The sequence below is a fragment of the Kribbella sp. ALI-6-A genome (assembly GCF_001984195.1).
Lineage (GTDB): Bacteria > Actinomycetota > Actinomycetes > Propionibacteriales > Kribbellaceae > Kribbella.
Map to the genome: position 1 here is coordinate 56,739 of NZ_MTQN01000006.1, position 112,218 is coordinate 168,956.

Consider the following 112,218-nt stretch of genomic DNA (forward strand, 5'->3'; position numbering starts at 1 on the left):
CACGAGCTGTGCTGTCCGCGGCCGCCGCACTGGCGCTGGTACCCGTCGCCACGGCCCCACCGGCCCAGGCGACCCCGGAGCTGTCCTGGCGTTGCGGTGAGATCAGCGTCCACTACACCTTCGACAACGATCAGACCGGCGGCTGGTGGGTTGTCAACACGTCGATGAACTGCACCCCGGACAAGTGGCCGAAGCGGTACACCAACGAGATCAGCCCCCGCCCGTTCGAAGGCAAGTACCTGCTGTTCGAGCACACCGGGTACGTCAACCAGGGCTACGACAAGACCATCATCATCGACGCGACGCCGGCCGCGGCGAAGAAGTCGGTCTGTGTGAAGGCGAAGTCGATCCTCTACTTCCCCGACAACAAGAACGAGGCGGCGTCGAAGGACAAGAACTCCTGTTTCAAGACCGCCGCACCGTAACCATCACAGCTCGGGGAGATCGACATGCACACGACAGCCAAAACCTTCGTCTCGACACTGACCGGTCTGGCGATGCTGGTGCTCGCACCAGGGATCGCCCCGGCCAACGCCGCCAGCGCCGGCTGGGACTTCTGCGGAACGACCGGAGCGGACTGGAGCACGTCGACCCAGGGCCGCAGCGGCACCGTGACCGTAACCGGTGACTGCGCCATCAAGGCGAACTGGCGGATCGACGTCTACGTCAACGGCGAGTACTGGGCCACCTCCAGCGGCTCGGTGAACGTCAGCGAGGGCCACCAGTTGCGCACCTCCGTCCCGACCATGCCGAAGCCCAACGACAAGCGCGGCAACTACACCTACGCGAAGATCACCTACTCGGCCGGTCAGACCTGGAAGAACGTCCACGAGGAGGACCTCGGATACCTCCCGTGCAAGGGCTGTACGACCTAGCGGATCCGGCAGCTCCCTTCGGGTGGGTGCTCACGGCCGCGTCGTGGGTGCCCACCCCGGGAGTGAGCGAAGGTCCCGGAAACTGCGTTGCGTGCTGCTGGGCGGGCCGTGAGACTTTTCGGATGACTTCTGTGGACGGGCGAGGCGGGATCGACGCCGGGCTGGTGAAGCGGCTGGTGAAGGCCCAGTTTCCGCAGTGGGCCGAGCTGCCGGTGGAGCCGGTGAAGGTGGACGGGTGGGACAACCGGACCTACCGGCTGGGTGACTCGATGACGGTGCGGCTGCCGAGTGCCGCGGCGTACGCGCCGGCGGTGGACAAAGAGGAAGAGTGGCTTCCGCGGTTGGCGCCGTTCCTGCCGGTGCCGGTGCCTGAGTTGCTGGGCCGAGGCATGCCGGGTGAGGGCTATCCCTTCCACTGGTCGATCCGGCGGTGGATCGACGGAGAGACCTCGTCGCTCGAGCGCATCTCGGATCTGACCGAGTTCGCCGAGGCCGTGGCGGAGTTCATCCTGGCGCTGCAGGCGTGCGACGCGACCGGCGGGCCCCTGCCAGGACCGCACAACTTCCATCGCGGTGGGCCACCGGCGTACTACGACGACCAGACGCGTGCGGCGCTGGTCACGCTGGCCGGACAGGTCGAGGTGGAGGCCGCCACGGAGGTCTGGGAGGCGGCGCTGGCGAGCCGGTTCGACGGGCCGCCGGTGTGGTTCCACGGAGACATTGCCAGCGGCAACCTTCTGGTCCAGGACGGGCGACTGTCGGCCGTCATCGACTTCGGTACGTCGGGTGTCGGCGACCCGGCCTGCGATCTGGTGATCGCCTGGACGATGTTGTCCGGCGAGAGCCGCGAGGCTTTTCGCCGTACGGTCGATCAGGACGCGGAGACGTGGGCGCGGGCCCGTGGCTGGGCGTTGTGGAAGGCGCTGATCGTGATGGCGGACGGTGAGAGCGTCGACGTGAACCGGCTGGTGATCGACGAGGTGCTCGCCGACCACCAGCGGTACGCCGGCTAACGCAGGGTGTTGAACGACTCCCGGAGGATCTCGATCGCCTCGGTGGTCTCCGGCTCGGTCAGCGTCATCGGCGGCGCCATCCGCAGCACGTTGCCGTAGAGGCCGCCCTTGCCGATCAGCAGGCCGCGGTTCTTCGCCTCCTGCTGGAGCTTGGCCGTCGTCGCGGCGTCCGGCGCCTGGTCGTCGGGCCTGACGATCTCGGCGGCCAGCATCAGCCCCTTGCCACGCACGTCGCCCAGCTCCGGGAACTCGTCGGCGATGCCGCGCAGCCCGTCGGCCAGCTGCGCACCCCGCTTGGCGGCGTTGGCCTGCAGGTCGTGATCGAGCAGGTACTCGATCGTCGCCTTGGCCGCACTGGTCGAGATCGGGTTGCCGCCGAACGTCGACAGCGAGTTCGCGCTCAGGCTGTCCATCAGCTCCGGCGTCGCGACCACTCCCCCGATGGCGAAGCCGTTGCCGAGGCCCTTCGCGAACGTCATCGCGTCCGGTACGACGCCGTGCGCCTGGATGCCCCAGAAGTGCTCACCGGTCCGGCCCCACCCGGTCTGCACCTCGTCGGAGATCAGCAGGATGCCGTACTCGTCGAGCACCTCCTTGAACGCGCCGTACAGGCCGTCCGGCGGCGAGGAGAACCCGCCGACGCCCTGGATCGGTTCGACGATCAAGCAGGCGACGTCGCCCGCGGTGGTCGTCGCGATCACCTCGCGCAGGTCGTCGACGCACCGCTCGACGTACGCGGCGTCGGGCAGGTCGCGGAACGGGCTGCGGTAGCGGTACGCGCCCTGCAGGTACTGCACGTTCACCGGCGACAGGCTGCTCGCCGACCAGCCGCGGTTGCCGGTCACCGCGACCGTGCCGAAGCCGCGCCCGTGGTAGGAGTTGCGCATCGCGAGCACCTGGTTGGAGCGGCGCTTCTGGGTCGCGAGCAGCAGCGCGGCCTCGTTCGCCTCGGTGCCGGAGTTGGTGAAGAAGACCTTCGCGTCCTTGATCCCGGACAGCTCGGAGATCTTCTCGGCCAGCTCGATCTGGCGGCGGATCAGGTACACCGTGGAGGTGTGCGCGACACCGCTGGCCAGCTGCTCGCGGACCGCCTCGGAGATCTCGGCGACGTCGTACCCGATCGCGTTGGTCAGGATGCCGGCGAAGAAGTCCAGGTACTGCTTGCCCTCCCCGTCGGTGACCCGGCGCCCGGAGCCGCTGACGATCTCGATCGGCTCCTCGTAGTACAACGCGAGCCAGTCCGGCATGACGGCCTGGTGACGCTCCCACAGCTCCGCATGTGTCATGTCTTAGCAATACCTCATCTCGGTGCTGACTGACAGCCCTCTCCTATTAGGGTGCACGGGTGACCCAGCCGAGCATCCCGCACGTGGACATCGAGTCCCTCGCCCACTTCGACGAGATTTTGGCCGCCGGAGCGACCTCGATGGCGGGCTGGCGGGTCCAGTCGGTCGACCTGTCCGGCCGTACGGCGGCGCTGCTCGGTCTGGCCCCGACGGGCTCGCTGTTCCTCGGCTGCACGCTCGACGACCAGGCCGAGGCCTGGATCCGTGGCGGTGGCGGCCTGGTCTTCCCGGCCATCCCGGAACTGCCGTTCGACCCGTACCGCGGCGTCCTGTACGACGCCGACGAGCTGTACGCCGGGCTCGACGCCGGCTACGAGGCGACGCCGGACGCCCGGATCTACGCCTGGTCCCGGCAGCACGACGAGAAGGGCGACACCAGCCGGACGCTGGCGGCCGCGCTGCACGACCACTCGATCGCCGACGCGCTGCACGAGATGCCCGACGGGCGGCCCTGGATCGGCGTGATGGGCGGGCACGGGATCAAGCGCGGCGACCCGACGTACCGGTCGGCGGTGCTGCTCGGCCGCTCGTTGTCCCGCGCCGGCCTGACCGTCGCCACCGGCGGCGGCCCGGGCGCGATGGAAGCCGCGAACCTGGGCTCCAGCCTCGCCGCGTACGACGACGCCGCGCTCGACACGGCCCTCGACCTGCTTGCCGCAGCCCCGTCCTTCCGCCCGTCGATCGGCGCCTGGGCCGGGGCGGGCATGGCGGTCCGCCGTCAGTTCCCCGGCGACGGCGGCGTGTCGATCCCGACCTGGTTCTACGGCCACGAGCCGCCGAACGTCTTCGCGTCGTCGATCGCCAAGTACTTCTCCAACGCCCAGCGCGAGGACGTCCTGCTCGGCCGCGCCCGCGGCGGCATCATCTACCTGCCCGGCGCCGCCGGCACGGTCCAGGAGATCTTCCAGGCCGTCACGCCGAACTATTACGGCGACCCCGCGACCCAGATCCCGATCATCTTGGTGGGCGTGGACTACTGGTCGATGACGCTGCCGGTCTGGCCGCTGCTGCAGACGCTCGCCGCCAATCGCGCGATGGCCAGGTCGGTCCACCTGGTCGACACCGTCGACGAGGCCGCCGCACTGGTGGGCCAGTCGCTGCCCACGGGCGGTCGCTGACTGGCTCAGGCCACGCGCTCAGGCGTGAACTGCATCCGCGGGTGCGCGTAGGCCTCCTGCGACTCGACGAGCTGCAACTCGCGCTCCCCCGACTCGTGGGTGCGCGCGAGCAGGTCGAAGACGCTCGAGGTGGTCCGAGCCAGCGCGTCCGCGAGATCACCGGTCCGGCGGTAATGCGCCGTGAACAGCGCGGCCGTCACGTCGCCCGAGCCGTTCGCCTTCATCGGGATGTACGGCGTCCGCACGAGCCACGCGCCGCTGTCGTCGACGGCCAGCATCTCGATCGTGCCCTCCTCGCGGTCGGGGCGCTCGACACTGGTGACGAGCACCGTGCGTGGGCCGGTCGCCCGGACCAGGTCGACCGAGGCCAGCGTGGACTCCAGCGTGTCCGGCTCGGTGCCGGTCAGGAAGCCCAGCTCGAACTGGTTGGGCGTGATGATGTCGGCGGCCGGCACCACCCGGTCGCGCAGCAGCACGGGGATGGCCGGCGCCACGAAGCAGCCGGACTTCGCGTTGCCCATCACCGGGTCGCAGGAGTACACCGCCGAGGGGTTGGCCGCCTTCACCCGCTTGACCGCCTCGAGGATCACATCCGCGATCCCCTCGCCGCCCTGGTAGCCCGAGAGCACGACGTCGATCTGCGGGAACACTCCGCGGTCCTCGATGCCCTGCAGCACCTCGCGGACGTCGTCCGGGCTGATCAGCGGCCCGCGCCACGCGCCGTACCCGGTGTGGTTGGAGAAGTTCACCGTGTACACCGGCAGCACCTCCACCCCGATGCGCTGGAGCGGGAACACGGCGGCGGAGTTGCCCACGTGCCCGAAGGCGACCGCGGACTGGATCGAGAGGATTTTCACCGCTCGATCATGCCACTTCGGCTCCGGGCGGCCTGAGCCGGAACTGTCGGAGGGGCTGTCTACGGTGGCGGCCATGGTGAATTTCGTGCTGGTTCCGGGGGCGTGGCTGGGTGCGTGGGCCTGGGACGAGGTCGGTGAGCTGCTGCGAGCCGAGGGGCACGAGGTCTATCCGGTGACCCTGACCGGCCTGGCCGAGCGGCACCAGCCGGACTCGGCTCAGACTTCTCAGGCGCGGCACGTGACCGACATCGTGGACGTGGCCGGCAGGCTGCCGGAGGTCGTGGTGGTCGGGCACAGCTACTCCGGCATCCCCGCCGGCCAGGCCGCCGCCGCGATCGGCGACCGGCTGCGCCACGTGGTGTACGTCGACTCGAACATCCCGCTCGACGGCCAGTCCTTCGCCGACGGCTGGTCTCCCGAGGGCCGCGCCTGGCTGGCCGGTCAGCTCGCCGAGTCGGGCGGCTTCTGGCCTCCGCTGACCGCCGAGGACTACGCCGGGCAGGACCTGACGGCGGTGCAGATCGCGACGATCCTGGAGCGGTCGACGCCGCATCCCGGCCGTGCGCTCATCGAGCCGGCTGAGCTGACGCGGCCGATCGCCGAGCTGCCTTCGACGTACGTGAAGTGCCTGATGGACGGGCCGACGCCCAGCGCTGTCGTGCAGGAACATCTCACGTCCCCGCACTGGACACTGGCCGAGCTCGACACCGGTCACTGGCCGATGTTCTCGCGCCCGGCCGAGCTTGCCGAGGTGCTGCTTTCGGTGGCAAAGAACTAAGCGCCGCCGAGCCGGCCCTCGGCCTCTTCGAGGAGCAGGTCGACCTCTTGGACGTCGTAGCCCTCGCTCAGGCGCACCGGGCTGACCTCGTCGCGGTCGTAGCGCTCGCCTTTCCGGCGGACGGTGAACTCGAGGCGGATAACGCGGTCAGCTGCCGGCGGCGGCGAGCTGGCCGCAGGCGCCGTCGATCTCCTGGCCGCGGGTGTCGCGCACGGTGGTGGGAATGCCGCCGGCCTGCAGACGGCGGACGAACTCGCGCTCGTCGGCCGGGTCGGAAGCGGTCCACTTCGAGCCCGGCGTCGGGTTCAGCGGGATCAGGTTGACGTGCACCCAGCCCCAGTCGCCGCGGGCGGCCAGCTTCTCGGCCAGCAGGTCCGCGCGCCAGGCGTGGTCGTTGATGTCGCGGATCATCGCGTACTCGATCGAGACCCGGCGCTTGGTCTTCTCGGCGTAGCCCCAGGCGGCGTCGAGCACCTCGTCGACCTTCCACCGGTTGTTGATCGGGACCAGCTCGTCGCGCAGCTCGTCGTCCGGCGCGTGCAGCGACAGTGCGAGCGTGACCGGGATGCCCTCGGTCGCGAGCTGATTGATCCGCGGCACCAGGCCGACGGTCGAGACGGTGATGCCACGGGCCGAGATGCCCAGGCCCTCCGGCGACGGATCGGTGAACCGGCGGACGGCGCCGATCACGGCCTTGTAGTTGGCCATCGGCTCGCCCATGCCCATGAAGACGATGTTGTTGACCCGGCCCGGCCCGCCCGCGATCTCGCCGCGGGACAGCGCGCGGGCGCCGTCGACGACCTGCTCGACGATCTCCGCGGTGGTCATGTTCCGGGTCAGGCCGGCCTGGCCGGTGGCGCAGAACGGGCAGGCCATGCCGCAGCCGGCCTGGGACGAGACGCACATCGTGGTCCGGTCGGTGTAGCGCATCAGCACGGACTCGACCAGCGAGCCGTCGAGCAGCTTCCACAGCGACTTGCGGGTCTGCCCGTTGTCGCACTCCAGGTCACGGACCTTGGTGAGCAGCGGCGGCAGCAGGTCGGCCGCCAGCTTGTCGCGGGTGGCGGCCGGCAGGTCGGTCATCTCGGCCGGGTCGGAGACCAGCCGGGAGAAGTAGTGGTTGGACAGCTGCTTGGCCCGGAATCCCGGCTCGCCGAGCGCCGTCACCGCCGCCTTGCGCTCCTCCCCGCTGAGGTCGGCCAGGTGCCGCGGCGGCTTCTTGGCACGGCGCGGTTCGTCGAAAACGAGCGGGAGAGAGGTAGTCATCGCCCTCGATTGTCCCTCGCCGCCGACCGCTTTCACAAATTCACGTCCGGTGTCCCCGCTCACTATCCGGCCGCGGCGAGATCCTCCGCGGCCGCCAGTCCGGCGATGGCCTGCAGTACGGCGGGCAGCACCGGCGAGGTGTTCTGCGGCAACCAGACCATCTCGGTCAGCACCGTCTCGCCGGTCAGCGGCACGAACACCACGCCGGTCCGCCGCAGGCTGGACGCCGACCGGGCCAACCGGGTCACGCCCACTCCGGCCGCGACCATGCCGAGCAGCACCTGGACGCTCGGATCCCGGTGCACCACCTTCGGCTCGAACCCGGCCGCGCGGAACTGCGCGTCGTACCGGTCGTGCCAGGGTTCCCACGCGCTGCGTGGGGTGAGCAGCCAGGGCTCGTCGGCCAACTCCTCGAGCGTGAGCTGGTCGCGCCCGGCCAGCGGATGTCCCTCGGGCAGTACGGCGCAGACGTCCTCGGTGACGAGCGTTCGGGTCGCCAGGTCGTCGACCAGCGGCGGGCGGCTGAACGCCACGTCGTACCGGCCACTTCGGAGGCCTTCGACGAGCAGGGCGATCGCGGTCTCCTCGGTCGCCAGCTCCAGGTCCGGGAAACGCTCGCGGACGGCGCGCACGACCGGCGGCAGCAAGTAGTTCGCCGTGGTCGCCAGGAAGGCCATTCGGAGCAGGCCGATCTCGCCGCGAACGGCACGGCCGACCACGCCCATCGCCTGCTCTGCTCGATCCAGTACAGCGCGGGCCTCCGGCAGGAAGACCGTACCGACCTCAGTCAGCGCAGTCCCCCGGCTGTCGCGGTCGAACAACTTCGCGCCGACCATGCGCTCCAGCAGCGTGATCTGCTGCGACAGGGACTGCTGGGCGATCGTCAGCCGGGCAGCGGCCCGGGTGAAACTCAACTCCTCCGCCACCGCGACGAAGTAGCGCAGCTGTCGCAGCTCGGGGGTCACAGGCACAGGCTACTGCTGCACCAGGTAGCTGGTGTTGGCCCCATCCGGGGGTCCGGACGAAGACTCGAAGCATGGAAAACAACAACACCAAGGTATGGCTGATCACCGGTTGCTCCACCGGCTTCGGACGCGAGCTGGTGCTCGCCGCACTGGCCGCCGGCGATCGGGTGATGGCGACCGCACGTCGGCCCGAGACGCTGGCCGATCTGGCCGAGCGCGGAGCGAGCACCGCCGCCCTGGACGTCACCGACCCGGCGTCCGTCGACGCCGCGGTCCAGGCGACGCTGGCGGTGTTCGGCCGGATCGACGTCCTGGTCAACAACGCCGGCTCGCTGGTGATGGGGGCCATCGAGGAGGTCGGCGTGCAGCGGCTGCGCGAGCAGTTCGACGTCGTGTTCTTCGGCGCCGCCCAGGCCACCCAGGCGGTGCTGCCGGTCCTGCGCGCGCAGGGATCGGGAACGATCGTGCAGATGAGCTCGCTCGGCGGACTGAAGACCTACCCCGGCTACGGCGTCTACAACTCGGCCAAGCACGCTCTGGAGGGGTACTCCGAGGCGCTGGCCGCAGAGGTCGCTCCCCTGGGCATCCGCGTCCTGATCGTCGAACCCGGCGCCTTCCGTACGCCGTTCAACGGCAACAAGGTGACCACCGAAGAGCTGGACATCTACCGCGAGACCGCCGGAGCCACCCGAGTGAACACCGCTGCGCTGCTCGGCAACGAGCCGAACGACCCGGTGAAGGGCGTCGCAGCCATCATGAAGGCGCTCGACAGCGGCAAACCGCCGCTCCGCCTCCTGCTGGGCAACGACGCCGTCGACGGCCTCCGCGAGCACCACGAGGCGCTGCTGGCGTCAGTCACCGAGTGGGAGGAGCTCAGCCGCTCGACGGCGATCTGACCGGAGCTCACCGGTCGGCAGTGGATTCGCTGCCGACTGGTCAGCTCGCCCGCAAGCTCGGCCCACCCCGAACCGCCGGCCCGAGCCGTTCACCATCGACGTCGCCCAGGACGTGCGTTCCGGCTAGTCCGCGTTCTGCTCGACCGACGGCTCAGCGGCCGGTTCCTTCCGGTCCGAGTGCCCGAGCTTCCGGTCGGGCGCGATCCGGTCTCGCACCAGCTGCTTCAGCGTCGGAATCTCGGCGAACCCGCCCTCGGCCTTCCGCGACCACAGCGTCTCCCCGTCCAGCCGGATGTCGAACACCCCTCCGGTCGCCGGCACCAGCGCGACCTCCCCCAGCTCCTTGGGGAACGTCGTCAGCAGTTCCTGCGCCGTCCAGGCCGCCCGCATCAACCACCGGCACTGGGTGCAGTACTCGATCTCCAACCGCGGTTGCCTCGTCACGCCGCCAAGTATCCCTGGCGATCGGGGAATGGCCGCCGCCGACGGAGTCGTTGAACCAAAGACCATGACTTCCTCGCTCAGCGGTGTCCCCCTGTCGGTGCTGGACCGCTCGCGGACTCGGGTGGGCGAGTCCGAGGCGGAGACCTTGCGCGGCACCGTCCGGCTGGCCCAGCAGGTCGAGGAGCTCGGCTACCACCGCTTCTGGGTGTCGGAGCATCACAGCGTTCCTGGAGTGGTCGGCTCTGCACCGACCGTTCTGGCCGCAGCGGTCGCAGCCGCCACTGAGCGGATCCGGGTCGGGACCGGCGGGGTGATGCTGCCCAACCACCAGCCGCTGGTGGTCGCGGAGCAGTTCGGCGTACTGGAGTCGCTGTATCCGGGGCGCATCGACATGGGCCTCGGCCGCTCGGTCGGCTTCACCGGCGGGATCCGCCGGGCGCTCGGCGTCGAGAAGGACGCGGCCGAGGACTTCACGGACCAGGTTCGCGAGCTGCTCGGGTACTTCACCGGCACGCAGCGGAACCACCCGCAGGTCCACGCGCGACCCGGCGAAGGGCTGCGGGTGCCGGCGTACGTGCTGGCGATCGGCGAAGGTGCGCAACTCGCGGCATCACTCGGCCTGCCGCTGGTTATCGCCGGCGCCCGTGGCGAGGCGGCGCTGCTCGACTCGCTGCAGCGCTATCGCTCCGGCTTCGTCCCCTCGGGCTGGGCCGAGCGCCCGTACGTCGTACTGGCGGCTACCGCGGCCGTCGCGGAGACGACTGAGGCGGCTCGGCGGCTCCTGTTGCCCGAGGCGTGGTCCAGCGCCTACTCCCGGACCCGTGGAGTGTTCCCGCCCCTGGAGCCGGTCGACGCGCAGCGCGAGATGACCGACAAGGAACGCGGGTTCTTCGAGCAGGCGCTGCAGGGGCAGATCTACGGCACACCGGACGAGGTCGACGCGGCGCTGGGTGGACTGGTCGAGCGGACCGGCGCCGACGAGGTGCTGATCACTACCAACACCTACGACCGGGACGACCTGCTGGAGAACTATCGCCTCCTGGGCGAACTGGCCGGCCTCCGCGTCAGCCGCTGATCCGGGCGAGCAGACCCTTCCGTACCTCGGGCCACTCGTCGGCCAGGATCGAGAACACCACCGTGTCCCGCCACGAGCCGTCCGGCTGCTTGATGTGCCGGCGCAGCACGCCCTCGCGGGTCGCACCGAGCTTGGCGATCGCGGCCTGCGACCGCGTGTTCACCAGGCTGGTCTGGATCTTCACCCGGTTGAACCCGCAGTCCTCGAACGCGTGCTGGAGCATCAGGAACTTGCACGACGGGTTGACCAGCGTGCCCCAGACCGACGGCGCGTAGCCGGTCCAGCCCAGGTGGACCCGCTCGTTGGCCAGATCCACGTCGCCGAGGCTCGTCGTACCGACAACGGTGCCCTCGGCCCCCAGTTCGCTGTCGCGAGCGAGCCGGACGACGTACGCGACCCGTTGCGGGGCCGACTTCGTCCAGCGCTCACGCATCTGCTCGCCGGTTGCCGGGCGACCGGCGGGACCGCCGCCGAACCCCGCGGCGTACACCCGCTCGTCGTCGATCGCGGCGAACAACTGATCGATGTCGTCGGCAACAAAACGGTCGAGGCGGACGACGTCGCCGACCAAGGGGCGGCCGTCCGGAGCGATGGTCATGACACCAGCCAAGCGCGCGGACGGCGGCCGGGTCAAACGAGTAAGTGCAGCAGCAGCCAGACGGCCGGAGCCGTGGCCAGCAGGGAGTCCAGACGGTCCATCACCCCGCCGTGGCCGGGCAGCAGGTTCGACATGTCCTTGATGCCCAGGTCACGCTTGATCATCGACTCACCGAGATCGCCGACCGTTGCCGTCAGCACCGCCACTGCGCCGACGATCGCACCCGCCCACCAGTCGCCGTCGAGCAGCCAGACGACCGAGCCGATCCCGGCCCCGATGCAGGCCAGGGTCGAGCCGGCGAAGCCCTCCCAGGACTTCTTGGGGCTGATCGTCGGCGCCATCGGGTGCTTGCCGAACAGCACGCCCACGGCGTACCCGCCGACGTCGCTGGCCACGACGACCAGGAAGAAGGTCACCACCCGCTGGGGGCCGTCGCTGTCCGGCTGCACCAGCAACACTGCGAAACCGGCCAGCAGCGGCACGTAGCCGAGCAGGAACACACCGGCGGTCACGTCCCGGACGAAGCCGATCGATCCGCCGGGCATCCGCCAGAAGATCGTCGCCAGCGCGGTCAGCGCCAGCCCGACCAGCAGCGCCATCGGGCCACCGAAGTACGCCGCGACCAGCATCGCCGTCGTGCCGGCCAGCACCGGGACGCGCGGAATCTCGGCGCCACTGGTCCGCAGCGCCTTGATCATCTCGTCCACGGCGAGCAGCACCGCGGCGAGCACCACGAAGATGAACAGCACCTTCTGCCAGAACAGCGATCCGAGGATCACCGCGCCGAGACCGACACCGACCGCGATCGCGGCGGGCAGGTTGCGCCCGGCGCGGCTCGGCGCGGGCGTGCTCTGGTCGAGGCCCATCACACCTCGAGCAGTTCGGCTTCCTTGTGCTTGAGCAGCTGGTCGATCGAGTCGACGTACTTCTTCGTCAGCCCGTCGAGTCGCTTCTCAGCACTCTTGCCCTCGTCCTCGCCGGCTTCGCCGTCCTTGACCGACTTGTCGATCTGGTCCTTGGCGTGCCGGCGGATGGTACGGATCGAGATCTTGGCGTCCTCGCCCTTGGTCTTGGCGACCTTGATGTACTCCTTGCGCCGCTCCTCGGTGAGCTGCGGCATGTTGACCCGGATCACCGAGCCGTCGTTGCCGGGGTTCACGCCCAGGTCGGAGTCGCGGATCGCCTTCTCGATTGCCGCCATCGCACCCTTGTCGTACGGCGAGATGAGAACGGTCCGGGGATCGGGGACCTGGAAGCCGGCCAGCTGCTGCAGCGGCGTCGGCGAACCGTAGTAGTCCGCCACGATGTTGGAGAACATCGACGGGTGGGCCCGGCCGGTGCGGATCGCGGCGAAGTCGTCCTTGGCGACCTCCACGGCCTTCGCCATCTTCTGCTCGGCTTCGCGGAGTGCTTCGTCGATCACGACATTCCTCGCTTCCTCGGGGCCGCTTCGGTGCGGCCGCTCAAACCCTACGAACGCTGGTCTACCAGACTACGGACCTCGGTCCGCGTGTCGGTGATCCTAGTACCGGTTCACTGCCCCGGGGAGACGACCGTGCCGATCTTCTCGCCACGCACGACCCGGGCGATGTTGCCGTCCTGGAGACCGAAGATGACGATCGGCAGCGCGTTGTCGCGGGACAGGCTGATCGCCGTGGCGTCGGCGACCCGCAGCCCGCGGGCCAGGAAGTCGTCGTACGAGAGCTGGTCGAACTTCACCGCGTCCGGGTTCGTCTTGGGGTCGGAGTCGTAGACACCGTCCACACCCTGCTTGCCCATCAGCAGCGCCTCGGCACCGATCTCCAGCGCCCGCTGGGCGGCGACGGTGTCGGTGGAGAAGTACGGCATCCCGGAGCCGGCGCCGAAGATCACGACCCGGCCCTTGGCCAGGTGCCGGTCGGCCTTGCGCGGGATGTACGGCTCGGCGACCTGGCCCATCGTGATCGCGGTCTGGACCCGGGTCTCGACGCCCAGCTTCTCCAGGAAGTCCTGCAGCGCCAGGCAGTTCATCACGGTGCCGAGCATGCCCATGTAGTCGGCGCGGTTGCGTTCCATCCCGCGCTGCTGCAGTTCGGCGCCGCGGAAGAAGTTGCCGCCGCCGACCACGACGGCGACCTGTACGCCGGCCCGGACCACCTCGGCGATCTGCTTGGCGATCGAGTTCACCACGTCGGGGTCGACGCCGAGCTTGCCGCCGCCGAACACCTCACCCGACAGCTTGAGCAGCACCCGGTGATAGGCCGGTTCGACCGGCGAAGAGGCCGGACTCGTCTCGGTACCCAGGGTTTCCGTCACGATTCCGGCCTCCTCGTCGATGATGTTTTTCCTGTGTCTGCGAGCGGCAGACGGTCAGGCGCCGACCTCGAAGCGGGCGAACCGCTTCACGGTCACGCCGGCCTCGTCGAGCACGGCCTTGACGGTCTTCTTGCTCTCCTGGACCGACGCCTGCTCGAGCAGCACGACCTCCTTGAAGAAGCCGTTCACCCGGCCCTCGACGATCTTCGGCAGGGCGCCCTCGGGCTTGCCCTCCTCGCGCGCGGTCGCCTCGGCGATCCGGCGCTCGTTCTCGACCGTCTCGGCCGGGACCTCGTCGCGGGTGGTGTAGAGCGGACGCATCGCGGCGGCCTGCATCGCGGCACCGCGAGCGGCGTCGATGTCGTCACCCTCGAACTCGACCAGCACGCCCACCTGGGCCGGCAGGTCGGCCGCACGCTTGTGCATGTACGCCGCGACCTTGCCCTCGAACACGGCGACCTTGCCCAGCTCGAGCTTCTCGCCGATCACCGCGGCCAGCGCCTCGATGTTCTCGGCGACGCTCTTGCCGTCGGCCAGCTTCTCGTTCAGCAGGCCCTCGACGTCGCCGACCTTGCTGGCGGCGGCGTGCGCGACGATGTCGGCCGCGAGCTGCTGGAACTGCTCGTTCTTGGCGACGAAGTCGGTCTCACAGTTCAGCTGGACCAGCGCGTTCTCCGCGGCGGCGATCAGCCCGTTGGTGGCGGACCGCTCGGCGCCCCGCTTGGCGGCCTTGGCGGCGCCGTGGATGCGCAGCTCCTCGATAGCCTTCTCGAAGTCGCCGTCGGTGGTCTCGAGCGCCTTCTTCGCGTCCATCATGCCCGCGCCGGTGGCGTCGCGGAGCTTCTTCACGTCAGCGGCGGTGTAGTTCGCCATTCCTCGTTCTCTCGATCTAGTCGGTGCGATCAGCTGGGTGGGTCGCCGCCCGAGGCCGGAGCGCCACCAATGCGGTGACGTTCGTCTGCCGGGCGATCGGGGTTCGGCGGGCCTGACCCTTTGGGGGGATCGGGTGCGAACCTTGTCGATCCTGTGAAGCCTTGCCGGACCTCGAGGCCGGCGGTCCTGAGCTCTCGCCCGCTGGGCCGCCGTGCCCCTTCACGTCTGAATCCGTGGATCCGCGACCTTCCGGTCCAGGCCTTCGGCCGGAGCCTTGCCTGGTCCGGGCCACCGTTTCCTGTACGCCGCCCACGGAACCCTCACGGGTCTCGGAGGCGGAGGCCAGGCGGTCGGCGACCCGGAACCGGATCAGGCCTCGGTCTTCGGCGCCTCGGTGCCCTCGACCGGGGTGTCGTCGGCCTTGGCGATCGTCTCGGCGACGGCACCGGACTCGGCGACCGGGGCAGCCTCCTCGGCCGGAGCCTCGGGAGTCGCGTCGGCAGCCGGGGTCGCGTCGGCGGCCGGAGCCGCGTCGGTGGTGGCCGGAGCGGCGGCAGCGGCGTTCTGGCTCTCCAGCAGCTCACGCTCCCAGGCGGCCATCGGCTCGTCAGCGCCGAGCTCCTCGCCGGCGGCGGCAGCACCCTGGCCCGAGCGGGCCTTGAGGCCGTCGGCCACGGCGTCGGCGACCACGCGGGTCAGCAGACCGACGGAGCGGATCGCGTCGTCGTTGCCCGGGATCGGGAAGTCGACCTCGTCGGGGTCGCAGTTGGTGTCCAGGATGCCGATGATCGGCAGCTTGAGCTTGCGCGCCTCGTCGACCGCGAGGTGCTCCTTCTTGGTGTCGACGATCCAGACCGCGGACGGGACGCGGCCCATGTCGCGGATACCGCCGAGGGTCTTGAGCAGCTTGTCGTGCTCGCGACGCTTCTGCAGCAGCTCCTTCTTGGTGACACCGGAACCGGCGACGTCGTCGAAGTCGATCAGCTCCAGCTCCTTGAGCCGCTGGAGCCGCTTGTTGACGGTCTGGAAGTTGGTGAGCATGCCGCCCAGCCAGCGCTGGTTCACGTAGGGCATGCCGACCCGGGTCGCCTGCTCGGCGATCGCTTCCTGCGCCTGCTTCTTGGTACCGACGAACAGCACCGCCCCGCCGGACGCGACCGTGCTGCGCACGAACTCGTAGGCGCGGTCGATGTAGGACAGCGACTGCTGCAGGTCGATGATGTAGATGCCGTTGCGCTCGGTGAGGATGAAGCGCTTCATCTTCGGGTTCCAGCGCCGGGTCTGGTGCCCGAAGTGGACGCCACTCTCGAGCATCTGCTTCATGGTCACGACGGCCATGAGGTGTTCCTCCTGTCGCGCCGGCCGGGGTCGCTCGTCCGGTGGCGCTGTCTCGGTTGTCCCGCGGCGGACCCGGTTGGTCCGTCGCGCCTGACGCCCGCGCGAACCCCTCCCCGGCGGACCGGGACCAAGAGGGTTCGGGTGTGTGCAGGCGTGCGAAGTCGCCCCACCGAGGTGGGACGCCGCCAGAAGTCTACGCGACAAGCCCACCCGGGTCGAACCGGCCCCCGGTCCGTCCACAGGCCCGGATACGTCGCGCCGAAAACACCCTTTCACCTGCACCTTTTCAGCATGAGCCCACTGCTGCTGATGCCCATCGTTCCCCCGCCCCCGGACGCCGTCTGGCCACTCGACCCGCGACCACGGATCGTGCGCTCCTACGTCCCACCACCCAAGCCCTGGCTCCCCGGCCATCGGGGCGTCGATCTGGCCGGCTCGCCGGGTCAACCGGTCCTCTCCGCGACCCCCGGCACGATCACGTTCGCCGGTCCGGTGGCGGGCCGCAGCGTCGTGGTCGTCGCCCGAGGGCCGCTGCGTACGACGTACGAGCCGGTGATTCCGTCACTTCCTGCCGGGACTGAGGTCCGCCGGGCTCAGCCCATCGGCCGGTTGTCGGCCGCGGCCTCGCACTGCGCTCCGGCGACGTGTCTGCACTGGGGTCTGCTCGAGGGCGAGACGTATCTCAACCCCTTGAAGCTGCTCGCCGCTCAGCCGGTCCGGCTGCTGCCGACGGTCCCGCCGCCGGATGAATTCCCGGCGCCGAAGGTTTCCCCATCACCTGCGTCGCCACCACCTCGAAGTCCCGCTGCCCGCGAGTCCAGCGCACTGGCACCGACCGCGGTGGTCACTCTCGGCGCGCTGGTCACTCTCGGCGCCGCCGTGCTGGTCAGAAACCACTGACCCGTGCGCTCAACTCCCCGGAACCCGCGCCTGCCACGCGTCCTCGTCCTTCGACCGCCGCTCGACCCCGGCCGGAAGCTTGCCCTTGGCAAGGTCCGTCAGCGTGGTGTGCTCGAGCACGTCCCGCAGGCTCGCCCGCGCCGCGATCCAGACCCGCTGCAGCACCACGGCCCGCTCGTTGTAGGCGACGCTCTCCGGCCGGACGCCCGAGATGCTTACGATCGGCCCGTCCACCGCGCGCATCACGTCGGCCACGGAGATCTCGTTCGGGTCGACCGCGAGCTTCCACCCGCCGGACTGCCCCCGCTGGCTGGTCAGCACGCCCGCCCGCCGAAGGTCAGCCAGGATTCCCTGCAGGAACCCGTGCGGAATCCCCTGCGCCCGGCTGAGCTCCTCCGCCGACACCACCGAGGGATCGTTGGCCACCCAGCGCTGGGTGATCTCGATCAACGCCCGCAACGCATAGTCAGATTTTGCCGAAACCCGCATGGCCCGCAGTCTGCCCCATCCACCCGCCGCCCGCCCATCACCCCGCCGGGCCCGGCCCCGGGATCAGGCCCGCGGATGCGCCTGCTGGTACGCCGCTCGCAGCCGCTCGCTCGACACGTGGGTGTAGACCTGCGTCGTCGCCAGGGATGCGTGCCCGAGCAGTTCCTGCACGCTACGCAGGTCGGCGCCGCCTTCGAGCAGATGCGTCGCCGCCGTGTGCCGCAAGCCGTGCGGCGACAGGTCCGGCGCCGAGACGGCGTCGATTCGCGCGTGCACCACCCGGCGTACGGTCCGCTGATCGATCCGGCCACCACGCGCTCCGAGGAAGAGCGCCGGCCCGCTTCCGTCCCTGACCAGTTGCGGGCGGACCGCGAGCCACGACTCCAACGCCTCGGCCGCCGGTACGCCGTACGGGACCGATCTCTCTTTCCGTCCCTTGCCGAAAACGCGGACCACGCGTCGGGTCCGGTCCAGCTCGTCGAGGTCCAGCGCGCACAGTTCGCCGACCCGGATCCCGGTCGCGTACAGCAGTTCCATGATCGCGAGGTCCCGCCGCCCGAGCGGGCTTCCGTCGTCCGCGGCGACCGCGGCGGCGTCCAGCACAGCTCGCGTATCGGCCTGTCCCAGCACGCCTGGAAGGGTTTTGTGTGCCTTCGGACTGGCCAGCAACGCGCCCGGATCGGTCGCGATCCGCCCGGTCCGCTGGGCCCACGCGGTGAAGACCCGCGCCGCGGTGGCCCGTCGCGCCATCGTGCTGCGTGCCTTGCCGAGGCTTTGCTGCTTGGCCAGCCAGGACCGCAGACCGCGGATGTCGAGTGCGCTCAGATCATCGTGACCAAGCCGAGTCAAATGATCGATTAAATCCGCGACATCACCGATGTACGCTCGGACCGAATGTTCGCTGAGGCCTCTTTCCGCCGTCAGATGCCGTTCGTAGTCAGCCAGTAACGCAGCGAATTCCTCCGGTAGGGAGGGCTCTGGGCTGACGTCGTCCGGTGCCATGTCCTGACCATGCGGGAGCGGCGTCGGCATCGCAAGGCACCGCGCGGCGGCGACACGAAGGAGGTCTGGCCCGTAGCCCATAGGTCGACTACTGTTCGGCCCGATTGCCCTAGTAGCAACGGAGGCACCCCTGACCATGGCCCCCTCAGCGAACGGACAGACCGTAGGCCGGCGCCTGCCGGTCGAGTCGGCGTTCACTCGAGTCGAGGAGGCGCGGCACCGACTACCGCGTCTGTTCGGCCGTCGCGACCTTGTCGTGCTCGGCCTCGGTGTGATGATCGGTTCCGGCATCTTCAGCCTGAGCGGCAAACAAGCCGCGAACGTGGCCGGCCCTGCCGTGATCCTGTCGTTCGTGGTCGCGGCTTTTGTCTGCCTGCTGGCCGCCGCGTGCTACGCCGAGCTGTCCTCCACCATTCCCGTGTCCGGCAGCGCCTACACCTTCAGCTACGTCACCTTCGGTGAGATGTGGGCGTGGCTGGTCGGCTGGGCACTCGTGCTCGAGCTCGTCACCGCGGCCGCGATCGTCGCCCGCGTCTGGTCGGCGTACTTCCTGGCCACGTTGACCGGCTTCGGCGTCACGATGCCCGACGGTCTGGCCCAGTTCTTCGGGCCCGACGCCAAGGTGAACCTGGTCGCCCCGCTGCTCCTGCTGCTGCTGACCGCGATGATCGTCACCGGTACCAAGCTGTCGTCCCGCGTCCTGACCGTCGTGGTGGCGGCCAAGGTCGCGGTGATCCTGCTGGTCGTGGTGGTCGGCGCGACGCACATCAAGATGGACAACTTCAAGCCGTTCGTCCCGATGGAGCGCCCCGCCCCCGCGACCGCGGATCCGACCCTGCTGGGCTGGATGCTGGACTCCTCGTTCGGTTCGTTCGGCCTGATGGGCATTTTCACCGCGGCCAGCGCGATCGTGTTCGCCTTCATCGGTTTCGACCTGATCGCGACCGCGTCCGAGGACGCCCGCAACCCCCGCAAGACGGTCCCGCAGGGCATGCTGCTCGGCGTCGTCGTCGTCACGGTCCTGTACGTCGCGATGGCGGTCGTGCTGGTCGGCCTGCGGCCGTACGGGCAGCTCGGCGGTGCCGCACCGGTCTCGGAGGCGCTGGAAGCGGTCGGGGTCGGCTGGGCCGCGGACGTGGTCAATCTCGGTGCGCTGCTGGCGTTGATGACGGTGATCATGGTGGTGCTGATCGCCCAGAGCCGCGTGCTGTTCAACATGGGTCGTGACGGCCTGCTGCCGAAGAGCCTGGGCCGGGTCAGCCGGGTCTACTCGTCGCCGGCCCGCGCGGCGACCGCGGCCGGTATGGCCGCCCTGGTGCTCACGCTCTACCCGAAGGTGCTCGAGCTCGAGGAACTGCTCGTCATCGGCGCCTTGTTCTGCTTCGCCTTCTGCGCGGTCGGCGTACTGCGTCTGCGCCGTACGGAGCCTGACCTCGAGCGTGGCTTCCGGGTTCCGCTGGTGCCGTTGATTCCGCTGCTGTCGCTGGCGGCGACGCTGTGGCTGATGCTCAACCTGAAGACGAGCACCTGGACCAAGTTCGGCATCTGGATGCTGCTCGGTCTGGCGATCTACGGTCTCTACGGCCGTTGGCACAGCCGCTTGGCCAACGAGGAGAGCTGGGACTACGACACCGACACCGATCCCGGCTCAGGTGCCCTGCAGCCGGTTCGCCACGACACGCCGTCCGGCGAGCTGAAGGCCGTGCGTACTCCCCCGAAGTCCAACCGCGGCAAACACATGCGCAACTGAGCACCGCATCTCACCGCCGGTCGTCCCCGCTGGGACGGCCGGCGGTTTTCTTTGTCCACAAGCCCCGAAGTCGCCCTCGAATCGGCCACGAATCCCGGCATGTTCTTGTCGGAGGTGGTCATCGATGCGGACCCAGGATGCAGTCGGGCAGTACGGCGAACAACTCGCCGCGGAACATCTCAGCCAGCAGGGATTCGCGATCCTCGCGCGCAACTGGCGCTGCGAGCAAGGCGAGATCGACATCGTCGCCCGGGACGGGCGCGCACTCGTGGTCTGCGAGGTGAAGACCCGGCGCGGCGTCGGCTACGGGAGCCCGCTGGAGTCCATCACCTATCGCAAACTCAGCACGTTGCGGCGCCTGGTCGGCCGCTGGCTGCAGGAGCACGATCTCCACCCACCGGAGATCCGGATCGACGTGATCGCCGTGCTGGTCCCACCCGGCGGTGGTCAGCCCACGATCGAGCACCTGAGGAGCGTCGGCTGATGTCGCTCGCCCAGGCGTGGTCCGTCGCCCTCGTCGGGCTGGAGGGCCATCTCGTCGAGGTCGAGGCCGACATCGCCCAAGGCCTGCCGAAGACCACGCTGATCGGCCTGCCCGACGCGTCGTTGTCAGAGGCAAGGGATCGTGTTCGCGCGGCGGTGGTCAACAGCGGCGAGCGGTTCCCCGACCGCAAAGTCACCATCGGCCTCTCGCCCGCGACCCTGCCGAAGACCGGTTCTCACTACGACGTCACCATCGCGTGCGCTCTGCTCGCGGCCAGCGGCGTGCTGCCGATCGGCGAGCTGAGGCACTGCGCGATCATCGGAGAGCTCGGCCTCGACGGCCGCATCCGCGAGGTGCGCGGCGCCCTCGCGATGACGCTGGCCGCCGCCAGAGCCGGCTTCACCCGCATCATCGTTCCCGAGCTCAACGCAAGCGAAGCCCGACTCGTCCCCGACATCAGCGTGTACGGCGTGCGCTCGCTACGGCAGGTTCTGGCGATGATCCGCGGTGAGGAGATCCCCGACGAGGAGCCGCCACGCGCCGAGCCCCGGCTGATGTCGGAGTCGCTGACCCGGGTCCCCGAGGTCGACCTCGACGACGTCCTGGGCCAGCGCGAAGGCCGCCGCGCCATCGAGGCCGCAGCCGCGGGCGGGCATCACCTGTACCTCTACGGCCCACCAGGATCCGGCAAAACCATGCTCGCCGAACGCCTCGCGGGCCTGATGCCCGATCTGGAGACCGACGACGCACTGGAAGTCTCCGCCGTGCATTCGCTGGCCGGTCTGCTCACAAACGACGCGGAGCTCGTCAGCCGTCCACCGTTCATCGCGCCACACCACACGGCGTCCCTGGTCAGTCTGGTCGGCGGAGGCTCCGGCGTCCCCCGCCCCGGCGCGATCAGCTGCGCCCACCGAGGAATCCTCTTCATCGACGAGGCACCCGAGATGCACCCCCTGACCCTGGACACCTTGCGCCAGCCGCTCGAGTCCGGCTACGTCGAGGTGCACCGCGCAGCCGCCGTCGCGAAGTTCCCGGCCCGCTTCCTGCTGGTCCTGGCCGCAAACCCCTGTCCCTGCGGTCAGTCCGGCACTCCCACCGGCATCTGCAACTGCACGCCCCAGATCCTCACCCGCTACCGGCAACGCATCAGCGGCCCGATCAAGGACCGGATGGACATCCAGCGTCAGATCCTGCCCGCCGCCCGAGGCGTCGGCACCGGCGACCCGCCCGAGTCCACCGCCGACGTCGCCACCCGGGTCCGCGCCGCCCGCGACCGCCAAGCCCACCGCTACCAACACACGGCTTGGCGCCTGAACAGCGAGATCCCCGGCCCGGTCCTCCGCCGCGACTTCCCCCTCGACGACACCAGCCAGTCCATCCTCGAAACCCACTACGCCGAAGGCCGCCTGACCGCCCGAGGCCTCGACCGAGTCGTCCGGCTCGCCTGGACCCTCACCGACCTGGCCGGCCTGTCCCGGCCAACCCCCGCCCTGACCCACGAAGCCTTCCAACTCCGCTCCGGCGCGCCCCTCACTCCCCTGGAAGACACCCGCCCCCTCAGAGAGCACCCATGACCAACGACCCTCACCAGTCGACCGACGCAACCACCGATCCGCAGGCGACTTTCATCCCCGCCGATTCCGGAGCCACACCGCTCCGTCCCCAGGACATCCACACCTCACCCGTCAACTCCGACGCCGCGCCGCCTCAATCCAGGGAGATCCGCGTCGCCCGATTCGACCGGGCAACCGCACCCAGCTCCAGCCTTCTTGACCGGGCGACCTTGCGCACCTCCAGCCCATCCGACCGAGCACCCTCGCCCACCTCCGGTCCTCTTGACCGAGCAAGCTCGCCCACCACCAGCCCTCCCGACCATGCAACCTCACCCACCTCCAGCCCATCCGACCGGACGACCCCACCCAGCTCAAGCCTGATGGTTGCCATCGGCAACGCCTCCTCCACAGCTCTCGACAGCGCGACCGCCTCCGACGCGGACCGGATGGCGAGAGCGGCGCTGTCCCGCGTGATCGAACCAGGCGACCCCGCCACCCTGAAGACCTTCGCCGACCTGACACCGCTGGAGATCTGGGAGCTCCTCCAAACCAACGCCCCCGGCCTCGAGCGCTGGTCCACCCGGCTCCCCCACGTCAACCCCGAACGCGACCTCGAGAAAGCCCGCAAAGCCGGCGCCCGCTTCGTCATCCCCGGCGACGACGAGTGGCCCGACCAGATCGACGTACTCGCCGAGGCCGGCCAGCAAAGCCGCCGCGGCGGCGTCCCCTACGGCCTCTGGGTCAAAGGCAGCCCCAACCTGCGCCAGCTGCTCCAGTCCTCGGTAGCCATGGTCGGCGCAAGAGCCTGCTCCTCGTACGGCGAACACGCCGCCGCAGAACTGGCCGCCGCCCTCGGCGACCACGGCACCACGATCGTCTCCGGCGGCGCCTACGGCATCGACGCCGCCGCCCACCGCGGCGCTCTGGCCAGCACAGGTACCACCATCGCCGTCCTGGCTTGCGGCGTCGACGTCAGCTACCCCAGGAGCAACTCAGCCCTCTTCGACCGAATTGCCGGCGAAGGCCTCCTGGTCAGCGAGCTGCCACCCGGCTGCGCCCCCACCAAGCTCCGCTTCCTCGCCCGCAACCGCCTGATCGCCGCCGCCACCCAAGGCACCGTCGTCATCGAAGCCGCCATCCGCAGCGGAGCCCTCAACACCGCCGGCTGGTCCGAACAGTGCGGCCGCCCGGTCCTCGCAGTCCCCGGACCGATCACGTCCCGCATGTCCGAAGGCACCCACCTCCTGATCCGCGAACGCAACGCCACTCTCGCCACCTCGGTAGCCGACATCCTCGAAGCCATCTCCCCACTCGGCGAGCACCTGACCTCGTACCCCCACTCCCCCGCCACCCCCATCGACGCCCTGGACCACGACCTCCGCCGAACCCTCGACGCCGTCCCCGTCCTCCGCCCTTCCCCCTCCACCCGCATAGCCACCGTCGCCGGCCTCGACCACGACACCGTCCAGGAATGCCTCGAAACCCTCGCCCAAGCCGACCTGGTCACCTACGAAGACTCCGGCTGGCTCCTCTCCACCACCCACCGCCGCGCACCCTGATCCCAGTGACGAAGGAGACCACACGCCGTTCACCTCCGCCGCAGGATCAGACCCCTGCGCAGCCTCAGAAGCCAGAATGGTCGCAAGCTTCCTCGCCGCGGAACTGAGCTCCACCACGGTGCAAGACGACCCTCACCCGCGTACTGGCTGACCTCGGCGAATCAGAAACACTCCACCAACCCGAACCTCGGACCCCGCACAGAACGAACTGCGCCGTCGTGTACTAGGCAAGTACAGGGGGCTACCGCCAGAACCGCGAACTGTTCACCGCCTTCCCAACGAGGTCACCTGACACGCCGCGCTGCTCTCCCCGCCGGGACTCCTGGCCGTGCGCCACATCAACTCCAGCTACCGACCGCGGTCACCGCCGGCACCCGCCCGCCCGACCGACGCCGCTCAGTTCATCCGCCGCGGCGACCGGGTCGTCAGCAGCATGTCCACCGAGCACTTCCTGGCCGTCGCCGAGTACCTGCGACAGGGCACCACGTGGGAGCCGGTCATCTGCGTCCGCGCAGACGGATAAGACGCCCTCGTCGTCCCGGAAGGCCACCCGCCTCACCGCCATCGCGTTCGCTCCCGGGCATCTCCCGGACGAGACACAATCCTCCTCGGCACGTCGCCCTCGATGACGAACTTGCCGGCTACTGACCACTTCGCCACCTACCGACGACTCACCCGGCGGAGTACGTTCACAGCTGCGGTCGGACGCTACGCCGCCACGCTGACGCCATGTTCCGTCCCGCCGCCTGAGTGGCGCCGCGGCATCCGCTGCCTGTAGCGCATCATCTGCAGCAGTCCTCTGGGCGCGATGCTGTTGCGCCACAGGGTTTCCTGGCCGCCGGACGGCGAACAGCAACGCGTCGGCCGACTCGCCGACCAGCAGTGGGCGTCGTCGACCAGGCACACCACCGAGAACCAGGCCTGAGCCGGGCGCCGTCGACAGCCCGGGCGTGCCTGGTGAGCGACGCACGCCCGCGGCCGGCGCCTGGCCCCCTCCCCGCCTCGTGAGTGGGCGCCTGGCCCGTCCCCGCAGATGCCCGGGCGCCTTGTTCGTCCTTCGCCGCTGATTGCCACACCTAGGTACGGATGGCGGCCGACGTTGCAACTGGACGACCCGACCGCCCAGTCGGGTGCAGTACGCCGTATCAGAGGCGAACCGGTGGGCGGGCATGCTGGTGGGGTGGCGGACGAGACGCTGGTGGGTGGGCGCAACAACGCCGGAGTGAGTCGGCGCGGAGAGACGGTGCGGCGGAAGATGTCTGCTCGCTCGCCCTTTGTGCATGCCTATTTGCCGCACCTCGAGGAGGCGGGGTTCGAGGGTGCGCCTCGGGTGCTGCGAGTGGATTCGGGGGTGGAGGTCCTCAGCTATCTGGCGGGTGAGGTGCCTGCGGATCCTGAGTGGGTTCCCGGGAAGGGGAATCCGTTGACGGCGGGGATGCGGTCGGATGAGGCGTTGGTAGCGCTTGGTGAGCTGCTGCGGGAGCTGCATTCGGCGAGTGCGGGGTTCCGGCCGCCGGGGGTGGTGTTGGAGGACGGCGAGATCATGCCGCACGGGGATCTTGGGCCTTGGAACACCGTTTACCGCGACGGGCGGCCGGTGGCGTTCATCGACTGGGATGCTTGTGGGCCTACCACTCCGCTGCTGGATGTCGCGGCGGCCGCGTGGGGGTTTGTGCCGTTGGAGAGTGATCGGCAGTTGAGGGAGACGGGGTTCGAGGTGTTGCCTGATCTCGGGGCTCGGCTGCGGTTGTTCGCGGATGCTTATGGGTTGGAGGACCGGCGGGGGCTGGTGCCAGCTTTGGTGCAGGCCAAGCTTCGGCAGGCTGGGCAGGTCAGCCGGTGGGGTCTCGGCGCGCGGGACTCGGCGGTTTCGCTGGAGTTCTTCGCAGATGAGCTTCGATGGCTGGCGACGCGGACCGACGACTTCGAGCGCGCGCTGAGCTGAGCCCAGGCTGGGGAAGAGGGAACTGCCGGCGGGCGACATGACCAGGAACCGGCGCCTGGTTCAGGCGCCGGTTCCTAGGTTTCAGAGCAAGTACGCCGGGTCAGCGGCCGAAGTCGGAGTCCTTGGGGACCTCTAGGTCGGTTTTGGCCAGTTCCTCGATGTTGACGTCGCGGAACGTGACGACCTTGGCGTTCTTCACGAAGCGGGCCGAGCGGTAGACGTCCCAGACCCAGGCGTCGGCCATCGTCACTTCGAAGTAGACGTCGCCGCCTTCGGTGCGGACTTTCAGGTCGACGGCGTTGCACAGGTAGAAGCGCCGTTCGGTCTCCACGACGTACTTGAAGATCCCGACGACGTCCTTGTACTCCCGATAGAGCTGCAGCTCCATATCGGTCTCGTACTTCTCGAGGTCGTCAGCACTCATCGGCTCTCCACTCCGGTGGGACTGGTCACATTCTGTCCCATATCGGGCCGCAGACTGCGGCGGACATTCTCGAATCGGCGTCGATGTTGTGGACACGGGCCGTATTTGTCCAGTGCCGCCTGGTGCTCGGGCGTGCAGTACCCCTTGTGGACCGCGAAGTCGTACTCGGGGTAGACCGTGTGCCAGTGCTCCATGATCCGGTCGCGGGTGACCTTGGCGATCACCGACGCGGCGGCGATGCAGGCCGCGACCCGGTCGCCCTTCCAGATCGCCAGGCCCGGTACGCCGAGGCCGTCGACGCCGAAACCGTCGGTCAGCACGTACGACGGGCGCACGTCGAGGCGGAACAAGGCCCGGCGCAGCGCCTGGACGTTCGCGACGTGCATGCCGAGGCGGTCGCACTCGTCGGCCTCGATCGAGACGACCGACCAGGCGAGCGCGCGGTCGCGGATCTGGTCGTAGCAGCGTTCGCGGGCCTTCGCGGTGAGCAGCTTGGAGTCGGCCAGTTCAGGGATCTGGCCGCGCTTGCCCTCGGGCAGGATCACTGCCGCGGCAACCAGCGGGCCGGCGCAGGGTCCGCGGCCGGCCTCGTCCACGCCCGCGATCGGGTCGAGACCGACCCGGCGCAGGGCGCGTTCGTAGCCGTACAGGCCGGCGTCGCGGCGGATGGTGCTGCCGCGAGGCAGAGCGCTCATCCGACCCTCCCCACACGGCACGGGCGAACACCACCACAGGACGAGGTGCGAAGGCCGGCGGCTGAGCTGGTCACCGTCCGAGAAGCCCGGATCGTGAAGGCGAGGACCGAACCCGCGCGGAAGGCGAAGTCCGAGCCGTGGGTCGGCGCGGCGCCAAGCGCGTGAGCTGGGCTCGCCTTCACCGGCGAATCGGCGCGAAGGGCGAAAGTGGGCGGGTGTGCGGTGAGGGGCACGGGGGCTCCGCTTACTTCGGGGGTGCGGTCAGCGAGATCGACGGCTTCGCGGGCGGGGGCTCGACCGCGGGCGGGATCGCCTTGAACGTGTCGGGCACGCCGAGTTCGGAGAAGTTGCTGGCCGGCCACACCACCAGGATCGCGCGACCGGTGACCTTGTCCAACGGGACGAACGCGGCGTCGCCGGGGTTGCCACCCTCGGGACCGACATCGCTGAGGTGGACGCGGGAGTCGCCGGACTCCGAGCGGTGGTCGCCCATCACGAAGACCTTGCCGGCCGGGACGGTGACCTGGAACTCCATCGCCGACGGCGCGTCGCCCGGGTACAGGTACTGCGACTCCTCGAGCGGCTGGCCGTTGACCATCAACCGGCCCTTCGCGTCGCAGCAGGCGACCTTGTCGCCCGGCATGCCGATCAGGCGCTTGATCAGGTGACCGTGGCTGGAGTCCGGGAGCAGGCCGACGACCTCGAAGAACCGGCCGACCGAGCCGCGCTTCTGACCGCTCTCCTCGGTGCCCAGCCAGCCGCCCGGGTCCTCGAAGACGACCACGTCACCGCGCTCGACGTCGGTCAGCTTCTCCACCACCACCCGGTCACCGACCAGCAGGGTGTTCTGCATCGACTCGCTCGGGATGATGAACATCTGCCCGACGAAGGCCCGCAGGATCGACGAGACGATCAGCGCTCCGACCACGATCAGCACGAACTCGCGGGCGGCGGCGGCCAGCCCCGAGCGGTGGGCGGGTTTGTCGGGCGTCGCCTCGGTCGATGTATCGGTCACTTCTTCAGCCCCGGCTTCTTGAAGGTTTCCGGAGGACGCAGCATCGTCATCCGGTCAGACGGCCAGATTACGCAACAGGCCCGGCCAACCACGTTCTCCACCGGCACGAACCCGCCACCGGGACCGCCCATGTGGGCGCGGGAGTCGGCCGACTCGGCCCGGTTGTCCCCCATCACCCACAGGTGCCCAGGCGGTACGACGACGTCGAACGGCTGGATGGACGGCTTGGCGTCCTTCAGCAGGTACTCCTGCTCGTCGAGCGGGATCTTGTTGACCAGGATCCGGCCCGAGCGGTCGCAGCAGAACACCCGGTCACCCGCGACGCCGATCACCCGCTTGACCAGGTGACCCTCGCCGCTGCGCGGCAGGATGCCGACGAACTCACCGAGTTGGCGCAGGGTACCGGGGGTCTCCTGCTCCTCGTTCAGCCAGTTGCCGGGGTCCTTGAAGACGACGATGTCGCCCCGGTCGACGTCCCGGTGCAGGTAGCTGACCTTCTCGGCCAGGATGCGGTCGTTCGTCGTGAGCGTGTCGTACATCGACTCCGAGGGCACGTAGAACGCCTCGGCGACAAAAAGCCTCAAGACGACCGTGATGACCAGGGCGAGCACCGTCACCGTGGTCATCTCGATCAGCAGGCTCAGCAGCGGGTTCCGCTGCTTGAGCCTGCGATGCCGTCCTTTACTGCGACGTGCCCTCTTGGCTACCGGGCGAGCGCGAGTCGCAGTGCTCGGCGCCATACCTGACCGTCGTCGCTAGGGACTCAGGCGTCCCGCTTCTCCTTGATCTTGGCCGCCTTGCCGCGCAGCTCGCGCAGGTAGTACAGCTTGGCGCGACGCACGTCACCGCGGGTGACGACCTCGATCTTCTCGACGATCGGGGTGTGGATCGGGAAGGTGCGCTCGACGCCGACGCCGAAGCTGACCTTGCGGACCGTGAAGGTCTCCTGCAGGCCACCACCCTGGCGACGGATCACGACGCCCTTGAACACCTGGACGCGGGACCGGGTGCCCTCGACGACCTTGACGTGCACGTTGACGGTGTCACCGGCGCGGAAGGCCGGGATGTCGTCACGCTTGCTCGCGTTGTCGAGCTCGTTCAGGAGGTTGCTCATCAGGTGTTCGCTTTCTCGCGCGTGCCACAGGTCACCCACGAATTAGGTGGTGAGAAGCTGAAGGATGTCGCCGGTGTGGTGGTCACCCCCTGTGGCAGGAGCACCGCACGGCAACAGCGACCAAGTTTGCCACACGGCGACGGTCGCAGCGAAATCAGCGTTTCCGCCGCCGCTTGGCCAGCAGCACCAGGTCGACCTTCGCGGTGTGTGGATCACGCCGGACCTCTCGGTAACCGGCCCGGCGGTAGAGCCGCAGGTTGTCCTCACTCTCCGCACCGGTGAACAGCTCGTACGACGTGACCTCGGCCGGCGCGGTCTGCTCGGCCAGCTTCAGCAGCCTCGTCCCGACCCCGCGGCCCTGCCAGTCCGGCGCGACCATCAGCCGGCCGATCCGGCCCACCGAGCCGTCGACGGCCAGGTGCACGGATCCGACGATGCGAGTCCCCGCCACGGCCTTCCAGACCTGACCCTGCCGGATCCGCTCGACTGTGCCTTCCAGCGGCTCGAGCAACGGCGGGATCGTGAAGTCGTCGTAGGCCAGCGCCTCGGACAGGTACGCGGCGCGCTGCAGCGTGAGCAACTCCCCCGCGTCGCTCTCCACAGCAGGCAGTACGTCGACCAGCGCCGCCGCGTCGTCCTTGCCCGCGACAGCGCCGCCCCACGCGGCGAGCAGGTCCGGCCGGCGCTCCGCAGTACGCCGTACGGCCTGCTCGTGGCGCCATTGGGCGATCAGGGCGTGGTTCCCGGACAGCAGGATCTCCGGTACGTCGTACCCGCGCCAGGAGGTCGGCTTCGTGTAGACGGGATACTCCAGCAGGCCGTCGCCGGAATGCGACTCCTCCGCGAGCGACTCCGGGTTGCCGATCACGCCGGGCAGCAGCCGGGCCACCGCCTCGACCATGACCAGGACGGCGACCTCCCCGCCGTTCAGCACGTAGTCGCCGATGGAGATCTCGTCGACGCGCATCCGCTCACCGGCGTACGCCGCAACCCGCGCGTCGATCCCCTCGTACCGGCCGCAGGCGAAGGCCAGCCACGGCTCGGCGGCCAGCTCGTAGGCCAGCTCCTGGCTGAACGGCCGGCCGGCGGGCGTCGGCACGATCAGCCGCGGCTGCGCCGGGCCGTCGGCCGGGGCCACGGCGTCCAGCGCCTCGCCCCACGGCTCCGGCTTCATCACCATGCCGGCGCCACCGCCCGACGGGGTGTCGTCGACCGTGCGGTGCCGGTCGTGGGTCCAGTCGCGCAGGTCGTGCACCCGGACGTCCAGCAGCCCGCTCTTCGCCGCCTTGCCGACCAGACTGAGGTCCAGGGCGGCCAGGTACTCCGGGAAGATCGAGAAGACGTCCAGCCTCATCAGCTGGCGCCAGGGTCGGTCGGGGCCACTTCAGCGCCCGCCGGGTCGAGCAGGCCGGGCCGGTCGGCCACCAGCACGTAGCCCTCGTCCAGGCTGATCTCGGGGACCAGCTCCTCGACCAGCGGCACCAGTACGGCGCTGCCGCCCGGACGGCGGATCTCCAGCAGGTCCTGCGACGGCAGGTGGACCACGTCGATCACCTCGCCGGCCTGCTCGCCGTCGGTGGTGCGGACGGCCAGGCCGATCAGCTCACGGTCGTAGTACTCGTCGGGGTCCTCCGGGCGCTCGTCCTCGGGGATGTCGGCCTGCAGCACGAGGTTGCGCAGGTTCTCCGCGGCGGTCCGGTCCTTCGCCTCGGCGAACTTCACCAGCAGGCGGCCGCTGTGCCAGCGGCTGGACTCGACGGTCAACGTCCGAGCCGTCTTGGAGTCCGTGACCAGGGTCGCGCCGTCGGCGAACCGCCGGTCCGGCTCGTCGGTCTGCACGATCAGCCCGACCTCGCCCTTGATCCCGTGTGCCCGGCCGATCCGGCCGACGGTCACCAACACCCGTGTGTCCCTCTCTGCTCACCGCCGGCCCTGGCCGGGCCGGACGCCGTACTGCCGAAGATAAGGCGAAGGGCCGCACCCAGCGGGTACGGCCCTCCAGAAACTGCAACCGGTCAGCGGCGCGAGCGCCGGTTGACCTCGTCGACGAAGTCGATCCGGACCGACGACTCGGAGCTGAGCGCCCCGACCACGGTGCGGATCGCGGTCGCCGTCCGGCCGTTGCGGCCGATCACCTTGCCGATGTCGTCGGGGTGCACGTGCACCTCGAGCGTGCGTCCGCGCCGCAGGTTGCGGGCCCGGACGTTGACGTCGTCAGGGTTGTCCACGATGCCTCGGACCAGGTGCTCGAGCGCCTCGGTCTCCATCATGGTCAGGCCTTGGCGTCGTCGGCCGGCGCGGCCTCGGCGGCCGGAGCGTCGGCGGCGGCCTCAGTGGCCTCGGCCTTCGGCTCGTCGGTCTTCGCGTCGTCCTTGGCCGGCTCGTCCTTCTTGTCGGCCTTCTTCGCGGCGGTCTTCTTGGTGGTGACGGCCTCGGTCTTCAGCGTGCCGTGCGCCTCGGCGAGGGCCTCGTTGAAGATCTCCAGCTTGTCCCGCTTCGGCTCCTTGACCCGCAGCGGCGCCGGGGCCTCGAGACCCTTGAACTTCTGCCAGTCACCGCTGGCCTTGAAGATCGCCTGCACGGCCTCGGTCGGCTGCGCGCCGACGCTCAGCCAGTACTGCGCCCGGTCCGACTCGACGTGGATGAACGACGGCTCGGCCTTCGGGTTGTACTTGCCGATCTCCTCGATCGCGCGGCCGTCGCGCTTGGCGCGGGCGTCCATCACGACGATGCGGTAGTGCGGCGCACGCTTCTTGCCGATGCGCTTCAAACGGATCTTGACTGCCACGTTTGTGGGGTCTCCCTCGGGAATTACAGGTGGGTGAGCGGCGCGCCGTCGTGGGGACAACGGATGACCACTCGAATGGGCCGGCCGGCGCGTGGAGTTAGAGGGCTGCACAGCATCCGGACGGACTCAGCCTGACATTCTGCCAGATCCGGCCCTCACCAACCAATTCCGGTCAGTCGCGGAAGGCGGCCAGCTCGGGCAGGTGCGCGACGTACCCGTCGAGCAGCTTGCCCGCGGTGTTCACCGAGTCGATCAGCGGGTGCCAGGCGAACGCACGCAGGGCGGTCGCGCGGGAGCCCGACGCGGCGGCCTCGATCGTGGACCGCTCGACCGCCTTCACCGCGCTGACCAGACCGGCCTGGTGGTCGGTGAGCTGGGAGACGGTGAGCGGCCGGGCGCCGTTCGCGTCGACCGTGCAGGGGATCTCCACGACCGCGTCGTCGTCCAGGTGCTTCAGCGTGCCGCGGTTGCGGACGTTGAGGATCAGCGAGGCCCGCTCGTTGTGGGCGATCGCGCGCATCAGCGACAGCGCGACCTGCTCGTAGCCGCCGGCCGACATGTCCCGCTCGTCACGTTCGCCGGCGTCGGCGATCTCCCGGCTCTCCACCATGTACGTCGACTCGCGCTCGGCGCGGGTCTTCTGCCACAACTCGAGCGCGTCGCCGGGGCGGCGGGCGGTCTCGGCGTAGAAATCGGACTGCTGCTCGAGCAGGAACGTGCCGCGGGTCTTCTCGACCGACTGGACGGCAGCGAGGGTCTCGCGGGCGAAGTAGTAGTAGTGCAGGTACTCGTTCGGGATCGAGCCCAGCGAGCGCAGCCACTCGACGCCGAACAGGCGCCCCTCCTCGAAGTCGCCGAGCGCGGAGGGGTTCGCGAGCAGCGCGGGGAGGTGGTCGACACCGCCGTACTGGAGACCGCGGAGCCAGCCGAGGTGGTTCAGGCCGGCGTAGTCGTAGAAGGTCTTCGAGGCGTCCAGCCCGAGGGCCAGTGCGGCGCGACGGCCGAGCCCGGACGGCGAGTCGCAGATGCCGATCACCCGGTCGCCCAGGTACGGCAGCATCGCCTCGGTCACCATGCCGGCCGGGTTGGTGAAGTTGATGACCCACGCCTCCGGAGCCAGTACGGCGATCCGCTGCGCGATGGCGGTCGCCACCGGCAGGGTGCGCAGCCCGTACGCGATTCCGCCGGCGCCAACGGTCTCCTGCCCGAGTACGCCGAGGTCGAGCGCCACCCGCTCGTCGATGGTGCGGCCCTCGAGCCCACCCACCCGAATGGCGGAGAAGACGAAGTCGGCACCCCGCAGCGCCTCGTCGAGATCGGTGGTCGGGGTCACCGCCGGAGCATCAGGAAAGGAAAGAGCCTGCTGCTTCAGTACGGCGGTGATCGCGTTCAGCCGGGTCTGGTCGGTGTCGTACAGCGTGACTGCCGTGATCCGGCCTTCGCCGCGGTCGGACAGCAGCGCCTGGTAGACGAGCGGGACGCGGAAGCCCCCGCCGCCGAGGATGGTCAGTTTCACGCCAGCACCACCTGTACTCCTGCTTCGGTCAGTTGGGCCCGGGTGTGCTCGTCGGCGCTCGCCTCGGTCACCACGGTGGTCAGTTCGGACGGGTCGCAGACCTTGGCGACGCCGTGGCCGGGGAACTTGGTCGCGTCGGCCAGCAGCACCACCCGGTCGGCGGCCTGGATCATCGCGCGTTTCACCGGCACCTCGATCATCGTGCTGTCCATCACCCGGCCGTCGGGCCGGACGCCGCTGGTGCCGAGGAACAACGTGTCGACATGAATCTGCCGCAGGCTCTCCTCGGTCAGGTAGCCGACCAGTGACCGGTAGCTGCGGCGCAGAAACCCGCCCAGCACGATCAGTTCGATCTGCTCGTCGTTCTGCAACTCCTCGAGGACCGCGAGGTTGCTGGTGACAACGGTCAGCGAGCGGCCGTGCAACTGCTGCGCCAGCCGCAGCGCGGTGGTCCCGATGTCGAGCAGCACCGACTCGCCGTCCTCGATCAGCTCGGCGGCCGCGCGGGCGATCCGGTTCTTCTCGTCGGCGCGCACCTCGCTCACCTCGGCGAACGGCTCGTCGCCGCCGTCGACGGCCAGCGCACCGCCGTACACCCTGGTCAGCCGGCCCTGCGCGTGCAACTGCTCGAGGTCGCGGCGGATGGTCGCCTCGCTGACCCCCAGCTGCGCGGCCAGCACTTTGACGCCCCCGGCCCCGTCGGCCCGGAGCGCGCGGACGATCTGGTCCTGACGCTGCTTCGGCAACACGGAGAGACCGTATCACGCAAACTCCGTCACACTCACGCAGATATCTGCACGGGTATTGCGCGGTTTGCTCGAAAGGACCACACTGTCTGCACGAGTTTGAGCGACCGTGCAGGAGTGTGGACCGATGAGCGAGCTGGATGTCGTAGTCTCCGGCCTGGTCTTCCACGACCTCGTGCTCGGCCTGCCCACTGCTCCGCGCCCCGGCACCGAGGTCTGGGCGACCGACTCGGCCGAGAGCCCGGGCGGAATCGCGAACTTCGCGGTCGCCCTGGCCCGGCTCGGTCTGCGCACCGGCCTGGCCGCGGTCTTCGGCGCCGACGATCTCGGCGACCGGGTCCGCGACCGGCTCACCCACCACGAGGGCGTCGACCTGACGCTCTCCCGCAGGCTCGACGGCTGGCAGACCCCCCTCACGGTGGCTCTTGCCTATGACAACGACCGGGCACTGGTCACCAGGGGTACCCCTCCCCCACTGTCGGCCGACGAGCTGATCACCACGCCGCCGGCCGCCCGCGCGGTCGCCGCCCACATCGGTCCCTGGCCGAACGAGTGGCTGGCGAAGTCGAAGGCGGCCGGCAGCGTGGTGTTCGCCGACGTCGGCTGGGACCCGTCGGAGCGCTGGGACCCCCAGGTCCTGGACCAGCTCCAGCACTGCGACGTGTTCCTGCCGAACGCCGGTGAGGCGATGAGCTACACCCGGACCGACACCCCGGACCAGGCGCTCACCAAGCTCGCCGAGAAGGTCCCGCTGGTGGTCGTGTCCAACGGGGACCAGGGCGCGCTCGCGCTCGACGCCGGCACCGGCGAACGGATCGCCGTACCGGCCCACCAGGTTCCGGCGGTGGACAGCACCGGGGCGGGTGACGTGTTCGCCGCCGGATTCATCGCGGCCACGCTGTGGGGTCTGCCGCTGGCCGAGCGGGTCCGGTTCGGCGCGCTGACCGCGGCCATCTCGGTCACCCGGTACGGCGGCGCGGACGCGGCACCGACCTGGGCCGATCTCGCCGCCTGGCAGCACGACCACCCCGAAGACCAATCCCTTGCCGCGCTGGTGGCCGACCACGGCCCCGGCGCACCCATCGGAAGCGCGACTCCGCGCGACCAGTCAGGAAGGTAGAACCATGGAGCTCTCCCGTCGCACGCTGCTCGCTGGGAGCTTCGCCGCGGTCGCCGCCGCGGCCACCGGCTGCTCGTCGAGCATGGACGCCGGCGCCGGCAAGAAGAACACGACCGGCAACCTCGCGCTGTGGTGCTGGCCCGGCGGCCTGGGCAAGTCCGTGGTCGACGACACGGTCGCGCACTTCCCCGACCAGCACATCAAGTACACCGAGATCGGCGGCGACTTCAAGCAGAAGCTGCTGACCACGATCAACGGCGGCACCGGCATCCCGGACGTCACCGGCATCAAGGGCGAGGACATCGCCTCGCTGCTGCCGCAGGCCGAGCGGTTCGTCGACCTGAAGTCGGTCGGCGCGGACTCCGTGCTCGGCGACTACCTGGAGTGGAAGGTCAAGCAGGCCACCACGCTGGACGGCAAGGTGATCGGGCTGCCGATCGACATCGGCCCGACCGCGCTGTTCTATCGCGAGGACGTCTTCGCCAAGGCCGGCCTGCCGAGCGACCCGGCGAAGGTCGGCGCGCAGCTGAAGACCTGGGAGGACCTGCTGGCCGCCGGGCTCGAGCTGCGTAAGGCCAACCCGAAGGCACCGATCGTCGCCGACGCGACCGACATGTTCGGCACGATCGTCAACCAGGGCACCGAGCGCTACATCGACAAGGACAACAAGTTCATCGGCGACCAGGACCACATCCGCCGGGCCTGGGACCTGGCGGTGAAGGCGATCACCACCAAGGTCGAGGGCCGCACCCCGGGCGGTACGCCGGACTGGAACGCCGGCCTCGACCAGGGCACGGTGCCGACCGTGACCGGCGCCGCCTGGGTCGCGCTCGACATCAAGGCCGCCTGCAAGACCAGCATCGGCAAGTGGCGGGTCGCCCCGACGCCCGGCGGCCCGGCGAACTTCGGCGGGTCGTTCCTGACCATCACCAAGAGCGCCGCGGACCCGGCGGCCGCCTTCGAGGTGATCAAGTACCTGCTCAGCCCGGACAACCAGGCCAAGGCGTTCGCCGACGCGCAGATCTTCCCGGCCACGCCGGCCGCGTACGACAAGCCGCAGCTCAAGGCGGCCGACCCCTTCTTCGGTGGCCAGGCGACGATCGACGTGTTCGGCCCGGCCGCGAAGAACATCCCGATCGCGTACGAGGCGCCGCTGGACGCCGCGGTCGCCGCGCCGTACACGGCCGCGCTGAAGTCGGTCCAGGCCGGCAGCAAGTCGTCCGAGGTGGCCTGGCAGCAGGCGGTCTCGCAGGCGAAGCAGATCGGCAAGCGTCAGGGCGTGCAGTGACGCTGACCGCGACCGCCCCGCCCCGGTCCACCGGTACGCCGGCACCGGGGCGGCCGCGCAAGAGCATCTGGTCGTACTGGCGGTTCTACCTCGCGCTGTCGCCGTTCTATGTCCTGTTCGCGGTGTTCGGGCTGTACCCGGTCGCCTCGACGATCCTGCTGGCCTTCCAGAAGTGGGACGGCCTGGGACCACGGCAGATGGTCGGTCTGCAGAACTTCCGGTTCCTGATCGAGGACAGCACGTTCTGGCTGTCGTTGTGGAACACGCTGGTGCTGTTCGTCATGTCGACCGCGCCGACGCTGACCATCGCGCTGGTGCTGGCGGTGATGCTGAACTCGGCGATCCGGTTCAAGGGCGTCTACCGGATCGCGTACTTCATCCCGAACATCACCTCGCTGGTCGCGGCGGCGATCTTCTTCGCCGCCGTGTTCAGCACCAACTTCGGGCTGATCAACTCCGGGCTGCGCGCGCTCGGGCTGCCGACCGAGGACTGGCTCGGGCAGCCGTGGGGCATCAAGATCGCGATCTCGACCATGATCGTGTGGCAGTGGACCGGTTACAACACGATCATCTACCTGGCCGGGCTGCAGGCGATCCCGACCGAGCAGTACGAGGCGGCCAAGGTGGACGGCGCCGGCCCGTTCCGGACGTTCTTCTCGATCACGCTGCCGCAACTGCGGCCGGTGGTGCTGTTCACCGTGATCATCTCCACGATCGGCGGGCTGCAGACGTTCACCGAGCCGCAGGTGATGGTCGGTGAGACCGGTGGCGCCGACCAGAGCGGCCTGACCACCGTTCTGTACTTCTACAACACCGCCTTCCGGGCCAACGACTACGGCTACGCCGGCGCGATCGCGGTCAGCATCTTCTTGCTGGTGCTGCTGTTCACGGCGATCAACTGGCGGTTGTTCCGGGGAAGGAGCACCGAATGAACCGGGGTCGCGGGATCCTGCTGCACGTCCTGCTGACGATCGCCGGACTGCTGTGCCTGTTCCCGTTCTTCTGGACGCTGGTGATGGCGACCAACACGACGTCCGACATCTACCGGTACCCGCCGAAGTTCACCTTCGGCTCGCAGTTCGACGACAACGTGCGGCACGTGCTCGAGAACGTCGCGTTCTTCTCCTCGATGGCCAACACCGCGATCGTCGCGATCAGTACGACGCTGCTGGTGCTGTTCTTCGACTCGCTGGCGGCGTTCACGTTCGCCAAGTTCCGGTTCCCCGGGCGCAAGACGCTGTTCGTCGTACTGCTGGCGACGATGCTGCTGCCCGCGCAGCTGTCGGTGGTCCCGCAGTTCCAGACCATGGTCGCGTTCGGCTGGGTCGGATCGCTGAAGGCGCTGGTGATCCCGGCGGCCGCGAACGCGTTCGGCATCTTCTGGCTGCGGCAGTACTTCCAGAACTCGGTGCACGACGAGCTGATCGAGGCGGCCACGCTGGACGGCTGCGGCTTCCTCGGGGTGTACCGGCACGTCGCGCTGCCGTCGGCCAGGCCGGCACTGGCGTTCCTCGGCATCTTCACGTTCGTGGCGTCCTGGAACGACTACTTCTGGCCGCTGATCGTGCTGACCGATCCCGACCACCTCACCCTCCAGGTGGCGCTGTCGTCGCTGAACAAGGCGCACGGGGTCGACTACAGCATGGTGATGACCGGCGCGCTGCTGGCGATGGTGCCGCTGGTCATCGTCTTCATCGTGTTCGCCCGGCAGTTCATCAAGGGCGCGACCGAAGGCGCCATCCGCGGCTGATCCCAGCTGTCCGGCGACCGCGGCTGTCCCGAGCCGCGGTCGCCGGCGATCACAGCCGGGAGGCGAGCAGGTCGGCTCCCGGACCGGTGAGCTCGGACCGCTCGACCTCGCGCCCGTTGAGCAGCCGCAGCACCGCCTCCCCCGACGCGCTGACCTCGGGGCCGTCGCCGTACGACCAGTCGTAGCCCTCGGCAACGAGGCGGACACCCGCGATCCGCTTGCGCGCGTTGCCGCCGACCACCAAGGTCAACGGCCAGCGCACCCCCAGCGACGTACCGGCCGCGGACCGGAAGGCTTCGGCCGAGATCGACGCCGGCAAGCCCAGCGGACGTCTGATGTCGATGGCATGCACCAACGCCTCGACCAGTCCCGCAGCCACCGGTACACCTGCCGGCAGTGCGCCGGTCCGGGCGTTGTCGCGCAGCTGCGCGAGGATCTCGTCGGTCCCGCGCCGCGCCAGGCTCCGGGTCAGCTCCGCACTCGCCTTGTTGATCCGGAAGCCCGCTTTGACCAGGTGCGTCATGGTCTGCGTCATCGGCGCGACCGGCGCCCACGCGAGATGCGCGGCGACGTCCTGAACCGTCCATCCGCCGCACAGCGACGGCGTGGCCCACTGCGCCGGCGTCAGCGTGGCCAGCAGTTCGATCAGGTCCAATCGCTCGGCGCGAATCAGTTCCCGCAACTCCCCCATGAACGGCAGTGTGGCACTCGCCGCAGCGACCCGGAAGAGGATCGGCCGGGCGATAGGGTGCGGGAACTGGAACGGTCCGGACTGCGTCGGAAGGTACGTCATGGTGGGGAAGCGGGGACGCGTGATCGGGCGGGTCGGGCCGGGAATCGTCGGCGAGGTGATGTTGCCGGTCCGCGGTGCCACCGAGGCCTTCTACGCTTACCCCGCGACCGACGAGGTGATCGAGGTCGGTACGCCGGTGGTGGTGGTCGACTTCGATCCGCCGCGCACGGTCTACGTCGCTCGCGCCTTCTGATTCATCGTTCCCTGGAGGGGAAATGCTCTGGACCTACGTCATCGTCGGCGCGATCGCCCTGGTGGCGCTCCTGATCCTGTTCCGGATGGTCTGGCGGGTCGCCGAACCGAACGAAGCGCTGATCATCTCCGGCCTCGGTGCGCACTCCAGCCACGAGCAGGTCAACGAGACGCTCGGCTTCAAGATCGTCGTCGGCCGCGGCACCGCGGTGCTCCCGGGCTTCCAGACCGTACGCCGCCTGCCGCTGGACATCCGGGCCACGCCGCTGACCGTGACGTGCGTGTCCAGCCAGGGCATCCCGCTGCACATCAAGGGCGTCACGGCGTACAAGGTCGGTGACGACTACGGCTCGATCGCGAACGCGGCCCGGCGGTTCCTGGAGCAGAGCGACGAGCAGGTGATGGGCACCATCCACGAGCTGTTCGCGGGTCACCTGCGGGCGATCGTCGGCTCGACCACGGTCGAGGAGATGCTGCACGACCGGGAGACGCTGACCACGAACATCCGCGGCTCGCTGGCCGGCGACATGGAAAAGCTCGGCCTGGTGGTCGACTCGCTGCAGATCCAGGAGATCGACGACGAGTCCGGCTACATCAAGAACCTCGGCCGCCCGCAGGCCGCCGCGGTCGAGGCCGCGGCCCGGATCGCGCAGGCCGAGCGGGACCGGGAGGCCACCGAGCGCGAGCAGGTCGCCGCCGCCGCGAAGGCCGCCGCCGTCCGGCAGAGCTCGATCGCCCAGGCCGGCTACCAGGCCGAGGTCGACCAGGCGAACTCGAAGGCGTCGCAGTCCGGCCCGCTGGCCGAGGCGCTGGCCCGCCAGGAGGTCGTGGTCGCCGAGACCGAGACCGCGAAGCTGAATGCGTCGCTGGCCGAGAAGCAGCTGGAGTCCAGCGTGCTGAAGCCGGCCGACGCCGAGGCGTACAAGCAGCGCACGCTGGCCGCGGCCGCGCGCGACGCGCAGATCGCCGCCGCCGAGGCGCAGGCCCGCGAGGTCACCCTGCGCGGTGAGGCGGAGGCGAAGGCCACCGAACTGACCGGTAAGGCCGAAGCGGCCGCCGTCCAGGCCAAGGCGATGGCCGAGGCGGCCGGTATCAAGGCGCGCGCCGAGGCGCTGGCCACGAACACCGACGCGGTCGTCGCCCAGCAGCTGGCCGAGGCCTACCCCGAGATCGTCCGGGCCGCGGCGTCGTCGTTCGAGAAGGTCGGCAACATGGTCGTGCTGAACGGTGCCCAGGGCATCGAGGACACCCTGGTCAAGACGATCACGATGGGCGGTTCGGGCTTCGCCCTGGCCAAGCAGCTGATCGACTCGCTCGGCACCAAGCCGGCCGACGGCCAGCCGACGCTGGAGCCGGTGAAGGACGAAACAGCCTGACGGTTCCGCCCGTGCGTTAACCAGTAACTGCACCAGAATCGAATCCGTTCCTCCCTGACCAGCGATGCGTTAGCTTGAGCCATCACTCCAGGCGTCACGGACATCACCGCCCGTGACCGGTCGCTTGAGGGGACTGATTCTCGTGCTCAGACGGACTCTCGCTGTTCTGGCCTCGCTCCTGGTCGGTGCCGCCACGCTGGTGGCGGTACCGACCGAGGCGCAGGCCGCTCCCAACTTCAAGGCCCCGTTCCCCTGTGGTCAGCGCTGGACCTACAGCCACCACTCGGCCGAGGTCCGCCGCGCTCTCGACTTCGTCCGCGCCGACGGCGGGGTCACGAGCGGAACCCCGGTGCTCGCTTCGGCGGCCGGTGTCGCCACCCGCTACTCCCAGCCCACCGGGGCCGGCAACTACATCGCCATCGACCACGGCGGCGGCTGGAAGACCTACTACTTCCACCTCGCCGCGTACTCCGTACCCAGCGGGGCGCAGGTCGCGCAGGGCCAGCAGATCGGGACCACCGGTAGTACGGGCAACTCCTCCGGCCCGCACATCCACTACGAACAGCTGTACAACGGCGTCGGTCAGAACATCGTGATCAACGGTTCGGGCCTGGCCTACCCCGGCTCGTACAACCAGTACTTCCTGACCAGCGACAACGGCTGTGGAGGTGGCGGTGGCGCCTTCATGACCTGGGGCTCCGGCATCCGCGTCCGTGCGGACGCCCGGCTGAGCGCACCGGTGGTGAACACCCTCGCCGGACCGACCTCGGTCTGGGTGACCTGCCAGAAGCAGGGCGACACGGTGACCGCCGACGGCTACACGAACAACTGGTGGTCCAAGCTGCGCGACCAGGGCGGCTTCATCACCAACATTTACATCGACCATCCCGCCGCCCAGCTTCCCGGCGTACCGATCTGCTGAACCCCTTCCGTTGCGTCCGAAGAAGCGTTCGCTGCTTCGGACGCAACGGTCTGTGGTCAGGCGGTGTGCAGGGTCAGGCCGTAGGCGCCGAGGATCTCGTTGACCGGCTGGAACCAGGTCTCGCCGCCGCTGGAGCAGTTGCCCCAGCCACCGGACGTGACGCCCTGGGCCTGGTCACCGGTGATGAACGAGCCACCCGAGTCACCGCCCTCGGCACAGACGCTGGTCTTGGTGGCGCCGTAGAAGAGCTGGCCGTTGCCGTAGTTCACGGTCTCGTTCTTGGCCAGGATCGTGCCGCAGTGCCAGTGGGTGGTCGAGCCGCTGCGGCAGACCGACGTACCGACGGGAGCCTCCCAGGAGCCGCGGACCAGGTGGTCGCTGACCTGGCCCCAGCCGAGCACGACCGGCACGGTCCACCAGCCGCTGTCGATCTGCACCCAGGCGTAGTCGTTGCCGGGGAACGACGATCCGCGGAAGACACCCTGAGCCGAACCGTCCCAGCCTCGCGTCCTGGCGCCCGCGCCCGAGCAGTGGCCGGCCGTCACGAAGCCGCCGTGGACTGAGAAGCCGATCGAGCAGCGCACGTTGCCGGTGTAGTACGGGTCGCCTCCGACGGTTCCGGCCGCGAAGGTCCGGGGCGCCTGCGCTGCGACCTCCCGGACACTCACCGCGCCGGCCTTGGCGACTTTGTTGACGAAGGCATCGACCGCCGCGGAACGCTTGCCTGCCTGGACGTTCACGACAACCGTGCCGGACTTGGCGTCGGTCGACCATCCGCTCACGGCCGCGGGCACGTTCTTCCCGGCCAGCTTGTCGACGGCCGCCTTCCGCTGGTCGAGCACCGCCGCGGGCACCTTGACCAGAGCGGTCTCGGCGCCAGTACGACGTATGGCGTCGGCCGCGGCCGGACTCGTCACGCCGACGACGAGCTTCTCGCGGGCAGCGTCGTACCAGACTCCGCCGAACGCCGAGCCGGCCGCGCGCTGGGCGGCGGGCACGAGCTTGGTGGCGACGGACTCGGCCTGCAGGCGCTCACGAACCTGCTGCTCGGTCAGACCGAGGTCCTTCTGCATGGCGACGGCCTGCCTCGGCACGGCCAGCGGTTGCTCGGCCGCGGCCGCTTGGACCGGCACGGCCAGCACAGTGGCGACCAGGGCTGTGGTCACGAAGATCTTCACGGGGACTCTCCTCACCTCGGGGCGGTTGGGGTGCGGTGAGAGCGCTCTCGCGACTCAGCGTCCTGGATCAGGCACGAACCGTCAAGAGGTGAAGACCTACGTTGTCAGGGCAAGCGTTTACAAGCCCAGATGGGCCAGCACGGCGAGCACGCGACGGTGACCGGAGTCGGTCGGCGGCAGGTCGAGCTTGAGAAACACGTTGCCGACGTGCTTGTGCACGGCCCCTTCGCTGATCACCAGCTTCTCCGCGATCGCGGCGTTGCCGAGCCCTTCGGCCATCAGCGCGAGCACCTCGCGCTCGCGCGGCGTGAGCCGGTCCAGCGGGTCGTTGCGCTTGACCATCAGCTGGCTGACCACCTCGGGGTCGAGCACAGTGCCCCCGTCGGCGACCCGGTGCAGCGCCTCGAGGAACTCGTCGACCCGCGACACGCGGTCCTTGAGCAGGTAGCCGATGCCCTCGCTGCCGGAGGCCAGCAGTTCCGCGGCGTACACCTCCTCGACGTACTGGGAGAAGACCAGGACCGGGAGTCCCGGCCGGAGCCGGCGGGCCTCGATCGCGGCGCGCAAGCCCTCGTCGGTGAAGGTGGGTGGCAGCCGGACGTCCACGACCGCGATGTCCGGTGGATCCGTCGCCATCAGCGTGGCGAACTCGGTCGCGTCCCCGGCCACCCCGATCACCTCGAAGCCGGAGTTGCCCAGCAGCAGGCCGAGGCCCTCGGCCAGGATCGGGTTGTCCTCCAGGATCACGACCCGCACGGCAGCACCACCTCGACCGTCGTCGGCCCACCGATCGGGCTGGTCAGTTCCATCCGTCCGTCGATCGCTTCCACCCGATGAACCATGCCACGCAGGCCGCTCCCCCGCCCGAGCTGGTCCGGTCCGTCGCCGGCGCGGGCTCCGCCGATGCCGTCGTCGGTGATCGCCAGGTACAGGTCCGGGCCGCGCCGCTCGAGCAGCAGGTCGACGTGGCCGGCCGCGGAGTGCTTGGAGATGTTGGTCAGCGACTCGGCCACGACGAAGTACGCCGCCGCCTCGACCGCGGCCGGCACCTGGCCGAGCTCACCGACCCGCAGCTCGACCGGGATCGGGCTGCGCGCCGACAACGCCGACACCGCTCCGGCCAGGCCCCGGTCCTGCAGGATCGGCGGGTACATCGTCCGCAGTACTCCGCGCAGCTCGGTCATCGCCTGCTCGGCGCCGTCCCTGGCGTCGTCCAGCAGCTTGGCGGCCTGCTCCGGGTTGTCGGCCATCATCTGCTTGGCCACACCGATCCGCATCGCCAGCGAGACCAGCTGGGCCTGGGTCCCGTCGTGCAGGTCGCGCTCGATCCGGCGCAGCTCGGCGCCGTGCGAGTCGACTGCTCCGGCGCGGGTTCGGGTGAGCTCCTCGACCCGCTGGGCCAGCAGGGCGGTCTCCAGCTCGGCAGAGCTCGGCGCGAGCGTCCGTCGAAGAGCACGGGCGTAGCCGGTCGCCGCGGCCGGAGCCAGCCAGGCCATGAACGCCAGTCCGACCAGGATCTGCGCCGGCCCGAGCAGGAGCGCGTCGAGCCAGCTGTTGACCGGGACGCCGAGCAGGGTGAACTCTCCCGGGTCCAGCTTCCAGAGCACCATGCCGATCAGCCCGCCGGGTGCGGCGAAAAGGGAGCTGATGGCAACGAACAGGCCGGGAATCGTCAGCAGCGACAGCGGGATGACCAGCAGGCTGCGCCAGAACGACCGGTCCTTCACCAGCGTGACCACGTCGCCCGGTCCGCGTTCGACCGCTTCCGGCATCGGTGCTTCGTCAGGGAGTCCCAGGTACTTCGTCGCGGCGGCCCGCTCGGCGTTGGCGAACCGGACCAAACCGGCGGTGATGCCCGGAATCGCCCAGCCGAGCAGCAGCCCGATCGGCGTCGCCGCAATGGCGGTGATGCCGACCAGGTACCGCACCAGCAGGTACCGGCAGGCAGGCCAGCCCCGCGCCAGGATCTTCGTGAGCATCGTGTGCCTCCATCGTCGTCAGCACCGATCCTCCGCCAACGGACCCGTCCCCGTCGGTACAGCTGGCTCTACTCTTCGCCGGGTAGTCCACTGGATAGTACCGACCCGACGGGCCCGGCGGCGCGCATTCCCCCGGGCCCATCGGGCGTGTCAGCAGACCGGTACGCCGGGCAGCTTGGCGTCCGGGTGGTCGATGTAGATGTTGGTCATGTAGCCACCCTGGTCGCGCAGCTTGGACCACCAGTTGTTGGAGGTGCCTTCGGCGGTGACCGTGTCACCCTGCTTCTGGCAGGTGACGAAGACCTGCGTCGGGCCGGCCAGCGTGGTCACGATCGACGCGGACAACCGCGCGTCCGAGCGGACCCGGACGCCGCTGCCGTAGGTGGTGAAGTTGTAGGTCGGCGGGTTCGGGTTCACGCCGTTCACCAGCTGCATGTAGTAGGTCCAGTTCCAGTTCGGGCCCGGGTCGGTGTGGTCGTTGTCCGGCAGTTCGTTGTGACCACGAATGTGCGCCCGGTCCTTCGGGATGCCGCGCCGGTCGGCGATGCTGCGGGTCAGCGCCGCCGACGAGCGGTACATCGCGTCGGTGAACCACGACGGCTGGTCGACCCAGCCCTCGTGCTCGATGCCGACCGTGTATGGGTTGGCGCTGCGGGCGTGCCAGGCGGTGTCCTTCTCGGCCACCATCTGGGTGACCTGGCCGTCGCTGGACCGGATCACGTAGTGCGCGCTGACCTGCGCCGCCGGGTTCTTGAACCAGCTGATCGCGCCGGCGTACGAGCCCTGGGTGACGTGGATGACGATCGTGCTGATCGCCGCGGTCCGGCCGACGCGGTAGTTGCTGGTGCTGGCCGCGTTCCAGATCGCGCCCGGGTAGTCCACCGCCGCGATCGAGGTCGGCGTCCGGGTGCCGAGCGGGGCGACGTTCGCGTACTTGCCGCGGTCCGGGCTCACCTTGACCGGCGCGGTCGAGACGCCCGCGGCGCCGACGCCGAGGCCGATGATCCGGTAGACCTCGTCGGCGTAGAGCCTGGCGGTCGGGCCGTCGGCGGAGTGCGAGTACTGCGCGACGACCGCGTACCACTTGCCGAGGTCGTTGCGCTCGGCCCCTTGCAGACCGGCCTTGTCGGCGTAGGCGTCCAGGACGGCGGCCGCGCCGCGCACGTTCGCGCCCGGATCCTTGGCGAGCTTCTCGACCGGAAGCCCGGTGAGCTTGGCGGCCTCGGACATCGTCGGGTTGGCCGGGTTGCTCGCCAGGTGCATCACGCCGTACCCATTGGCCTGGCTGGGCAGGCCGTCGTGGCCGTCGAGGTGTGACTCGGCGTACCCGATGCCGACGAGCAGTTCACGCGGTACGTCGTACTGGGTCGCGGCGGTCTTGAACGCCTCGGCCAGTCTGGAGGTGGCGCCGGTCTCGACCGGCTCGGCGGCGTTGCTGGGCAGCGCACTCAACGCGAGTGCGCCGGCCGCCGCCGTGGCGAGCACGGCGGTCAGTCTGCGGACGCGGGCAGTGTGGAACATGGGCGGAATCCTTCCGAGGGGCGTCGAAGGTTTCCCTCACGGTAGGGCAATATCTTCCGGCCAGACCAGTAGTTGAGTGAACTTTTTGCGGTCACTCGGTGAAATCACTCGACCACGGCAGGATACGGCCGATTCAGCCCTTCACGACGCGGCCACGCAGCACGATCAGCCGCGGCCGGTCGAGCACTCGCGGATCCTGACGTGGGTCCTCGTCGTAGACGACGAGGTCGGCCGGCGCACCCGGCGTCAGCTCCCCCGGTACGCCGAGCCATTCGCGCGCGGCCCACGATCCGGCCGCGAGCGCCTGCTCGCCGGACATGCCGATCTCGGTCAGCGCCCGGATCTCGTCGGCGACCAGCCCGTGACCGAGCACGCCGCCGGCGTCGGTCCCGGCGTACACCGGGACTCCGGCCTCGACCGCGTTCCGCAGCGTCTCGTGGCGGCGGGCGAACAGGTCGCGCATGTGGGCGGCGTACTGGGGGAACTTCGCCTCGGCCTGGTCGGCGTACATCGGGAAGTTCTCCAGCTGGATGATCGTCGGTACGACGGCGACGCCGCGCCGGGCCATCTCGTCGAGCATCTCCGGCCGCAGCCCGGTCGCGTGCTCGAGGCAGTCGATGCCCGCGGCCAGCAGGTCCGGCAGCGCGTGCTCCCCAAAGACGTGCGCGGTGACACGCGCGCCGAGCTCGTGCGCGCGGGCGATCGCCGCGTCGAGCACGTCGGCCGGCCAGCACGGGGTCAGGTCGCCGGCGTCCCGGTCGATCCAGTCGCCGACCAGCTTGACCCAGCCGTCACCGCGACGGGCCTCCTGCTCGACGTACGCGACCAGCTCGGACGGCTCGATCTCCCAGCCGTAGTTGCGGATGTAGCGCTTCGAGCGGGCGATGTGCCGGCCGGCCCGGATGATCTTCGGCAGGTCCTCGCGGTCGTCGATCCACCGGGTGTCGGCGGCCGAACCGGCGTCGCGGACCAACAGCGCGCCGGCGTCCCGGTCGGCGATCGCCTGCTCCACCTGGGTCGCCTCGTCGACCGCGCCGCGCTGGTCCAGGCCGATGTGGCAGTGCGCGTCGACCAGGCCCGGCACGATCCAGCCGTCGGTGCTCAGCGTGCTGACGTCAGCAGTGGCGGGCCGGTCGACGACCAGCCCGCCACTGAGGTGGATCTCCTGCCGCTCGCCGGCCGGCAGCACCGTGCCGGCGAGTCTGAGTACCCCGGATCCGGTCGTCGTCATACCGCCGACCGTAACCGGGAACGTGTCAGCCGTGCGAGCCGCTGCCCTGCGTGCAGGGTGTGGGGTTGCCCTCAGTCGCGCACGGCGAACCGGTCGGCGACTCCGACGGCGTCGTGGACGGCGTGGGCGTCGGGGTGGGCGTCGGATCCGGGGTCGGCGTCGGCGTCGGCGTCGGGGTGTCCTCGGTCGGCGTCGGCGTCGGCCGTTCTGACGGCGGCCTGGTCGGCTTGCTGGTCGGCCGGGTCGGCCGGTCGGTCACCGGCGGCGTCGGGTCGACCGGCCGCGGGACCGAGGTCTCGACCGGCGTGCTCGGCAGCGGCTTCGGCGTCGCCGTTGCCTTGGTGTCGTCCGGCACGTCCGGGACGTCGCGCGGATCCACCTTGCGCTCGGCGTTGCCGGTCGGCTTCGGGGTGGACAGGTTGCCCTTCGCGTTCGGGATCAGGACGGCGCTCTTGCTGTACACGCGCATCCAGCGCAGCACGGTGGCGACGAAGTCCTTCGAGTGCTGGTAGCGCAGCAGCGCCGCGACCAGGTCACGCGGGCGCTTCAGGTCGTCGCCCTCGGAGCACAGGTAGACCGCGACCGTGGTGACCGCGTCGTACACGTTGTTGGGATTGCGGAAGCTGTCACCGTTGCCGTCGGCGCCGAACTCGCTCCAGACGCCCGGAACGATCTGCATCGGGCCGACCGCGCGGTCCCAGACCCGGTCGGCGTCGTACCGGCCGCGGTCGGTGTCAGGGATCTTGCCCAGGCCGGCGCGACCGTTCAGCACCGGGCCGAGCAGCCTGCCGCGGGTCGTGCCGGCCACGTCGACCCGGCCGCCGCTGGCGTGGTTGGACTCGACCTTGCCGATCCCGGCCAGCAGGGGCCAGGTGAGACCGCAGTTCGGCCGGACCACGGCGAGATTCGCGGTGGCGCGGCGGTAGGCGGGGAAAACCCCGCGCGGGATGCCGTTCACGGCGTTCGGGCGGCCCGGCCGGACGACCGAGCGGCCGTCGGTCGCGCCCTGCACGGGCACGTCGGCGCGGGCGGGCTTGTCCGATCCGATCCGGCCGTCCACTCCGGGACGCTGCGGCACGATCATCGTCAGTTCGTCGAATTCACCGCTGTTCAGCCCGGCCCCAGGCGATGGGGCGACCGGGCTGTCCGCCGCGAGCTGGCCGGAGGCACCGGCTCCGCCCGAGGCGACCGTGACGATGGCTCCCACCAGGAGGGGGGCCGTGCACAGTGAAGCGATGATGATTTTGACCCGACGGTTTCCACTACGGGTTAGGCGCATAGTCCGATCAACGAACGACGCGCCACAAAGTTATCGAGATCTGACGGAAAGTTAACGTTGCCGGGAGCCCGCTGGGAAACGGGGCGCTGGCACCGGTGAACCGCCGGGGAGGGCGGGTGGCTCGGTCGTTGTTCCGGGTACCGTACCGGGTCGGTGGGCGGGGTGCACATCGGGGCGTCTTCGGCGCCGACGGGGCGGTTCTGCGTCCCGGGCGTGTTCAGGCCGCCGATGCCGAGTCCGGTCAGGGCCTCGAGCCGGCCACATCCATGCCGGGGGCCCCGATCGATGTCCGGGCCTTGGGCCCCGATCAGGAGGCCGACGGCTTCGGAGGAGCGGTCTGGGTGCCTTGACCCTCGGCGCCGTTCGGCGTGTCACCGTCGGGGGTGCAGGTCGGTGCCGGGGTCGGCGTCGCCGTCGGGGTCGCGGTCGGCGTCACGCACGGGTCCGGCGCGGGCGTCGGGGTCGGCGTGGTGGTGTCCGGCGTGTTCGTCGGCGTCGGCGTCGTGGTGGTCGGCGTGTCCGTCGGCGTCGGCGTCGTCGTGGTCGGCGTCGTCGTGGTCGGCGTCGTGGTGGTCGGCGTCGAGGTCTCGCTGTCCGTCGGCGAGGGCGTGAGCGTCGGCGGCGAGGGCTTCGTCGGCGGCTTCGGCGTGTTCGTCCACGGCGGCTTCGAGGACGGCCGCGGGGTCGGCAGCGGCGTCGTCGGCTGCGACGTGGGGACCAGCGTCGGCGACTTGGTCGGCTGAGTGGTCTGAGTCGGCTGCGTCGACTGGCTGGGCTGGGTCGGCTGGGTCGTCGTCGTACTGGTGGTCGCCGACGGCCGCGGCGTGGTGTCGTCGTCGCCCGGGATCTGGGTCGGGTCGTCGTCCTTCTGCACATTGCCGTCGTCGTTGCCCGGCGGGGTGATCACGCCGTCGTCGTCCGGGGTGGTGATGGTCGTGTTGCTGTACGACTTCATCCAGCGCAGCACGGTGGACACGTAGTCCATCGAGTGGTTGTAGCGCAGCACAGCCTCGACCAAGCCCTGCGGATCGCTCAGGTCGGCGTTCGCCGAGCAGAGGTAGTCGCCGGCCGCCCGCGCCGCGTCGAACACGTTGTGCGGGTCCTTCACGCCGTCGTTGTTGCCGTCGGCGCCGAATCCCTTCCAGGTGCCCGGGATGAACTGCATCGGGCCGACCGCGCGGTCCCACTGGGTGTTGCCGTCGAACTGACCGCCGTCGGTGTCACCGATCGCGGCCATGCCCGGCCCGCCGTCGAGCACCGGCCCGAGGATCTGCCCCCGGGTCTTGCCGGCCGCGTCGACGCGGCCGCCGCTGGCGTGCGCGGACTCGACCTTGCCGATCCCGGCCAGCAGCGGCCAGGTGATGTGGCAGTTCGGCTTGGCGACGGCGAGGTCGTTCGCGGCCTTCTGGTACGCCGCGAGCACGGTGCCGGGAATGCCCGAGACCGCTCCGCTCGGGCCGATCACCGGCTGCTGCTTGCTGTCCGTGGCGCCGGTCACCGGGACCTCGATCGAGGACCGCTTCTCCGAGCCGATGCTGCCGTCGACGCCGGGCACCTTCGGCACGTTCTCGACCAACTCGTCGAACACCGAGTCCTGGCGCGGCTGGCTGAGCGCGTGCGCGTCGACCACGAACGTGTTCGACGGGACGCCGCCGGCGACGAACACGGCGACCATCGCGGCGGGCGGCGCAAGACAGATCCACGTCGCGGTCAACTTGCCCCGCCACGTGTCGAGATCCCTGAACTGCCGCCTCATCCGAACCCGTCTCCTCGACGTATTCCGCAGTTACCCCCGTGCTCCGGGCGCAGGCACGATCTTAACGGGTGAGCGGTCAGGGACAACCGGTCACGGTGAGTCCCCCGGTTCGGACAACCAGTTTCAGCGCTCGTACGACGTCCTGGCGTCCGTCGTACCGCCCACTCCCCCGCGGGGCTCGCGCCTCGCTTCCCTCACCGTACGCGCAGGCCCCGCGGACGTCATCCTCCCGAGGAGGAATTCACTGCTTGTTCTTGTCGTCCCCGTCGATCAGGTTCTTGAAGGCGTCCGGCAGCTCGAAGTTGCTGTTGCCGAGCTGACCGCCGAACGCGGCCGGCAGCTCGCCCGGCGCGGGCTCGGCCGGCTGCGAGGGACCCTGGTTGGCCCGCTTGGCCGGGTTGCCCGAGCCGCGCTTGGACTTGCCCTTCTTCGCCTGCTGCTTGCCCTTCTTGCCGCCGCCCATGCCCGGCATTCCGGGCATTCCCGGCATCCCTGGCATGCCCGGCATGCCCTTGCCGCTGGCCATCGCCGACATCATCTTGCGGGCCTCGAAGAACCGCTCGACCAGGCCGCTGACGGTGGCCACCTCGGTGCCCGAACCCTTCGCGATCCGGGCCCGGCGGGAGCCGTTGATGATGTGCGGATCGGCCCGCTCGGCCGGCGTCATCGAGTGGATGACCGCCTCGATCCGGTCGATCTCGCGCTCGTCGAAGTTCTCCAGCTGGTCCTTGAACTGGGCCGCGCCGGGCAGCATGCCGAAGATCTTGGTCAGCGGGCCCATCTTGCGCACCGACTGCATCTGGGCGAGGAAGTCGTCCAGGGTGAAGTCCTTGCCGCCCTTCTTCTGCAGCTTGGCGGCGGTCTTGGCGGCCTGGTCGGCGTCGAAGGTCCGCTCGGCCTGCTCGATCAGGCTCATCACGTCGCCCATGCCGAGGATGCGAGACGCCATCCGGTCGGGGTGGAAGACGTCGAAGTCCTCGAGCTTCTCGCCGTTCGAGGCGAACATCACCTGGCGGCCGGTGACCTGCGCGATCGACAGCGCGGCACCACCGCGGGCGTCGCCGTCCAGCTTGGACAGCACCACGCCGTCGAAGCCGACGCCGTCCAGGAAGGCCTGCGCGGTGACCACCGCGTCCTGACCGATCATCGCGTCGACGACGAACAGGATCTCGTCCGGCGTCACCGCGTCCCGGATGTCCGCGGCCTGCTGCATCAGCTCGGCGTCGACACCCAGCCGGCCGGCCGTGTCGACGATCACGACGCTGTACTGCTTGGTCCGCGCCTCGTCCATCGCCTGCTTGGCGACCTGCACCGGGTCACCGACACCGTTGCCCGGCTCCGGCGCGAACACCGGTACGCCGGCCCGGTCACCGACCACCTGCAGCTGCGTCACGGCGTTCGGACGCTGCAGGTCGGCCGCGACCAGCATCGGCGTCTGGTGCCGCGTCTCCTTCAGCCACTTCGCCAGCTTGCCCGCGAGCGTCGTCTTACCGGCACCCTGCAGACCCGCCAGCATGATCACCGTCGGCGGCCGCTTGGCCATCCGCAGCTCACGCGTCTCGCCACCGAGGATCTTGACCAGTTCCTCGTTGACGATCTTGATCACCTGCTGCGCCGGGTTCAGCCCACCCCGCACCTCGGCCCCACTGGCCCGCTCCTTGACGGCAGCGATGAACTCCTTCACCACCGGCAACGCGACATCGGCCTCCAGCAACGCGATCCGGATCTCCCGGGCGGTCGCGTCGATGTCGGCGTCGGTCAGCCTGCCCTTCCCCCGCAAGTTCTTGAACGCAGCGGAAAGCCGATCGGAAAGCGTGTCGAACACAGCAAAGTCCGTTTCTTCAGTCGAACCCAGACAACTCGACGAGTCTACCGGGCGCCCGCACCCGCCCGGACCCCGCTGACCGATGAGGGCCGGCGCGAGGACTCTCGCCCTCGAGTCAGCCGTCGACAGGCGGCCGAGACCGACGCGACGCCCTCACCCGAAGCTGTGGACAATGTCGGCGGTCCGATCGCGGATTCGGATACTTTGCCTACGTCAGGCGACGCCGTCACGGAGGAGGGCCAGGTCGAATGCCACTCGACGCCCATGAATTCACCTTGGCTCTCGCGCACGCGAAAGAGCATCTCGAGCAGGACCCGACCGTCGATGTCGCCGCCGAGCAGGATCGATTGAGAGCGCTGGTTCCGGCCGACGCCTCCGAGGACGACAAGCGCTGGACGACGATCCTGATCGATCGTCTGGCCGAGCCGCCGCCGGCACCACCTCAGCGGAGCGCGCTCTACGATCAGGCCGCTGAGATCCACGCGGCCGCGTTCGCAGCCGAGGGAAGCATCGACGAGCAGATCGCCACCGCTCGCGAAGCCCGCCGACGCATCTTCGCACTCGCCGAGCAGGCAGATGAGGACGAGGCAGCCGACATCCGGGCGATGACCAGACCGCTCGAGCACTGGGAGAACGAACTGCGCGACCCTCCGTGGCCGATCGAGGGATCGCGCGGACAGGGCAGCTGAGCGATGGGCGGCAGCGACTCGATTGTCTCCCCCGGGTCCGCCACCTATCGCGAATTCGTTCGGCTGTACGCCGTAGCGTCTCGGATCGCACCGACTCCGGTCGACCGTTGGAGCGGGGTGCTCCGTGCGTTGCACACGCCGCCGGGCGAGCCGGAGCGGTGGGGCGCCTTCGACCCGAGATCGGGCGACATCAGCCTGTCGGCCGAGCTCGTCCTGCCCCATCTCACTGGCCCGGCCCCTGGTGTCGCCGGTCCCGCGCAGGGACAGGCGCTCGCAACCGTTCTCCACGAAGCGACCCATGCCCGGATGGAGACCGATGCGCCGCATGAGCCGAACGCAGTCCGCACGAACGAGTCTCTGGGACTGATCGAGGCGTTCGCCGAGTACCGCGCCGTTCAGCAGTTCGAGACGTTCGCTGTCGCCGCCGGATACCCGGACGTCTACCTGACCACACCGCAGTACCCGGGGTGGTACGCCGCGATGGACGATCTGGTCCGCCAGGTCTCCGGTCCGGTCAAGAGCCGCGCGGCGTTCCTCGACGAGGCGATCCGCGGTCCCGGCGCCATGCACTTCGACCAACTCGCCGACAGCGTCGTCAAGAACCGGCTGACGCACGACGTTCCGGCCGGCGAGAAGGACCAGCGCGCAGCCCGGGCGGCTCTGATCCCAGCGATGGCTCACCGCCTGTGGCCGTCGCTGCGAGCCCGACCGGCTGAATCGGGCTTGATGGTCGCCAACGAGATCCGGCAGCACCTCGACGCGCAGGTGGACAAGATCCGTCACTACTACCGCGGCAGCCCGGGCCAGCCGTATCCGGCGGAAGCGCCCAACCCGACTGCCATACAGCTGTCTCCCGATAACGGCTTAGCAATGAGCGATCCGAAAGGTCGCACGGAGCCTGCGGCTGGTGTCGACCTGCGATTCCTGAGCGGCCAGGCGCCCGCATCCGGCGCCACGGCAAGGAGACCGTCGCTGGGTCAGGGAGCCCGCGGCTCGGGAGGACCGGTCCGGCGAGACCCGCACCGCGGCACGGATCGCGACCGGAGCTGACTTCTCCCGCACTTGTGGATAAGTCCGGTCGCACATCGTGCCGAACAGCTAGCGTTTCACCGACGACCCACCGAAGGAGCTTCTGTGCCCCTGGACATCGCGAAGTTCAACACCGCGTTCAACCGGGCCCGGGATCGAGTTCGGAGCGATGGGGCCGCTCAGGTCGCGGTCGAGCAGGCGGAGTTGCGCGCGTTGGTGCCGGACGACGCGTCGGAGCACGACAAAAAGTGGACCGCCGAACTGATCGACGCACTGGCCGCGCCGCCGGAGCCCGAGCGACAGTGGAGCGAGCTCTACCACGAGGCGGGCCGAATCCACGTCGCCGCTTACCCGGTCGAGGGCACCGTCGACGAGCAGATCGCCGCCCTCAACGCGGCCCGCCGGAGGATCTGGGAGATCGCGGATCGTGCCGCCGAGGACGAAGCGCCCCACATCCGCGCCATGACGCGGGTCCTCGAGCACGTCGAGCACCTCGAGCAAGAGTTGCGCAATCCGGCCTGCCTGACTGACGCCGGCGGCTTGGTTGTGCCGCGGGACGCGCGACGGCCCGACCGAACGTAACGCCGTGCGCTCGCGAATCTGGACTGCCGGAATGGGGGACTGGTAGAGCTCCCGGACTTCGAGCTGTACGCCGCGGCCGCGGGCTATCCCGGTCTTGTCGTCGCCCGTCCGCAGTACGCCGGAGCCTTCGCCGCCATGGATGATCTCGTCGGCCAGGTCACCGGTCCGGCGCTCGATCGGCACGCCTTTCTCGAAGACGCCGTCCGCGGACCCGGCGCCATGCACTTCGACCAACTGGCGAACGCCGCTGTCCGGAATCGTCTCGCGGAGGTCGTTCCACCAAACGCCGACGATCAGCTCCGGGTCAGGGCGGCGTTGATCGCAACGATGACCCATCCGCTCTGGGTGACACTGCTGCACGATCGACCACCGGACGTCGGACGCATGGTCGCGCACGAGATCCGACAGAGCTTGAACCAGAAGATCGACGAGATCCGCCAGCACTATCGCGCCCAGCCGGGGCAGCCGTTCCCAGCGGAAGGACCGAACGCAAAGGCCGCGCGGGTTGCTGAAGGCAACAGGTTGGCGGCGTTGCCGGCGCCGAATAGAAGTGATCGGGTCGACAGGTCCGCACCCGATTCGGGCGGGCGGGTCGATGAGCCGTCGCCGGGCGACGGTGACCGGGTCGACGGAGCGGTGCGGGGCGGGCGGACGCCTGCGGAGGGGCGCGGCTCGGAGCTGCGGTTCCCGGACGGGGTGGCTCCTGCCGCTGGAGCGACGGCACGGCGACCTTCGCTGGGGCAGGGGGCGCGGGGCAGCGCGGGAAGGGCCGGCGACCGGAGTCAGGGGTGGAGCGGGTGTAACCGTTTGACGGCCAGCGGTGGGCGCGCAACAGCGGGCTGACGCGCGCCTGGGTGCCGGGCTCGGGTCCAGGGGTCTGCGACGCGAGACGGAGCCCGATCGGGAGGTTGCTGGCTCCACCCTGCGATGACCTGTGGATATCTCCGGTCGGCCAGTACTGTCTGCCGCTAGCGTTTCACCTACAGTCCGGACCGAAGGAGATCCCGTGCCCCTGGACATCGCGAAGTTCAACTCGGCGTACACCGACGCGCGGGATCGGGTGGAACGTGAGCAGGCCGACGTGGCGACTCAGCAGACTCACCTGCGGACCCTCGTTCCGGAGGACGCGACCCAAGAGCATCGTGATTGGGCCGAGTACCTGATCGCCTCGCTGGCCCGACCGCCCGCGCCGCCCAGGCAGTGGAGTGAGCTCTACCACGAAGCGGGACGGATTCAGGTCGCTGCGTACCAGGCCGAAGGAACCGTCGAGGAACAGATTGCGGCGCTGCGGGAGGCTCGGCGACGGATCTGGGAGATCGCAGATCGCGCGGCGGAGGACGAGGCGCCGCACATCAGAGCCATGACTCGGTCGATGGAGCACATCGAAGACGGGCTGCGGAACCCGTTGTGGCCGCAGGACGACTGACGCGTGCAGAGCGGCTTGCCCCTCGTACCGCGCGAAGCCGCGGTCTACCGGGAGTTCGAGCGGCTGTACCACCTCGCCCGCACGCTGCGTCCGACGGCCACGGATCGCTGGACCGGTGACCTCGTCGCGGGTGGAACGGAAAGCTGGGGAAGCGTCGACAGGAAGTCCGGCGCGATCACTCTGTCCGCCCAGCACGTGCTCCGCCATCTCCGCGGCTCGGATTCCCGGGGCGGTGCGGACCAGCAGGCACAGGCACTCGCCACGATCCTGCACGAAGCGACGCACGCGGGGATGGCTCTGGAAGCACCGACGGCGGCCAACGCCGTTCACAGGAACCTGATGTGGAACGTCATGGAGGGCGTCGCGGAAGTGAGGGCTATGGCCGACATTCCGGCCTTCGCGGTGCTCGCCGGATACGGCGAACTCCCAGTGCCGCCGCCTCAGTACCCCGCGCCGTACTCAGCGATCGATGGACTCTTGAAGCAGGCGTCAGGTCCTCGCCGAGGACGCGGTTCTCTGCTTGACGCACTGTCCCGCGGTCCGGGCGCGCTGCACCTCGACGAACTGGCGGACGGCGTGCTGCAGAACCGGCTGGCCGACGTCGTCCCTGTGGGTGACCAGCAGGCCGTCCGGGCGGCACTGATCGAGCCGATGCTGCATCCTGCGTGGGGTCATATCGGCAAGATGGCGAGCGGCATCGGCGAGAGTGTCGCGCGCGATATCCAGATCAAGCTGAACTCCACCGTCGACGAGATCCGCCAGCACTATCGCGCCCAGCCCGGGCAGCCGTTCCCGGCGGAAGGACCGAACGCCGAGGCAGCGGGGATTGCTGATGGCAACAGGTTGGCGGTGTTGCCGGCGCCGAATGCGAGTGATCGGGTCGACAGGTCCGCCCCGGCTGCGGGCGGGCGGCCTGATGGGTCGTCGCCGGAAATCGGCGATCAAGTCGACGGGGCGGGCCGCGGCGGGCGGACACCTGCGGAGGGGCGCGGCTCGGAGATGCGGTTTCTGGACGGGGTGGCGCCTGCCGCTGGAGCGACGGCACGGCGGCCTTCGCTGGGGCAGGGAACTCGAGGCGCGGCGCAGCGCGCGAAGGGCCGGCGACCGGAGTCAGGGGTGGAGCGCGAGTAACCGTCGGACGGTCAGCGGAGAGCCCGCCACCAGTTGGCTGAGCTCCGCCTAGGTGCCGGGCCCGGGAGCGCCGATCCAGGGACTCGCGACGTGAGACGAGGCCCGATCAGGAGGTCGCTGACTCCGTCCTGTGATGACCTGTGGATGACGGCGGTCGCCCAACGCGCCGAACGGCTAGCGTTTCACCAGACATCTCAACCGAAGGAGAAGCCGTGCCTCTGGACATCGCGAAGTTCAACTCGGTGTACACCGACGCGCGGGGTCGCGTGCGGCGGGAGGGCGCGGACGTGGCCGCAGAGCAGGCTCGGTTGCTGGAGCTGATACCGGACGACGCCGCCGATGACGACCTTCGTTGGGCCAAGACGCTGATCGCCTCGTTGGCCGAGCCGCCTGCTCCACCGCGTGAGTACAGCGAGCTGTACCACGAGGCCGGGCGGATCCAGGCCGCTGCGTACCAGGTCCAGGGCACGGTCGAGGAGCAGATCGAGGCGCTCGCCACGGCGCGGCGGAAGATCTGGGAGATCGCCGATCGCGCCGACCGTGACGAGGCGCCGGACATCAGGGCGATGACGCGATCGATGGAGCACGTGGAGGACGGGCTGCGCAACCCGTTGTGGCCGGCAGACGATCAGCCAGGACAGAACAGCTGATCTGGTGGACACTCGCGCGCACCTCGTACCGCGCGGAACCCCCGTCTACAAGGAGTTCGAGCGGCTTTACCACCTGGCGCGGGCCTTGCGTCCGACCACCACGGACCGTTGGAACCGCGAACTCCTCGCCGGGGGAAGCGGGAACTGGGGCAGCGTCGACAGACAGTCGGGTGCGATCACCTTGTCCGACCAGCACGTGCTGCGTCATCTGCGCGGCTCGGGCTTCTCGAGTATGGCCTCTGAGCAGGCCCAGGCGTTGGCGACGATCCTGCACGAAGCCACTCACGCGGGGATGGAACTCGACGCCCCGCAAGCCCGTAATGCGGTCCGGAGCAATCTCATCTGGAACATCATGGAGGGTGTCGCCGAGGTGCGAGCGATGGCCGACCTCGAGGCCTTCGCGGATCGGGCCGGGTACGGCGGCCTACCCGTTCCGAAACCTCAATACCCCGCCCCGTACGCCGCGATCGAGGGGCTGATCGTTCAGGCTTCCGGACCACGGAAGGGCGATGGTGCGTTGCTCGACGAGCTGTCCCGCGGACCTGGCGTGCTCCACCTGGACTGCCTGGCCGACGGCGTTCTGCAGAATCGCCTGGCCGATGTCGTACCTGCGGGCGACCACCAGGCGGTTCGAGCGGCACTGATCAGGCCCATGCTGCACCCGGCCTGGACCGAGATCCGGCATATGGGCAGCAGCATCGGGGCAAGCGTGGCACAGGACATCGCCGTCAAGGTCAACTCAGCGGTCGACGCGATCCGCGGGCACTACGCGTCCGGACGGAACGGTCCGTTCCCGGGCGACGTCTTCGATCCAGCAGCGCGGGAACGAGGCGGCGGGGCGTCATCGGATCCGAACCGTCGAACGAACGGGTTGGCCCGTGGTGCTGGGATGCCCTCGACGGCGGCGCAGAACGAGGTCCCGGAGATTCGGTTCTTGAACGGGGTGGCACCCGCGGCGGGGGCTACGAGCAGGCGGCCGTCGTTGGGGCAGGGAGCGCGGGGAGCGGGTAGGCCGATGCCGCCGAATCCGGAGCGTACGACGGAGCGTGACCGCTAGTGGAAGCACCCCAGATGGCCTAGGGTTAACCACTCAGGCATCCACTAGTGGTTAGGGGCGGCGACGGTGGCGAAGCGGCGGGTTGTGGTGGACGGGCCTTCGAACTTGGGGTTGCGGCCGCCGAAGGACGGGACTGTGCCGGGGTGTTACAAGTTGGCGGGGGCGGTCAGGGATCAAGGGTTCGTCCGGCGGATCGGAGCGTCGGACGGTGGGTATGTGACGCCGCCACGGTACGACCGCGGGGATTGGAAGCCAGGGGACGGCGTGTTCAACGCGGCGGGGATCGCGTCGTACAGCCTGAAGGTGGCCGAGCGGGTGGGGAAGTTGGTTGATGAGGGCAACCTTGTGGTGTTGCTGGGTGGGGAGTGCAGCAACTTGCTCGGGCCGGCGGTGGCGTTGCGGCGGCGGGGGCGGTTCGGGGTGGTGTACCTGGACGGGCACTCGGATTTTCGGACGGTGGAGAACTCGCCGTACGTCGGGGCGGCGGGTGGGGAGGCACTGGCGTTGGTGACCGGGCGGGGCCAGGACGATCTGGTCGATCTCGACGGGTTGAAGCCGTATGTGCGGGACGAGGACGCGGTGCTGCTGGGGATCCGGGATGACGACGAGTACGCGGGCGACGTGCGGGCGGCGGGGATCGGCACGTGGCCGGCGGCGGAGATCGGGGACGGGACGGCCGGCGAGGTGCTCCAGCAACTGGAGGAACTCGACGGGTTCTGGGTGCATCTGGACGTCGACATCCTCGACGCGGCGGTGATGCCCGCGGTCGACAGTCCGGATCCGGGTGGGATCCAGCACGAGCAGCTGCGGACGCTGTTGAAGCCGTTGCTCGCGTCGGAGAAGTGCGTGGGGATCGACGTCGGGATCTTCGACCCGGATCTCGATCCCGACGGCACGTACGCCCGTGAGCTGACCGACACGCTGGTTGCCGCGTTCGACAGCTGAGGTCTACTCCCAGACCGCAGGCAAGCCATGCGGCGCCGCATGGCCGAGGATCCGCCGTACGCCGCCCGGCCACGTCTGCAGCACCACCAGGAACTCGTACGGCGCCTCCGGCGTGCGGCGCATCGGTTCGAGGCACAGGCGGGCCAGCGGAGCTGACGCGGTGGCCCGCTCCCCCAACGCGGCGATCGCCTCGTCGGCGGCGGTCTGGTCGGCGCGCGTGAGGTACTGCCACATCACCGAGTGCCAGACGACCGTGACGTGTCCCTCGGACAGTTCCAGATTGCGCAGGAACGACACCGCGTCCTCACGCCGTACGTCGGCCGGCACCGCACGCGCGACCTCCAGGGCGCCGCGGAGCCGCTCGAGGCGTTCGGTCATGTCCGGCCACACGTACGACGTGAGCGTGAGCGCGCCGTCCTCGCTCAGCGGGTTGACCGGGTTGATGTCGCTGCCGACCCGTTCGGCGATGCGTAGCCCGGGCGCGGGGATGATCGGCCGGCCGGTCCAGGCGTCGGCGAAGACCACTGGGCTGTCGGCGGCACCGAAGGACTGGTCGGCCACCTGGTAGCGAAAGCAGTCGGCGCGTAGGTTCAGCCCACCGCTTGCCCCGATCTCGAACAGCCGGACCGGCAGCGGCACCGCTTCGAAGAGTCGCAGGAGTCCGCCGTACAGGGCCGTCGAGCGGCCGACCTCGTTGGTCTGCGGCGGCTGCGTCAGCAGGTTCTGCAGCTCGGGTCCGCGCGCCTGCAGTACCTGCTCGAACGCCGTCCAGCCCAGGACCGGATCCCACTCGCCTCCGACGCTCGGGTAGAACACGCCGAGCTCCGGCGCCTCACCGGCCAGCACCAGCCGGTGCACCGAGCCGAGCAGCCGCAGTGCGAGCGCGGACGGCCCTGGGTCCTGCTCGTGCCCAGCCAGCACCCGGGTGCTGATGCCGCCGAGCTCGTAGTCGTCCACGAGCCGGCGGAGCAGATCGGCGTACAGCGGCGAGCCCAGCTCTTCACACGCCGCCGCCTGGAGCTGAAAGGCCTCTACGACATCCACAACAGATGACCCTAAGAGGTCAGGCGATCCAGAACAGTTTTCGCCGTCACTCGCGCGTCCTCGTCCTCCAGCGGCGAGCCGTGGGGATCCGTCAGGTAGAACACGTCGACACACTCCGCACCCAGCGTGCTCACATGAGCCGACCGGATGTCAGCACCCGTCGCCGCGATCGCCGCCGTCACGTCGTACAGCAACCCTGGCCGGTCGTGTGCCCGGACCTGCAGCACCGTTGCCGTTTCCGACGCCTCAGGCAACAAGTCGACTCGAGCAGCAGGGCCCTTGCGCGACACCGACGAGTCCCGCGCCGCCAACCGGCGTACGAGGTCGCTGTTGTCGCGCAGAGCCACGGCCAGCCGGTCCCGGAGCCGCACCGGATCAGGTGCGGCTCCGGCGACCGTCCACGACGAGATACCGAGTCCTTCCACCGATGTGATCACCGCAGAGCGCACAGCGAGCCGCTCCACAGCCAGTACGGCCGCCACTGTGGACAGCGTCCCGACCTGGTCGGGCACGGCCACGTTGACCCGCAGGTCTCCGTGGTGCTCCGACACCGTCACGCCCAGCCGGCCGACCCCGACTACCTGGTGCAGCTCGGGCATCGGCAGAGGCGGAGCCTCGTGCCAGAGAGTCGAGCCTCCTCCCGACAGCTCGCCGCGCACACGTCGAGCCAGCTCCCCCACCAGCCGCAGCCGCCACGGTGACGACGCCGCAGGGCCGGCAGCCCGCGCGTCGGCGTACGTGAGCGCCTCCAGCAAGTCCAGCGTCTCCGTGTCGCCGACGATGCCCGCGACAAGGTCCACCGTCATCGGGTCGTCCAGATCCCGCCGGGTCGCGACCTGCGCGAGCGTCAGGTGCTGACGGACCAGCAGGGTGATCGTGTCGGCGTCGGCCTCGCTGAAGCCCAGCCGGCGCGCTATCACCGCCGCGATCGCCGCACCGGTCACGCTGTGGTCGCCCTCGACCGCCTTGCCCAGGTCGTGGATCAGCGCGGCGACCAGAAGCAGATCCGGCCGCCGTACGTCGCGGACCATGGACGACGCCTCGACGCAGGTCTCCAGCAGGTGCCGGTCGACCGTGTAGCGGTGGATGGCCGACTGCGGCGGCCGGAAGCGCACGCTGTCCCACTCGGGCAGCAGCCGCGAGATGTAGCCGGTCTGGTCCATCGTCTCCCAGACCTCGAGCAGTCCCTGACCAGCACCGAGCAGCGCGCAGAACAGCCGCCGCGCCTCCCCCGGCCAAGGCTCCGGCAGCTCGGCAGCCGTCGCAGCGAGCCGTGCGGCGACAGGAGGCGACAGCACCAGCTCCCTGTCCGCAGCAACAGCAGCTGCCCGCAGGCCGAGCGCCGGGTCTCGCTCCGGCCGCGCGTCCGGCATCAGCACGACCTCACCCTCGTGTTGCCCGACCCCCTCGTCCAGCGCGAGCAGCAACGGCCCACCGGTACGGCGGCGCCGCGAGCGAGGCGGTCTGGCCACCAGGCTCTCGATCCGCCGCCAGGACACGTCGCACACGTGGGCCAGCGTGCGCCCGGTCGAGTACACGTGGCGCAGCAGCGCATCGCGGCCCGGAAGTCCGAGCCCGGCGGCGACATCGCCGGTGACATCGGCAACCAACCGGTCGGTTGCCCGCCCGGCAACAGCATGCAGTTCATCGCGGACGTCCAGCAGATCAAGCCGGGCCCGCTCCAGCACCGGATGCGGCACGTCGACCAGCCATGACGCGACCAGCGCACGCAGCACCACCGCGTCCCGCAGCCCGCCGTACGCCTCCTTCAGGTCCGGTTCGGCCAGATGCGCCAGCTCGCCGACCGACGACGCCCGGTCACGACAAGCCTGCGCCAAAGCAGGCAACCGATCCTTGGCCGTACGACGCCAGTCGGCCATCAGCACAGACCGCAGCTGCAGCGTGAGGTGCGAGTCCCCCGCGACATGCCGCGCGTCCAGCAGCCCCAGCGCGACCCGTACGTCGTCCGCCGCCGCCTGACGCGCCTGCTCCAAGGTCCGCACGCTGTGGTCCAGCCTGGTCCGCGAGTCCCACAGCGGGTACCAGATCTGCGCGGCCAGCTCGTCCACCCGTGGGTACCCCTCGACGTGCACGAGCATCACGTCGAGATCGCTGTACGGCGACAGCTCCTCCCGGCCGTAGCCGCCGACGGCGACCAGCGCGACGCCCTCGGTGGGCACACCGAGGGCGTCGCAGGCTTTCGAGAGGAGCAGGTACAGCAGCGCGTCGGCCTCCTCGGCCCGTGCGCGCCGCTGTGCTGCCCGGTCCACCATCTAGAGAGCGTCTCCGTCGACTTCGCCGGTGCGGACCCGGACGATCGTCTCGACCGGGGTCACCCAGACCTTGCCGTCGCCGATCTTGCCGGTCTGCGCGGCCTTCACGATCACGTCGAGCACGTCGGCGGCGTCACCTTCCTCGACCACCACCTCGAGCCGGACCTTCGGGACCAGGTCCACCTCGTACTCGGCGCCGCGGTAGACCTCGGTGTGGCCCTTCTGCCGGCCGTAGCCGCTGGCCTCGGTGACCGTCATCCCGGTCACGCCGAACGTCTCCAGCGCGGTCCGGACGTCCTCGAGCTTGTGCGGCTTGACCACCGCGGTGATCAGCTTCATGCGTTCGCACCTTCCTTCTCAGCAGAGTCCTTCGTGTCCGGTGCGTCGTCCTGGACCACCGGGGCCGGCGTGCGGACCACCGTGGCCGGGCCGCGCAGGCCGGAGCCCGCCGCCAGGAAGTCGTACGCCGTCTCCGCGTGCTCGACCTGGTCGACACCGGTGAGCTCGTCGTCCTCCTTGATCCGGAAGCCGATGGTCAGGTCGATCAGCTTCGCCAGGACGAACGCGACCACGAAGGAGTAGACGCCGACGATCAGGTTCGCCAGTGCCTGCCGGCCGAGCTGACCGGCACCGCCACCGTAGAACAGACCGTCCACCGCGGACGGCGCCGCGGCCGTGCCGAGGAAGCCGATCGCCAGCGAGCCGACCAGACCGCCGACCAGGTGCACGCCGACGACGTCGAGCGAGTCGTCGAAGCCGAGCTTGTACTTGAGCGAGACCGCGAAGGCGCAGATGCCACCGGCAACGACACCGAGGATCAGCGAGCCGACCGGGGTGAGCGCGCCACAGGCCGGGGTGATCGCGACCAGACCGGCGACCGCGCCGGAGGCCATACCCAGCGTGGTGGCCTTGCCGTGCCGGATCCGCTCCACGATCAGCCAGCCGATCACGGCGGCCGCGGTGGCGACCTGGGTGTTCACGAAGGTGACGGCGGCCGTCGTACCGGCGGTCAGGGCGGAGCCCGCGTTGAAGCCGAACCAGCCGAACCACAGCAGCCCGGCCCCGAGCACGACCAGCGGCAGGCTGTGCGGCCGCATCGGGTCCTTGCGCCAGCCGACCCGCTTGCCGAGCACGATCGCCAGCGCCAGCGCCGCCGCACCGGCGTTCACGTGCACCGCCGTACCGCCGGCGAAGTCGATCGCCTTGATGCCGGTGCCGATGAAGCCGCCGCCGCCCTCGCCGTCGAGGTACCAGACCGAGTGCGCGACCGGGAAGTAGACCAGGCAGGTCCACAGCGCCACGAACACGATCCAGCCGCGGAACGACGCCCGGTCGGCGATCGCACCCGAGATCAGTGCCGGGGTGATGATCGCGAACATCAATTGGAACCCGACGTAGGCCAGGGTCGGGATGGTGCCGGTGACCGCGTCGGGCGCGATCAGGCCGCTCAGCCCGGCCAGTGAGAAGTCGCCGATCACCCCACCGTTGTCACCGCCGAAGGTGAGTGAGTAGCCGACCACCACCCACAGCACGGTGACGACACCGATGGTGATGGCACTCATCATCATCATGTTCAGCACGCTCTTGACGCGCACCATGCCGCCGTAGAAGAAAGCCAGGCCCGGTGTCATCAAGAACACCAGGGCGGCACTGACCAAGACCCAGGCGGTATCGCCGGCGTTGATCTCCATCAACGTCATCCCTTCCATCGATCTGGGGGTGGCCCGCGTCCTCATCGAGGAGTTCTCCACAACGCCGGGAAGCCCACGCGTGGCCACACCGCAAACGGTGTCGGCGCGCCGTTTCAGCCGATCGGTCGTGATGTTTCGGGAGTGTGACAAAGCAGGCGGTCAGGTGACATCCAGGTGACATCGGCCCCGGTGTGGCAGTCTGGCCTGACCACACGGCTCGCAGCCGCGCCACTGCGACCGTCCGAGCTGGGGAACACATCGATGGGAACGAACAGCGGGGAAAGACCACGCCGGGGCCGGCCACGGGACCCGGAGGCGGAGCCGAGAATCCGGCGGTACGCCGTCCAGCTGCTGCTGGAGCGAGGGTTCGACGGCATGACGGTGGACGACGTCGCCGAGGCGGCCGGCGTCGGCAAGGCGACCATCTACCGGCGCTGGGCCAGCAAGGACCAGCTGGCCAACGACGCGCTGGCCGATCTTTTCGACATCGAGATCCCGGACGCCGACACCGGTTCGATCGCGGGCGACCTGCGCCAGGTCTACCGCGACGCGCTGGCGCTGGTGAACACCGCCGAGGGTCTCGCGATGATCCGGCTCGCCGTCTCGGAGATGAACCGCGACGAGCAGGTCGCCGTCTTCTACCGCAACTTCCTGGACCGCCGGGTCGACCACACCGCGGCCGCCCTGGAGCGTGCCCGCGGGCGGGGCGAACCCGTCCGGGCCGACGCCGACCCGGTGCTGATGGTGCAGTGGCTCGCCGGTGTCCTGGTCATCCGCGCGCTGACCGGACAGGCGATGCCGAGCGTCGAGGACGCCGACCACCTGGTGCAGATGACCCTGCGCTGCATCCTGGAGTAGCTCAGCTCGGGATCAGCCGCGCAATCCGGGGCCCAGCGCAACCATCGGCACCTCCAGCTCGGCGACCCGGCGGACCTGACCGGACTCCAGACTCCACGCCAGGATCCAGCCCGTCACCTGGAACAGGACCGTCTCGCTGTCGTACCAGCCGAGCACAGCGCAGCAGTCGCGCTCCCGGACCGCCACGGGTGCCTGCGGCCCGGATGGCGCAGGTGTGGCCGGCGGCGTCTCCCCCAGGACCAGCAGCCGGCTCGGCACGCTGTCCACCGCCGAGATGGCAGCGACCACCTGCGGGCGCGACGCGACTGTCTCCACCTGCGGCAGCTCATCGGCCACGAACACCCGAGCCGCCACGTTCCCGCTGGTGAACGTCTGTCCGGCCCAGCTGCCTACCGGCAGCTCCACCGGGCGGTCCGCTGTCCAGCCGCGCGGAGTGGAGCGCATCAGCACCACCTGACCCGTAACTCCGTCCAGTCGGTACGGCGCGGTGGCGGCGGCCGGGTCGACGCTCGCCTGGATCGGGGTGCTCGTCGCCTCCTCGACCGACACGCGGTAGGTGCTGCGAAGGCCGCTCACCAGCAACTGGGCGCTGTCGCCCAGCCAGGAGACGCTGCGGACATCCCGGTCCGGCACCGTGATCCGCCGTACCAAGGCCTGCGTGGAGTCGACCACCACCACCGCGCCCGGCTGGGGAAAGGCGACCAATCGTCCGGTAGGAGCGACCGAACCGGCACTGAGAGGTGCACCGGTGGCGATCGCGGCCAGGTCGACCTCGACCTCGGACCAGCCCGCCGTACTCGCCAGCAGTAGTGGCCGGAAGGTGTCGCCGTCGCGTGCCAGCACCACGGCGGCGATCTCCTCGACCGGCTGCTCCTTCAGTGGCGCGGGGTCCTTCGGGTAGTCCAGCTCGCCTCCGATCGGCGTGACCATCCGGTTGAGGTACGGCTCGCTGCCGCCGCGGGGTGCGATCCAGAAGTCCATCCCGGCGATCTGCCCCGCCGGCGGCACGAATCCCGGCGGGTGACTCGGCACCTCTTCCGGCGGCGTCAGACCGAACGGAGGCCCGTTGACCGCGACCACGACGCTGGTCACCGCCAGCATCAGCACGACGAGGATCGTCACGACCACGCCGGTACGGCGCCTGCTCCGCCGAACCGACAGACCGCTGGCCCAGGCGGAGTCGGCCAGGTCCGGGTCCGGCAGGTCCTGGACCGCCCGCGCCAGCAGGGGTCGGACGTCCTCGCGTCTCATCGCTGCGCCGCCGGGTTCCGCCAGTCACCCAGGCCCAGCTCGCTACGGAAGCGGCTGAGCGCGGTCTGGCCGTGACCGTGGACCGCCGGCTGCGACAGGCTGAGCAGGTCGGCGATCTCGAACTCGGTCAGCTCCTCGTAGTACAGCAGGACGAAGACGGTTCGCTGGACGGCCGACAGTGCGGCCAGCGCCGTGAGCGTGGTGTCGTCGGTGGGCACGGCCTTCAACCGCCGTCGGCGCGACAGAGCCGGTTGGTAGAGCAGGCGCTGGACGAACACGTCCGGGTCGTCCTGCCGTTCCCAGACCAGCGCCAGGCGGCTGAAGGCGTGCAGCAGTTGTACCTCTGCCCTCGTCCGGTCGCCGTAGACGAGAGTCGCGGTCCGGAGCCACCTGCCCTGTCGCGCATCGACGTACGAGGCGAAATCGGGGTCGATCGTGTCGCGCATCCACCCTCCCGCCTCCATTCAACTCCTCAACTACTGCGTGCGGCCACCGCCAGTCGAGTGTCTTCGCCGACCAGTTCGCCGTTGATCCCGGCTCCGGCCGCGAGGCCGGCCGCCGCCGAGGTGATCACCTGGGCCATCGGATCGGTCACGTTGCCCGCGACCCAGACCCCCGGCACGCTGGTCGTCCCGGCCGGTCCGGCGTCGACGGCGACCCCCACGGTGACGCCGCGCATCTCCCGCTCGCCCGGCTTCAGGCCCAGCTCGTCCAGGAACTCCGCCCGCGCCCGCAGGTAGGTCTGCACGACCAGAGCCTGCCGCGGGATCACTCGGCCACCCGCCAGCCGTACGCCGGTCAGCCGGTCGTCGGTGACCTCGACCTGCTCGACAACGCCTTGCACCACAGAGATCCCGCGCGCGGCCAGCTCCTCCCACTGCTGCTCGGTCGGCTCGGGTCCGGTGTGCAGGAACAGCGTCAGGTCGTCGGTCAGCTGCCGGAACATCATCGCCTGGTGGATCGCCATCGGCCCGGTCGCCAGTACGCCGATCGCCTGATCCCGGACCTCCCAGCCGTGGCAGAACGGGCAGTGCAGCACGTCCCGCCCGAACCGCTCGACCAACCCCGGTACGTCGGGCAGTTGGTCGGTCACCCCGGTCGTCACCAGCAGCCGCCGCGCCTCGAACGACCGGCCGTCGGCCGTCTCCACCACGAACCCGATCTCCGGGCCGCTCGTCGCCCGGGCCGAGGTGACGGTGCCGGTGATCACCTCACCGCCGTACCCGATCACCTCCTGGCGGCCGATCGCCGTCAGCTCCAGCGGCGGGATGCCGTCGCGGCTCAGGTAGTTGTGCACCCCGTCGGCGGGAGCGTTGCGTGGGTCGCCCTGGTCGATCACCAGCACCGACCGGCGGGACCGGACCAGCGCCAGCGCCCCGCTCAGTCCCGCCGCTCCGCCGCCGACCACGATCACGTCGTACATCTCGTTCTCCTTTGCTCGATCTGCTCCGAGCATCGGCAGTGTTCTCGAAAACGACAAACATCTTTGCCAAGATGGCAATATGAACGACTTCGACGACGTCCTGGAAGCGGTCGGCCCGCGGTTGCGCCGGCTGCGCCAGGAGCGCGGGACCACCCTGACCGACCTGGCGACCTCCACCGGTATCTCGATCAGCACCCTGTCCCGCCTGGAGTCCGGCCAGCGGCGGCCGACGCTGGAACTGCTGCTGCCGCTGGCCAGGGCACACCAGGTCCAGCTGGACGAGCTGGTGGACGCTCCGCCGACCGGTGACCCGCGGATCCACGCCAAGCCGATCAAGCGTCACCACGGCGCCGTGGCGATCCCGCTGAGCCGGCGGCCCGGTGGGCTGCAGGCGTTCAAGCAGATCGCGCCGCCGGGCTGGCCGGGCAGTGAGGTCAACCAGCAGACCCACGAGGGCTACGACTGGGTCTACGTACTGTCCGGGCAGCTCCGGCTGGTGCTGGACGACCAGGACTTCATCCTGAAGGAAGGTGAGGTCGCGGAGTTCGACACCCGCGTCCCGCACTGGTTCGGCAACCCCGGACCGGAGCCGGTCGAGATGCTCTGCCTGTTCGGTCCGCAGGGTGAACGACTGCACGTGCGCGCCAGGTCGCGGTAGGTAGTAGCCTTCGGCCGCTGGTTGTGACGAACGAGAGGAACCTGCCCGTGAGCGTCGCGCTCTTCACCCTCGGCGGCACCATTTCCGTGGCCGGAGCCACCAACCGGTTGACCGGGGCCGAGCTGACCGCGGCGGTGCCGGGTCTGGCCGAGCTGGGGCTGCCTCTGGAGGTGCAGGACGTCGAGGCCGTGTCCAGCGGCAACCTCACGCTGGCGCGGATGCTCGACGTGGTGGACGCCGCGTCCAAGGCGGTCGGCGCCGGTGCGTCCGGCGTCGTGGTCACCCAGGGCACGGACACGCTGGAGGAGACCGCGTTCCTGGTCGACCAGGTGTGGCCGCACCCGCACCCGTTCGTCCTGACCGGCGCCATGCGCAACCCCACCCTGGCGGGCCCGGACGGCCCGGCCAACCTGCTGGGCGCCGCCCGCGTCGCCTGCTCCCCCGCCGCGCGGGACCTGGGCGCGCTGGTGGTCTTCAACGACCAGATCCACGCCGCCCGCTGGGTCCGCAAGACACACAGCACCAGTACGGCGACCTTCGCGTCTCCCAACGCCGGACCGATCGGCCACCTGGTCGAGGACCAGGTCCGCATCTTGGCCCGGCCTGCGCGTCAGGACGGCGTACCGGGGCGGGCTGAGGCTGGTGACCTGGACGCGGCCCGTGTCGCGCTCTACACCGTCACGCTGGACGACGACGGCCTGCTGCTCGAGGGACTGGCCGACACTCATCAGGGGCTGGTCGTCGCGGGCTACGGCGTCGGCCATGTCCCGGCCGCGCTCGCACCGGTGCTGGGTGCGTTGGCCGAGCGCATCCCCGTCGTACTGACTTCGCGGACCGGTGGTGGTTCAGTCCTGCGGAGCACCTACAAGACCGCGGGCTCCGAGTCCGACCTGCTCGCCCGCGGGCTGATCGACGGCGGCTTCCTCGATCCGTACAAGGCACGGGTGCTGCTGAGGTTGCTGCTGGCCACCGGTGAGGGCCGCGACGAGATCAGCGCGGCTTTCGCGCAGCATCACTGATCGCGGCGGCCTTCAGCGTCAGGTAGTCGCGTTCGGGCAAGCTCGTCGTACGCCGGGCCGCCGCGCGGAAGTGTTCCGCGGCGGCCTCGACGTCACCCCGCATCTCGTGCAGGTGCCCGCGGACGGCGTCCAGCCGGTAGTGACCGGCCAGCGGCTCGTCGAGCGGCTCCAGCAGCGCCAGCCCGGCGTCCGGGCCGTCGACCATGGCCGCGGCGATCGCCCGGTTGAGCGTGACCATCGGATTGCCGGACAGCTTCTCCAGCAGGCCGTACAGCGCGAGCACCTGCGGCCAGTCGGTCTCCTCGGGCTTGTCCACCTCGTCGTGCAGCGCCGCGATCGCCGCCTGCAGCTGGTACTCGCCGAGCGGAGGCCGGCTGAACGCGTCGACCGCCAGCGCGACCCCTTCGGTGATGAGCTCCTGGTTCCACAGCGACCGGTCCTGCTCGGCCAGCGGGATCAGCTCACCTGCCGAGCCGGTCCGCGCTTCCCGGCGGGCGTCGGTCAACAGCATCAGGGCGAGCAGTCCGGTCACCTGGCCGCAGGCCGGCAGCAGCGCGTGCACCATGCGGGTCAGCCGGATCGCCTCGGCCGCCAGGTCGCTGCGGTGCAGCTCAGGGCCACTGCTGGACGTGTAGCCCTCGTTGAAGATCAGGTAGAGCACGTGCAGCACGTTGCGCAGCCGGTCGTCGTCCGGCGCGAGCTCGAAGCTCGCCCCCTTGATCTTCTGCTTGGCCCGGCTGATCCGCTGCGCCATCGTCGCCTCGGGCACGAGGTAGGCCTGCGCGATCTCCGCGGTGGTCAGACCGCCGACCGCCCGCAGCGTCAGGGCGATCGCGGAGGCGGCGGTCAGGTCCGGGTGGCAGCACATGAACAGCAGCCGCAGCGTGTCGTCGGCGTCCTCGACGTCGTCGGCCGGTACGTCGCGCTGCGCGGCCAGCTCCTCCCGGCGCCGCCGCGCCTGCTCCTGGCGGATCTCGTCGATCACCCGCCGGTGGGCGGTCTGGATCAGCCAGGCCCGTGGATTGTCCGGTACGCCGTCACGCGGCCAGGTGCGGGCCGCGGCCAGCAGAGCCTCCTGCACGGCGTCCTCGGCCGCGGTGAAGTCACCGGTCCGCCGGACCACGGCACCGACCACTTTCGGCGTGAGGTCGCGCAGCAGGTTCTCCAGCTCCATGGCCGTGAAACCTACCGGCTACGGATGGCGCCGCACCCGCTCCGGGCTGGCGGTCTCCAGCGGGACGTCGACGGCCGGGATCAGGCCGAGGTTGGTGCTCTGCCGGGACAGCGTCGCGTCGAACAGCCATTCGGTCGCCGTACGGATGCGGTTGCCGGGCATCGAGAGCAGGTGGTAGCCGCGGGTCACCACCTTCGCCGGGAGACCGGCCAGCGGGACCTGCAGCGGGTTGGCCGCCGCGTCCGTCCCGCCCAGGTCCACCACGAAGCCCAGGTCCTTGTGGATGTAGGGCTTGCGCTCACCGCTGCCGAACGACGCGGCGACGTTGTGAGCCGCGCGCCGCCCCTGGCGCTCGGCGTGCTGCGCGGTCATCGGCGTCACCTCGCCGGGCCGGGTCAGGTCGGGTACGGCGGCCGCGTCCCCGCAGGCGAAGACGTCCGGGTGGCCCGGAACGTTCAGGTACTCGTCGACGACCAGGCGGCCCTTCTCGGTCTTCAGGCCGAGCCCTTCGACCACCGGGTCGGGGCGCACGCCCACGCACCAGATCAGCGAGTTCGTCGGGACCTCGGTCTGGTCGGTCAGCCGCACGCAGTCGTGCTTGGCCTCCTCGACCGACAAGCCCATCCGGACCTCGACGCCGCGCTTGCGCAGCACCTTGTCCGCCGTACGGGACAGGCGCTGGTCCAGCTCGGGCAGCACGCGGTCCGCGATGTCCAGCAGCATCCAGCGCATCCGCTGGTCGCGCAGCCGGGGCCGGCGCTTCTTGAGCAGCTCGGTGTAGAGCACGCCGTGCGCGGCGACCTCCGTCCCGGTGTAGCCGGCTCCGACCACGACGAAGGTGCAGAGCGCGTCCCGCTCGGCCTGGTCGTCGGTGGCGTCGGCCAGCTCGATCTGCTGGGTCAGGTGGTCGCGCAGGAAGACCGCCTCCGGGATCCCGCGGAAGCCGTGCGCGTGCTCGGCCACGCCGGGGATCGGCAGCAGCTTGTTGACGCTGCCGGCGGCGATCACCAGCCGGTCGTAGTGCAGCGCGCCGGCCTTGCCCGCCGGGTCCTCGTACGAGACCCTGCGGGCCTCCAGGTCCAGTCCGTCGACCTCACCGAGCACCAGCTGGACCTCCGGCAGCGCGTCCGCGAGGGACACGGTCAGCCGGCGCGGCTCCAGGATGCCGGTCGCCACCTCGGGCAGCAGCGGCACGTACAGGAAGTAGTCGGTCGGGTTGACCACGACGATCTCGGCCCGGCCCTTGCTGACCCGGCACAGCGTCTTGGCAGCGTGGAACCCGGCGAACCCGGCGCCCACGACGACGATCCTCGGTCGGCTCATGACTCTTGATACCAGATCGGGCCGAACCCGAACGAGGTGAAACCGCGTCGAGCGGCAACTGTGAAGCCGGTCAGTCGAGCAGCGCGTCGACGAACTGCTCGGGGTCGAACGGCGCCAGGTCGTCGGCCCCCTCGCCGAGCCCGACCAGCTTCACCGGTACGCCGAGCTCGCGCTGGACGGCGATCACGATGCCGCCCTTCGCCGTACCGTCGAGCTTGGTCAGCACCAGGCCGGTCACGTTGATCACCTCGGCGAACACCCGGGCCTGGGTCAGCCCGTTCTGCCCGGTGGTGGCGTCGATGACCAGCAGCACCTCGTCCACCTCGGCGGTCTTCTCGATCACGCGCCGGACCTTGCCCAGCTCGTCCATCAGACCGGTCTTGGTGTGCAGCCGGCCGGCGGTGTCGATCAGCACGACGTCGGCCTTCTCCTCGATGCCCTGCTTGACCGCGTCGAACGCGATGCTGGCCGGGTCACCGCCCTCAGCGCCCCGCACGGTCCGGGCGCCGACCCGCTCGCCCCACGTCTGCAGCTGGTCCGCGGCGGCCGCCCGGAAGGTGTCGGCCGCGCCCAGCAGGACCTTCTTGTCCTCGGCGACCAGCACGCGGGCCAGCCGGCCGACGGTGGTGGTCTTGCCGGTGCCGTTGACGCCGACCATCAGGATCACGGCGGGCTGGTCGTCCTTGCGGTCGACCTTGAGCGACCGGTCCAGCGTCGGGTCGACCAGCGTGATCAGCTCCTCGCGCAGGATCGCGCGGGTCTGGTCGCCGGACACGCCCTCCACGCGGACCCGGGTGCGCAGCCGCTCGACCAGCTCCTGGGTCGGCGCGACGCCGACGTCCGCGGTGATCAGCGTGGTCTCGATGTCCTCCCACGCCTCGTCGTCCAGCTTGTCGCGGGACAGCAGCGCGAGCAGCCCCTTGCCGAGCGAGCCCTGCGACCGGGCCAGCCGGGCACGTAGGCGGACCAGCCGGCCCTGCGCGGACTCCGGCTTCTCCAGCGTCGGCAGCTCGGTGTCCTCGAGCGTGCGGGTCGGCGTGTCCCGCGGTTCCTCGGCGTCCTCGCCGACCGTCGGCTCGGCGGTCTCGATCGGCGCCGGCGGCGTCGTGGTCGGCAGCTCACGGGTCCGGCGGCCGCGGGTGACGACGAGTCCGGCGGTACCGGCAACCAGGACGACCACCACGGCGATGATGGCGATCAGGGCGGCGTCGGCGAGCATGGGGACAAGCTGAGGAGTCAACACGATTCCCCATCTTGGCAGATGCTCATGCCAGATCGATGATCGGTCGCGTTGGGTCAGGCGCCAGTTCCGGGCGGTGAGTGAGCAGTACGACGGTCCGGTGCCCCGCGGCGCGGAACAGGTCGCTCAGCAGGTTCTGCGCCGTCTCCTCGTCCAGGTGTTCGGTCGGCTCGTCCAGCACGAGCACGTCGTGGTCGGCCAGCAGCAGCCGGGCGAACGCGAGCCGCTGCCGCTCGCCACCGGACAGACGGGCACCGTGCTCCCCCACCATCGTGTCGAGCCCGCGCGGCAGGCCGTGCACGAAGTCGCCGAGCCGGGCCCGGTAGAGCGCGTTCCACAGCTGCAGGTCGCTGGCACCGGGCTTGGCGAGCAGGAGGTTCTCCCGAATGCTCGTGTCGAACACGTAGCTCTCCTGGGTCAGCAGCCCGATCCTCGAGCGCACCTGGTCGCCGTCGAGCCGCCGTACGTCGGTGCCGTCGAGAAGCACCTCACCGGCTCGCGGCTCCAGGAAGCGCAGCAGCACGGCGGCCAAGGTGCTCTTGCCCGAGCCGCTCGGACCGGTGATCACGACGCGACTGCCGGCGGGCAGATCCAGGTCCAGCCCGCGCAGCACGTCGTCCGGCCCGTAGCCGACCCGCAGGCCGTGGATCTGCAGCGCGCTGCCTTCCGGTAGCGGCAGCGCGTTCTCCGGCTCGGCAACCGGCACCGGCGTACTCAGCAAGTCCTCGACGCGTTGCAGCGACCCTCGGACCCGAATGGCGAGCTGTGCGGCGACCGGGATGCCACCCAGTACGTCGGCCAGCGCCAACGGCGTCAGCACCAGCACGGCGTAGACCGGCCCCGACTCCCCAGTGCCGAGAACCAGCCCGGCGATGCACGCCGCTCCCACGCAGATCACCAGCAGCGCACCGCCTAGTCCCGCGCTCCAAGCAGACTGCCGCTGCGCCGCGGCCAGCCGTCGGTCGGCCGCCTCGAACGTCGCCAGCACGTCGTCCACCGCATCGAACGCCAGTACGTCGGCCGCCGTCTGCAGGTTCTCGGTTGCGGCAGCCGCCACGTCCCCGCGAGCTCCTGCCATCATCCGCTCGGCCCGCCGCGCACTGGCGGCGGTCAGCCACGGCACGACCGTGCAGGCGACCACCACCGCGACAGCAACCGCGGCACCCGCCACGGGCAGCAGCAGTACGAGCAGTCCAACCGTCGCCGCACCCGTCACCGCCGCGACCAGGACCGGCAGCAGTACCCGCAGCCACAGGTCGAGCACCGCGTCGATGTCCAGCACCAGCCGCGCCAGGAGATCCCCGCTCCGGGTCGACGCCAGCCCGGCCGGCGCCAGGGGCTCCAGCCGCTCGGTGATCCGCGCCCGCGTGTCCCCCAGCACCCGGTACGCCGCGTCGTGGCCGGCCAGTCGTTCGACGTACCGGAAGACGCCGCGGCCGACTCCGAAGGCGCGCACGGCCACGATCGCCACCAGGAGCGTGAGCACCGGCGGCTCGGCGGACGCCTTCGTGATCAGCCATGCGGAGGTGGCCAGCAGGCCGACCGCCGTACCCGACGCCAGCACTCCAGCCAGTACGGCGAGCAGCAGCCGTGGCCGCACCCCTCGTTGCGGCATCACCAGCGCGAGGACGCTCATACCGTCACCAACTTTCTGGACACCGAGACCACTCGATCAGCCGCGTCCATCAGCGCCGGCCGGTGAGCGACCAGCAGGACCGTCTTCCCAGTCGCCCGCAGCCCGGCGACCACCGCTGCCTCGGCCACCGGATCCAGCCCCGCGGTGGGCTCGTCCAGCAGCAGCACCGGCGCATCGGTGACCAGCGCCCGCGCCAACGCGACCCGCCGGCGCTGTCCGCCCGACAGCAACTGGCCCTGCTCTCCCACCGGCGTCTCCAACTCCAGCTCCGCAGCGCCGGCTGTGTCCAACGCTTTGCGGACCTCCTGGTCCGTCGCATCAGGACGCCCGAGCCGCACGTTCTCCGCGATGCTGCCCACCCGCAGTCCCGGCCGCTGCGGCACCCAGCCGAACTGCCGACGCCACAGCCCGGCGTCGAACTCGTCCGCCGCACTGCCACCAGCGACGACCACCCCGGACTCCGGTACGACGAACCCGAGGATCACCGCCAGCACAGTGGACTTGCCGGCTCCACTGGGCCCGGTCAGAGCGACCACCTCCCCAGGCCAGACATCCAGGTCGAACCCGTCGAGCGCAGCCTGCTCGCGATCCGGGTAGCGCACGGTCACGTCGTGCAGGTGCAGCCCGGTCGACCGCAGATCCGGTACGTCGGTCCGCTCGCCCTGCGCCGGCAGCGGCGTCTCCAGCACCCGGAAGACCTCTTCGCTCGCCGCGACGCCGTCCGCACTGGCGTGGAACTGCGCCCCGACCTGCCGCAACGGCAGGTACGCCTCCGGCGCCAGGATCAGCACCAGCAATGCGGTCTCCAGCCCCATCCGGCCCTCCACCAGCCGCAGTCCGACTCCGACCGCGACCAGCGCGACCGAGATGCTCGCCAGCAGCTCCAGCACGAACGACGAGAGGAAGGCCAGCCGCAGACTCGCCATCGACGCGACCCGGTGCTCCTCGGTCACCCGGCGTACCGACTCGGCCTGGCCTTTGGCGCGACCGAAGAGCTTGAGCGTGGCCAGCCCGGACACCACGTCCGAGAAGTGGTGAGCCAGTACGGCGAGCGCCCGCTGCCGCCGCCGACTGTAGGCCTGCGTGGCCCAGCCGACCAGCGCCATGAACAACGGGATCAGCGGCAGCGTCACCACCACGGTCGCCGCGGCGATCAGGTCACCGGTCGCCATCCAGCCGACGACTCCGGCCGGCACAGTTGCCGCCAGCACCAACTGCGGCAGGTATCGCGCGAAGTACGGGTCGAGGTCGTCGAGTCCCTTGGTCAGCAGGGTGGTCAGCTGGCTGCTCCGCTCGCTACTCAGCCAGGCAGGCCCCAGTTTGAGCGAGTGCTCCAGCACCTGCCGCCGCAGCGTCGACTTCACCGCAGCTGCCGCCCGCTGGGCGACAACCTCCTGCAGCCACGCCAGTGCGGCACGAGCGGCCACCACCGCCGCGAGCAACCAGGCAATGGTCCCGACGCCCGCACCCCGCAGTACGACGTCCGAAATCCCGCGAGCGAGCAGCACGGCCTGGACGATCACCAGCGCACCGGTGGCCACGCCGATCGCCACCGACCCGGCCAGGAACCACCGGGCCGCTTCGGCCCGGCGCAGCAACCGCGGGTCGAGCGGCTTCATGAGCCGGCGCCGGACGGGACAGCGACCGGAGGCTCGACCATGACCCGCTTGCGGAACACCCAGTACGTCCAGCCCTGGTAGAGCATCACCAGTGGCGTGAAGATCGCCGCGATCACCGTCAGGATCTTCAACGTGTACGGCGTGGACGCCGCCGCCACGGTGGTCAGCGTCGACTCCGGGTCGAGCGTCGACGGCATCACCGCGGGGAACATGGCGACGAACAGCGACGTCACCGCCAGAGCGATCGCCAGTGCCGTCCCCGCAAAGGCCCAGCCTTCCCGGCGGAACCTGTTGGCCACCAGTCCACCCAGCAGCGACAGCACGGCCAGTCCGGCGATCAGCAGCGACCACCTGTCTCCGCGGATCTGCTGGGCCCACGCCAGGAACCCGCCGGCGAGTATGGCCGCCACCAGCCCGCTCAACCCAGCCATCCGGTTGGCCCGGTCGCGCAGCTCGTCCGTCGTCCGCAGCGCCAGGAAGATCGCGCCGTGGGCGACGAAGACAGCCGTGAACGTCAGACCGCCCAGCAACGCGAAGGGACTCAGCAGGTCGCCCAGACTGCCGACGTACTCGTACGATGCGTCGAGCGGGACGCCGCGGAGCAGGTTGGCGAAGGTGATGCCCCACAGCAGCGCGGGCAGCAGCGACCCGACGGCGATCATCGTGTCCATCCGGGACCGCCAGGGCAGGTCGTCGCGCTTGCCCCGGTACTCCAGCGCGACCCCGCGCACGATCAGCGCGACCAGGATCGCGAACAGCGGCAGGTAGAACCCGCTGAACAGCGTCGCGTACCACTCCGGGAAGGCCGCGAAGGTCGCCCCGGCGGCCACGATCAGCCAGACCTCGTTGCCGTCCCAGACCGGCCCGATGGTCGTCACCAGCGCCCGCCGCTCGGGCTCGTCGCGGCCGAGCACCCGCAGCAGGATGCCGACCCCGAAGTCGAAGCCCTCCAGCACGAAGTACCCGATCCACAGGAACGCGATCAGCACGAACCAGACCGTTGTCAGCTCCATCGTCATTCCCCTCAGTACGCGAACGACAGCGGCTTGGCGTCGGCCTCGGCCTCGGCCGAGCCGTCGTCGCCGGAGTCCGGCCGGGTCGGATCACCCGGCGTCCCGGCGGCCCCGGGCAGTCCCGCGCGGATCGACTTGAACATCAGCTTCACCTCGACCACCGCCAGTACGCCGTACAGGAGGGTGAAGCCGAGCAGACTGGTCAGCACCTCGCCGCTGGTCGTCCCCGGCGAGACACCGGCCGACGTCGGTAGCAGCCCGAACACCAGCCACGGCTGCCGGCCGGTCTCGGTGAACACCCAGCCGAAGACGTTTGCGACCAGGGGCAGCAGGGGCAGCGGCAAGGCCAGCCAGATCAGCAGCCGGTGCGGCTCCCGGCCACGCCTGGTCAGCCACAGCAGCAGGACCGCGAGGCCCACCGCCGCCATGCCCACGCCGATCATCAGCCGGAAGGTCCAGTAGGTCAGCGGGACGTTCGGGTTGTAGGAGCCGGGTCCGTAGAGCTTCTCGTAGGCCTGCTGCAGGTTGTTGATGCCCTGCACCTCGCTGTCGAAATGTCCGGTGGCCAGGAAGGACAGCAGATAGGGCACCTTCACCGAGAAGATCTCCCGCGACCCGTCCAGCGTGCCGATCGTGAACACCGAGAACGACGCCGGCTTCTCCGACTCGTACAGCGCCTCGGCCGCCGCCATCTTCATCGGCTGCACCTCGGTCATCACCTTGCCCTGCTGGTCACCGCTCAGCGCCACCCCGGCCCCGGCGACGACCACGATCACCGCGCCCAGCCGCAGCGCGGTCCGGAACGCGCCGGTGTCGACGCCCGGCCGGCGAACCAGGTGCCAGATCGCGACCCCGGCGACGAACGCGCCACCGACCATGAAGGCGGCGAAGATCGTGTGCGGGAAGGTGACCAGCACGACCTTGTTGGTCAGCACCGCCCAGATGTCGGTCAGCTCGGCCCGCCCGCGCTCGGCGTTGTAGCGAAAGCCGACCGGGTTCTGCATCCAGGAGTTGGCCGCCAGGATGAAGTACGCCGACAGTTGCGTGCCGAGCACGACCATCCAGATGCAGGCCAGGTGCACCTTCTTCGGCAACCGGTCCCAGCCGAAGATCCACAGCCCGATGAACGTCGACTCGACGAAAAACGCGAGCAAACCCTCCAGCGCCAGCGGAGCACCGAACACGTCCCCGACGAAGCGCGAGTAGTCGCTCCAGTTCATCCCGAACTGGAACTCCTGGACCAGCCCGGTGACCACACCCATCGCGATGTTGATCAGGAAGAGCTTGCCGTAGAACTTCGTCAGCCGCAGGTACTTGTCCTTGCCGGTCCGGTACCACGCGGTCTGCAGGCCGGCCGTGATCGCGACCAGCGAGATCGTCACCGGCACGAAGAAGAAGTGGTAGACGGTGGTGATCGCGAACTGCCAGCGGGCCAGATCGAGCGTGTCCATCAGCCCTCCCGGGCGATCTACGACGTTACGTAGTAGATGCTAGCGCAGATCTACGACGCGGCGTAGTAGATACCGCCGGAGATCTACTACAAGCTGTAGTTATACTGGTCACGTGACCACCGACCCGAAGGCAGCGCGACCGCTCGGCGAGCTCGAGCGCGTGGTGATGGAGCAGCTCTGGGCGGCCGACGCGGCACTCACCGTGCGGGAGGTCCACGAGCGGCTGTCGCTGACCCGCGAGCTGGCCTACACGACCGTGATGACGGTGCTCGACCGGCTGGCCAAGAAGAAGCTGACCGAGCGCGAGCGCGACGGCAAGGCCTGGCGCTACCGGGCCGCCGCACCGCGCGCCGACCTCGCCGCCGACCTGATGCGCGACGCCCTCGACCAGGCGGGCGACCGTCGCGAGGCGCTGGTCCGGTTCGTCGGCCAGGTCTCCACCGAGGAGGCGGCGCTGCTCCGCGAAGCCCTGAGCAGGCTCGAGGCGCTGGACGGGTGATCACGCCGATCCTGCTCGCGGCACTGGCTCTGGTGCTGACCGGGCCGGCACCGGCTCTGCTGGCTCGCTCCAGCTGGCCTTACCGCATCCCGCGGGCAGCAGTCGCGCTCTGGCAGGCCCTGGCGATCGCCGCCATCCTGGCCGCGCTCGGCGCGGGCATCTCCCTGTCGTACTCGACCGCAGGACAGCCTGGCGAACCACGCTTCGACCCGTCGTCACCACGCGACCTGGCCGCGGCGGCAGTCCTTGCACTGACGGCACTGGTCGCCATCAGACTCCTGTACGCCGCCGGCCGCGTCGCCGTTGGCACGCGGGCTCGCCGCAAGCGCCACCGCGACCTGGTCGACGTCCTGGCCACACCGGACGGCCTGATTCCTGGCCTGCGCGTCCTGGCCGAGGAGACTCCGCTCGCCTACTGCCTCCCGGCGATCCGCGGTGCCCGGGTCGTCGTCTCGGTGGGCGCACTCGACCGGCTCGACGACAGCGAACTGCGCGCCGTACTCGCGCATGAGCAAGCGCACCTCCGCGCCAGGCACGACCTGGTACTGGAGGCGTTCACGGCGTTGCACATGGCTTTCCCGCGCTGGGTCCGCAGCGACGTGGCACTGGAGCAGGCACGCACGCTGGTCGAGCTGCTCGCCGACGACGACGCCCGTCGCCGCAACGGTCCGCTGCCACTGGCCCGCGCGCTGGTCGCTCTGGCCGGTTCACCGGCTCCTGCGGCAGGTCTGGCCGCGGCCAAGTCGTCCACGGTGCTCAGGGTCCAGCGCCTGGCCGATCCCGAACCGCGCCACCCCGTGCTCTCGGCGGCCACCTACACGGCGGCCGTCGCACTGCTCGTCCTGCCCACCATCACCGTCGCCGCACCCGTTCTGAAGGCACTGGCCGACGCCCTGCAGTGAACCGGGGCCGTTGCTCGAAGCAACGACCCCGCTCCCCCGACTACCCGAAGTGCCGACCCTCACCGCGCGCGACAGCGAGCAGTACGAGGCCCGAAAGAACCAGCAAGATGACCATGGTGAACACGAACGTCAGCACGTGACGACTACTCTCCCCGCCTTGATACGAACAACCTCACAGGTGATACGCCCTCAGTCTCCCAGAAGTTCCCCGAAAGCCTTGGCCACCTCGTCGACCGGCCAGGCCAACGTGTCGGGAGTCACCACCAGCTCCGTCCACGACCAGCCCGGGACGTCGGCCGGCCGCCAGGCGTAGGTCAGCGACTCGCGGGTCGCCTCCATCCGGCGAACGGCCGCGCGCTCCATCTTGCCGGCCGGTCGCGGCGCGTAGAGCCGGAACGAATTCGTGTGCGGCGGCTCGGGGAACACCCGATATCCCGCGGCCTGCAGCGCGACGGCCAGCTCGACCGCGCGGTCGTGCAAGTCGCCCATCAGCGGCAGGACCGAGCGCAGGCCTTCGCGCGCCGCGACGGCGTACGGGAAGAGGGTGTAGGGGTTGGCGCCGAGCCGGCGTTGCCAGCGGCGTACCTCGGCGATCACGTCGGCCGGTCCGGCGACCGCGGCTCCACTCAGACCGCCCAGACCCTTGTAGAACGAGACGTAGACCGTCGAAGCCAGCGCAGCCACCTCGGCCAGGCTGTGCCCGAGGTACGGCGTGCTCTCCCACAACCGGGCACCGTCGAGGTGGAGCGGTACGCCGCGTGCCGCGCAGGCCTCGGTGAAGATGACCAGCTCGTCCCACGTCGGCAGGACGAAGCCGCCGTCGCGCAACGGCAGCTCCAGCGTTACGGCTGCCAGCGAGCCCGGGATGGCGGCCAGCTCGTCCGGCCGCGGCTGCCGCGGCTCGGAGGTGAGCCGCTCGATCCGCAGCCGGTGCACCTCTTCCAGCGCGTTGAGCTCGTGCAACAAGAGGTGCGACAGCCCGTGGACGGCGACCCGTTGCGTCCCGGCCCGGTCGGCGAAGACCCGCAACACACTCTGCTGCGCGGCGATCCCGGTCGGCATGAACACCGCCGCCGGCTTGCCCAGCAGCTCCGCGACCTCCGACTCCAGCTGCGCGACCTCGCCGCCTTCGCCGTAGCCGTCACGCTGTTCGTCGGTCGCCAAGTCGGCCAGCCTGCGGAGCGTGTCCGCCACGGACGGCCGGCGGCCGGTCAGCCAGCGAGTGGACTCGGCAGCAGCGGCCTTGCGGCGTGCCTTCAGGTCGTCGGAGGAATCAGCCACGCGTCCATCCTCTCCCGTCCGGCAACCGGGTTTCAGAGCTGGGTGGTGACGACGCGCTCCCCCTGCACTGTCCGGATCTCCACCGAACCCACCCGGTCCGGCGGCACCAGCACTCCCCCGCTGAACCGGGCCCCGTCCCGAGCGGCTCTCTCCGACACGACCCAGCTCCCGGCGACCCAGGTCTTGCCCGAGGTGTCAGTGACGAGCAACTGGCACTCGGCACCCGTCTTCAGGCCTTTCAGGTCGACCACGACCCAGCTCCAGCTGCCCCGTGGCTGCACGGTCGTCGCCATCGTCGTACCGGTGACCGCATCCGTCGCGGTGGCCTGCTTCGATCCGGCCGGCGTCTCTTCGTAGACCGCCTGGTCGACAGACTGACGTCCGATCACCACGCCACCACCGAGCGCTCCGGCGACGACCACCGCCGCCGCGGCGGCCAGCAGCCATCGCGACCTGCGCGGAGGCATCGACGCAGCCGGGGCGACGGTCGCCGGCTCCACAGCAGCCTCACGAGCCGCGCGCAGCGTCCGCTGCAGCAACAGGTCGCCGTCGGCCGGCGGACCGTCCAGGAACGCCTCCGGTGGGATCTCGTCGAGGAACTGCTTCATCTCCTCGAGCTCGGCCACCTCCGTGCGGCACTCGGCGCAGCCGGCCAGGTGCAGCTCGACCTCGCGGGCCTCGTCCGGCTCCAGCGCGCCCAGCGCGTACGCACCCAGCTGGGAGCGGTCGTGCCCAGCGTCGTTCGTACTCATCGGGCCACCTCCGCTCCGGCTCCGCCCAGCACGCTTCGCAGCGCTCGGAGGGCGTAATACGATCTCGACTTCACGGTACCGGGCGGGAGCCCCAGCTCCTGGGCGGCCTCGGTGACGGTTCTGCCCCGGTAGTACAGCTCCACCAGGACCTCACGATGCTCCGGAGTCACCTGGTCCAGCGCGTCCAGGACGACCATGCTGTTCACGACCGAGTCGGAGTGATCCCGCTCGACCGGTGGGTGGTCCTCGACCTCACCGACCTCGGCGGGCCGGACAGCGCGCGCCCGGGCCCGGTCGGTGACGATGTTGCGCGCCACGGTCAGCAGCCAGCCCCGGACCGATCCCTTGCCCTCGACCAGATCGCCGGCGTGCTTCCAGGCCCGCAGCAGGGTCTCCTGGACGACGTCCTCGGCTGCGGTCTGGTCGCCGGTCAGCCGGGTGGCGTACGCGAGCAGGCTGCGGCCGTGCTCGGCGTACAGGGAACGGACCAGCGCCTCGGCACTGCGGTCCGGCTCGCTCACCGCAGTCCTCCCGGCCTCGACGCTCGCGGTCGTTCGTACGATAGGCGATCCGGCCCGCTCGGCGGACGCAGCAGCCACGGCGACGGGGTTATCGTCACGTCATGAGCAACGACATCCCGACCGCCGTCCGGCGCGCGCTGGACGCCATCGACCAGCTCGACGCCGACGCCTTCGTCGCGGCCTTCGCGCCCGAGGGCTACGTCGACGACTGGGGCCGCAAGTTCCAGGGTCCGGACCGGATCCGCTCCTGGAGCGACGCGGAGTTCATCGGCAAGAACGTCACCTTCACCGGTACGACGGTCGCCACGCCGGGCAACCCGATCACCCTGCGCACCCAGGTCGGCGGCGACGGCTTCAACGGCCCGTCCCACTTCACCTTCGACGTCCAGGGCGACCAGGTCGCCTCGATGACCATCACGGCCTGAACAGCACCTTGCCCGACCGGCCGGCCTGCTGGGCGTGCTGCCACGCCTTCCGGTAGTCGGCCAGCGGGTACGTCGCGGCCACCTCCACACTGAGCACTCCGGCAGCGATCAGCCCGGCCAGCTCGGTGTAGGTCTTCTCCTGCTCGGCCCGCGGAGCGTTGGTCAGCCAATTGACGATCCACAGACCCCGCAGGGAGAGCTGCCGGTAGACGTAGTCGCCCAGCCCGACGGCCGGCGGCTGCCCGGTCACACTGGAGTAGCTGGCCACCGTGCCGCCGTACTCGACGGCCTGCGCGAGCGCACCGATCGTGGAGTCGCCGGTGCCGTCCAGCGCCAGCTTCAGTTCGGCGCCGTCCAGCGCCTGCTTGATCCGGCCGGCCAGGTCGTCACCGTCGACGACCACCAGATCGGCGCCGAGCTCATGGAGCCTGGCGGCCGCCTCCTCCCGCCGTACGACGCTGACCGTCTTCAGGCCGAGGTGCTTGGCCAGACCGATCACGTACTGGCCGACGGCGGAGTTGCCGAGGTTCTGACCGATCCAGTCACCCGGCCGGAGGTCGACGAACTCGGTCAGCAGCAGGTGCGCTGTCAGCGGGTTGACGCCGAGCATCGCCAGCTGGAGCGGATCGCCCTCGTCGGGCAGCGCGATCAGGTTCGACGCCTTGACCACCACCTCGTCGGCCCAGGTGCCCTGCTGGTAGTTCGGCAGGATCAGCACCCGGCGGCCGATCAGCTCCGCGCCGACCGAGTCGCCGGTTCGAACGACACGACCGACTCCCTCGGTGCCCAGCGCGAACGGGACCTGCGCCTGGTAGCCGTACGTACCGGCCGCGAGCATGAAGTCGACCGGGTTGATCGCGGCCGCCTCGATGCGGACCAGCGCCTCGTCGGCCCCCACGCTCAGGTCGGGTGAGTCGACCAGTTCCACGTTCGCCTCGATGGTGCCGATCGCCTTCAGAATCAACTGGCTCATGACGCAAAACCCCTTTTATCGGTTGGTGGTGAGGACCATGCGGAACCGCGCGTCGCCGGACAGCATCCGCTGGTACGCCGCGGCGGCCTGCTCGAGCGGCGCCGTCTCGACCATCGGCCGGACGTCGTGCGCGAGGCTGAAGGCGAGGCTCTCCTCGTTCTGGCTCGGGGTGCCGGTCAGCGATCCCTGAACGGTCAGATCCGAGAAGATCACCGACCTGCCGATCTCGATCGGGTCGCTGGTGGCGCCCAGCACGATCAGCCGGCCGTGCAACGCCAGCCCGCCGAGCAGATTGCTGATCGCCGCGCCGCTGGTGCCGGTCGCGACGACCACCCGGGCGCCACCGAGCTTCTGCAGCGCCTCGGCGGGGTCGACCGTCGTGCTGTCGATGTACTCGTCCGCGCCGAGCTTCAGTGCCAGCTCGCGCTTGGACTCGCCGCGGGCGATCGCGACCACCCGCAGCCCGAGCTTGGCGGCGTACTGGATGGCCAGGTGACCGAGCCCGCCGATCCCCTGCACCGCGACCAGGTCGCCCGGACGGGCATTGCCCTTGCGCAGCCCGTTGAACACGGTGATGCCCGCGCAGAGCAGCGGCGCGGCCTCAGCCGCGGAGATGCCGTCCGGTACGGCGACCAGCCCGCTCGACCGGGTGGTCATGTACTCGGCGTACCCGCCGTCGATGCTGACGCCGGCGATCGGCTGGTCGGTGCAGAAGACGAAGTCGCCGCGCCGGCAGTTCGCGCAGACCCCGCACGGGCCGGCGTGGAAGCCGACGCCGACCCGGTCGCCGACCTGCCACCCGGTGACATCTTCGCCCAGGGCGTCCACCCGGCCGACCACCTCGTGGCCCGGCACGATCGGCGTCCCCGGCGGCAAGACACCCATCAGGTTGTGCACACCGGCTTCGTCACTGTGGCAGATCCCGCACGCCTCGACAGCGATCCGGACCTGCCCGGCGCCGGGCTCGGTGAGCGGTTTGTCGACGAGGGTGAACACGCCGTCAAGCGCCTCCACGGCGCGATAGCTTTTAAGACGGTCGGTCATCTTACTCCAGTCAAAAGGAAGCCCCTCCTCGCTGGAGGGGCGGGGAAGTGCTGGGTCAGGTCTTGAGCAGGCTGTCGAAGGTCAGCGCGAAGAACACCTCGAAGGCGGCCTGCGACTTGTCCGCGCGCGCCTGGATCAGCGTGCCCTCCCAGGCGCTCAGCAGGTAGCGCGCAGCCGGGTCGGCCGGCAGGTCTTCGCGGATCTCACCGGCTTTCTGCCCCTCGGCGATCGCGCCGGCCAGCAGGCCGCTCCAGTACTCGAGACCTTCGTGCACGGCGGTCCGGATCGGGTCGCTGTGGTCGACGATCTCGGTCCCGAAGTTGCCCAGCAGGCAGCCGCGGGTGATGTCGTGATCGAGCACGTCGTCGCGCAGGAACTCGAAGTGCTTGCGGATCCGCTCCACCGGCGGCACCCCGGGATCGGCCAGGTCGGTCAGCCTCCGCTGCTCGCCGTACCGCTCGAGCGCCACGATCGCGAGCGCTTCCTTGCTCGGGAAGTGGTTGTAGAACGACCCCTTCGGCACCCCCGCCCGATCGGTGATGTCCTTGACCGCCGCCGCGTTGAACCCCTTCTCGTGGAACTGGGCCAACGCCGCGTCGACGATCTCCTCACGCATGCTCCGTCGCGCCATAGGTTAAATATGACCGGTCGTCTCAACCAAGTCAACCTCGCCGGCCGTCGCCCCCGTACAGTCGTCGCCATGGGACGTCCCCTGCCGGCACCGCCGAAGCTCGCTGTGGCTGAGGCCGGTCTCCTGCACGAGTCCCGCGCAGAACTACGGCACACCGCCGGTACGCTGGTTGAGCTGCACCGTCTCGGCGCACTGCGCATCGAGGACCCTATCCGTGCACCCCAACGGCTCGTGCTGCTGGATCCCGCCGCGGTGACGCACGGCCACCATCGAGCCCTACTCGAGGGGTTGTTCCCGGTCCCCCGGCCCGGCGAGACCCGGCAGCTGAGTGGCGAAGGGTCCGAGACCCGGCACCTGCAGGCTGCGCACGCGGCGATGCGGCAGACGCTGTTCGAGCAAGTCGCCAGCTACAGCTGGTACGCGCGACTGCCCGCGAGGCGCCTCTGGCGCTGGTCGGACGGGATGCTGACTACCGAGGGCCACCGGCAAGCCGAGCAGGTACAGAGCTTCGCCCAGTACGTCGGCTCAGCATCAACCGACGATCTCACCCGCAATGACCTGATCCGGCTACTGCCCTGGGCGCTGGTCTTCGGACTCGGCGAGCGGTGGCAGGAGCTGGTGCACGGGCCCACCGGCGACGATCCGGCGTGGTGGACCGAGGCGGGGATGTTCGGCATCGGCCGGTTCCGTCGCGGTCTGGCCGGCTTCGTCAGGGACACGCGGGTCGGCGGGTCCGACGGGCCGGCCGGTGACGGGCTCGGTGGGGAGTAGGGATCAGGCCGGTTCGGGCTCGCGGATGCGTTGGGAGATGACGGCCGAGACGCCGTCGCCGCGCATCGTGACGCCGTACAGGGCGTCGGCGACCTCCATCGTGCGCTTCTGGTGGGTGATCACCAGGAGCTGGCTGTTCTCGCGCAGCTCCTCGTAGATCTCCAGCAGGCGGCCGAGGTTGGTGTCGTCGAGCGCCGCCTCGACCTCGTCGAGGATGTAGAACGGCGACGGGCGGGCCTTGAACAGGGCGACCAGGAACGCGACCGCGACCAGCGAGCGCTCGCCACCGGACAGCAGCGACAGCCGCTTGACCTTCTTGCCCGGCGGGCGCGCCTCGACATCGATGCCGGTGCTCAGCATGTCGCTGGGATCGGTCAGCACCAGCCGGCCCTCACCGCCGGGGAACAGCCGGCTGAAGACGTGCTCGAAGGCGACCTCGACGTCGCGGTAGGCCTCGGTGAAAACCTGCTCGACCCGGTCGTCGACCTCCTTGACGATGTCCATCAGGTCGCGGCGGGACTTCTTCAGGTCGTCCAGCTGCTCGGACAGGAACCGGTGCCGCTCCTCCATCGCCTCGAACTCCTCGAGCGCGAGCGGGTTGATCCGGCCGAGCTGGTTCAGCGCGCGCTCGGCCTGCTTGAGCCGCTTCTCGACCTTGGCCCGGTCGAACGGCTCGCCCTCCTGATCCGGGTCCGGCTCGGAGCCGTCCTTCGGCGGCAGCGGCGGGACCAACTGGTCCGGCCCGTACTCCGCGATCAGCGGCTCGACCTCCGTGCCCAGCTCGCTGAGCGCCTTCTCGTACAGCTGCTCCAGCTTCATCTTCTGCTGAGCGCGGGCCAGCGCGTCCCGGTGCACGGTGTTGGTCAGCTGCTCCAGGTCGGAGCTCAGGTTGCGGGTGGCGGACCTGGCCTGGGCCAGCGCCTGCTCGCGGTCGGCACGCTGCGCCTGGATGGCTGACCGCTCGGTGGCGGCCAGCTGCAGCGAGTGCTCCAGGCGGGCCAGCACGTGCCCGGCCGCCAGGTGAACCGCCTGGGCCGCCTCGGACTGCCGTGCACGACGGGTCGCCCGCGCAGCCGCCCGGGCCCGCGCCTCGCGCTCCTGCCGCGCCGCGCGCTCCAGCGAGTCGGCCCGGCCGGACAGCGCCCGGGCCCGCTCCTCGGTGGTCCGCAGCGCCAGCCGCGCCTCCATCTCGGCCGCCCGGCCGGCCTTGGCCGCTTCGGCCAGCCGGTCGCGCTCGGTCGGGTCGGGCTCGTCTCCGCCGTCGTCGTCGTACATCTCGGCGTCGTTGAGCCGCTGCTCGAGCTCGGCCAGGCCGGACAGGTTCCGGTCGCGCTCCTCCTCAGCGGCCGCGATCGCTTCGGCCATCCGCTGCGCCTCGCCACGGGAAGCCTTCGCCAGCGAGCCGAACTGGGCCAATTGCTCGGCCACCGCCGCCATCGCCGCGTCCGACTCGTGCAGCCGGGCCAGCGTGATCTCGACGTGCTCCTTCTGCTGGGCCCGCTCCTGCTCCAGCGCCGCCAGCTCGAACCGGAGCCGCTCGCTGCGAGCAGTCGCCTCGACCAGCTTTTCGGCGGCCTCGTCGACAGCTGACTGGACCTCGATCAGGCTGGGCGCCGCGTCGGAGCCGCCGTACGCGAAGTGGGCGCCGAGCACGTCGCCGGCCCGCGTCGTCGCGGTCACGTCCGGCAAGTGCTGGACCAGGGACTGCGCGGCGGCGACGTCGTCCACCACCGCGACCTTGCGCAGGATCCGGTGCAACGCCGGACGCAGCTGCTCCGGGCAGTCGACCACCTCGACCGCGTACGTCGCGCCGGACGGCAGCGGCGGCCAGGACTCGTAGTCACCGGCCGGGGCGTCGCCCAGCAGCATCCCGGCGCGGCCGAGATCGTGTTCCTTCAGGTGCCCGACCGCGTCGACCGCGGCGGCGGTGTGGGTCACGGCCACCGCGTCGGCGGCCTCGCCCAGGGCGGCGGCGATCGCGGTCTCGTAACCGGCGCGCACGCTCAGCAGCGCGGCCACGGACCCCATCAGCCCGGTCACCTGCTCGGAGGCGGCCAGCAGCGCGCCGGCGCCGTCCTTGCGGTTCAGACCGAGCTCCAGCGCCTCCTTGCGGGCGGCCAGACCGGTCCGCTCCCGCTCGGCGTCGCGCTCCTCGGCCCGCAGCTTGGTGAGCCGCTCGTCCATCTCGTCCAGGACGCTCTGGGCTGCTTCGTACTGGTCGTCCAGACCCTTCTCACCGGCGTCGAGGCCGGCCACCTGGGTCTCCAGTGCGGTGAAGTCGTGCTGCGCCTTCGCGGCGCGCTGCTCGGCCTCACGCTGGTTGGCCGCGAGCCGGCCGATCTCGGACTCGGCGGCGGCCGCGCGGCTCTTCAGCGCGTTCACCTGGCCGGTCAGCCGGGCCAGACCCTCGCGGCGGTCGGCGGACGCCCGGATCAGCGCCGCGATCCGGCGCTCCTCCTCGGCGTGCTCGGCCTCCAGCTGCTGGCGGCGCTCGATCGCCTCGGCGAGCAGCTCGGAGTGTGCCTCGACCTCGGCCTCGATCTGCGCCTCGGTCTCGCGGACCCGGGCCGCCTCGAGTTCGAGCTCCTCGGGGTCCCGGCCGGCCCGCGGCTCCTCGGCCTCGTCGTTGAGCGACCGGATCCGGTCCGCGGCGATCCGCGCGGTGCCCTTGATCCGCTCGCTGAACTGGGACAGCTGGTACCAGGTGTCCTGCGCGGCCTGCAGCGCCGGCGCGTCCTCGCGCAGCGCCTCCTCGAGCTCGGCCTCCAGCTCGCGGGCCTCGCGCAACTGGGCCTCGATCTCGGCCCGGCGCTGGGTCATCGCGGCCTCGTCCTTGAGCTCGGCCTCGAGCGCGGACTGGGCCTGGACGATGTCGTCGGCGAGCAGCCGGGACCGGCCGTCGCGCACCTCGGCCTGGATCGTGACGGCCCGGCGCGCCACCTCCGCCTGGCGCCCGAGCGGCTTGAGCTGGCGGCGGATCTCGGTGATCAGGTCGCCGAGGCGGTGCACGTTGCCCTCGGTCGACTCCAGCTTGCGCAGCGCCTTCTCCTTGCGCTTGCGGTGCTTCAGTACGCCGGCCGCCTCCTCGACGAAACCCCGCCGGCCCTCGGGCGTGGCGCGCAGGATCGAGTCCAGCTGCCCCTGGCCGACGATGACGTGCATCTCGCGGCCGATCCCGGAGTCGCTGAGCAGTTCCTGGACGTCGAGCAGCCGGCAGTTCTGGCCGTTGATCTGGTAGTCGGAGCCGCCGTTGCGGAACATCGTCCGGGAGATCGTCACCTCGGCGAACTCGATCGGCAGCGCGCCGTCGGTGTTGTCGATGGTGAGCACCACCTCGGCGCGGCCCAGCGGGCTGCGGCCGGAGGTGCCGGCGAAGATGACGTCCTCCATCTTGCCGCCGCGCAGCGACTTCGCGCCCTGCTCGCCCATCACCCACGCGAGCGCGTCGACGACGTTGGACTTGCCGGAGCCGTTCGGGCCGACGATGCAGGTGATCCCTGGTTCGAAGTTCATCGTCGTCGCCGAGGCGAACGACTTGAAACCCCGGAGCGTCATGCTCTTCAGGTACAAAGCCTTGCTCCCAACCCGTGAAAGGACAGACGGTATCCGTTGGAACCGTCGTAACTGCCGGTGACGCTGCCGCTACCCGGGGGAAGGTGTTCCGCTCCTGAGTCTACGTCGCGCGGACATGAAACCGGCGGAGGCCCACACGGGGCCGCCGCCGTTGGTGGTGCGGACGGTGCAATGCTTCCCGGGGCCGACGGCCCCGGGTCAGCTGGACTGCCCAGTTGTCGCGCTGGTCAGACCGTGGCCGGCGTGTTCAGCGCCTCGTCCACGGTGAGCAGCCGACCGTCGTGGACGGCTGCGACCAGGTGGTCGTTCTCTGCCTGCAGCCGCATCACGTGCGCCTCCAGGTCCGCGACGCGCCGGTTGAGCAGACGAACCTGCTCGAGCAGACGCGGGTCAGTGCCTCCAAGATGCCCTAAAAGAGCCTTGGCCATTGTGCTGTCCTCCGGAAGGGTTTTTCGGCCGGTAGCGCCCCCGGTCCGAGGAGCGCTTCTCACAAGATGTGCCGTCTTTCAGGGTGACACCCACTACGCCAAGGGTCAACCTGGGCCCCCGTTATTCACGGAATCCTGCTCACCACCGGGCGTGTCGCGGTGCCGGCTGGCACTTCGGGCAGCGGAACGAGGAACGGTTCATGAACGGTTCGCGGCGGATCGGGCGGCCGTCGCGGGGGCACGGCGAACCCTCCTGGCCGTAGACCGCCAGACCGCGCTCGAAGTAGCCCGATTCCCCGTTCACGTTGACGTACAAGGCGTCGAAGCTGGTCCCGCCGACGTCCAGCGCCTCGGCCATCACCGCCCGGGCGTGACCGAGAATCTCCTTCGCCTGTTGGGGTTTCAGCGTTTCGGTGGCCTTGGCGTAGTGCAGCTTGGCCCGCCACAACGCCTCGTCGGCGTAGATGTTGCCGATCCCGGAAACCAGTGTCTGGTCGAGCAACGCGCGCTTCAGACCGGTCTTGCGGCGCCGGATCCCGGCCACGAACGCGTCCAGGTCGAACAGCGGGTCGAACGGGTCGCGGGCGATGTGCGCGATCTCCGCGGGCAGCTCGGCGCCGCCCTCGGCGTACGACAGGCCGCCGAACATCCGCTGGTCCAGAAAACGGACCTCTCCGCCGTCGTCGGCGAACCGGAACCGGATCCGCAGGTGCTTCTCGTCCGGCGTACCGATCGGCTGGACGCGGAACTGGCCGCTCATCCCGAGATGGGCCAGCACGGCGTCGCCCGACTCCAGCGGGAGCCACAGGTACTTGCCGCGCCGGGCCGGCGTACGGAAGGTCTGGCCCTTGAGCTTGGCGACGAAGTCGTCCGCACCGGCCAGATGCCGGCGAACCGGCCGCGGGTGCAGCACCTCGACGGCGTCGATCGTCCGCCCGGTGGTGAAATCCGCGAGTCCGCGGCGGACGACCTCTACCTCAGGAAGCTCAGGCACCTCAGGGCTGTTGCGACGGGTCGATGCTGTCGGGATGGGCCGCGCGCAGTGCCTTCCAGGCCGTTTCGGCGGCCTGCTGCTCGGCTTCCTTTTTGCTCCGGCCGATGCCGTGCCCGTAGGTGTCGGCGCCGATCCGGACCCGTGCCTCGAAGGTCTTGGCGTGGTCGGGACCGGACTCGGCGATCACGTACTCCGGGACGCCGACGCCGAGCTGGGCGACCAGCTCCTGCAGCGACGTCTTCCAGTCCAGGCCCGCGCCGAGCCGCGCCGACGACTCCATCAGCTCGTCGAACAGCGTGTGCACGACCGCGCCGGCCACCTCGAACCCACGGTCCAGGTAGACGGCACCGATCAGCGCCTCGACGCAGTCGGCCAGGATCGACGACTTGTCCCGGCCGCCGGTGGCCTCCTCGCCACGCCCCAGGCGCAGGTACTTGCCGAGCTTGAGGTCGCGGGCGACCCCGGCGAGCGCGCGCATGTTGACCACCGCGGCCCGCAGCTTGGCCAGGCGACCCTCGGACAGGTCCGGATGGTTGCGGAACAGCGACTCCGTGACGATGACCCCGAGCACGGAGTCCCCGAGGAACTCCAGCCGCTCGTTCGTCGGCAACCCACCGTTCTCGTAGGCGTACGAACGGTGGGTGAAGGCGTGCTCCAGTAGTTCGTCAGCCAGCGATACGCCGAGCCGCTGGTTCAGCTCGGCGTAGAGCCCCGTCTCGTTGACCGAATTCACTGACTGGTGCCGTTTAGCTCTCGACGACCTGGCGACGCTCGCCCTTCGCGCCGTACTGGCCGCAGGTCGGGCAAACGGTGTGCTGCAGGTGCTTCGCGCGGCAGGCGGGGTTCACGCAGGTGACGAGCGACGGGGCAGTGGTCTTCCACTGGGCCCGGCGGCTGCGGGTGTTGCTGCGCGACATCTTCCGCTTCGGAACGGCCACGGTTATGACTCCTCGGTTCGGCCGGAGGCACGAGACCCGGCCGGCTTGGTGTGCGGTTGCTGTGTGGTTGTCCTGCGCCCGTACCGGAGTACGAGAGGTACGAGGTTACTTGTCCTGCGGTCGTTCGTCCTGCGCGAGCAGGCCGCCGAGCGCGGACCAGCGGGGATCGACTGCGTCCTCGTGCTTGTGATCCGGCTCGTCGTCCAGCCGGACCCCACACTCGGGGCACAGGCCGGCACAGTCGTCCGAACACAAGGGCGTGAACGGCAGTGCGAGCACCACCTGGTCCCTCAGCGCCGGCTCGAGGTCGATCAGATCGCCCTCCATCCGGCTGGCCTCGTCGGGCTCGGCGTCGCTCTCGGGGTAGACGTACAGCTCCTGGACGTCGGCGAGGAACTCGTCCTCGATCTCGGTCAGGCACCGCGCACACTCCCCGACCAGCCGGCCCTGGGCCGACCCGGTCACGAGCACCCCCTCGACAACCGCTTCCAGTCGCAGGTCGAACTGGATCGGATCACCTTCGGGGACGCCGATCACGTCGATCCCGAGATCGGCCGGTGCCGGTGCCGTGAAGGAGACTTCGCGCTGGGACCCGGCGCGGCGTGACAGCTCGTGGGTGTCGATCACGAGTGGGGACCGCGGGTCCAAGGCGCTCAGAACATCCCTTTCAGGCGTGGGCAGGCAAAATCTCGGTCTCGTCGAGACCGATGGACAACATTACCAAGTCCATCCGTCTCAGCCCAATCCGGGGTGGTTCTAGAGTTTCGCGGCCAGCCGGGTGTGCACGGCCGGCGGCAGGAAGCCGTCCACCGGGCCGCCCAGCTTCGCGATCTCCTTGACCAGGCTGGACGAGACGTAGCCGTGCTCCGGCGCGGTCGGCATGAACAGCGTGTCGAGCCCGGTCAGCCGCCGGTTCATCTGGGCCATCCGCAGCTCGTAGTCGTAGTCGCTGCCCGAGCGCAGGCCCTTGACGACCACCTGCGCGTCGACCGAGCGGCAGTAGTCGACCAGCAACCCGTCGAACGTGTCCACCGTCACGTTGCCGTACGGCGCGGCGATCTCGGTCAGCATCGCGACCCGTTCGTCGGCGTCGAACATGCGCTGCTTGGCCGGATTCACCCCGGCCGCGACGATCACCTCGGTGAACGCCGCCGACGCCCGCGCGATCACGTCCAGGTGGCCGTTCGTCGGTGGGTCGAAGGTCCCTGGGAAGACCGCTCTACTCATGGCGGTGACCGTACCAAAGCCGCGCCTCGCCGTACTTGCGGTCGCGCAGCGCCTCGAACCCGGCCGGCCACTCCCACGGCTCCCGCTTGCCCCGCTCGACCACCACCACCGCGTCCTCGGCCAGCCAGCCGTGCTCGGCCAGCGCCACCAGCACCTCCTGCAGCACCGCCGTCTCCAGCTTGTACGGCGGGTCGGCGAACACCAGGTCGAAGACCTCACCGGTGTTGGTGCCCTGGGCAACCTTCTCGACCGGCCGGGTGAGCAACGTCGCACCCGGCAGCCCGACCGCGCGGATGTTCGCCGCGATCACCTCGGCGGCCTTGCGATCCTGCTCGACCAGCACCACCCGGCTCGCACCCCGCGACAGCGCCTCCAACCCGATCGCGCCCGACCCGGCGTACAGGTCGAGCACGGCGAGATCGAGCAACCCGCCACCGCCGAACTCGGTCTCCACCGAGGCGAACATCGCCTCCCGCACCCGGTCCGCCGTCGGCCGCGTCCCGTTCCCGGGCGGAACGCTGATCCGCCGGCCACCTGCCGATCCGCCAATGATCCGGGTCACGTTTTCTCCAGGTATTCGGCGGCCTCAGACGCCAGAGCCTCGGCGACGAAGGCCTTCAACGCCGGGTAGCCGGTCAGTTCGGCATCGACGGACACGATCGAGTTCGCCACGTGCCTCGCGGCGTAGATGACCTCCTCGTCGCGCAGCACGCTGAGCAGCTTCAAACTCGTCCGCCGCCCGGACTGCGCCACGCCCAGTACGTCGCCCTCGCGCCGGTTCTCCAGGTCGATCCGGGACAGCTCGAAGCCGTCCGTCGTCGAGGCCACCGCGTCCAGCCGCTCCCGCGACTTCGACCCCGGCCAGCCGTCGGTGACCAGCAGGCACAGCCCCGGCACCTTGCCCCGCCCGACCCGGCCGCGCAGCTGGTGCAGCTGGGAGATGCCGAACCGGTCGGCGTCCATCACCACCATCGTCGAGGCGTTCGGCACGTCGACGCCGACCTCGATCACGGTGGTCGCGATCAGCACGTCGATCTCCCCCGCGGCGAACTTCGACATCACCGCGTCCTTCTCGTCGGCCGGGAGGCGGCCGTGCAGCACCGCCTGCCGCAGGTCGGGCAGCACCTCGGCGAGCACCTCGGCGACCTGCAGCACCGAGATCGCCGGCCGCGGCTTCGCCTTGGTCTCGGCTTCCTCCTCGGCGCCGGAGGCGAACTCGCCTTCCTCGTCGGTGGCGTTTTTCACGTCGTCGCCGATCCGCGGGCACACGACGTACGCCTGATGGCCCTTCTGGACCTCCTCGCGGACCCGCTCCCAGGCGCGCTCCAGCCAGGCCGGCTTCTCCTTGGCCGGGACCACCGACGACTTGATCGGCGACCGCCCGGCCGGCAGCTCGGTCAGCGTCGACACCGCCAGGTCGCCGAACACCGTCATCGCGACGGTGCGCGGGATCGGCGTCGCGGTCATCACCAGCACGTGCGGGGTGTTCTCGCCCGACTTCGTGCTCAGCGCGGCCCGCTGCTCGACGCCGAACCGGTGCTGCTCGTCGACCACGACCAGGCCGAGATCGGCGAACTGGACCTTGTCCTCCAGCAGCGCGTGCGTGCCGACGACGATCCCCGCGGCTCCACTCGCCGCGTCCAGCATCGCCGTACGCCGGGCTGCCGCGTTCAGCGAGCCGGTCAGCAGGCCGACCCGCGTGGCCCGGTCGGCGCCGCCGAGCATGCCCTGCTCGGCCAGCTCGCCGAGCATCTTGGTCAGCGTCTTGTGGTGCTGGGTGGCGAGCACCTCGGTCGGCGCGAGCAGGACGGCCTGGCCGCCGGCGTCGACCACCGACAGCATCGCCCGCAGCGCGACCACCGTCTTGCCGGAGCCGACCTCACCCTGGAGCAACCGGTGCATCGGATGCGGCCGGGCCAGGTCGGCGAAGATCTCCTCGCAGACCTCGGTCTGCCCCTCGGTGAGCTGGAACGGCAGCCGCGCGTCGAAGTCGTCCAGCAGCCCACCGGCGGTCCGCTCCCGCGGGATCGCCTTCAGCGCGTCGGTGACCGCCCGGCGCTGGGCCAGGATCGTCTGCATCACCAGGGCTTCCTCGAACCGGAACCGCTTCTGCGCCTCGGCGATGTCCTTCTCGGTCTCCGGCAGGTGGATCTTCTGCAGCGCGTCGCGCAGGCCGAGCAGCTGCTCGTTGTTCAGCACCAGCTCCGGGATTGGGTCCTCGACCTCCTCGAGGTTGTCCAGGACGATCTTCAGGCTGCGCTCGATGGTGGCCGTGGGCAACTTCGCGGTGGCCGGGTAGAGCGGCCGGAACGGCTTGGCCCGGCGTTCGATCTCGGCCTCGCTGAGATCCTCCTCGTCGAGGATCTCGGTGCCCGGGCCCTTCAGCTGGAGAGTCTCGCGGAACTTGGTCACCTCGCCCCAGAACAGCGCCGCCGTTCCGGGGGTGAGCTTGTTGGCCAGCCAGGGCTGGTTGAAGAACGCCAGCTCCAGGTCGTTGCGGCCGTCGGTGACGACCACCTTGGTGATCGTCCGGTGCCGGCGGAACTTGTTCACCTCGTCCGGCCGGATCTCCTGCTTGGAGTCCAGCGAACGCACGGTGACCTTCTTCACCCGGCCGTTGACGGTCGCCTGGTCGCCGACCTCGAGCTCGTCGAACGGCGTCAGCTCGCCTTTCTTCAGGTAACGCCGCGGGTAGTGCCGCAGCAGTTCGCCGACGGTCTCGATCCCGAGCACCTCGGCGAACGTCTTCGCCGTCCGGGCGCCGACGAAGTCGCGCAGCTTGCGGTCGATGTCTGTCTTCATTCCACCCCGATCAGCAACGGGTACCGCTCCTGCCCACCGTCGTACACCATGACATCGACATCCTTGCGGTACCGGCGGACGTGCCGCACCACCGCGTCGACCAGGGCGGGATCGGCGTCGCGGCCGCTGACCACTGTCAGCAGCTCGCCACCGCCGCCGAGCAGCCGGTCCACCACCCCGGTCGCGGCGGTGACCAGGTCCTCGGTGATCAGCGTGAAGTCGCCGTCCACGACCCCGAGCGCGTCGCCGATCCGGCAGGTGCCGGCCATCGTCCAGGCGTCCTTGACGGCGATGGTGACCGCGCCGTGGCGGGTCTGACCGGCGGCCGCGGACAGGTGCACGACGTCGTCGTCGAAGCTGCGCTCCGGATCGTGCACCGCGATGGCCGCCAGTCCCTGAACCTGTGCGCGGGTCGGGATCACCGCCACCCGTACGCCGGCCTGCCGCGCGGCCGTCGCCGCGGCCTCGGCGACCGCGATGGAGTCCTTGTCGTTCGGCAGCAGCACGATCTCCGGCGCGTTGGACTGCTCGATCGCCCGCAGCAGCTCACCGGTCGAGCACCGCCGCCCAGGTCCTCCGCGAACGACGATCGCCCCGGCCTGGCCGAAGAGTTCCGCAAGCCCGTCCCCGGCCGCCACCGCGATCACCGCCCGCCCGGCCACCGGCGCGTGCGGCGGCAGATCCGCGAAGTGCGTCACCCGGATCCGATGCGGCCGGCCGATGCCGATCCCCCGCTCGATCACGGCGCCGACGTCGTCGGTGTGCACGTGCACGTTCCAGAGCCCGTCGCCACCGACCACGACGACGGAGTCACCCAGCTCGGTCAATTCCCGGCGGAACTCGCCGATGGCGTCGTCGTCTGCATCCAGCAGGTACATCACCTCGTACGCCGGCCCGTCGGGCGGTAGCTCGGCGCCATCTGTTCCTGGGGCTCCGGCTTCGCCGGAGCCGGGAAGGGCGACGGCGCCGCAGGCGACGGGGGTGGTGAGGTCGCCGGAGGCGGTGAGGTCGCCGGAGGCGGAAGCGTCGCCAGAGGCGGGGGCGCCGGAGGCGGGCGGCATCGGGGGCCGGCGGGGCGGGACGGACCAGTCGCCGCCGGGTGCCCGGCCGGACAGGACCGACTCCATCGCGCCCAGGATCACCACCAGGCCCGCTCCCCCGGCGTCCACGACTCCGGCTCGCCGGAGGACGTCCAGCTGCTCGGTCGTCTTGGTCAGTGCCAGGCGTGCGGCCGCGACGGAGGTCAGGCAGACCTCGGCCAGGTTCTTGCCCTCGTTCGCGGCGGCAAGAGCCGCGTCAGCGGCGGCGCGGGCGACGGTGAGCATGGTGCCCTCGACGGGCTGCGCCACCGCCCCGTACGCCGCGTCGGCCGCGAAGACGAGCGCGTCGGCGAACGCAACCGGCTCGCTCATCCGGGGATCGGCCAGCCGCGCCACCGGACCGGCGGGCCGGGGAGCGGCGTCGGCGGGCTCAGTGGCGGCGCCGGCGCGCTCGGCGGGCGGCGCCGGCTCAACCGGTGGCAGGTTCTCCGCGAGTCGCAGCCCGCAGGCACGCACGAGCTGCGAGGTGATCACCCCGGAGTTGCCCCGGGCACCGAGCAGCGCGCCTCGCCCGAAGGCCTGGACCGCCTCCGCGAACGTCAGCTCGCCCTCCGGCAGCGCGTCGCAGGCCGCCTCCCAGGTCAGGTACAGGTTGGTCCCGGTGTCGCCGTCCGGTACCGGGTAGACGTTCAGGTCGTCGATCTCCGACCGGGCCCGCCCGAGCTCGACGAGCGCGACACGAGCCCAGCTCCGCAGCACCCCGACCGTCAGCTCTTCCACGCCGGGAAGGTTAACGTCTGGCCCGAAGCGATGCGCTGACCAGACCGATCACGGGTCCCACCGCCAGCAGTACGGCGAGCGCGGCGTACCCGTGAGCGAGGGTGGCGGCCGTGGCAACCCCGGCAACCAGCAGCGGCCCTCCGGCGTCTCCCAGCTCGCGGCCGACCTCGGCCGCACCCATCGTCTGCCCCAGCCGCTCCTGCGGAGTCGACGACGCCAACGCCACGAAGCCCAGCGGGGTGATCAGACCCGTGCCGCAGCCGATCAGGACCGCGGCAGCCAGCAGCCCGGCCACACCGGACAGAGTCGCGCTGAGCAGCCCGGCCGCCGCCAGGAGCAGCCCGACGGTCAGTCCGGTCCGCGTACTGAGCTGCCCAGCATCCAGCGCACGACCAGCGCGCGGCTGCACGAGGGCGGCCGTCGCAGCGAGCACCGAGACCGCTGCACCCGTGGCGATCGGTCCCAGCCCAGCAGCAGCGCCCGTGACCGGCAGGAAGCCGACACCCACGGACAACGCCGCAGTCGCCGCGGCCAGCGCAGCAGTAGGCCGGAGGAACGCCGGATCACTGATGCGCCTAGCCAGGTCCAGCACCGTCTGCCGAGTGCGCGGCAGAGGCGGTACGACTGGCACCGCGAAGAGCGCCCAGACCGCCACCACCAACCCCAGTACGGCGGTCACCGCGAACAGCAGCCGCAGACCACCCGCCCACACCAATCCGCCGCCGAGCAACGGGCCCAGCGTGTAGCCGAGGCTCTTCGCGAACCCGTAGCTGCCGAAGGCCCGCCCGTGCTTGGCCGCCGGGTTCAGCCGCGCCACGAGCGCCGACGCCGCCGGCGAGAAGGCCGAGGCCGCAGCCCCCTGCCCGAGGCGCGCCACCCACAGCCAGCCCGGGCTGTCCACCACCGCGTACGCCGCCGACGCGGCCGCGAAGCCGACCAGCCCCGCCAGCAGCACCGGCCGAGCGCCGACCCGGTCCGCGACCCAGCCGAACAGCGGCTTCAGCAGCACTTCGGCGCCGTCGTACAAGGCCAGTAGGAGGCCGAGCGTGAGCAAGGACTTGACCGCGTCGTCGGAGAAGCCGCCGAGGTTGGCGGCCACCGCGTGCGCGCCGAAGGCGGTGGTGAACCCGGCCGCCCACAGTGGACCCATCGAGCGTCTCGCTGCACCACTGTCGCCGGCCGTCACGGCTGCGAATGTAGCGGGCGGTCGGGCGACGCTTACCATGTGCTGTGCCTGCCTTGCTGTTCTCGGTCTCCCCCGACAGCTACGACCTGGCCGTCCGGGAGCTCCGCGAGGAGTTCGGCCGCGACGTCGAGGTCGAGCGGGTCAGCGGCGACCTCGGCCGGATCACCGGCAACGCCCCGGCGGTCGGCGACCTGGCCGCGGCCTGCGACGACGGGCGGATCGTTTTCGTCCGGCACCTGACCGTCGAGATCGCGAGCTTCCCGCCGGACGACGTACCGCCTTCGCACGAACTGGCCGATCTCGTACTCGCCGAGCTGCCGCGCCATCCGGCCACGCTCGCCGTCCAGACCTGGACCGACGGCGCCGGGACCGGCGGCACGTTCTACCACCTGCTCGACGAGGCGCTCGGCGCCCGCGGGATCGAGGTCTCCCGCTCGGGCCAGGACCTCGTGGTCTCCTGCTTCGTCTCCCAGCGCGCGGTCCTCGTCGGGCTCAACCGGCTCGCCGACAGCCTCACCGACTGGCCGGGCGGACGGATGCGGCTGGCCCGCTCCGACGAACGGGTCTCGCGCTCGGAGTTCAAGCTCGAGGAAGCGATCCGCACCTTCCACCTCGACCTCGAGCCCGGCGGCAAGGCGCTAGACCTCGGCGCCAGCCCGGGCGGCTGGACGCGCATCCTGCGCCAGTACGACCAGGAAGTCTGGTCGGTCGATCCCGGTGCCCTCGACCCGCGCCTGGACGGCGACCGCCGGATCCACCACATCGGGACGACGGCCGGCGAGTTCTTCCGCCGCAACCAGCTCCGCTTCGACGTGGTGGTCAACGACATGCGGATGGACCAGGTGATGAGCGCCCGGGTGATGCTCGACGCCGCTCCGCACCTGCGCCGCGGCGCGCTCGCCGTCGTCACGCTCAAGGGCGGCGGCCGCAACCCGCTCGACGCGGCCCGGCGCGGAATGGATGTCCTGAGCAAGGAGTACGACGTCCTGCACGCCCGCCAGCTGCACCACAACCGCCGCGAGATCACCGTCGTGGCCCGCGCACGCTGACCACCGGAAATCCCCGGGATTCCCTCCGCCGGCGCGGCTAGGGTGCCGCCATGTCCCCGGCGACCATGACCCTGCTCATCGGCCTGCCCGGCTCGGGTAAAACCACCCTGGCCAGGCGACTGGAAACCGAGCGGCACGCGCTGAGGCTGACGCCCGACGAATGGATGAGCTCGCTGTTCGGCACCAACGAGCACGAAGGCAAACGCTGGGTGCTGGAGTCCGAGCTGCTGTGGAGCGTCGCCGCCAGGACGCTGACGCTGGGCAACAACGTGATCCTCGACTACGGCTGCTGGAGCCGCGAGGAGCGGGAGCTGTTCCGGAAGCGGTCCGAAGAACTCGGCGCGCGGACCGAGCTGATCGTGCTCGACCTCCCGCTGGAGGTGATCTGGCAGCGGCTGGACGCCCGGAACGCGGTCCTGCCGGCTGCCACCTTCAAGGTCACCCAGCAGGAGTTGAGGGCGTGGGACCAGCTCTTCCAACGGCCCACCGCCGACGAGCTCGCCGGCTACGACGCGGCCGTCGTACAACAGCAGTAGGCGCCCGGGTGATCCCGGACGCCTACGAGGCCCTGCACGGAGACCGGCTCATCGGGGAGCCGGAAGAGTACTAGCCGACGACGCGCTGAACCTTGCCCGCCTTGATGCAGGAGGTGCAGACCTTCAGCTTGGTCGGGGTGCCCTTGATGACCGCCAGGAACGGCTGAATGTTGGGGTTGAACCGCCGCGGCGTACGCGCCTTGACCCGGCGGATCATCGCGCCCTTACCCAGACGGGCAACACTGTTGCCGAACGTCGGCTGCTTGCCGCAAACATCGCACTTCTTAGACATGATTCTCCGTGGTCAAGGGTGTTCAGGGTCGTACGCCGACAGACCATGTTACACAGCGTCTGGAGGCGCGACCAATTCGGTCCAGCGGCCGTGATCCAGGCCACTGGCAGTCTCAGCGGGCCGTCGAAGCTCGCACCACGAGCTCGGGCCTGATCAGGATCTTACGCGGTCGTTCGGAACCGCGGTCACGGATCCGGCGCAGCAGCAGCTCGACCGCCGTCGTACCGACCTCCGCGACCGGCAGCCGGACTGTCGTCAACGGGGTCTGCAGATAGCCGGCGTACGGGTGGTCGCCGTACCCGGTGACCGCGACATCCCCCGGTACGCCGAGGCCGAGCTCGGCCAGCGCCCGCAGCAGTCCCAGCGCGAAGTAGTCGTTCCCGGTGACGATGCCGTCGGGCCGATCGCCCTCGGCCAGCACCTCCGACGCCACCCGGTAGGCCTCCTCCGGCTGCCACGGCAACGCCAGTGAGTCGTACCGCTTCGTCGGTACGGCGCGCACGCTGCCGTCCGACACCTCCAGTCCGGCGTCGGCCATCGCCCGCCGGAACCCCGCGACCCGGTCGGCCGTGGTGGTGATCGGCAGGTCCTCCTCCAGCACCAGCAGGTTCCGCGCGCCACCGGCGATCAGGTGCGCGGTCGCCTCGTAGTTACCGCGCTCGTTGTCGACCCCGACCATGTCGTTGTCCAGCTCGGGCACGTCGCGGTTGACGAACACCATCGGGATGCCGGAGTCCCGCACCCGCCGCCAGTGGTCCCACTCGTCCTGCACCGGTACGACGATCGCGCCGTCGACCGCCGACCGCAGCAGCGCCTCGGTCGCGCGCTGCTCGTTCTCCGCGCTCTCGTCGGTGACCAGCAGCAGCAACGAGTACCCCTGGGCACGGACGCCGAGCTCGATGCTGCTGATCAGCTGGGCGTAGAACGGGTTGGACGGGTTGGTGATGACCAGGCCCAGCGTCATCGCCGAGCCGAGCACGAGCGACCGGGCCAGCGAGTTCGGCACGTAGCCGATCCGGGTCGCCTCGGCCCGGACCGCGGCCCGCGTCGCCGCGCTGACGCTGTCCTTGTCGGCCAGCGCGCGGGAGACCGTGTTGACCGACAGCCCGAGCGCACCGGCGATGTCGCGCAGCGTCGCCCGCCGAGCCTCCGTCATCGAACCTCTCCGTCCCACCCCATCAGGCTGGAAAGACTAAGCCTTGATCGCCAGGTGGATCCGCACGCGCACCGTGCCGTCGACCACCGCGCGCAGCCGGAGCCAGTGGCCGAAGCCCTGCGCCGGCCAGGAGACCAGCGCGCCCGGCTCGACCATGTGCTCGGCGCCGTCCAGGTCGCACCAGGTGATGCCGTCCGGCGAGACCTGGGTGACGTAGCGCGCGGTCCCGTCCCCGTCGACGTGCTGGACGAACCAGCGCGCCTCACCGGCCCAGGCCACCTCGTACGGCTCGGTGTCGAAATCCTTCACGAACTCGGTGTCCCGCTCGAGCACCGCGGTCATGGACTGTCGCATGTCGTCGCCTACCAATCGACCGAGATGAGCACGGAGTCGAGGAACAGGAAGTTGCGCACGTCTGCGTGGGTGCGCACCGAGAAGTAGAAGTTCAGCAGGTTCTCCAGCGTCTCGTAGCGTTCCTCGTACGGCGGGACCGGGACGTCGCGCATGTCCATCACCCGGTCGTTGACCTGCAGCTCGACGTTGCGACGCGCGTCGGTGTCGACCAGCCAGCGCAGGTAGTGCCAGTTCACCTTGGTCGGGACCTCGTTGTAGCAGAGCTCCTGCGGCTCGCCGAAGGCCTGCCAGTCCTCGGGGTTCGGCGCGGTGAAGTCGGCGGCGTACTCCAGCTTCACCTTGCCCTCGAAGTGCTCGCGCGGAGTCGGCTCGGGCACGGTCGGCGCCATCCAGCGCCGGGTGAAGTGGTTGTCCAGATCGGTGTTCTGGTAGCGCGCGACGGTGTGGTAGCGCAGGCCGCCGTCGCCGCACAGGTCGGTGGCCACGGTGAACGCGCCGAACTGCGCCTCGGACGGGTGCGTGTTGCCGTCCCACTGGACGTCGCCGAAGCTGTCCAGCTCGGCGCCGCCGCCGAGAGTGGCCTCGGACTTGAACGCGAAGTAGGTCTCCAGCTGAACCAGGCCACGGCCGCTCATCGTGAGCCGGCGGATCGCCACCGCGGTGTGGCCCTTGTACGGCCGGGTCGCCAGCTTGAGCGCGTACGTGCCGCTCAGCGCGCCGTGCGTGCCGATGTCGAAGAAGTTGCAGGCCGACAGCTGCGGCGGCCGGAAGTCGCGCATGTGGGCGTCGACCGTGCTCAGGTCGCCACGGCCGTTGTAGTTGCCGAGCAGCTCGCACCAGCCGTGCGTGCCGCTGTCGAAGTCGTCGAAGGCCAGGATCCGGGGCAGCGGCGAGAACTTGGACAGCCGCGGGTCGGCGGCGAGCAGGGCGGACCGGACGTCGGACCGGGAGTCGGACAGGGTCACGCGGGCCTCCTTCAGAAGGCGTGGGGTGAGTGGGAATTGAAGTTAACGTTCACGGGAATTTGCCGTCAATCGACGGTTGCACCCTCCGGAACGCCGGTCTCTTGACACTCAAATATCACGCTTCTACGGTGCATTAACGCTACCGTTAACGTTCATGTAGCGACCCCCGCATCCGTCTGAATCGAGGTCGCCATGCAGTCGCTGAGCCGAGCGCTCACCGTGCTCGCCGAACTGAACCGCCAGGACCGCCCGTACGGCGTGACCGAGCTGGCCGTCACGGTCGGCCTGCACAAGAGCACGGTGCACCGGATCCTGGCGACGTTCTGCGCCCACGGCCTGGCCCGCCGCGTCGACGACCACCTCTACTGCGCGACCGACGGCCTGTCCTCGCTGCGCCGCACCACGACTCCCCACCCGGACCTGCTCGCCGAAGCCGCCACCCACCTGAACTGCCTGGTCGTCCTGGCCAGACCGCTCCCCCGCACGGGCGGAACGGTGCTGGAGATCGCAGCAGTTGCCTGGCCGGCTCCTGCCGGCCGCCCTGCGGGCACCGGTCGAGCGGCGGCCTCACCCGGGGACGCGGTGCCCTTGCGGGCGAGCGCTCTGGGCCGGGCCTACCTGGCAGGCCTTCCACCGGCAGAGGTCGAAGGCGGCGCCGAGCTGCTGGACACGTTGCGGCGGGTGCGCGAAGTCGGCTTCGCACACAACGCTCGCCCGGTCGCGGCCTTGCCGCGGATGGTGGCGGTGCCGGTGCCGGACGGCGCCGGAGGATGCGCGGGAGCACTGGGTGCCGAGCTCGCGCACCCGGCGTCGCTCGCCGAGATCCGTCGCTACGCCCCGATGCTCCACCGGGCAGCGGCACGCCTCGGTCCCGGCCAGGCCGATCGCCGTCCAGCCCCCGCGGCGGCGGCCTCCGCACGGCGGCAGGGCGCCTGATGGGGGCCTACGTCGTCCGGCGCCTCTTCTTCTCGGTGTTCGTGCTGTGGGGTGCGGTGACGATCATCTTCGTCGTACTCCGGCTGGTCCCGGGCGATCCGGCGTACATCATGCTCGGGCCGGACGCCGACCAGGCGCAGGTGGACGCGCTCAGAGCACAACTGGGGCTCGACCATTCGCTCGCCCAGCAGTACGTGACCTACCTGACCAACGTCGTGCATCTCGACTTCGGCCAGTCGTTCCGGCTCAGCACCGACTCGATGACCCTGGTGATGCAGCGAGTCCCCGCCACCATCCAGCTGGCCAGTACGGCGTTGCTGCTGTCGCTGCTGATCGGCCTTCCGCTGGGCGTGATCGCCGCCCTCAAGGCCAACACCTGGCTCGACCGCACGATCTCCGTGTTCTCCCTGCTCGGCCAGTCCACCCCGTCGTTCTGGCTCGGCATCGTGATGATCCTGGTGTTCGCCCGCAACCTGCAGGTCCTGCCGAGCTCCGGCTCCGGCAGCTGGGCCCATCTCGTCCTGCCGACGGTCACCCTCGCGCTGCCGTTCCTCGCGATCCTCGTCCGCCTCACCCGCAGCGGCCTGCTGGAAGTCGTGCACGAGGGCTACGTACAGACAGCACGCGCCAAGGGGCTCGCCGAAGGAGGAGTGATCCTCGTCCACGCCCTGCGCAACGCGCTGATCCCGATCGTCACCGTCGTCGGTCTCCAGTTCGGCGCGCTGCTCGGCGGCACCGTGATCGTCGAGACCGTCTTCGCCTGGCCGGGCGTCGGGCGCCTGCTGATCGACTCGATCAGCCGCCGCGACTACGGCGTCGTCCAGGCCGCCATCTTGCTGGTGGCCACCATCTTCGTCCTGATCAATCTGCTCGTGGACCTGCTCTACGGCTTCCTGGACCCGCGCGTCCGCCTGGCTGGTGACCGATGACCTCCACCGAACTCGATCTGACCACCACCACTCCGCTCGCCACACCGGTCACCGCGCGCAAGTCCCGCGCCGGCACCGCCCGGATCCGCTTCGGCCTGATCGTCATCGCCGTGTACGTCGTGGCCGCCGCGATCGGCCCCTGGCTGATCGACTTCGACTCGGTCGCGACCCGGACGGCGGACCGGCTGAAACCTCCCGGCAGCCGGCTGTCCGACGGCTCGCTCGCCATCTTCGGCACCGACCAGGTCGGCCAGGACCTGCTCGCGCAGATGTTGCAGGGGGCAAGGATCTCGATCGCGGTCGGGCTGGCCACCCTGCTGCTGGCCGGCACGATCGGTGTGACCGTCGGGATCGCGGCCGGCTACTTCGGCGGCTGGCTGGACGGCGTCCTGATGCGCCTGGCCGACATCCAGCTCGCCTTCCCCTCGATCCTGCTGGCGATCTTCATCGCCGCCCTGCTCGGCCCGAGCGTCGTCAACGTCGTGATCGTGCTGGCGGTGTCCAACTGGGTCACCTTCGCCCGGGTCGCCCGCGGTCAGGCCCTGGCCACCCGGCGGCGCGAGTTCGTCGACGCGTCCCGCACGCTCGGTGCCGGGACCTGGCGGCTGATCCGCCGCTGCGTGCTGCCGGCGTCGGTCGCCCCGGTGCTCGTGGTCGCGACGGTCGAGATCGGTCACGTGATCCTGGCCGAGGCGTCGCTCAGCTTCCTCGGTCTCGGCACCCCGGCCAGTACGCCGAGCTGGGGCGTCACGATCGCGAACGGCCGCAACTACCTGGCCGACGCCTGGTGGATCTCGACCGTGCCCGGGATCGCACTGGCCTTCCTGGTGATCTCGCTCGGCGTCCTCGGTGACGCCCTCCGCGACCGCTACGACCCGCGCCTGAGGAGCCTGTGATGACCGCGACCGACGACCCCACGGTGATCCCGGCCGGACAGTCGCCCGCCGCCGCGCTGCTCGATGTCCGCGACCTCCGCGTCGAGTTCTCCACCTCGGCCGGCCCGGTCACGGCGGTCGACGGCGCCTCCTTCGAGGTCCGCCCCGGCGAGACCGTCGCCCTGCTCGGCGAGTCCGGCAGCGGCAAGAGCGTCACCGCGCAGGCGATTCTCGGCATCGTGCCGAAGCCCGCCGGCCGGGTCACCGGCGGCAGCATCGAGTACGCCGGCCGCGACCTGCTCGCCCCCGGTACGGCGGGCAGCCTGCGCGGCCGGGAGATCGCGATGGTCTTCCAGGACCCGCTCAGCTCGCTCAACCCGGTCTTCCGGGTCGGCGCCCAGATCGGCGAGATGTTCCGCAAGCACCGCGGCGCGTCCCGCAAGCAGGCCCGGGCCGAGGCGCTGGACCTGATGCGCCGCGTCGGCATCCCGGCGGCCGAGAAGCGCCTCGACGACTACCCGCACCAGTTCTCCGGCGGCATGCGGCAGCGGGTGATGATCGCGATGGCGCTCGCGCTGTCGCCGAAGCTGCTGATCGCCGACGAGCCGACCACCGCGCTCGACGTCACCGTCCAGGCGCAGATCATGCAGTTGCTCGCCCGCTTGCAAGCCGAAGAGGGCATGTCACTCGTCCTGATCACCCACGACCTCGGCGTCGTCGCGGACGTCGCCGACCGGGTCGTGATGATGTACGCCGGCCGCGTGGTCGAGACCGGCCCGATCCGCGAGGTCTACGACCACAGCGCCCATCCCTACACCGCGGGCCTGATGGGCTCGGTCCCGGTGATCGACGGCCCGCGCCAGCGCCTGACGCCGATCCAGGGCTCACCGCCCGACCTGCTCCACCTGCCGTCCGGCTGCTCCTTCCGTCCCCGCTGCCAGTACGCCGGCACCATCTGCGCCGAGCAGGAGCCCCCACTCCTCCCCGCGCCCGGCCGGATGCCCGGCCACCAGTCGGCCTGCCACCACGCCGACCAGGTCCTCAGCCAGGGAGCACCGCATGTCTGACACTCCACTGCTGTCCGTGCGCGACCTGCACACCAGCTTTCCGCTGCGGTCGTCCGTACTGCGGCGAACAGTCGGCCACATCCAGGCCGTCGCGGGCGTCTCCTTCGACGTCATGCCAGGCGGCACCCTCGGGCTGGTCGGCGAGTCCGGGTCGGGCAAGTCCACCGTCGCCCGGACGATCGTCGGCCTGGAGCAGGCCCGCTCCGGCAGCATCGTGTTCGACGGCGAGGAACTCACTTCGTTGCCCAAAGCATCGATGCGCCGGGTCCGCCGGCAGCTGCAGATGATCTTCCAGGACCCGTACGCCTCGCTGAACCCGCGGGCCACGGTCGAGCAGATCATCACCGAGGCCTGGGAGATCCACCCGGACGTCGTACCGCGCAACCGGCACCACGCCGAGGCCCGCGAGCTGCTCGAACGGGTCGGGCTCAACCCCGACCACGCCCGCCGCTACCCGCACCAGTTCTCCGGGGGCCAGCGGCAACGAATCGGCATCGCTCGCGCGCTCGCCCTGCGGCCGAAGCTGGTGATCTGCGACGAGGCGGTGTCGGCGCTGGACGTCTCGGTGCAGGCCCAGGTGCTCAACCTGCTGGCCGATCTGCGCAGCGATCTCGGACTGGCGTACCTGTTCATCGCGCACGACCTGTCCGTCGTCCGGCACATCTCCGACCAGGTCGCGGTGATGTACCTCGGCCGGATCGTCGAGACGGCGCCGCAGGAGGAGTTGTTCACCCGGCCGATCCATCCGTACACGCAGGCGCTGCTGTCCGCCGTACCGGATCCGAAGCCGTGGACGCGGCCGCCGCGCGAGCAGATCATCATCGGCGGGGACGTCCCGTCACCGGCCGATCCGCCGTCGGGCTGCCGGTTCCGGACCCGGTGCTGGAAGGCCGAGGACGTGTGCGCGACCACCGAGCCGGCGCTCGAGATCCGCCTCGACCAGCATCCGGCCGCCTGCCACTTCGCCGCGGATCTCGCCGGAGCCGGCCGATGACCGTAGAGCTCGTCCTCCTCCGCCACGGCGAGTCCCGGTGGAACGCCGAAGACCGCTACCAGGGCCAGCAGGGCACGGGACTCAGCCCGCTCGGCCACCACCAGGCGAAGCTCGCCGCGGAATACCTGGCCGACGCACCGTTCGACGCCGTCGTCGCCAGCGACCTCCAGCGCGTCACCGAGACCCTTCGCCCGTACCTCGACAGCGTCCGAAGAATCGAGCGCTACAGCGCTCGGTTCTTCGGACGCAACGAACAGGGTGTACGGATCGATCCGCGCTGGCGGGAGATCGACGTCGGGACCTGGGGTGGGCGGACCTTCGCCGAGGTGCTGGCCGAGGAACCCGACGTCGTCGCCGCGTTCGCCCGTGGTGAGGACGTTGCCCGGGGCGGTGGCGAGACCTTCGCGCAACTGCGGGCCCGGGTGTGGGAGGCGGTGCGGGACATCGCGGCCAGTGGCGCGCGGCGGGTGCTGGTCGGGACGCACGGCGGCCCGATCCGGGTCGCGGCCGCGTCGGCGTTGCAGTTGCCGCCGGGTGGTCAGGTGCTGCTGGATCCACCGGTCAACTGCTCGCTCACCACGATCCGCGTGACCGAAGGCGCGAGCAGCCTCACGGCGTACAACGTGCCTACCTCGACCGTCACCGAGCCCGCCGAGGAGCAGCCGGCATGACCGCCACCCTGAGCACCTTCAGCTTCGTCGCGATGACCTACAACCTGTGGGCCGACTTCCACCTCGACGACCGGCGCGACGCGCTCACCGGCCTGTTCGAGACCAGACCGCCCGACCTGCTCGCGGTCCAGGAGCTGCGCGGTGTCACCAGAGACCTGCTCGACAAGGCGCTGCCCGACCATGACCGGGTCGACGGCGACGCCGGCTGGGAGACGCAGAGCAACTTGTGGTGGCGCCGCGACCTGTTCACGCCGCTGGAGCACGGCGCCGAGGACGTCGGCATCCTGTCCCCGGGCGCGCGGTTGTTCTGGGTCCGCCTCCGTCCGGCCGACGGCTCCCCCGACCTGCTGTTCAGTACGGCGCACCTGACCTGGCCCGGGCATCCGGACGAACGATCCGACCTGGAGAACCGCCGGGTCCGTCAGGCCCGCGCGATCGGCGAGACTCTCGATCGGCTGGCCGGCAGCGGCGCGTGCCTGTTCACCGTCGACATCAACGACATCGGCCCGCCTCAGTGGGAGCTGGGCAACGCCGGCTTCCTGGACAGCTTCACCGCGCTCGGCCGCCACTCCCCCGTCACCCATCCGGTGGTGCCGACCGTCGCTCCCGGCCCGATCGGGACCCGGTTGTCACCGCTGGCGTCGCCGCCGAAGGCGATCGACTGGATCTTCTCCCGCGGGCCGCTCGCGGTCCGCTGCAGCGAGGTCGTCGAGTTCTTCCAGGCCGGCCGCGCGCCCTCGGACCACTACCCGGTCGCCGCCACCTACACGTTCACGCGCCCGCCGTCGCAGGCCCGTGGCCCAGCCCCTGCAAAGGAGAACGACAAGTGATGAGGAAGCGAAAGCTGGTGGTGGCCGCGCTGGTCGCCGTGACCACACTGGCGACCGGGCTGAGTGCCTGCTCGCCGGCCGGCGAGCCGGGCTCCGGCGACCAGGTGCTGCGCTACGCGCCGGCGATGTTCCCGGTCTCCCTGGACACCCACAAGTACGCCGGGGAGGAGGCGGTGCAGACCGCGATCCAGCAGATCCTGGAGCCGCTGGTCCGGGTCGACAACGGCAAGATCGTCCCGGTCCTGGCCGCTTCCTGGCAGAACCCCGACCCGAACACCTGGGTGTTCACGCTGCGCGAGGGCGTGAAGTTCAGCGACGGTACGCCGTTCACCGCGAAGGACGTCGTCGCGTCGTACCAGCGGCACCAGAAGCTGGAAGGCCCGCTGGTCCCGCTGTACGCGAGTGTGAAGACGTTCGAGGCGACCGACGACCTGACGCTGACGGTCAAGACCAGCAAGCCGCTCGGCACGTTGCTCAGTTCGCTGACGCTGCTGTTCATCGGTCCGGCCGGCAAGATCGACGCCGAGGGCTTCTTCGCCAAACCGATCGGCACCGGGCCCTTCACGGTGACGTCGTTCCAGCCCGACGAGAAGCTGGAGCTGGCCGCCAACCCGTCGTACTGGGACGGGGCGCCGGAGCTGGCGAAGCTGGAATTCGTCAACATCCCGGAGGTCGCCGGGCGGATCACCGGGCTGGAGAACGGCGAGGTCGACGTGCTCACCCAGATCCCGCCCGACCAGGTCGCGGAGGTGAAGGACAGCCAGGGCATCACGTACGCGACGACGCCGAGCTGGACGTACTACTTCGACTGGTTCAACCACAAGCGCAAGCCGTTCGACGACCCGCGGGTCCGGCAGGCGATGTGGCACGCGCTGAATCTCCAGGGCACGGTCAAGGACCTGTTCGGCGATCTCGCGACGGTCGCGCAGGCACCGCTGGCCCAAGGCGTGATCGGCGCGCCGAAGCTGGCGCCGTACGCCTATGACCCGGCGAAGGCGAAGCAGCTGCTGGCCCAGGCCGGGCTGCCGAACGGGTTCACCACGTCGATGCAGTGGCCACTGGAAGGCGGCCCGAACATCCGGGCGCTGGCGCAGGCGATGATCTCGGACTGGGCCAAGATCGGCGTCAAGGTGCAGCCGCTGGAGAAGGAGCGGGCGCAGTGGCTGGAGGACTTCGGCAAGCTGAACTGGGACATGAACCTGCAGACCAACGTGAGTGGCACTGGTGACGCCGACTACACGCTGGCCCGGCTCTACATCTGTTCGGCCAAGCGCAACGGCTACTGCAACCCGGCGCTGGACAAGTTGTTGCTCGACGCCCGGACGTCGATCGACCAGGCGGCCCGGGCCAAGCTGTACGCCGACGCCGGCCAGATCATCTGGAAGGATGCCGTCGGCATCTTCCCGGCCGACCTGGCCAGCAACAGCGCGCATCGGGACCGGGTCCGGAACTTCGTGATGCCGCCGAGCGGACGCCCCCTGTTCGCGAAGGTCACCGTCGCGGCAAGCTGAGAACGCGCCGGGCCGGCCTGCTCTCCGCGGGCCGGCCCGGTCGCGTCAGTTCGCGGTCAGGTAGGCGAACTCCTCGTCGGTGAGGCTCACCGACAGACCCGGCAGAGAGGTCCGGGTCTCGGAGATCTGGCGCGGACCGATCAGCGGGAACACCGGGTACGGCTGGTGCAGCAGCCA

At 70.1% G+C, this 112,218-nt stretch carries 115 protein-coding genes (2 of these 115 running past the window's edge); 45 read left to right on the forward strand and 70 right to left on the reverse strand.

The features are described 5' to 3' along the window. From BWI15_RS02770 to BWI15_RS02780, 3 genes are all read left to right on the forward strand, one after another. On the forward strand, positions 1–425 hold the 3' portion of the coding sequence (locus tag BWI15_RS02770) for a hypothetical protein (RefSeq protein ID WP_143465380.1). The gene continues 7 nt to the left of window position 1, outside the view; only the last 425 of its 432 coding nucleotides appear in the window; its start codon lies off the left edge, out of view; the stop codon is at positions 423–425. A gap of 24 nt (positions 426–449) precedes the next feature. Further along, positions 450–875, forward strand: coding sequence for a hypothetical protein (locus tag BWI15_RS02775; RefSeq protein ID WP_077012686.1), 426 nt, complete (start codon positions 450–452; stop codon positions 873–875). 122 nt (positions 876–997) lie between these two features. Continuing rightward, entirely contained in the window at positions 998–1,888 is an 891-nt protein-coding gene (locus BWI15_RS02780; protein ID WP_077012687.1) for an aminoglycoside phosphotransferase family protein, read from the forward strand. On the opposite strand, the gene BWI15_RS02785 is transcribed toward BWI15_RS02780, so the two are convergent. Further along, complete coding sequence (locus BWI15_RS02785; RefSeq protein WP_077012688.1) at positions 1,885–3,174, reverse strand: aspartate aminotransferase family protein; 1,290 nt, start codon at positions 3,172–3,174, stop codon at positions 1,885–1,887. The two genes, BWI15_RS02780 and BWI15_RS02785, sit on opposite strands and share 4 nt — an antisense overlap. Before the next feature lie 59 nt (positions 3,175–3,233). On the opposite strand from BWI15_RS02785, the gene BWI15_RS02790 reads away from it, so the two are divergent. After that, positions 3,234–4,352: an LOG family protein gene (locus BWI15_RS02790; protein WP_193432129.1), complete on the forward strand. Its 1,119-nt coding sequence runs from the start codon at positions 3,234–3,236 to the stop codon at positions 4,350–4,352. Between the two features lie 5 nt (positions 4,353–4,357). On the opposite strand, the gene pdxY is transcribed toward BWI15_RS02790, so the two are convergent. Then, positions 4,358–5,209: a pyridoxal kinase PdxY gene (gene pdxY, locus BWI15_RS02795; protein ID WP_077012689.1), complete on the reverse strand. Its 852-nt coding sequence runs from the start codon at positions 5,207–5,209 to the stop codon at positions 4,358–4,360. Between the two features lie 73 nt (positions 5,210–5,282). Here pdxY and BWI15_RS02800 point away from each other — a divergent pair, with 73 nt between their 5' ends. After that, a complete protein-coding gene (locus BWI15_RS02800; RefSeq protein WP_077012690.1) occupies positions 5,283–5,987 on the forward strand; it encodes an alpha/beta fold hydrolase in 705 nt (234 codons plus the stop codon). Positions 5,988–6,134: 147 nt separating this feature from the next. Here BWI15_RS02800 and rlmN read toward each other — a convergent pair whose 3' ends face one another. Then, the gene (gene rlmN / locus BWI15_RS02805; protein ID WP_077012691.1) at positions 6,135–7,253 is read right to left on the reverse strand and encodes a 23S rRNA (adenine(2503)-C(2))-methyltransferase RlmN; all 1,119 of its coding nucleotides are present in this window, start codon (positions 7,251–7,253) and stop codon (positions 6,135–6,137) included. Positions 7,254–7,315: 62 nt separating this feature from the next. Further along, positions 7,316–8,218, reverse strand: coding sequence for a LysR family transcriptional regulator (locus tag BWI15_RS02810; protein WP_077012692.1), 903 nt, complete (start codon positions 8,216–8,218; stop codon positions 7,316–7,318). Between the two features lie 71 nt (positions 8,219–8,289). Here BWI15_RS02810 and BWI15_RS02815 point away from each other — a divergent pair, with 71 nt between their 5' ends. Then, entirely contained in the window at positions 8,290–9,114 is an 825-nt protein-coding gene (locus BWI15_RS02815; RefSeq protein ID WP_077012693.1) for an SDR family NAD(P)-dependent oxidoreductase, read from the forward strand. 123 nt (positions 9,115–9,237) lie between these two features. Here BWI15_RS02815 and BWI15_RS02820 read toward each other — a convergent pair whose 3' ends face one another. Further along, entirely contained in the window at positions 9,238–9,558 is a 321-nt protein-coding gene (locus BWI15_RS02820) for a SelT/SelW/SelH family protein (RefSeq protein WP_083750528.1), read from the reverse strand. 64 nt (positions 9,559–9,622) lie between these two features. On the opposite strand from BWI15_RS02820, the gene BWI15_RS02825 reads away from it, so the two are divergent. Further along, positions 9,623–10,633, forward strand: coding sequence for an MsnO8 family LLM class oxidoreductase (locus BWI15_RS02825; protein WP_077012694.1), 1,011 nt, complete (start codon positions 9,623–9,625; stop codon positions 10,631–10,633). Here BWI15_RS02825 and BWI15_RS02830 read toward each other — a convergent pair. The 6 genes from BWI15_RS02830 to rpsB form a co-directional block, all read right to left on the reverse strand. After that, a complete protein-coding gene (locus tag BWI15_RS02830; RefSeq protein WP_077012695.1) occupies positions 10,623–11,231 on the reverse strand; it encodes a GNAT family N-acetyltransferase in 609 nt (202 codons plus the stop codon). The two genes, BWI15_RS02825 and BWI15_RS02830, sit on opposite strands and share 11 nt — an antisense overlap. Before the next feature lie 32 nt (positions 11,232–11,263). Then, on the reverse strand, positions 11,264–12,097 hold the full coding sequence (locus tag BWI15_RS02835; RefSeq protein ID WP_077012696.1) for a phosphatidate cytidylyltransferase: 834 nt from the start codon (positions 12,095–12,097) through the stop codon (positions 11,264–11,266). Beyond that, positions 12,097–12,651 (reverse strand): ribosome recycling factor, encoded by a 555-nt coding sequence (gene frr / locus BWI15_RS02840; protein ID WP_269087155.1) that lies wholly within the window; start codon positions 12,649–12,651, stop codon positions 12,097–12,099. Before frr ends, BWI15_RS02835 begins: the two co-directional genes overlap by 1 nt. Positions 12,652–12,764: 113 nt before the next feature. Next, a complete protein-coding gene (gene pyrH / locus BWI15_RS02845; protein ID WP_083750529.1) occupies positions 12,765–13,526 on the reverse strand; it encodes a UMP kinase in 762 nt (253 codons plus the stop codon). 54 nt (positions 13,527–13,580) lie between these two features. Beyond that, positions 13,581–14,399 (reverse strand): translation elongation factor Ts, encoded by an 819-nt coding sequence (gene tsf, locus BWI15_RS02850; protein WP_077012698.1) that lies wholly within the window; start codon positions 14,397–14,399, stop codon positions 13,581–13,583. A 369-nt stretch (positions 14,400–14,768) separates the two neighbouring features. After that, the gene (gene rpsB, locus BWI15_RS02855) at positions 14,769–15,737 is read right to left on the reverse strand and encodes a 30S ribosomal protein S2 (protein ID WP_077012699.1); all 969 of its coding nucleotides are present in this window, start codon (positions 15,735–15,737) and stop codon (positions 14,769–14,771) included. Between the two features lie 291 nt (positions 15,738–16,028). Here rpsB and BWI15_RS02860 point away from each other — a divergent pair, with 291 nt between their 5' ends. Continuing rightward, complete coding sequence (locus tag BWI15_RS02860) at positions 16,029–16,637, forward strand: M23 family metallopeptidase (RefSeq protein WP_077012700.1); 609 nt, start codon at positions 16,029–16,031, stop codon at positions 16,635–16,637. Positions 16,638–16,646: 9 nt separating this feature from the next. Here the strand turns inward: BWI15_RS02860 and BWI15_RS02865 are convergent, their stop codons facing one another. Together BWI15_RS02865 and BWI15_RS02870 are read right to left on the reverse strand one after the other, a co-directional pair. Beyond that, entirely contained in the window at positions 16,647–17,126 is a 480-nt protein-coding gene (locus tag BWI15_RS02865) for an RrF2 family transcriptional regulator (protein WP_077012701.1), read from the reverse strand. Between the two features lie 63 nt (positions 17,127–17,189). After that, positions 17,190–18,128 carry a tyrosine recombinase XerC gene (locus BWI15_RS02870; RefSeq protein WP_077012702.1) on the reverse strand — a complete coding sequence of 313 codons (939 nt, stop codon included), beginning with the start codon at positions 18,126–18,128 and terminating at the stop codon, positions 17,190–17,192. A 136-nt stretch (positions 18,129–18,264) separates the two neighbouring features. Here BWI15_RS02870 and BWI15_RS02875 point away from each other — a divergent pair, with 136 nt between their 5' ends. The 6 genes from BWI15_RS02875 (at position 18,265) to BWI15_RS02900 (ending at position 25,419) form a co-directional block, all read left to right on the forward strand. Continuing rightward, the gene (locus BWI15_RS02875; protein ID WP_077012703.1) at positions 18,265–19,878 is read left to right on the forward strand and encodes an APC family permease; all 1,614 of its coding nucleotides are present in this window, start codon (positions 18,265–18,267) and stop codon (positions 19,876–19,878) included. A gap of 124 nt (positions 19,879–20,002) precedes the next feature. Then, positions 20,003–20,362 (forward strand): YraN family protein, encoded by a 360-nt coding sequence (locus BWI15_RS02880; RefSeq protein WP_077012704.1) that lies wholly within the window; start codon positions 20,003–20,005, stop codon positions 20,360–20,362. Continuing rightward, on the forward strand, positions 20,362–21,936 hold the full coding sequence (locus BWI15_RS02885; RefSeq protein ID WP_077012705.1) for a YifB family Mg chelatase-like AAA ATPase: 1,575 nt from the start codon (positions 20,362–20,364) through the stop codon (positions 21,934–21,936). The genes BWI15_RS02880 and BWI15_RS02885 overlap by 1 nt, the downstream gene beginning before the upstream one ends. Further along, positions 21,933–23,474: a DNA-processing protein DprA gene (gene dprA, locus BWI15_RS02890; protein ID WP_237771100.1), complete on the forward strand. Its 1,542-nt coding sequence runs from the start codon at positions 21,933–21,935 to the stop codon at positions 23,472–23,474. Before BWI15_RS02885 ends, dprA begins: the two co-directional genes overlap by 4 nt. 328 nt (positions 23,475–23,802) lie before the next feature. Further along, the gene (locus BWI15_RS02895; protein ID WP_077012706.1) at positions 23,803–23,997 is read left to right on the forward strand and encodes a hypothetical protein; all 195 of its coding nucleotides are present in this window, start codon (positions 23,803–23,805) and stop codon (positions 23,995–23,997) included. 657 nt (positions 23,998–24,654) lie between these two features. After that, complete coding sequence (locus tag BWI15_RS02900; protein ID WP_077012707.1) at positions 24,655–25,419, forward strand: phosphotransferase; 765 nt, start codon at positions 24,655–24,657, stop codon at positions 25,417–25,419. Between the two features lie 100 nt (positions 25,420–25,519). Here BWI15_RS02900 and BWI15_RS02905 read toward each other — a convergent pair whose 3' ends face one another. The 11 genes from BWI15_RS02905 to BWI15_RS02955 all read right to left on the reverse strand — a co-directional run bounded on the left by BWI15_RS02905 (position 25,520) and on the right by BWI15_RS02955 (position 33,720). Further along, entirely contained in the window at positions 25,520–25,843 is a 324-nt protein-coding gene (locus tag BWI15_RS02905; RefSeq protein ID WP_077012708.1) for a DUF2469 domain-containing protein, read from the reverse strand. Further along, complete coding sequence (locus BWI15_RS02910) at positions 25,840–26,538, reverse strand: ribonuclease HII (RefSeq protein ID WP_077012709.1); 699 nt, start codon at positions 26,536–26,538, stop codon at positions 25,840–25,842. Before BWI15_RS02910 ends, BWI15_RS02905 begins: the two co-directional genes overlap by 4 nt. A 244-nt stretch (positions 26,539–26,782) precedes the next feature. Then, on the reverse strand, positions 26,783–27,553 hold the full coding sequence (gene lepB, locus BWI15_RS02915; protein WP_077012710.1) for a signal peptidase I: 771 nt from the start codon (positions 27,551–27,553) through the stop codon (positions 26,783–26,785). Then, positions 27,550–28,179, reverse strand: a complete 630-nt coding sequence (gene lepB, locus BWI15_RS02920; RefSeq protein WP_237771101.1) for a signal peptidase I — start codon at positions 28,177–28,179, stop codon at positions 27,550–27,552. Before lepB (BWI15_RS02920) ends, lepB (BWI15_RS02915) begins: the two co-directional genes overlap by 4 nt. 137 nt (positions 28,180–28,316) lie before the next feature. Next, positions 28,317–28,667 (reverse strand): 50S ribosomal protein L19, encoded by a 351-nt coding sequence (gene rplS, locus BWI15_RS02925; protein WP_077012712.1) that lies wholly within the window; start codon positions 28,665–28,667, stop codon positions 28,317–28,319. Between the two features lie 154 nt (positions 28,668–28,821). Next, the gene (gene trmD / locus BWI15_RS02930; protein ID WP_077012713.1) at positions 28,822–30,021 is read right to left on the reverse strand and encodes a tRNA (guanosine(37)-N1)-methyltransferase TrmD; all 1,200 of its coding nucleotides are present in this window, start codon (positions 30,019–30,021) and stop codon (positions 28,822–28,824) included. Beyond that, on the reverse strand, positions 30,021–30,569 hold the full coding sequence (gene rimM / locus BWI15_RS02935; RefSeq protein ID WP_077012714.1) for a ribosome maturation factor RimM: 549 nt from the start codon (positions 30,567–30,569) through the stop codon (positions 30,021–30,023). The genes trmD and rimM overlap by 1 nt, the downstream gene beginning before the upstream one ends. A gap of 113 nt (positions 30,570–30,682) precedes the next feature. Continuing rightward, complete coding sequence (locus tag BWI15_RS02940) at positions 30,683–30,934, reverse strand: RNA-binding protein (RefSeq protein ID WP_077012900.1); 252 nt, start codon at positions 30,932–30,934, stop codon at positions 30,683–30,685. A 5-nt stretch (positions 30,935–30,939) separates the two neighbouring features. Beyond that, on the reverse strand, positions 30,940–31,455 hold the full coding sequence (gene rpsP / locus BWI15_RS02945; protein ID WP_077012715.1) for a 30S ribosomal protein S16: 516 nt from the start codon (positions 31,453–31,455) through the stop codon (positions 30,940–30,942). A 172-nt stretch (positions 31,456–31,627) separates the two neighbouring features. Beyond that, on the reverse strand, positions 31,628–32,971 hold the full coding sequence (locus BWI15_RS02950; RefSeq protein WP_077012716.1) for a 6-phospho-beta-glucosidase: 1,344 nt from the start codon (positions 32,969–32,971) through the stop codon (positions 31,628–31,630). Further along, positions 32,968–33,720 (reverse strand): DeoR/GlpR family DNA-binding transcription regulator, encoded by a 753-nt coding sequence (locus BWI15_RS02955; protein WP_077012717.1) that lies wholly within the window; start codon positions 33,718–33,720, stop codon positions 32,968–32,970. Before BWI15_RS02955 ends, BWI15_RS02950 begins: the two co-directional genes overlap by 4 nt. Before the next feature lie 124 nt (positions 33,721–33,844). Here BWI15_RS02955 and BWI15_RS02960 point away from each other — a divergent pair, with 124 nt between their 5' ends. From BWI15_RS02960 to BWI15_RS02975, 4 genes are read left to right on the forward strand one after another with little or no spacing between them, the layout of a single operon-like run. Then, positions 33,845–34,837, forward strand: a complete 993-nt coding sequence (locus BWI15_RS02960) for a carbohydrate kinase family protein (RefSeq protein ID WP_077012718.1) — start codon at positions 33,845–33,847, stop codon at positions 34,835–34,837. Between the two features lie 4 nt (positions 34,838–34,841). Continuing rightward, on the forward strand, positions 34,842–36,125 hold the full coding sequence (locus BWI15_RS02965; protein WP_077012719.1) for an ABC transporter substrate-binding protein: 1,284 nt from the start codon (positions 34,842–34,844) through the stop codon (positions 36,123–36,125). After that, positions 36,122–37,057: a carbohydrate ABC transporter permease gene (locus tag BWI15_RS02970; RefSeq protein WP_077012720.1), complete on the forward strand. Its 936-nt coding sequence runs from the start codon at positions 36,122–36,124 to the stop codon at positions 37,055–37,057. The genes BWI15_RS02965 and BWI15_RS02970 overlap by 4 nt, the downstream gene beginning before the upstream one ends. Continuing rightward, on the forward strand, positions 37,054–37,875 hold the full coding sequence (locus BWI15_RS02975; protein ID WP_077012721.1) for a carbohydrate ABC transporter permease: 822 nt from the start codon (positions 37,054–37,056) through the stop codon (positions 37,873–37,875). The genes BWI15_RS02970 and BWI15_RS02975 overlap by 4 nt, the downstream gene beginning before the upstream one ends. Positions 37,876–37,924: 49 nt before the next feature. Here the strand turns inward: BWI15_RS02975 and BWI15_RS02980 are convergent, their stop codons facing one another. Then, positions 37,925–38,566 carry a maleylpyruvate isomerase family mycothiol-dependent enzyme gene (locus BWI15_RS02980; RefSeq protein ID WP_077012901.1) on the reverse strand — a complete coding sequence of 214 codons (642 nt, stop codon included), beginning with the start codon at positions 38,564–38,566 and terminating at the stop codon, positions 37,925–37,927. A 100-nt stretch (positions 38,567–38,666) separates the two neighbouring features. Here BWI15_RS02980 and BWI15_RS02985 point away from each other — a divergent pair, with 100 nt between their 5' ends. The 3 genes from BWI15_RS02985 to BWI15_RS02995 all read left to right on the forward strand — a co-directional run bounded on the left by BWI15_RS02985 (position 38,667) and on the right by BWI15_RS02995 (position 41,158). Then, the gene (locus BWI15_RS02985) at positions 38,667–38,861 is read left to right on the forward strand and encodes a hypothetical protein (protein WP_077012722.1); all 195 of its coding nucleotides are present in this window, start codon (positions 38,667–38,669) and stop codon (positions 38,859–38,861) included. Positions 38,862–38,883: 22 nt separating this feature from the next. Continuing rightward, positions 38,884–40,236, forward strand: coding sequence for a flotillin family protein (locus BWI15_RS02990; RefSeq protein ID WP_077012723.1), 1,353 nt, complete (start codon positions 38,884–38,886; stop codon positions 40,234–40,236). Positions 40,237–40,378: 142 nt separating this feature from the next. After that, a complete protein-coding gene (locus BWI15_RS02995; RefSeq protein ID WP_202817560.1) occupies positions 40,379–41,158 on the forward strand; it encodes a M23 family metallopeptidase in 780 nt (259 codons plus the stop codon). 56 nt (positions 41,159–41,214) lie between these two features. Here BWI15_RS02995 and BWI15_RS03000 read toward each other — a convergent pair whose 3' ends face one another. The 8 genes from BWI15_RS03000 to ffh form a co-directional block, all read right to left on the reverse strand. Next, positions 41,215–42,336 (reverse strand): S1 family peptidase, encoded by a 1,122-nt coding sequence (locus BWI15_RS03000; RefSeq protein WP_083750533.1) that lies wholly within the window; start codon positions 42,334–42,336, stop codon positions 41,215–41,217. A 117-nt stretch (positions 42,337–42,453) separates the two neighbouring features. Continuing rightward, positions 42,454–43,092 carry a LuxR C-terminal-related transcriptional regulator gene (locus tag BWI15_RS03005; RefSeq protein WP_077012725.1) on the reverse strand — a complete coding sequence of 213 codons (639 nt, stop codon included), beginning with the start codon at positions 43,090–43,092 and terminating at the stop codon, positions 42,454–42,456. Further along, positions 43,080–44,315, reverse strand: coding sequence for a sensor histidine kinase (locus tag BWI15_RS03010; RefSeq protein ID WP_077012726.1), 1,236 nt, complete (start codon positions 44,313–44,315; stop codon positions 43,080–43,082). Before BWI15_RS03010 ends, BWI15_RS03005 begins: the two co-directional genes overlap by 13 nt. Before the next feature lie 150 nt (positions 44,316–44,465). Continuing rightward, a complete protein-coding gene (locus BWI15_RS03015) occupies positions 44,466–45,836 on the reverse strand; it encodes an N-acetylmuramoyl-L-alanine amidase (RefSeq protein WP_077012727.1) in 1,371 nt (456 codons plus the stop codon). 133 nt (positions 45,837–45,969) lie between these two features. Continuing rightward, positions 45,970–47,067, reverse strand: coding sequence for an amidohydrolase family protein (locus tag BWI15_RS03020; protein WP_077012728.1), 1,098 nt, complete (start codon positions 47,065–47,067; stop codon positions 45,970–45,972). A 25-nt stretch (positions 47,068–47,092) separates the two neighbouring features. Then, the gene (locus BWI15_RS03025; RefSeq protein WP_237771102.1) at positions 47,093–48,274 is read right to left on the reverse strand and encodes a lytic transglycosylase domain-containing protein; all 1,182 of its coding nucleotides are present in this window, start codon (positions 48,272–48,274) and stop codon (positions 47,093–47,095) included. A gap of 379 nt (positions 48,275–48,653) precedes the next feature. Next, the gene (locus BWI15_RS39210) at positions 48,654–50,102 is read right to left on the reverse strand and encodes a lytic transglycosylase domain-containing protein (RefSeq protein ID WP_077012730.1); all 1,449 of its coding nucleotides are present in this window, start codon (positions 50,100–50,102) and stop codon (positions 48,654–48,656) included. 241 nt (positions 50,103–50,343) lie between these two features. Then, positions 50,344–51,927: a signal recognition particle protein gene (gene ffh, locus BWI15_RS03035; protein ID WP_077012731.1), complete on the reverse strand. Its 1,584-nt coding sequence runs from the start codon at positions 51,925–51,927 to the stop codon at positions 50,344–50,346. Between the two features lie 248 nt (positions 51,928–52,175). On the opposite strand from ffh, the gene BWI15_RS03040 reads away from it, so the two are divergent. Continuing rightward, on the forward strand, positions 52,176–52,616 hold the full coding sequence (locus tag BWI15_RS03040) for a hypothetical protein (protein ID WP_077012732.1): 441 nt from the start codon (positions 52,176–52,178) through the stop codon (positions 52,614–52,616). 117 nt (positions 52,617–52,733) lie between these two features. Next, entirely contained in the window at positions 52,734–53,666 is a 933-nt protein-coding gene (locus tag BWI15_RS03045) for a hypothetical protein (RefSeq protein WP_143465381.1), read from the forward strand. Positions 53,667–53,714: 48 nt separating this feature from the next. Here the strand turns inward: BWI15_RS03045 and BWI15_RS38655 are convergent, their stop codons facing one another. Beyond that, positions 53,715–54,671 carry a hypothetical protein gene (locus BWI15_RS38655; RefSeq protein WP_143465382.1) on the reverse strand — a complete coding sequence of 319 codons (957 nt, stop codon included), beginning with the start codon at positions 54,669–54,671 and terminating at the stop codon, positions 53,715–53,717. A gap of 562 nt (positions 54,672–55,233) precedes the next feature. Between BWI15_RS38655 and BWI15_RS03055 the strand changes: the two genes are divergently transcribed. From BWI15_RS03055 to BWI15_RS03075, 5 genes are all read left to right on the forward strand, one after another. Next, positions 55,234–55,653 (forward strand): hypothetical protein, encoded by a 420-nt coding sequence (locus BWI15_RS03055; protein WP_077012735.1) that lies wholly within the window; start codon positions 55,234–55,236, stop codon positions 55,651–55,653. 3 nt (positions 55,654–55,656) lie between these two features. Beyond that, the gene (locus BWI15_RS03060; RefSeq protein WP_077012736.1) at positions 55,657–56,784 is read left to right on the forward strand and encodes a hypothetical protein; all 1,128 of its coding nucleotides are present in this window, start codon (positions 55,657–55,659) and stop codon (positions 56,782–56,784) included. Positions 56,785–56,996: 212 nt separating this feature from the next. Next, positions 56,997–57,434, forward strand: coding sequence for a hypothetical protein (locus BWI15_RS03065; RefSeq protein ID WP_077012737.1), 438 nt, complete (start codon positions 56,997–56,999; stop codon positions 57,432–57,434). Between the two features lie 4 nt (positions 57,435–57,438). Then, positions 57,439–58,491, forward strand: a complete 1,053-nt coding sequence (locus BWI15_RS03070) for a hypothetical protein (protein WP_077012738.1) — start codon at positions 57,439–57,441, stop codon at positions 58,489–58,491. Between the two features lie 216 nt (positions 58,492–58,707). Next, positions 58,708–59,436: an arginase family protein gene (locus tag BWI15_RS03075; RefSeq protein ID WP_237771103.1), complete on the forward strand. Its 729-nt coding sequence runs from the start codon at positions 58,708–58,710 to the stop codon at positions 59,434–59,436. A gap of 3 nt (positions 59,437–59,439) precedes the next feature. On the opposite strand, the gene BWI15_RS03080 is transcribed toward BWI15_RS03075, so the two are convergent. From BWI15_RS03080 to BWI15_RS03095, 4 genes are read right to left on the reverse strand one after another with little or no spacing between them, the layout of a single operon-like run. Continuing rightward, a complete protein-coding gene (locus tag BWI15_RS03080; RefSeq protein WP_077012740.1) occupies positions 59,440–60,480 on the reverse strand; it encodes a DUF2332 domain-containing protein in 1,041 nt (346 codons plus the stop codon). Between the two features lie 11 nt (positions 60,481–60,491). Beyond that, positions 60,492–62,753 carry a [protein-PII] uridylyltransferase gene (locus tag BWI15_RS03085; RefSeq protein WP_083750534.1) on the reverse strand — a complete coding sequence of 754 codons (2,262 nt, stop codon included), beginning with the start codon at positions 62,751–62,753 and terminating at the stop codon, positions 60,492–60,494. After that, positions 62,754–63,092: a P-II family nitrogen regulator gene (locus BWI15_RS03090; RefSeq protein ID WP_077012741.1), complete on the reverse strand. Its 339-nt coding sequence runs from the start codon at positions 63,090–63,092 to the stop codon at positions 62,754–62,756. It abuts the gene before it with no gap. Next, positions 63,089–64,453 carry an ammonium transporter gene (locus BWI15_RS03095; RefSeq protein WP_237771104.1) on the reverse strand — a complete coding sequence of 455 codons (1,365 nt, stop codon included), beginning with the start codon at positions 64,451–64,453 and terminating at the stop codon, positions 63,089–63,091. Before BWI15_RS03095 ends, BWI15_RS03090 begins: the two co-directional genes overlap by 4 nt. 252 nt (positions 64,454–64,705) lie before the next feature. Between BWI15_RS03095 and BWI15_RS03100 the strand changes: the two genes are divergently transcribed. Continuing rightward, entirely contained in the window at positions 64,706–65,302 is a 597-nt protein-coding gene (locus tag BWI15_RS03100; RefSeq protein WP_077012742.1) for a TetR/AcrR family transcriptional regulator, read from the forward strand. Positions 65,303–65,314: 12 nt separating this feature from the next. On the opposite strand, the gene BWI15_RS03105 is transcribed toward BWI15_RS03100, so the two are convergent. Genes BWI15_RS03105 through BWI15_RS03115 form a run of 3 tightly spaced genes read right to left on the reverse strand, consistent with a single transcriptional unit; the run spans position 65,315 to position 67,976 of the window. After that, positions 65,315–66,553 (reverse strand): hypothetical protein, encoded by a 1,239-nt coding sequence (locus tag BWI15_RS03105; RefSeq protein WP_077012743.1) that lies wholly within the window; start codon positions 66,551–66,553, stop codon positions 65,315–65,317. Beyond that, positions 66,550–66,999: a sigma factor-like helix-turn-helix DNA-binding protein gene (locus BWI15_RS03110; protein WP_077012904.1), complete on the reverse strand. Its 450-nt coding sequence runs from the start codon at positions 66,997–66,999 to the stop codon at positions 66,550–66,552. Before BWI15_RS03110 ends, BWI15_RS03105 begins: the two co-directional genes overlap by 4 nt. A gap of 26 nt (positions 67,000–67,025) precedes the next feature. Further along, positions 67,026–67,976: an NAD(P)/FAD-dependent oxidoreductase gene (locus tag BWI15_RS03115; RefSeq protein WP_083750535.1), complete on the reverse strand. Its 951-nt coding sequence runs from the start codon at positions 67,974–67,976 to the stop codon at positions 67,026–67,028. A 79-nt stretch (positions 67,977–68,055) separates the two neighbouring features. Here BWI15_RS03115 and BWI15_RS03120 point away from each other — a divergent pair, with 79 nt between their 5' ends. After that, positions 68,056–68,634: a helix-turn-helix domain-containing protein gene (locus tag BWI15_RS03120; protein WP_077012745.1), complete on the forward strand. Its 579-nt coding sequence runs from the start codon at positions 68,056–68,058 to the stop codon at positions 68,632–68,634. Between the two features lie 47 nt (positions 68,635–68,681). Then, positions 68,682–69,653, forward strand: a complete 972-nt coding sequence (locus tag BWI15_RS03125) for an asparaginase (RefSeq protein WP_077012746.1) — start codon at positions 68,682–68,684, stop codon at positions 69,651–69,653. Here BWI15_RS03125 and BWI15_RS03130 read toward each other — a convergent pair. The 7 genes from BWI15_RS03130 to BWI15_RS03160 all read right to left on the reverse strand — a co-directional run bounded on the left by BWI15_RS03130 (position 69,625) and on the right by BWI15_RS03160 (position 79,109). Further along, a complete protein-coding gene (locus BWI15_RS03130) occupies positions 69,625–70,827 on the reverse strand; it encodes an RNA polymerase sigma factor (protein WP_077012747.1) in 1,203 nt (400 codons plus the stop codon). The genes BWI15_RS03125 and BWI15_RS03130 overlap by 29 nt on opposite strands. 18 nt (positions 70,828–70,845) lie before the next feature. After that, positions 70,846–72,150, reverse strand: a complete 1,305-nt coding sequence (locus BWI15_RS03135; RefSeq protein WP_077012748.1) for an NAD(P)/FAD-dependent oxidoreductase — start codon at positions 72,148–72,150, stop codon at positions 70,846–70,848. Between the two features lie 70 nt (positions 72,151–72,220). Beyond that, positions 72,221–73,369, reverse strand: a complete 1,149-nt coding sequence (ftsY, locus tag BWI15_RS03140) for a signal recognition particle-docking protein FtsY (RefSeq protein ID WP_077012749.1) — start codon at positions 73,367–73,369, stop codon at positions 72,221–72,223. Between the two features lie 46 nt (positions 73,370–73,415). Further along, positions 73,416–75,026, reverse strand: a complete 1,611-nt coding sequence (gene cydC, locus BWI15_RS03145) for a thiol reductant ABC exporter subunit CydC (protein WP_077012750.1) — start codon at positions 75,024–75,026, stop codon at positions 73,416–73,418. Then, the gene (cydD, locus tag BWI15_RS03150; protein WP_077012751.1) at positions 75,023–76,645 is read right to left on the reverse strand and encodes a thiol reductant ABC exporter subunit CydD; all 1,623 of its coding nucleotides are present in this window, start codon (positions 76,643–76,645) and stop codon (positions 75,023–75,025) included. The genes cydC and cydD overlap by 4 nt, the downstream gene beginning before the upstream one ends. Continuing rightward, positions 76,642–77,658 (reverse strand): cytochrome d ubiquinol oxidase subunit II, encoded by a 1,017-nt coding sequence (cydB, locus tag BWI15_RS03155; RefSeq protein ID WP_077012905.1) that lies wholly within the window; start codon positions 77,656–77,658, stop codon positions 76,642–76,644. The genes cydD and cydB overlap by 4 nt, the downstream gene beginning before the upstream one ends. 11 nt (positions 77,659–77,669) lie before the next feature. Next, positions 77,670–79,109, reverse strand: coding sequence for a cytochrome ubiquinol oxidase subunit I (locus BWI15_RS03160; protein WP_077012752.1), 1,440 nt, complete (start codon positions 79,107–79,109; stop codon positions 77,670–77,672). A gap of 112 nt (positions 79,110–79,221) precedes the next feature. Here BWI15_RS03160 and BWI15_RS03165 point away from each other — a divergent pair, with 112 nt between their 5' ends. Beyond that, complete coding sequence (locus tag BWI15_RS03165) at positions 79,222–79,608, forward strand: BlaI/MecI/CopY family transcriptional regulator (RefSeq protein WP_077012753.1); 387 nt, start codon at positions 79,222–79,224, stop codon at positions 79,606–79,608. Next, complete coding sequence (locus BWI15_RS03170) at positions 79,605–80,510, forward strand: M56 family metallopeptidase (RefSeq protein ID WP_077012754.1); 906 nt, start codon at positions 79,605–79,607, stop codon at positions 80,508–80,510. The genes BWI15_RS03165 and BWI15_RS03170 overlap by 4 nt, the downstream gene beginning before the upstream one ends. A gap of 189 nt (positions 80,511–80,699) precedes the next feature. On the opposite strand, the gene BWI15_RS03175 is transcribed toward BWI15_RS03170, so the two are convergent. From BWI15_RS03175 to BWI15_RS03185, 3 genes are read right to left on the reverse strand one after another with little or no spacing between them, the layout of a single operon-like run. Further along, the gene (locus BWI15_RS03175; protein ID WP_083750536.1) at positions 80,700–81,791 is read right to left on the reverse strand and encodes a threonine aldolase family protein; all 1,092 of its coding nucleotides are present in this window, start codon (positions 81,789–81,791) and stop codon (positions 80,700–80,702) included. A 32-nt stretch (positions 81,792–81,823) separates the two neighbouring features. Further along, the gene (locus BWI15_RS03180) at positions 81,824–82,543 is read right to left on the reverse strand and encodes a zf-HC2 domain-containing protein (RefSeq protein ID WP_077012756.1); all 720 of its coding nucleotides are present in this window, start codon (positions 82,541–82,543) and stop codon (positions 81,824–81,826) included. Beyond that, complete coding sequence (locus tag BWI15_RS03185; protein ID WP_077012757.1) at positions 82,540–83,064, reverse strand: sigma-70 family RNA polymerase sigma factor; 525 nt, start codon at positions 83,062–83,064, stop codon at positions 82,540–82,542. The genes BWI15_RS03180 and BWI15_RS03185 overlap by 4 nt, the downstream gene beginning before the upstream one ends. Before the next feature lie 101 nt (positions 83,065–83,165). Between BWI15_RS03185 and BWI15_RS03190 the strand changes: the two genes are divergently transcribed. Beyond that, positions 83,166–83,489: a nuclear transport factor 2 family protein gene (locus BWI15_RS03190; RefSeq protein ID WP_077012758.1), complete on the forward strand. Its 324-nt coding sequence runs from the start codon at positions 83,166–83,168 to the stop codon at positions 83,487–83,489. Here the strand turns inward: BWI15_RS03190 and BWI15_RS03195 are convergent. From BWI15_RS03195 to BWI15_RS03205, 3 genes are read right to left on the reverse strand one after another with little or no spacing between them, the layout of a single operon-like run. Continuing rightward, positions 83,479–84,462 carry a zinc-dependent alcohol dehydrogenase family protein gene (locus BWI15_RS03195; protein WP_077012759.1) on the reverse strand — a complete coding sequence of 328 codons (984 nt, stop codon included), beginning with the start codon at positions 84,460–84,462 and terminating at the stop codon, positions 83,479–83,481. The two genes, BWI15_RS03190 and BWI15_RS03195, sit on opposite strands and share 11 nt — an antisense overlap. A 15-nt stretch (positions 84,463–84,477) precedes the next feature. Then, positions 84,478–85,506: an alcohol dehydrogenase gene (locus BWI15_RS03200; protein ID WP_077012760.1), complete on the reverse strand. Its 1,029-nt coding sequence runs from the start codon at positions 85,504–85,506 to the stop codon at positions 84,478–84,480. Between the two features lie 55 nt (positions 85,507–85,561). Continuing rightward, positions 85,562–86,137: a TetR/AcrR family transcriptional regulator gene (locus tag BWI15_RS03205; RefSeq protein WP_077012761.1), complete on the reverse strand. Its 576-nt coding sequence runs from the start codon at positions 86,135–86,137 to the stop codon at positions 85,562–85,564. Between the two features lie 69 nt (positions 86,138–86,206). Between BWI15_RS03205 and BWI15_RS03210 the strand changes: the two genes are divergently transcribed. After that, positions 86,207–86,908, forward strand: a complete 702-nt coding sequence (locus tag BWI15_RS03210; RefSeq protein WP_143465383.1) for a DUF2207 domain-containing protein — start codon at positions 86,207–86,209, stop codon at positions 86,906–86,908. Between the two features lie 3 nt (positions 86,909–86,911). Here BWI15_RS03210 and smc read toward each other — a convergent pair whose 3' ends face one another. The 11 genes from smc to BWI15_RS03265 form a co-directional block, all read right to left on the reverse strand. Beyond that, the gene (gene smc, locus BWI15_RS03215; protein ID WP_083750537.1) at positions 86,912–90,463 is read right to left on the reverse strand and encodes a chromosome segregation protein SMC; all 3,552 of its coding nucleotides are present in this window, start codon (positions 90,461–90,463) and stop codon (positions 86,912–86,914) included. Between the two features lie 245 nt (positions 90,464–90,708). Continuing rightward, positions 90,709–90,909: a hypothetical protein gene (locus BWI15_RS03220; protein ID WP_012922372.1), complete on the reverse strand. Its 201-nt coding sequence runs from the start codon at positions 90,907–90,909 to the stop codon at positions 90,709–90,711. A 139-nt stretch (positions 90,910–91,048) separates the two neighbouring features. Continuing rightward, positions 91,049–91,903 (reverse strand): bifunctional DNA-formamidopyrimidine glycosylase/DNA-(apurinic or apyrimidinic site) lyase, encoded by an 855-nt coding sequence (gene mutM / locus BWI15_RS03225; protein ID WP_077012764.1) that lies wholly within the window; start codon positions 91,901–91,903, stop codon positions 91,049–91,051. A gap of 1 nt (position 91,904) precedes the next feature. Next, positions 91,905–92,636 carry a ribonuclease III gene (gene rnc, locus BWI15_RS03230; RefSeq protein ID WP_077012765.1) on the reverse strand — a complete coding sequence of 244 codons (732 nt, stop codon included), beginning with the start codon at positions 92,634–92,636 and terminating at the stop codon, positions 91,905–91,907. A gap of 13 nt (positions 92,637–92,649) precedes the next feature. Then, the gene (gene rpmF, locus BWI15_RS03235) at positions 92,650–92,841 is read right to left on the reverse strand and encodes a 50S ribosomal protein L32 (protein WP_077012766.1); all 192 of its coding nucleotides are present in this window, start codon (positions 92,839–92,841) and stop codon (positions 92,650–92,652) included. Positions 92,842–92,946: 105 nt separating this feature from the next. After that, a complete protein-coding gene (locus BWI15_RS03240; RefSeq protein WP_237771105.1) occupies positions 92,947–93,468 on the reverse strand; it encodes a YceD family protein in 522 nt (173 codons plus the stop codon). Between the two features lie 129 nt (positions 93,469–93,597). Beyond that, positions 93,598–94,068, reverse strand: a complete 471-nt coding sequence (gene coaD, locus BWI15_RS03245) for a pantetheine-phosphate adenylyltransferase (protein WP_077012768.1) — start codon at positions 94,066–94,068, stop codon at positions 93,598–93,600. Next, positions 94,061–94,630 (reverse strand): 16S rRNA (guanine(966)-N(2))-methyltransferase RsmD, encoded by a 570-nt coding sequence (gene rsmD, locus BWI15_RS03250; protein WP_077012769.1) that lies wholly within the window; start codon positions 94,628–94,630, stop codon positions 94,061–94,063. Before rsmD ends, coaD begins: the two co-directional genes overlap by 8 nt. Beyond that, the gene (recG, locus tag BWI15_RS03255; protein WP_077012770.1) at positions 94,627–96,870 is read right to left on the reverse strand and encodes an ATP-dependent DNA helicase RecG; all 2,244 of its coding nucleotides are present in this window, start codon (positions 96,868–96,870) and stop codon (positions 94,627–94,629) included. Before recG ends, rsmD begins: the two co-directional genes overlap by 4 nt. Continuing rightward, complete coding sequence (locus BWI15_RS03260; protein ID WP_077012771.1) at positions 96,867–98,690, reverse strand: DAK2 domain-containing protein; 1,824 nt, start codon at positions 98,688–98,690, stop codon at positions 96,867–96,869. Before BWI15_RS03260 ends, recG begins: the two co-directional genes overlap by 4 nt. 10 nt (positions 98,691–98,700) lie before the next feature. Beyond that, positions 98,701–99,840: an MFS transporter gene (locus BWI15_RS03265; RefSeq protein WP_077012772.1), complete on the reverse strand. Its 1,140-nt coding sequence runs from the start codon at positions 99,838–99,840 to the stop codon at positions 98,701–98,703. 80 nt (positions 99,841–99,920) lie between these two features. On the opposite strand from BWI15_RS03265, the gene BWI15_RS03270 reads away from it, so the two are divergent. Continuing rightward, a complete protein-coding gene (locus BWI15_RS03270) occupies positions 99,921–100,925 on the forward strand; it encodes an SAM-dependent methyltransferase (protein ID WP_083750538.1) in 1,005 nt (334 codons plus the stop codon). 50 nt (positions 100,926–100,975) lie between these two features. Beyond that, positions 100,976–101,461, forward strand: coding sequence for an AAA family ATPase (locus BWI15_RS03275; RefSeq protein WP_077012773.1), 486 nt, complete (start codon positions 100,976–100,978; stop codon positions 101,459–101,461). Positions 101,462–101,531: 70 nt separating this feature from the next. On the opposite strand, the gene rpmB is transcribed toward BWI15_RS03275, so the two are convergent. From rpmB to BWI15_RS03295, 4 genes are all read right to left on the reverse strand, one after another. Beyond that, a complete protein-coding gene (gene rpmB / locus BWI15_RS03280) occupies positions 101,532–101,753 on the reverse strand; it encodes a 50S ribosomal protein L28 (RefSeq protein WP_077012774.1) in 222 nt (73 codons plus the stop codon). Positions 101,754–101,865: 112 nt separating this feature from the next. Next, positions 101,866–102,909, reverse strand: a complete 1,044-nt coding sequence (locus BWI15_RS03285; RefSeq protein ID WP_077012775.1) for a LacI family DNA-binding transcriptional regulator — start codon at positions 102,907–102,909, stop codon at positions 101,866–101,868. A 36-nt stretch (positions 102,910–102,945) separates the two neighbouring features. Further along, positions 102,946–103,263, reverse strand: a complete 318-nt coding sequence (locus BWI15_RS03290; RefSeq protein WP_077012776.1) for a hypothetical protein — start codon at positions 103,261–103,263, stop codon at positions 102,946–102,948. An 8-nt stretch (positions 103,264–103,271) separates the two neighbouring features. Then, a complete protein-coding gene (locus tag BWI15_RS03295; protein WP_077012777.1) occupies positions 103,272–104,228 on the reverse strand; it encodes a DUF6772 family protein in 957 nt (318 codons plus the stop codon). A 192-nt stretch (positions 104,229–104,420) separates the two neighbouring features. On the opposite strand from BWI15_RS03295, the gene BWI15_RS03300 reads away from it, so the two are divergent. From BWI15_RS03300 to BWI15_RS03335, 8 genes are read left to right on the forward strand one after another with little or no spacing between them, the layout of a single operon-like run. Further along, positions 104,421–105,164 carry a helix-turn-helix domain-containing protein gene (locus BWI15_RS03300; RefSeq protein WP_077012778.1) on the forward strand — a complete coding sequence of 248 codons (744 nt, stop codon included), beginning with the start codon at positions 104,421–104,423 and terminating at the stop codon, positions 105,162–105,164. Further along, positions 105,164–106,093: a nickel ABC transporter permease gene (nikB, locus tag BWI15_RS03305; protein ID WP_077012779.1), complete on the forward strand. Its 930-nt coding sequence runs from the start codon at positions 105,164–105,166 to the stop codon at positions 106,091–106,093. Before BWI15_RS03300 ends, nikB begins: the two co-directional genes overlap by 1 nt. Next, entirely contained in the window at positions 106,090–106,989 is a 900-nt protein-coding gene (locus tag BWI15_RS03310) for an ABC transporter permease (protein ID WP_083750539.1), read from the forward strand. The genes nikB and BWI15_RS03310 overlap by 4 nt, the downstream gene beginning before the upstream one ends. Continuing rightward, on the forward strand, positions 106,989–108,035 hold the full coding sequence (locus BWI15_RS03315; protein WP_077012780.1) for an ABC transporter ATP-binding protein: 1,047 nt from the start codon (positions 106,989–106,991) through the stop codon (positions 108,033–108,035). Before BWI15_RS03310 ends, BWI15_RS03315 begins: the two co-directional genes overlap by 1 nt. After that, positions 108,028–109,029, forward strand: coding sequence for an ABC transporter ATP-binding protein (locus BWI15_RS03320; RefSeq protein WP_077012781.1), 1,002 nt, complete (start codon positions 108,028–108,030; stop codon positions 109,027–109,029). Before BWI15_RS03315 ends, BWI15_RS03320 begins: the two co-directional genes overlap by 8 nt. Then, positions 109,026–109,700, forward strand: coding sequence for a histidine phosphatase family protein (locus BWI15_RS03325; RefSeq protein ID WP_077012782.1), 675 nt, complete (start codon positions 109,026–109,028; stop codon positions 109,698–109,700). The genes BWI15_RS03320 and BWI15_RS03325 overlap by 4 nt, the downstream gene beginning before the upstream one ends. Next, the gene (locus BWI15_RS03330; protein ID WP_083750540.1) at positions 109,697–110,530 is read left to right on the forward strand and encodes an endonuclease/exonuclease/phosphatase family protein; all 834 of its coding nucleotides are present in this window, start codon (positions 109,697–109,699) and stop codon (positions 110,528–110,530) included. The genes BWI15_RS03325 and BWI15_RS03330 overlap by 4 nt, the downstream gene beginning before the upstream one ends. Next, a complete protein-coding gene (locus BWI15_RS03335; protein ID WP_077012783.1) occupies positions 110,530–112,041 on the forward strand; it encodes an ABC transporter substrate-binding protein in 1,512 nt (503 codons plus the stop codon). Before BWI15_RS03330 ends, BWI15_RS03335 begins: the two co-directional genes overlap by 1 nt. 45 nt (positions 112,042–112,086) lie before the next feature. Here the strand turns inward: BWI15_RS03335 and BWI15_RS03340 are convergent, their stop codons facing one another. Continuing rightward, positions 112,087–112,218: the final stretch of an aldo/keto reductase gene (locus BWI15_RS03340; protein WP_077012784.1), read on the reverse strand. The gene runs 1,854 nt beyond the window's last position; only the last 132 of its 1,986 coding nucleotides appear in the window; its start codon lies beyond the right edge, outside the window — the gene reads right to left on this strand; the stop codon is at positions 112,087–112,089.

Excerpts from the sequence above, each read along its gene's own strand:
- BWI15_RS02775 (WP_077012686.1), top strand. The coding sequence starts at position 450 with ATGCACACGACAGCCAAAACCTTCGTCTCGACACTGACCGGTCTGGCG.
- BWI15_RS02780 (WP_077012687.1), top strand. The coding sequence starts at position 998 with ATGACTTCTGTGGACGGGCGAGGCGGGATCGACGCCGGGCTGGTGAAG.
- BWI15_RS02785 (WP_077012688.1), bottom strand. The coding sequence starts at position 3,174 with ATGACACATGCGGAGCTGTGGGAGCGTCACCAGGCCGTCATGCCGGAC.
- BWI15_RS02800 (WP_077012690.1), top strand. The coding sequence starts at position 5,283 with ATGGTGAATTTCGTGCTGGTTCCGGGGGCGTGGCTGGGTGCGTGGGCC.
- rlmN (WP_077012691.1), bottom strand. The coding sequence starts at position 7,253 with ATGACTACCTCTCTCCCGCTCGTTTTCGACGAACCGCGCCGTGCCAAG.
- BWI15_RS02815 (WP_077012693.1), top strand. The coding sequence starts at position 8,290 with ATGGAAAACAACAACACCAAGGTATGGCTGATCACCGGTTGCTCCACC.
- BWI15_RS02825 (WP_077012694.1), top strand. The coding sequence starts at position 9,623 with ATGACTTCCTCGCTCAGCGGTGTCCCCCTGTCGGTGCTGGACCGCTCG.
- BWI15_RS02830 (WP_077012695.1), bottom strand. The coding sequence starts at position 11,231 with ATGACCATCGCTCCGGACGGCCGCCCCTTGGTCGGCGACGTCGTCCGC.
- BWI15_RS02835 (WP_077012696.1), bottom strand. The coding sequence starts at position 12,097 with ATGGGCCTCGACCAGAGCACGCCCGCGCCGAGCCGCGCCGGGCGCAAC.
- tsf (WP_077012698.1), bottom strand. The coding sequence starts at position 14,399 with ATGGCGAACTACACCGCCGCTGACGTGAAGAAGCTCCGCGACGCCACC.
- rpsB (WP_077012699.1), bottom strand. The coding sequence starts at position 15,737 with ATGGCCGTCGTGACCATGAAGCAGATGCTCGAGAGTGGCGTCCACTTC.
- BWI15_RS02860 (WP_077012700.1), top strand. The coding sequence starts at position 16,029 with ATGAGCCCACTGCTGCTGATGCCCATCGTTCCCCCGCCCCCGGACGCC.
- BWI15_RS02865 (WP_077012701.1), bottom strand. The coding sequence starts at position 17,126 with ATGCGGGTTTCGGCAAAATCTGACTATGCGTTGCGGGCGTTGATCGAG.
- BWI15_RS02870 (WP_077012702.1), bottom strand. The coding sequence starts at position 18,128 with ATGGCACCGGACGACGTCAGCCCAGAGCCCTCCCTACCGGAGGAATTC.
- BWI15_RS02875 (WP_077012703.1), top strand. The coding sequence starts at position 18,265 with ATGGCCCCCTCAGCGAACGGACAGACCGTAGGCCGGCGCCTGCCGGTC.
- BWI15_RS02880 (WP_077012704.1), top strand. The coding sequence starts at position 20,003 with ATGCGGACCCAGGATGCAGTCGGGCAGTACGGCGAACAACTCGCCGCG.
- BWI15_RS02885 (WP_077012705.1), top strand. The coding sequence starts at position 20,362 with ATGTCGCTCGCCCAGGCGTGGTCCGTCGCCCTCGTCGGGCTGGAGGGC.
- dprA (WP_237771100.1), top strand. The coding sequence starts at position 21,933 with ATGACCAACGACCCTCACCAGTCGACCGACGCAACCACCGATCCGCAG.
- BWI15_RS02905 (WP_077012708.1), bottom strand. The coding sequence starts at position 25,843 with ATGAGTGCTGACGACCTCGAGAAGTACGAGACCGATATGGAGCTGCAG.
- BWI15_RS02910 (WP_077012709.1), bottom strand. The coding sequence starts at position 26,538 with ATGAGCGCTCTGCCTCGCGGCAGCACCATCCGCCGCGACGCCGGCCTG.
- lepB (WP_237771101.1), bottom strand. The coding sequence starts at position 28,179 with ATGACCACGGTGACGGTGCTCGCCCTGGTCATCACGGTCGTCTTGAGG.
- rplS (WP_077012712.1), bottom strand. The coding sequence starts at position 28,667 with ATGAGCAACCTCCTGAACGAGCTCGACAACGCGAGCAAGCGTGACGAC.
- trmD (WP_077012713.1), bottom strand. The coding sequence starts at position 30,021 with ATGAGGCTGGACGTCTTCTCGATCTTCCCGGAGTACCTGGCCGCCCTG.
- BWI15_RS02940 (WP_077012900.1), bottom strand. The coding sequence starts at position 30,934 with ATGGAGACCGAGGCGCTCGAGCACCTGGTCCGAGGCATCGTGGACAAC.
- BWI15_RS02960 (WP_077012718.1), top strand. The coding sequence starts at position 33,845 with ATGAGCGAGCTGGATGTCGTAGTCTCCGGCCTGGTCTTCCACGACCTC.
- BWI15_RS02965 (WP_077012719.1), top strand. The coding sequence starts at position 34,842 with ATGGAGCTCTCCCGTCGCACGCTGCTCGCTGGGAGCTTCGCCGCGGTC.
- BWI15_RS02975 (WP_077012721.1), top strand. The coding sequence starts at position 37,054 with ATGAACCGGGGTCGCGGGATCCTGCTGCACGTCCTGCTGACGATCGCC.
- BWI15_RS02980 (WP_077012901.1), bottom strand. The coding sequence starts at position 38,566 with ATGGGGGAGTTGCGGGAACTGATTCGCGCCGAGCGATTGGACCTGATC.
- BWI15_RS02985 (WP_077012722.1), top strand. The coding sequence starts at position 38,667 with ATGGTGGGGAAGCGGGGACGCGTGATCGGGCGGGTCGGGCCGGGAATC.
- BWI15_RS02990 (WP_077012723.1), top strand. The coding sequence starts at position 38,884 with ATGCTCTGGACCTACGTCATCGTCGGCGCGATCGCCCTGGTGGCGCTC.
- BWI15_RS03010 (WP_077012726.1), bottom strand. The coding sequence starts at position 44,315 with ATGCTCACGAAGATCCTGGCGCGGGGCTGGCCTGCCTGCCGGTACCTG.
- BWI15_RS03015 (WP_077012727.1), bottom strand. The coding sequence starts at position 45,836 with ATGTTCCACACTGCCCGCGTCCGCAGACTGACCGCCGTGCTCGCCACG.
- BWI15_RS03020 (WP_077012728.1), bottom strand. The coding sequence starts at position 47,067 with ATGACGACGACCGGATCCGGGGTACTCAGACTCGCCGGCACGGTGCTG.
- BWI15_RS39210 (WP_077012730.1), bottom strand. The coding sequence starts at position 50,102 with ATGAGGCGGCAGTTCAGGGATCTCGACACGTGGCGGGGCAAGTTGACC.
- BWI15_RS03040 (WP_077012732.1), top strand. The coding sequence starts at position 52,176 with ATGCCACTCGACGCCCATGAATTCACCTTGGCTCTCGCGCACGCGAAA.
- BWI15_RS03085 (WP_083750534.1), bottom strand. The coding sequence starts at position 62,753 with ATGGTGGACCGGGCAGCACAGCGGCGCGCACGGGCCGAGGAGGCCGAC.
- BWI15_RS03090 (WP_077012741.1), bottom strand. The coding sequence starts at position 63,092 with ATGAAGCTGATCACCGCGGTGGTCAAGCCGCACAAGCTCGAGGACGTC.
- BWI15_RS03095 (WP_237771104.1), bottom strand. The coding sequence starts at position 64,453 with ATGACGTTGATGGAGATCAACGCCGGCGATACCGCCTGGGTCTTGGTC.
- BWI15_RS03100 (WP_077012742.1), top strand. The coding sequence starts at position 64,706 with ATGGGAACGAACAGCGGGGAAAGACCACGCCGGGGCCGGCCACGGGAC.
- BWI15_RS03105 (WP_077012743.1), bottom strand. The coding sequence starts at position 66,553 with ATGAGACGCGAGGACGTCCGACCCCTGCTGGCGCGGGCGGTCCAGGAC.
- BWI15_RS03110 (WP_077012904.1), bottom strand. The coding sequence starts at position 66,999 with ATGCGCGACACGATCGACCCCGATTTCGCCTCGTACGTCGATGCGCGA.
- BWI15_RS03115 (WP_083750535.1), bottom strand. The coding sequence starts at position 67,976 with ATGTACGACGTGATCGTGGTCGGCGGCGGAGCGGCGGGACTGAGCGGG.
- BWI15_RS03120 (WP_077012745.1), top strand. The coding sequence starts at position 68,056 with ATGAACGACTTCGACGACGTCCTGGAAGCGGTCGGCCCGCGGTTGCGC.
- BWI15_RS03130 (WP_077012747.1), bottom strand. The coding sequence starts at position 70,827 with ATGGAGCTGGAGAACCTGCTGCGCGACCTCACGCCGAAAGTGGTCGGT.
- BWI15_RS03135 (WP_077012748.1), bottom strand. The coding sequence starts at position 72,150 with ATGAGCCGACCGAGGATCGTCGTCGTGGGCGCCGGGTTCGCCGGGTTC.
- ftsY (WP_077012749.1), bottom strand. The coding sequence starts at position 73,369 with ATGCTCGCCGACGCCGCCCTGATCGCCATCATCGCCGTGGTGGTCGTC.
- cydC (WP_077012750.1), bottom strand. The coding sequence starts at position 75,026 with ATGAGCGTCCTCGCGCTGGTGATGCCGCAACGAGGGGTGCGGCCACGG.
- cydD (WP_077012751.1), bottom strand. The coding sequence starts at position 76,645 with ATGAAGCCGCTCGACCCGCGGTTGCTGCGCCGGGCCGAAGCGGCCCGG.
- cydB (WP_077012905.1), bottom strand. The coding sequence starts at position 77,658 with ATGGAGCTGACAACGGTCTGGTTCGTGCTGATCGCGTTCCTGTGGATC.
- BWI15_RS03160 (WP_077012752.1), bottom strand. The coding sequence starts at position 79,109 with ATGGACACGCTCGATCTGGCCCGCTGGCAGTTCGCGATCACCACCGTC.
- BWI15_RS03180 (WP_077012756.1), bottom strand. The coding sequence starts at position 82,543 with ATGAGTACGAACGACGCTGGGCACGACCGCTCCCAGCTGGGTGCGTAC.
- BWI15_RS03190 (WP_077012758.1), top strand. The coding sequence starts at position 83,166 with ATGAGCAACGACATCCCGACCGCCGTCCGGCGCGCGCTGGACGCCATC.
- BWI15_RS03195 (WP_077012759.1), bottom strand. The coding sequence starts at position 84,462 with ATGAGCCAGTTGATTCTGAAGGCGATCGGCACCATCGAGGCGAACGTG.
- BWI15_RS03200 (WP_077012760.1), bottom strand. The coding sequence starts at position 85,506 with ATGACCGACCGTCTTAAAAGCTATCGCGCCGTGGAGGCGCTTGACGGC.
- BWI15_RS03205 (WP_077012761.1), bottom strand. The coding sequence starts at position 86,137 with ATGGCGCGACGGAGCATGCGTGAGGAGATCGTCGACGCGGCGTTGGCC.
- BWI15_RS03210 (WP_143465383.1), top strand. The coding sequence starts at position 86,207 with ATGGGACGTCCCCTGCCGGCACCGCCGAAGCTCGCTGTGGCTGAGGCC.
- smc (WP_083750537.1), bottom strand. The coding sequence starts at position 90,463 with ATGACGCTCCGGGGTTTCAAGTCGTTCGCCTCGGCGACGACGATGAAC.
- BWI15_RS03220 (WP_012922372.1), bottom strand. The coding sequence starts at position 90,909 with ATGGCCAAGGCTCTTTTAGGGCATCTTGGAGGCACTGACCCGCGTCTG.
- coaD (WP_077012768.1), bottom strand. The coding sequence starts at position 94,068 with ATGAGTAGAGCGGTCTTCCCAGGGACCTTCGACCCACCGACGAACGGC.
- recG (WP_077012770.1), bottom strand. The coding sequence starts at position 96,870 with ATGAAGACAGACATCGACCGCAAGCTGCGCGACTTCGTCGGCGCCCGG.
- BWI15_RS03265 (WP_077012772.1), bottom strand. The coding sequence starts at position 99,840 with ATGGGTCCACTGTGGGCGGCCGGGTTCACCACCGCCTTCGGCGCGCAC.
- BWI15_RS03275 (WP_077012773.1), top strand. The coding sequence starts at position 100,976 with ATGTCCCCGGCGACCATGACCCTGCTCATCGGCCTGCCCGGCTCGGGT.
- rpmB (WP_077012774.1), bottom strand. The coding sequence starts at position 101,753 with ATGTCTAAGAAGTGCGATGTTTGCGGCAAGCAGCCGACGTTCGGCAAC.
- BWI15_RS03285 (WP_077012775.1), bottom strand. The coding sequence starts at position 102,909 with ATGACGGAGGCTCGGCGGGCGACGCTGCGCGACATCGCCGGTGCGCTC.
- BWI15_RS03290 (WP_077012776.1), bottom strand. The coding sequence starts at position 103,263 with ATGCGACAGTCCATGACCGCGGTGCTCGAGCGGGACACCGAGTTCGTG.
- BWI15_RS03300 (WP_077012778.1), top strand. The coding sequence starts at position 104,421 with ATGCAGTCGCTGAGCCGAGCGCTCACCGTGCTCGCCGAACTGAACCGC.
- nikB (WP_077012779.1), top strand. The coding sequence starts at position 105,164 with ATGGGGGCCTACGTCGTCCGGCGCCTCTTCTTCTCGGTGTTCGTGCTG.
- BWI15_RS03310 (WP_083750539.1), top strand. The coding sequence starts at position 106,090 with ATGACCTCCACCGAACTCGATCTGACCACCACCACTCCGCTCGCCACA.
- BWI15_RS03315 (WP_077012780.1), top strand. The coding sequence starts at position 106,989 with ATGACCGCGACCGACGACCCCACGGTGATCCCGGCCGGACAGTCGCCC.
- BWI15_RS03320 (WP_077012781.1), top strand. The coding sequence starts at position 108,028 with ATGTCTGACACTCCACTGCTGTCCGTGCGCGACCTGCACACCAGCTTT.
- BWI15_RS03325 (WP_077012782.1), top strand. The coding sequence starts at position 109,026 with ATGACCGTAGAGCTCGTCCTCCTCCGCCACGGCGAGTCCCGGTGGAAC.
- BWI15_RS03330 (WP_083750540.1), top strand. The coding sequence starts at position 109,697 with ATGACCGCCACCCTGAGCACCTTCAGCTTCGTCGCGATGACCTACAAC.
- BWI15_RS03335 (WP_077012783.1), top strand. The coding sequence starts at position 110,530 with ATGAGGAAGCGAAAGCTGGTGGTGGCCGCGCTGGTCGCCGTGACCACA.